The sequence below is a fragment of the Geomonas propionica genome, from assembly GCF_016458235.1.
Classification (GTDB): Bacteria; Desulfobacterota; Desulfuromonadia; order Geobacterales; family Geobacteraceae; genus Geomonas; species Geomonas propionica.
The window spans coordinates 171,167-281,267 of sequence record NZ_JAEMHK010000005.1 but is presented as its reverse complement, the minus strand read 5'-3'; the positions used below and the strand labels follow the sequence as shown (position 1 = coordinate 281,267).

At 62.0% G+C, this 110,101-nt stretch carries 91 protein-coding genes, 2 tRNA genes and 2 riboswitches (1 of these 95 only partly in view); of the genes, 27 read left to right on the top strand and 66 right to left on the bottom strand.

The features are described 5' to 3' along the window. Positions 1 to 322: 322 nt before the first annotated feature. The 6 genes from JFN90_RS09210 to JFN90_RS09185 form a co-directional block, all read right to left on the bottom strand. A complete protein-coding gene (locus JFN90_RS09210; RefSeq protein WP_199394817.1) occupies positions 323 to 487 on the bottom strand; it encodes a hypothetical protein in 165 nt (54 codons plus the stop codon). A 19-nt stretch (positions 488 to 506) separates the two neighbouring features. Further along, positions 507 to 2,081: a cytochrome c3 family protein gene (locus JFN90_RS09205; RefSeq protein ID WP_236018920.1), complete on the bottom strand. Its 1,575-nt coding sequence runs from the start codon at positions 2,079 to 2,081 to the stop codon at positions 507 to 509. Positions 2,082 to 2,337: 256 nt separating this feature from the next. After that, positions 2,338 to 2,850 carry a lipocalin family protein gene (locus JFN90_RS09200; RefSeq protein WP_199394815.1) on the bottom strand — a complete coding sequence of 171 codons (513 nt, stop codon included), beginning with the start codon at positions 2,848 to 2,850 and terminating at the stop codon, positions 2,338 to 2,340. A gap of 83 nt (positions 2,851 to 2,933) precedes the next feature. Beyond that, positions 2,934 to 6,110 (bottom strand): rhomboid family intramembrane serine protease, encoded by a 3,177-nt coding sequence (locus tag JFN90_RS09195; protein WP_199394814.1) that lies wholly within the window; start codon positions 6,108 to 6,110, stop codon positions 2,934 to 2,936. A 704-nt stretch (positions 6,111 to 6,814) separates the two neighbouring features. Continuing rightward, a tRNA-Leu gene (locus JFN90_RS09190) sits at positions 6,815 to 6,899 on the bottom strand. Positions 6,900 to 7,003: 104 nt separating this feature from the next. Further along, on the bottom strand, positions 7,004 to 9,892 hold the full coding sequence (locus tag JFN90_RS09185) for an EAL domain-containing protein (protein WP_199394813.1): 2,889 nt from the start codon (positions 9,890 to 9,892) through the stop codon (positions 7,004 to 7,006). Between the two features lie 393 nt (positions 9,893 to 10,285). On the opposite strand from JFN90_RS09185, the gene JFN90_RS09180 reads away from it, so the two are divergent. Continuing rightward, positions 10,286 to 10,361: transfer RNA gene (locus JFN90_RS09180), tRNA-Ala, on the top strand. A gap of 252 nt (positions 10,362 to 10,613) precedes the next feature. Here the strand turns inward: JFN90_RS09180 and JFN90_RS09175 are convergent. The 10 genes from JFN90_RS09175 to JFN90_RS09130 form a co-directional block, all read right to left on the bottom strand. Continuing rightward, positions 10,614 to 11,789, bottom strand: a complete 1,176-nt coding sequence (locus JFN90_RS09175) for a lipocalin-like domain-containing protein (RefSeq protein ID WP_199394812.1) — start codon at positions 11,787 to 11,789, stop codon at positions 10,614 to 10,616. Between the two features lies 1 nt (position 11,790). Further along, positions 11,791 to 14,325, bottom strand: a complete 2,535-nt coding sequence (locus JFN90_RS09170; protein ID WP_199394811.1) for an ABC transporter permease — start codon at positions 14,323 to 14,325, stop codon at positions 11,791 to 11,793. Then, complete coding sequence (locus JFN90_RS09165; RefSeq protein ID WP_199394810.1) at positions 14,322 to 15,026, bottom strand: ABC transporter ATP-binding protein; 705 nt, start codon at positions 15,024 to 15,026, stop codon at positions 14,322 to 14,324. Before JFN90_RS09165 ends, JFN90_RS09170 begins: the two co-directional genes overlap by 4 nt. Before the next feature lie 31 nt (positions 15,027 to 15,057). Next, a complete protein-coding gene (locus tag JFN90_RS09160) occupies positions 15,058 to 15,984 on the bottom strand; it encodes a hypothetical protein (protein ID WP_199394809.1) in 927 nt (308 codons plus the stop codon). Positions 15,985 to 16,040: 56 nt separating this feature from the next. Beyond that, the gene (locus tag JFN90_RS09155) at positions 16,041 to 17,105 is read right to left on the bottom strand and encodes an AI-2E family transporter (protein WP_199394808.1); all 1,065 of its coding nucleotides are present in this window, start codon (positions 17,103 to 17,105) and stop codon (positions 16,041 to 16,043) included. 135 nt (positions 17,106 to 17,240) lie between these two features. Further along, positions 17,241 to 17,525 carry a hypothetical protein gene (locus tag JFN90_RS09150; protein WP_199394807.1) on the bottom strand — a complete coding sequence of 95 codons (285 nt, stop codon included), beginning with the start codon at positions 17,523 to 17,525 and terminating at the stop codon, positions 17,241 to 17,243. A 245-nt stretch (positions 17,526 to 17,770) separates the two neighbouring features. Further along, on the bottom strand, positions 17,771 to 18,472 hold the full coding sequence (locus JFN90_RS09145; RefSeq protein ID WP_199394806.1) for a lipoprotein insertase outer membrane protein LolB: 702 nt from the start codon (positions 18,470 to 18,472) through the stop codon (positions 17,771 to 17,773). Positions 18,473 to 18,504: 32 nt separating this feature from the next. Further along, on the bottom strand, positions 18,505 to 19,749 hold the full coding sequence (locus tag JFN90_RS09140; protein WP_199394805.1) for a spinster family MFS transporter: 1,245 nt from the start codon (positions 19,747 to 19,749) through the stop codon (positions 18,505 to 18,507). Positions 19,750 to 19,774: 25 nt separating this feature from the next. Continuing rightward, complete coding sequence (locus tag JFN90_RS09135; protein ID WP_199394804.1) at positions 19,775 to 22,255, bottom strand: AMP-binding protein; 2,481 nt, start codon at positions 22,253 to 22,255, stop codon at positions 19,775 to 19,777. Between the two features lie 418 nt (positions 22,256 to 22,673). Further along, positions 22,674 to 23,219: a MucR family transcriptional regulator gene (locus JFN90_RS09130; RefSeq protein ID WP_199394803.1), complete on the bottom strand. Its 546-nt coding sequence runs from the start codon at positions 23,217 to 23,219 to the stop codon at positions 22,674 to 22,676. A gap of 444 nt (positions 23,220 to 23,663) precedes the next feature. Then, positions 23,664 to 23,770: riboswitch (SAM riboswitch) on the top strand. Between the two features lie 68 nt (positions 23,771 to 23,838). On the opposite strand from JFN90_RS09130, the gene JFN90_RS09125 reads away from it, so the two are divergent. Next, positions 23,839 to 24,984: a trans-sulfuration enzyme family protein gene (locus tag JFN90_RS09125; protein ID WP_199394802.1), complete on the top strand. Its 1,146-nt coding sequence runs from the start codon at positions 23,839 to 23,841 to the stop codon at positions 24,982 to 24,984. After that, a complete protein-coding gene (locus tag JFN90_RS09120) occupies positions 24,981 to 26,111 on the top strand; it encodes a trans-sulfuration enzyme family protein (RefSeq protein ID WP_199394801.1) in 1,131 nt (376 codons plus the stop codon). Before JFN90_RS09125 ends, JFN90_RS09120 begins: the two co-directional genes overlap by 4 nt. Before the next feature lie 203 nt (positions 26,112 to 26,314). On the opposite strand, the gene JFN90_RS09115 is transcribed toward JFN90_RS09120, so the two are convergent. Together JFN90_RS09115 and JFN90_RS09110 are read right to left on the bottom strand one after the other, a co-directional pair. Then, entirely contained in the window at positions 26,315 to 27,661 is a 1,347-nt protein-coding gene (locus JFN90_RS09115) for a coiled-coil domain-containing protein (RefSeq protein ID WP_199394800.1), read from the bottom strand. Positions 27,662 to 27,903: 242 nt separating this feature from the next. Then, positions 27,904 to 28,365: a YaiI/YqxD family protein gene (locus JFN90_RS09110; RefSeq protein ID WP_199394799.1), complete on the bottom strand. Its 462-nt coding sequence runs from the start codon at positions 28,363 to 28,365 to the stop codon at positions 27,904 to 27,906. A gap of 266 nt (positions 28,366 to 28,631) precedes the next feature. Between JFN90_RS09110 and JFN90_RS09105 the strand changes: the two genes are divergently transcribed. After that, positions 28,632 to 28,832, top strand: coding sequence for a cold-shock protein (locus JFN90_RS09105; RefSeq protein WP_015720323.1), 201 nt, complete (start codon positions 28,632 to 28,634; stop codon positions 28,830 to 28,832). A gap of 224 nt (positions 28,833 to 29,056) precedes the next feature. Here the strand turns inward: JFN90_RS09105 and JFN90_RS09100 are convergent, their stop codons facing one another. Genes JFN90_RS09100 through JFN90_RS09090 form a run of 3 tightly spaced genes read right to left on the bottom strand, consistent with a single transcriptional unit; the run spans position 29,057 to position 31,707 of the window. Continuing rightward, complete coding sequence (locus tag JFN90_RS09100; RefSeq protein ID WP_199394798.1) at positions 29,057 to 29,806, bottom strand: energy-coupling factor ABC transporter ATP-binding protein; 750 nt, start codon at positions 29,804 to 29,806, stop codon at positions 29,057 to 29,059. Continuing rightward, entirely contained in the window at positions 29,803 to 30,615 is an 813-nt protein-coding gene (gene cbiQ, locus JFN90_RS09095; protein ID WP_199394797.1) for a cobalt ECF transporter T component CbiQ, read from the bottom strand. The genes JFN90_RS09100 and cbiQ overlap by 4 nt, the downstream gene beginning before the upstream one ends. 39 nt (positions 30,616 to 30,654) lie before the next feature. After that, positions 30,655 to 31,707, bottom strand: coding sequence for an energy-coupling factor ABC transporter permease (locus JFN90_RS09090; RefSeq protein ID WP_199394796.1), 1,053 nt, complete (start codon positions 31,705 to 31,707; stop codon positions 30,655 to 30,657). Positions 31,708 to 32,127: 420 nt separating this feature from the next. Between JFN90_RS09090 and JFN90_RS09085 the strand changes: the two genes are divergently transcribed. Together JFN90_RS09085 and JFN90_RS09080 are read left to right on the top strand one after the other, a co-directional pair. Further along, entirely contained in the window at positions 32,128 to 34,524 is a 2,397-nt protein-coding gene (locus JFN90_RS09085; RefSeq protein ID WP_199394795.1) for a PAS domain-containing hybrid sensor histidine kinase/response regulator, read from the top strand. A 98-nt stretch (positions 34,525 to 34,622) separates the two neighbouring features. Beyond that, complete coding sequence (locus JFN90_RS09080) at positions 34,623 to 36,260, top strand: DUF3300 domain-containing protein (protein ID WP_199394794.1); 1,638 nt, start codon at positions 34,623 to 34,625, stop codon at positions 36,258 to 36,260. A 145-nt stretch (positions 36,261 to 36,405) separates the two neighbouring features. On the opposite strand, the gene JFN90_RS09075 is transcribed toward JFN90_RS09080, so the two are convergent. Next, positions 36,406 to 37,698: an amidohydrolase gene (locus JFN90_RS09075; protein ID WP_199394793.1), complete on the bottom strand. Its 1,293-nt coding sequence runs from the start codon at positions 37,696 to 37,698 to the stop codon at positions 36,406 to 36,408. Between the two features lie 307 nt (positions 37,699 to 38,005). On the opposite strand from JFN90_RS09075, the gene JFN90_RS09070 reads away from it, so the two are divergent. The 6 genes from JFN90_RS09070 (at position 38,006) to JFN90_RS09045 (ending at position 42,224) form a co-directional block, all read left to right on the top strand. Continuing rightward, the gene (locus JFN90_RS09070; protein ID WP_199394792.1) at positions 38,006 to 38,248 is read left to right on the top strand and encodes a hypothetical protein; all 243 of its coding nucleotides are present in this window, start codon (positions 38,006 to 38,008) and stop codon (positions 38,246 to 38,248) included. Between the two features lie 8 nt (positions 38,249 to 38,256). Beyond that, entirely contained in the window at positions 38,257 to 38,553 is a 297-nt protein-coding gene (locus tag JFN90_RS09065; protein ID WP_199394791.1) for a hypothetical protein, read from the top strand. 84 nt (positions 38,554 to 38,637) lie between these two features. Next, positions 38,638 to 39,237, top strand: coding sequence for a hypothetical protein (locus tag JFN90_RS09060; protein WP_199394790.1), 600 nt, complete (start codon positions 38,638 to 38,640; stop codon positions 39,235 to 39,237). A 260-nt stretch (positions 39,238 to 39,497) separates the two neighbouring features. Beyond that, positions 39,498 to 40,019: a SixA phosphatase family protein gene (locus tag JFN90_RS09055; protein WP_199394789.1), complete on the top strand. Its 522-nt coding sequence runs from the start codon at positions 39,498 to 39,500 to the stop codon at positions 40,017 to 40,019. A gap of 45 nt (positions 40,020 to 40,064) precedes the next feature. Then, positions 40,065 to 40,589 carry a helix-hairpin-helix domain-containing protein gene (locus JFN90_RS09050; RefSeq protein ID WP_199394788.1) on the top strand — a complete coding sequence of 175 codons (525 nt, stop codon included), beginning with the start codon at positions 40,065 to 40,067 and terminating at the stop codon, positions 40,587 to 40,589. Between the two features lie 87 nt (positions 40,590 to 40,676). Next, a complete protein-coding gene (locus JFN90_RS09045) occupies positions 40,677 to 42,224 on the top strand; it encodes a Ppx/GppA phosphatase family protein (RefSeq protein ID WP_199394787.1) in 1,548 nt (515 codons plus the stop codon). Between the two features lie 184 nt (positions 42,225 to 42,408). On the opposite strand, the gene JFN90_RS09040 is transcribed toward JFN90_RS09045, so the two are convergent. From JFN90_RS09040 to JFN90_RS09005, 8 genes are all read right to left on the bottom strand, one after another. Beyond that, positions 42,409 to 44,544, bottom strand: coding sequence for a PKD domain-containing protein (locus JFN90_RS09040; protein ID WP_199394786.1), 2,136 nt, complete (start codon positions 44,542 to 44,544; stop codon positions 42,409 to 42,411). 320 nt (positions 44,545 to 44,864) lie between these two features. Further along, complete coding sequence (locus tag JFN90_RS09035; protein ID WP_199394785.1) at positions 44,865 to 45,047, bottom strand: hypothetical protein; 183 nt, start codon at positions 45,045 to 45,047, stop codon at positions 44,865 to 44,867. Positions 45,048 to 45,454: 407 nt separating this feature from the next. Next, positions 45,455 to 45,952: a chemotaxis protein CheW gene (locus tag JFN90_RS09030; protein ID WP_199394784.1), complete on the bottom strand. Its 498-nt coding sequence runs from the start codon at positions 45,950 to 45,952 to the stop codon at positions 45,455 to 45,457. Positions 45,953 to 46,105: 153 nt separating this feature from the next. Continuing rightward, on the bottom strand, positions 46,106 to 48,610 hold the full coding sequence (locus JFN90_RS09025; protein ID WP_199394783.1) for a glycogen/starch/alpha-glucan phosphorylase: 2,505 nt from the start codon (positions 48,608 to 48,610) through the stop codon (positions 46,106 to 46,108). A 136-nt stretch (positions 48,611 to 48,746) separates the two neighbouring features. Continuing rightward, positions 48,747 to 50,726, bottom strand: a complete 1,980-nt coding sequence (locus tag JFN90_RS09020) for a monovalent cation:proton antiporter family protein (RefSeq protein ID WP_199394782.1) — start codon at positions 50,724 to 50,726, stop codon at positions 48,747 to 48,749. An 11-nt stretch (positions 50,727 to 50,737) separates the two neighbouring features. Beyond that, on the bottom strand, positions 50,738 to 53,458 hold the full coding sequence (locus JFN90_RS09015) for a cation-translocating P-type ATPase (RefSeq protein WP_199394781.1): 2,721 nt from the start codon (positions 53,456 to 53,458) through the stop codon (positions 50,738 to 50,740). A 34-nt stretch (positions 53,459 to 53,492) separates the two neighbouring features. Beyond that, a complete protein-coding gene (locus JFN90_RS09010) occupies positions 53,493 to 53,969 on the bottom strand; it encodes a DUF3124 domain-containing protein (protein WP_199394780.1) in 477 nt (158 codons plus the stop codon). A gap of 56 nt (positions 53,970 to 54,025) precedes the next feature. Then, entirely contained in the window at positions 54,026 to 54,370 is a 345-nt protein-coding gene (locus JFN90_RS09005; RefSeq protein ID WP_199394779.1) for a hypothetical protein, read from the bottom strand. Between the two features lie 427 nt (positions 54,371 to 54,797). On the opposite strand from JFN90_RS09005, the gene JFN90_RS09000 reads away from it, so the two are divergent. The 3 genes from JFN90_RS09000 (at position 54,798) to JFN90_RS08990 (ending at position 58,652) form a co-directional block, all read left to right on the top strand. Next, positions 54,798 to 56,177, top strand: coding sequence for a sigma-54-dependent transcriptional regulator (locus JFN90_RS09000; RefSeq protein ID WP_199394778.1), 1,380 nt, complete (start codon positions 54,798 to 54,800; stop codon positions 56,175 to 56,177). Further along, complete coding sequence (locus JFN90_RS08995; RefSeq protein ID WP_199394777.1) at positions 56,177 to 58,183, top strand: cache domain-containing protein; 2,007 nt, start codon at positions 56,177 to 56,179, stop codon at positions 58,181 to 58,183. The genes JFN90_RS09000 and JFN90_RS08995 overlap by 1 nt, the downstream gene beginning before the upstream one ends. Before the next feature lie 67 nt (positions 58,184 to 58,250). Further along, positions 58,251 to 58,652, top strand: a complete 402-nt coding sequence (locus JFN90_RS08990; protein WP_199394776.1) for a bacteriohemerythrin — start codon at positions 58,251 to 58,253, stop codon at positions 58,650 to 58,652. A gap of 214 nt (positions 58,653 to 58,866) precedes the next feature. Here the strand turns inward: JFN90_RS08990 and JFN90_RS08985 are convergent, their stop codons facing one another. Together JFN90_RS08985 and JFN90_RS08980 are read right to left on the bottom strand one after the other, a co-directional pair. Beyond that, the gene (locus tag JFN90_RS08985; RefSeq protein WP_199394775.1) at positions 58,867 to 59,736 is read right to left on the bottom strand and encodes a hypothetical protein; all 870 of its coding nucleotides are present in this window, start codon (positions 59,734 to 59,736) and stop codon (positions 58,867 to 58,869) included. A 599-nt stretch (positions 59,737 to 60,335) separates the two neighbouring features. Beyond that, entirely contained in the window at positions 60,336 to 60,692 is a 357-nt protein-coding gene (locus JFN90_RS08980; protein ID WP_199394774.1) for a response regulator, read from the bottom strand. Between the two features lie 474 nt (positions 60,693 to 61,166). On the opposite strand from JFN90_RS08980, the gene JFN90_RS08975 reads away from it, so the two are divergent. Both JFN90_RS08975 and JFN90_RS08970 read left to right on the top strand, forming a co-directional pair. Beyond that, positions 61,167 to 61,676 carry a DoxX family protein gene (locus tag JFN90_RS08975; RefSeq protein ID WP_199394773.1) on the top strand — a complete coding sequence of 170 codons (510 nt, stop codon included), beginning with the start codon at positions 61,167 to 61,169 and terminating at the stop codon, positions 61,674 to 61,676. Positions 61,677 to 61,705: 29 nt separating this feature from the next. Next, the gene (locus JFN90_RS08970) at positions 61,706 to 61,885 is read left to right on the top strand and encodes a putative signal transducing protein (RefSeq protein WP_199394772.1); all 180 of its coding nucleotides are present in this window, start codon (positions 61,706 to 61,708) and stop codon (positions 61,883 to 61,885) included. A 20-nt stretch (positions 61,886 to 61,905) separates the two neighbouring features. Here JFN90_RS08970 and JFN90_RS08965 read toward each other — a convergent pair whose 3' ends face one another. Next, positions 61,906 to 62,463, bottom strand: a complete 558-nt coding sequence (locus JFN90_RS08965; protein WP_236018919.1) for a pyridoxamine 5'-phosphate oxidase family protein — start codon at positions 62,461 to 62,463, stop codon at positions 61,906 to 61,908. 138 nt (positions 62,464 to 62,601) lie between these two features. Between JFN90_RS08965 and JFN90_RS08960 the strand changes: the two genes are divergently transcribed. Beyond that, positions 62,602 to 63,639 carry a rhomboid family protein gene (locus tag JFN90_RS08960; protein ID WP_236018918.1) on the top strand — a complete coding sequence of 346 codons (1,038 nt, stop codon included), beginning with the start codon at positions 62,602 to 62,604 and terminating at the stop codon, positions 63,637 to 63,639. Positions 63,640 to 63,662: 23 nt separating this feature from the next. On the opposite strand, the gene JFN90_RS08955 is transcribed toward JFN90_RS08960, so the two are convergent. Then, entirely contained in the window at positions 63,663 to 64,100 is a 438-nt protein-coding gene (locus JFN90_RS08955; RefSeq protein ID WP_199394771.1) for a PaaI family thioesterase, read from the bottom strand. A 229-nt stretch (positions 64,101 to 64,329) separates the two neighbouring features. Between JFN90_RS08955 and JFN90_RS08950 the strand changes: the two genes are divergently transcribed. Further along, complete coding sequence (locus JFN90_RS08950; RefSeq protein ID WP_199394770.1) at positions 64,330 to 65,949, top strand: methyl-accepting chemotaxis protein; 1,620 nt, start codon at positions 64,330 to 64,332, stop codon at positions 65,947 to 65,949. 52 nt (positions 65,950 to 66,001) lie between these two features. On the opposite strand, the gene JFN90_RS08945 is transcribed toward JFN90_RS08950, so the two are convergent. The 7 genes from JFN90_RS08945 to JFN90_RS08915 all read right to left on the bottom strand — a co-directional run bounded on the left by JFN90_RS08945 (position 66,002) and on the right by JFN90_RS08915 (position 73,286). After that, positions 66,002 to 66,397 carry a response regulator gene (locus JFN90_RS08945; protein ID WP_199394769.1) on the bottom strand — a complete coding sequence of 132 codons (396 nt, stop codon included), beginning with the start codon at positions 66,395 to 66,397 and terminating at the stop codon, positions 66,002 to 66,004. A gap of 271 nt (positions 66,398 to 66,668) precedes the next feature. After that, a complete protein-coding gene (locus JFN90_RS08940) occupies positions 66,669 to 68,108 on the bottom strand; it encodes a dihydrolipoamide acetyltransferase family protein (RefSeq protein ID WP_199394768.1) in 1,440 nt (479 codons plus the stop codon). Between the two features lie 9 nt (positions 68,109 to 68,117). After that, entirely contained in the window at positions 68,118 to 69,104 is a 987-nt protein-coding gene (locus JFN90_RS08935) for an alpha-ketoacid dehydrogenase subunit beta (protein ID WP_199394767.1), read from the bottom strand. Then, on the bottom strand, positions 69,097 to 70,074 hold the full coding sequence (gene pdhA / locus JFN90_RS08930) for a pyruvate dehydrogenase (acetyl-transferring) E1 component subunit alpha (RefSeq protein ID WP_199394766.1): 978 nt from the start codon (positions 70,072 to 70,074) through the stop codon (positions 69,097 to 69,099). The genes JFN90_RS08935 and pdhA overlap by 8 nt, the downstream gene beginning before the upstream one ends. Continuing rightward, a complete protein-coding gene (locus tag JFN90_RS08925) occupies positions 70,067 to 72,004 on the bottom strand; it encodes an aconitate hydratase (protein WP_199394765.1) in 1,938 nt (645 codons plus the stop codon). Before JFN90_RS08925 ends, pdhA begins: the two co-directional genes overlap by 8 nt. 66 nt (positions 72,005 to 72,070) lie before the next feature. Continuing rightward, positions 72,071 to 72,424, bottom strand: a complete 354-nt coding sequence (locus JFN90_RS08920) for a DUF488 domain-containing protein (protein WP_199394764.1) — start codon at positions 72,422 to 72,424, stop codon at positions 72,071 to 72,073. A gap of 4 nt (positions 72,425 to 72,428) precedes the next feature. Beyond that, positions 72,429 to 73,286, bottom strand: a complete 858-nt coding sequence (locus tag JFN90_RS08915; protein ID WP_199394763.1) for a DUF302 domain-containing protein — start codon at positions 73,284 to 73,286, stop codon at positions 72,429 to 72,431. 269 nt (positions 73,287 to 73,555) lie between these two features. On the opposite strand from JFN90_RS08915, the gene JFN90_RS08910 reads away from it, so the two are divergent. Further along, a complete protein-coding gene (locus JFN90_RS08910; RefSeq protein ID WP_199394762.1) occupies positions 73,556 to 74,311 on the top strand; it encodes an SDR family oxidoreductase in 756 nt (251 codons plus the stop codon). A 96-nt stretch (positions 74,312 to 74,407) separates the two neighbouring features. Here JFN90_RS08910 and JFN90_RS08905 read toward each other — a convergent pair whose 3' ends face one another. The 6 genes from JFN90_RS08905 to fdnG all read right to left on the bottom strand — a co-directional run bounded on the left by JFN90_RS08905 (position 74,408) and on the right by fdnG (position 81,894). Then, positions 74,408 to 74,854: a bacteriohemerythrin gene (locus JFN90_RS08905; protein ID WP_199394761.1), complete on the bottom strand. Its 447-nt coding sequence runs from the start codon at positions 74,852 to 74,854 to the stop codon at positions 74,408 to 74,410. Between the two features lie 175 nt (positions 74,855 to 75,029). After that, positions 75,030 to 75,203, bottom strand: a complete 174-nt coding sequence (locus tag JFN90_RS08900) for a twin-arginine translocase TatA/TatE family subunit (protein WP_015837255.1) — start codon at positions 75,201 to 75,203, stop codon at positions 75,030 to 75,032. Between the two features lie 73 nt (positions 75,204 to 75,276). Beyond that, complete coding sequence (gene fdhD / locus JFN90_RS08895; protein ID WP_199394760.1) at positions 75,277 to 76,677, bottom strand: formate dehydrogenase accessory sulfurtransferase FdhD; 1,401 nt, start codon at positions 76,675 to 76,677, stop codon at positions 75,277 to 75,279. 148 nt (positions 76,678 to 76,825) lie between these two features. Continuing rightward, complete coding sequence (gene nrfD / locus JFN90_RS08890; RefSeq protein ID WP_199394759.1) at positions 76,826 to 78,028, bottom strand: NrfD/PsrC family molybdoenzyme membrane anchor subunit; 1,203 nt, start codon at positions 78,026 to 78,028, stop codon at positions 76,826 to 76,828. After that, the gene (locus JFN90_RS08885) at positions 78,029 to 78,868 is read right to left on the bottom strand and encodes a 4Fe-4S dicluster domain-containing protein (protein ID WP_199394758.1); all 840 of its coding nucleotides are present in this window, start codon (positions 78,866 to 78,868) and stop codon (positions 78,029 to 78,031) included. After that, entirely contained in the window at positions 78,865 to 81,894 is a 3,030-nt protein-coding gene (gene fdnG, locus JFN90_RS08880) for a formate dehydrogenase-N subunit alpha (protein ID WP_199394757.1), read from the bottom strand. The genes JFN90_RS08885 and fdnG overlap by 4 nt, the downstream gene beginning before the upstream one ends. A gap of 269 nt (positions 81,895 to 82,163) precedes the next feature. On the opposite strand from fdnG, the gene JFN90_RS08875 reads away from it, so the two are divergent. Continuing rightward, positions 82,164 to 83,531, top strand: coding sequence for a sigma-54-dependent transcriptional regulator (locus JFN90_RS08875; RefSeq protein WP_199394756.1), 1,368 nt, complete (start codon positions 82,164 to 82,166; stop codon positions 83,529 to 83,531). Beyond that, positions 83,528 to 85,516, top strand: a complete 1,989-nt coding sequence (locus JFN90_RS08870; RefSeq protein ID WP_199394755.1) for a cache domain-containing protein — start codon at positions 83,528 to 83,530, stop codon at positions 85,514 to 85,516. The genes JFN90_RS08875 and JFN90_RS08870 overlap by 4 nt, the downstream gene beginning before the upstream one ends. A gap of 150 nt (positions 85,517 to 85,666) precedes the next feature. Here JFN90_RS08870 and JFN90_RS08865 read toward each other — a convergent pair whose 3' ends face one another. Together JFN90_RS08865 and moaA are read right to left on the bottom strand one after the other, a co-directional pair. After that, on the bottom strand, positions 85,667 to 86,095 hold the full coding sequence (locus JFN90_RS08865) for an MOSC domain-containing protein (RefSeq protein WP_199394754.1): 429 nt from the start codon (positions 86,093 to 86,095) through the stop codon (positions 85,667 to 85,669). Positions 86,096 to 86,111: 16 nt separating this feature from the next. Continuing rightward, on the bottom strand, positions 86,112 to 87,092 hold the full coding sequence (moaA, locus tag JFN90_RS08860; protein ID WP_199394753.1) for a GTP 3',8-cyclase MoaA: 981 nt from the start codon (positions 87,090 to 87,092) through the stop codon (positions 86,112 to 86,114). A 321-nt stretch (positions 87,093 to 87,413) separates the two neighbouring features. Beyond that, positions 87,414 to 87,535, top strand: a riboswitch (molybdenum cofactor riboswitch). 74 nt (positions 87,536 to 87,609) lie between these two features. Here moaA and JFN90_RS08855 point away from each other — a divergent pair. The 4 genes from JFN90_RS08855 to pta all read left to right on the top strand — a co-directional run bounded on the left by JFN90_RS08855 (position 87,610) and on the right by pta (position 90,901). After that, complete coding sequence (locus JFN90_RS08855; protein WP_199394752.1) at positions 87,610 to 88,821, top strand: molybdopterin molybdotransferase MoeA; 1,212 nt, start codon at positions 87,610 to 87,612, stop codon at positions 88,819 to 88,821. Between the two features lies 1 nt (position 88,822). Then, entirely contained in the window at positions 88,823 to 89,299 is a 477-nt protein-coding gene (moaC, locus tag JFN90_RS08850; RefSeq protein ID WP_199394751.1) for a cyclic pyranopterin monophosphate synthase MoaC, read from the top strand. 14 nt (positions 89,300 to 89,313) lie between these two features. Further along, positions 89,314 to 89,811, top strand: coding sequence for a molybdopterin adenylyltransferase (gene mog / locus JFN90_RS08845; protein WP_199394750.1), 498 nt, complete (start codon positions 89,314 to 89,316; stop codon positions 89,809 to 89,811). Between the two features lie 88 nt (positions 89,812 to 89,899). Continuing rightward, positions 89,900 to 90,901, top strand: coding sequence for a phosphate acetyltransferase (pta, locus tag JFN90_RS08840; protein ID WP_199394749.1), 1,002 nt, complete (start codon positions 89,900 to 89,902; stop codon positions 90,899 to 90,901). An 89-nt stretch (positions 90,902 to 90,990) separates the two neighbouring features. Here pta and JFN90_RS08835 read toward each other — a convergent pair whose 3' ends face one another. Then, positions 90,991 to 92,256 carry an acetate kinase gene (locus JFN90_RS08835; protein ID WP_199394748.1) on the bottom strand — a complete coding sequence of 422 codons (1,266 nt, stop codon included), beginning with the start codon at positions 92,254 to 92,256 and terminating at the stop codon, positions 90,991 to 90,993. A gap of 230 nt (positions 92,257 to 92,486) precedes the next feature. On the opposite strand from JFN90_RS08835, the gene JFN90_RS08830 reads away from it, so the two are divergent. Then, positions 92,487 to 92,657 carry a DUF362 domain-containing protein gene (locus tag JFN90_RS08830; protein ID WP_199394747.1) on the top strand — a complete coding sequence of 57 codons (171 nt, stop codon included), beginning with the start codon at positions 92,487 to 92,489 and terminating at the stop codon, positions 92,655 to 92,657. A 146-nt stretch (positions 92,658 to 92,803) separates the two neighbouring features. Here the strand turns inward: JFN90_RS08830 and gltX are convergent, their stop codons facing one another. From gltX to JFN90_RS08750, 16 genes are all read right to left on the bottom strand, one after another. Further along, positions 92,804 to 94,210 carry a glutamate--tRNA ligase gene (gltX, locus tag JFN90_RS08825; protein ID WP_199394746.1) on the bottom strand — a complete coding sequence of 469 codons (1,407 nt, stop codon included), beginning with the start codon at positions 94,208 to 94,210 and terminating at the stop codon, positions 92,804 to 92,806. 77 nt (positions 94,211 to 94,287) lie between these two features. After that, a complete protein-coding gene (locus JFN90_RS08820; protein ID WP_199394745.1) occupies positions 94,288 to 94,476 on the bottom strand; it encodes a DNA gyrase inhibitor YacG in 189 nt (62 codons plus the stop codon). 80 nt (positions 94,477 to 94,556) lie between these two features. After that, on the bottom strand, positions 94,557 to 95,399 hold the full coding sequence (locus JFN90_RS08815) for a response regulator (protein ID WP_199394744.1): 843 nt from the start codon (positions 95,397 to 95,399) through the stop codon (positions 94,557 to 94,559). A gap of 66 nt (positions 95,400 to 95,465) precedes the next feature. Next, complete coding sequence (locus JFN90_RS08810) at positions 95,466 to 96,254, bottom strand: SPOR domain-containing protein (protein ID WP_199394743.1); 789 nt, start codon at positions 96,252 to 96,254, stop codon at positions 95,466 to 95,468. 9 nt (positions 96,255 to 96,263) lie between these two features. Then, positions 96,264 to 97,928 carry an arginine--tRNA ligase gene (argS, locus tag JFN90_RS08805; RefSeq protein WP_199394742.1) on the bottom strand — a complete coding sequence of 555 codons (1,665 nt, stop codon included), beginning with the start codon at positions 97,926 to 97,928 and terminating at the stop codon, positions 96,264 to 96,266. Next, positions 97,925 to 98,095: a hypothetical protein gene (locus tag JFN90_RS08800; protein WP_199394741.1), complete on the bottom strand. Its 171-nt coding sequence runs from the start codon at positions 98,093 to 98,095 to the stop codon at positions 97,925 to 97,927. Before JFN90_RS08800 ends, argS begins: the two co-directional genes overlap by 4 nt. A 17-nt stretch (positions 98,096 to 98,112) precedes the next feature. Further along, positions 98,113 to 98,535 carry an FtsB family cell division protein gene (locus tag JFN90_RS08795; RefSeq protein ID WP_199394740.1) on the bottom strand — a complete coding sequence of 141 codons (423 nt, stop codon included), beginning with the start codon at positions 98,533 to 98,535 and terminating at the stop codon, positions 98,113 to 98,115. 6 nt (positions 98,536 to 98,541) lie between these two features. Next, positions 98,542 to 99,477, bottom strand: coding sequence for a UDP-glucuronic acid decarboxylase family protein (locus JFN90_RS08790; RefSeq protein ID WP_199394739.1), 936 nt, complete (start codon positions 99,475 to 99,477; stop codon positions 98,542 to 98,544). 154 nt (positions 99,478 to 99,631) lie between these two features. Then, complete coding sequence (locus JFN90_RS08785) at positions 99,632 to 100,984, bottom strand: UDP-glucose dehydrogenase family protein (protein ID WP_199394738.1); 1,353 nt, start codon at positions 100,982 to 100,984, stop codon at positions 99,632 to 99,634. Positions 100,985 to 101,043: 59 nt separating this feature from the next. Next, positions 101,044 to 101,874: a 16S rRNA (adenine(1518)-N(6)/adenine(1519)-N(6))-dimethyltransferase RsmA gene (gene rsmA / locus JFN90_RS08780; protein WP_215906738.1), complete on the bottom strand. Its 831-nt coding sequence runs from the start codon at positions 101,872 to 101,874 to the stop codon at positions 101,044 to 101,046. Then, positions 101,874 to 102,902: a tRNA (adenosine(37)-N6)-threonylcarbamoyltransferase complex transferase subunit TsaD gene (tsaD, locus tag JFN90_RS08775; RefSeq protein WP_199394736.1), complete on the bottom strand. Its 1,029-nt coding sequence runs from the start codon at positions 102,900 to 102,902 to the stop codon at positions 101,874 to 101,876. The genes rsmA and tsaD overlap by 1 nt, the downstream gene beginning before the upstream one ends. 65 nt (positions 102,903 to 102,967) lie before the next feature. Continuing rightward, a complete protein-coding gene (locus JFN90_RS08770) occupies positions 102,968 to 104,287 on the bottom strand; it encodes a PhoH family protein (RefSeq protein ID WP_199394735.1) in 1,320 nt (439 codons plus the stop codon). Positions 104,288 to 104,515: 228 nt separating this feature from the next. Further along, entirely contained in the window at positions 104,516 to 105,652 is a 1,137-nt protein-coding gene (locus JFN90_RS08765) for an aminotransferase class V-fold PLP-dependent enzyme (RefSeq protein ID WP_199394734.1), read from the bottom strand. Positions 105,653 to 105,705: 53 nt separating this feature from the next. Then, positions 105,706 to 106,689, bottom strand: coding sequence for a DHH family phosphoesterase (locus tag JFN90_RS08760; RefSeq protein ID WP_199394822.1), 984 nt, complete (start codon positions 106,687 to 106,689; stop codon positions 105,706 to 105,708). Between the two features lie 167 nt (positions 106,690 to 106,856). Continuing rightward, entirely contained in the window at positions 106,857 to 107,240 is a 384-nt protein-coding gene (locus tag JFN90_RS08755) for a hypothetical protein (protein ID WP_199394733.1), read from the bottom strand. 274 nt (positions 107,241 to 107,514) lie between these two features. Further along, positions 107,515 to 110,101: the 3' portion of a CBS domain-containing protein gene (locus JFN90_RS08750; protein WP_199394732.1), read on the bottom strand. It continues 35 nt past the right edge of the window; only the last 2,587 of its 2,622 coding nucleotides appear in the window; its start codon lies off the right edge, out of view; it ends in the stop codon at positions 107,515 to 107,517.

The following is a 110,101-nucleotide window of genomic DNA, read 5'->3' as shown; positions in this document are numbered from 1 at the left end:
GTAGCTACTTTTCTCAAAACGGATCCAGATTAGGATGAACTGGCTCCAGATTAGAAGGAAACGGATCCGGTTTAAAAAAAATGGTAGCTACTTCTCTCAAAACGGATCCAGATTAGAAGGAACTGGCTCCAGATTAGAAGGAAACGGATCCGTTTTAAAATAAATGGTAGCTACTTTTCTCAAAACGGATCCAGATCAGGGTGAACCGGCGCCAGATTAGAAGGAAACGGATCCGTTTTGAAAAAAATGGTAGCTAATTTTCTCAAAACGGATCCAGATTGGAATGAACTGGCTCCAGTTTAGGGCCGCCCAGGAACCACCTTTAGCAGCAGTTCTGACAGAGCCGATTGTCGGTTCCTGCGAGTTGGCAACCGCAGGAAGCACAGGCATTCTCCCATTCCGGGTGCCCCGACTCTTCGGCCCGCTTTTTCGCCTCCAACCGCCTTACCTCCGCTTCCATCTCCTCGTTGTACTGCGTTTCAAACATCGCGATCCCCTATTCCCTTTCAATGAATTACCTTTGCCGAGCGTGCCTTGCCGACATCTCCCCGGACGCTTGTGTACAACTCCCGGTCTTTGATCGACGGCAACGAGAAATCGCCGTCAATGTGCCAGCGGTCCTTCAGGTAGAACCACGGCGCCAGGCTGGAGAGACGGTAATCGGCAGAGACTTCGATCTTTTCGGACTTCATATCACGTATTGAAAGCCCTTTCTTACCCGCCGTCACCGTGTGGCTGCCGCTGAAGGGCAAGGCGCCAGCGTCGCTGAAGTCCCATTGCACCACTTGGCGCTGCTCACCGTCAAGCAAATCGTGACAAGAGGCACAGGAGCGGCTTTTCCCGTATTTGTGGGACACCTTGTCCATCTGGATCCAGAGCAGGGCCCGGTTATTCTCAGGGAGGCCGCCAACGAGCCCGACATAGCCGAAGGCGTCGTCGGTGCGCTGCAGGTCGGGCAGATCCGCGGGCCAACGCCAGTGCAACCCCGGCTTCAGCGCAGACTCCTTCTGATTCATGACCGCCATAGGGAAAGGTTTCACCGGAATCCAGCGCCCCTTCTGATCGCGGATCAAGATCGGCTCCTTCATGATCCCGTAGTATTCCTTGTATTTGAAGTACGGAGTCTCAATTCCCGCCAGCTTGCCCGGCCCCCAATAGGTCCCCTGGTACCCCGAGACATTCTGTACATGGCAGGCCTCGCAGGCGAGCGACTTGTGCAGCGACCTCTGGTGGCTGGCGAGTTGCCGCTCGTGGCATTTGTCGCAGCGCCCCTGCCGCTTGACCATGGCATGGCCCAGTCCGCTGTTGGATCCGCTGTTCTCGTGGCAGTCAAGGCAGACAACCTTCTTCACCTGATGGACGTCCGGCTCCATCCCTTCCGGGTTGGCGTAGCTTCCACCGAAATAGCCGGCGCCCCGGCGGCGCTCCTCCGGACCGGCGTGGCAGATCTGGCCGCGGCCGCCACCGTAGCAGCTCTCCGGTTTGGGCACCCGGTTGAAGGAGTGCATCCCCGCCCTCGGGTTGGCTGCAGAGCGTGGCTGAGGGTCATAGTGACAATCAAGGCACCCGACGTGGCAGGTATTGCAACTGCGCTGGTTGAGCGCGCTTTGCTCCCTTGAAAAGGGAACGGCGGTGTTGGGGGCAATCTTATCGTAGTTGCCATCGAACCAGGCGCCGCAGTTATGCGGACCGCGCTGCGGGTCGCTCCAGCTTTGGAAGCGGCTCTGCTTGCCGTTTTGCCCCATCGTACTCCGGGTGAACTCGGTAAACTCCTTGGCGTGGCAGGAACCGCAGGTGTTCTCGATAGTAGAGAAATCCTGGGAAAGGTTATCCAGGCGTTTGTCCTGGTACAGGACCAGGGCTACATTGGGATCGATGACCACCTTCCCGTCTTTGATGACTTGGTTCTTGATGCGGGTCATGGGATTGCCGGTCAGTTCCAGGGGGGCCGACCGTTCAGTCGTCTCGGCTAGCATCCCCTTCTTGCGCACCAAGTGCAGTCGTCCCATCCCCTGATGAGCGGCGGTACGATCCGAACTGGAAGGATCGCCCATGTGGCAATCGACACACCCCGCGCTCATCCCCGACTGCCGTTTCACCTCTTCGGAGGTAACAGTAAGGTGGGGAAAACCCAAAGAGGTCATTTTGGCAGGATTGCCATGGCAATCGGTACAGGTGTCAAGTGCCAAGGCAGCGCGGACGTCAGTGGAAAATAGCAGAAGGAGGGAAAGAAACGAGAACAGAAGGCAACGGCAGCGGACTATCGTCGTTACAGCAGTTGTCGGGCAAGGAAATCCGTACATCTCTCCCTCCTCCTATTGCAGACGTCACCACTTCTTAGTTGTGACTGACATAGATCAACTTGCTGGTGTCGAAGCCTAGTGAGGCAGCCTTTGCAACCAAGCGGTCTCTGACTGAAGCTTGCATCTCCGGAGTTCGTGACAGGATCCACAGGTAGTTTGTGTTAGGACCGCAGACCAAGGAGTATTGGTAGTTCTCGTGGTCGAGGTCAACTATAACATAGGAGCCGTAAAAGGGGCCGAAGAAGGAAACCTTCAGGTAGCCCTTGTCAAAAGTGTCTGCAAAATATGCCTTGCCGGTGGCTTCCTTCCACCTGTTTTCTTTAGCCATGTAGCCCCGGTTGATCACCTTGAGGCCACCATCTTCCCGCAAGCTGTACTCCGCAGTGACCCGGCTCAGGCCACGTTCGAAGGAGTGGTCCAGGCGTGCGACCTCGTACCAATTGCCCAGGTACTTCTGCACGTCGAAATTATCGACCGGTTTAACCCGCTCAGGCATCCCCGCGCATCCAGACGACAAAAGCGTCAACCACAGCGATAATTTCTTCATGCCGTACCTCCTGCTGTCACAGTAGGTCAACTATAACGCAGTCCTTGCACAAGTTATATCGCCTTATTGCCGACTCACCCCCACTAGCTTCCATTAGCTACGGCTAGCTCAACTTGGGCCTTTTCATCGGTTGGGTCGTAGTAGAGTGCCTTGCGATAGTCAGCGATGGCCTCAGCTTTCTTATACAATTCGAAGTAGCATCCGGCGCGATACTTCAGCAGCGACGTGCGGTCGCCGTATTTCAGCGCTTTGGTATAGCGGCGTATGGCCGAAGCAAATTCTCCGGAGCGATAGAGGTCGTCAGCACGGTCAGATTCTACCGCCCCGAGCAGACACCATAAACGCGGGTTGAGGTTGCTGTACTTGGTAGCGCTCGTGGCGAAATCCGACATCTCCCCGTACGACCCGCCCCACCTGGGCTCCAACGAAACGATGTACTCGAATCTCACGGCGTAGGCGCGTTTATCCGCATTCACGGCCTGATCAACTATCTGTTTGGGCGAAAAGGACATATTGGAGGTTTTTGCCATCCGCAATAGCGAGCTATACGCCGGCATCAGTAAGGGGTTGGCGGCAAGTGCCGTCTGTAGGTCAGTGGTAGCATCGTCGTGCAAACGCTGCATCTGGTCCAGGTTGGACTGAGGGGTTTCATCGATGTATTTAGTCCCCCGCACCAGGAACCCCTGTTCCGCCTTGTAGGTGCCTCTGGCGGCATAGGCCACAGGTGAGCCTGTTGTTGCCACCCACACATCGAAATCCTCGGCCGCTATACCATGTTCTGGCGAAAAGAGCTGATAGGCCTCATGAAGGTAGATTTCATAGCTGACGTCTTTTCTGTACTGGTCCAAGTAGCCTTCGTAGAGTTTTTCCAGGTTTTTGAAGTCATGCGCGGCCAGAAGTCCCCTGATCTGGACGGCGTCAGGCTTTCCTTTATCAAAGCAGGACTTAAGAGCGGAATTGGCCTGTAAGGCATGGGCTTTGGTGTCGCTGAGATAATCATCGGCGAAACCCACCATGAAGTAACAGCTGAAGATCAGCACGAAGAATGAAGCCACTGCTGAAAACTGAGCTATACGAGTGGGGAATTTTCCGGCAAACCATGTTACAGGTTTAAGCAACAGTTGGGGCCGCGACCTGTGCATTGTTCCTGTGGAGTTGGATTCCAGGTTGTTACGGAAATCATCGAACTCTCGCTCCGCCAGTTTAGCCACCTTGGCAAAATAAACACCACAAGCAACGCACGATTCATGCTTCTCCTGGGCATGCCCGCATTTGGGACATAAGAAGGGAGCGGCTGCCTCAGCCTTGGCTGCGGACGCCTGAGGCTGTGACGGTGCCGGTGCCGATGCGGCCTGCACGGACGGCGGCGCCTCGTAACGGACAGGAACTTCTTCCTTCTCTATGGTGCAGAGGGCGCCGGTGCGGCAGATCGCTTCCTTGTATTTGAGGGCGGCCGCGTAATCGAGGTCCCGCTTCAGCACAGTGGGAGTCCCGTTGCAAAGCCTGTCAACCTGATCACGCCCGCAGCGGAAAAGTTGCACCAGGCTGTCCTTAGTCTCCTTCGGATCGCAGGTGAAGCCGATCGTGCCGTCAAAGACGAGCCGGTAGCGCTCCGGAGGCGGCGCCGGCCGCTGACGGGGCGTACCTTCTGTAGCATCGGTGCTTGCAACCGGTTGAAAGGTGCGGCAGGCAGGGTAAGCGCCGCAGACCCAGAACGGGACCCCCATCTTGGGTCCCGAGGTAGAGCGGCGTATGGTCATTGTGGTGTTGCAAGAGGGGCACAACGGGGCCGATGCAACCTCCTGCGCGGGGCTGGGGCGCCGGGGCCGGAACACCTCGCCATCGGCCCGCTCTCGTGCTTTTTCAGCCAGCACAGAGTGCGGATACTCGAAAACAAATTGAGCAAACCGGCTGCGGGCCGCCTCAAAGCAGCTCGTGAACTCAAGCAGGGTCGCCAGCTGGTAGAGGGCTTTTTCCCGCTGGGGCGCCGGGACTTCCAAAACCTCGACCACGCGTTCCAGGCATGGAATCTGGAGTTCGGTCCTACCCGCCTTGCCCATTGCTTCTGCCAGACGGGTCACCAAATTAGGGACTGAGGGGGGAGTATGATACTTGCCAAGGTACTCCCCAAGCACCTCCGCAACCTCGGCCGGTCGTTCAACGAGCAATAATTCCAGTGCGTTCTCGTAGAGCGCTTTTCCTTCAGGGGAGCTGTGAAACTTCGTCTTAATCCGGGCCATGCCCAATAGGGCATCGACGTTGTTCGGGTTACGGTCCAGGGCGATCTGCATCGATCGCGCGCCCCCCTGAAAGCCGGTCGCCGCCACCGACGCCTTGATGCCTATCTCGAGGTGCCGCTCTTCGACGGCGTCATCGCCGAGTTTGAGGTATCCGGCTACCAGCATCCCGGAGATCATCCCGCCCAGGTGCGCCCAATGGCCAATCATGGAGCCTTCGCCGCTGATCTGCTCAAGGCCTCCGGAGAGGTCTGAGAGGAAAAACAGGGACATGATCACAAGCGAGTTGAGCCGCACCTTCAAGCTGACCGGCAGGATAAGGGAGAAGATGCCCAGAATGGGGATCGGAAAGGTCATCGTCTTGAAGTAGCACCGAACGGCGAAGATTCCCATGATGCCGGCGATGGCGCCCGAGGCGCCTAGAGCATGCCCGGCCCGACCGTGGAAGAGAAACTCCACGAGGATGAAGACCAGCCCGCCAATGAGGCCCGTCGCGAGGTAACACCAGAAGAAGCGTTTCTTCCCCACGCGTCGTTCAACCGCAGAGCCTATCACCCAGAGGAACGTCATGTTGCCCCAGAGGTGGCCGTTACTGCCGTGGAGAAACATTGAGGTGAATGCACTTAAGGGGACGTTGAACAGGTCAGGTTTGTGCGGCAGGAAGATCAGGTTGTCCGAGATGGTTTCATAAGGGACCTGCATTTCGAAGAAGTAGAAGATAAGGACGTTTGCGAGGATAAGGGAATACGTGACCCAAGGTTTGATTTCGCTGCGCCGCTCGTCCTCGGTGCTCATCATCGGGAAGAAGGTGATATGCTCCCGAAGCAGCGCCGTTGCGTCGACGCCACTTGCGGCGGCATGGAACCTAAGTACGACCAGGAATACCAACGGCAAGAGAAGATAGAGAAGCGAAATGAGACCCGGAAAGGAACCTTTTATGACAGTGATGGTGACTGCGGTCGCCAGCGCTTTGGCGACAAAAGCTTGTTCCTCGTGCTCCTGGAAGTAATCGGAAAGGGACATGTATCCTGGTCATCCTTTGTAGAGAGTAGAAATCCTGTTGCTACCTCAGTAGAGGCACTAGAACGTTTTAATGACGTAGTTGGAGGCGATGGAATGAGTCAGACGTGAAAGCTGTAGAATGTGAGGATGAATTGCAACTCGTCACCTGGAACTCGTGACGTTTTTCACAAGCTTTCTTACCTTTCAGGCCACCACGGAATTTGTGGTCGTGGAAACAACATGCGCAAATTAACATGTGTAGTTAACCATAATCAATGTAAAGTTTCTTCTACTGCGAGAAGAGATCGTTTGATCAGCCGCGTTAGCAGAACAGTCAGTACGGTACGGGCGAGAGTAACTGGAATGACAACGGGAAAAAACAAAGGCTTCGCCATGAGAGCTAAGCCTTTGTACACAGGATGCTGCTAGGGAATGAAATGGAAGGTCTAGACTGCGGTCACCGTGGTCTAGACCCGGACACGAAGCGTCTTTTTCATGGTGGCGAAGATGGCGGACAGGTTTTCCATGGTAGGGTTGCCGCTGGCGGAAAGCATACGATGCAGGCTCTTGCAGGGTTTCTGAACCTCTTGGGCCAGTTGCTCAAACCCTACAGTCGCCCCTTCTTGCGCTTTTGATACTCCTTCCACAGTAGGACGGCCCGCTCGATATGTGGTTGACAATAAAAAAGGGTTCAGCCTCTTAGAAGCTGAACCCTTAAATATTGATGGTACCGGAGGCCGGGGTCGAACCGGCACGCCTTGCGGCGCTGGATTTTGAGTCCAGTGCGTCTACCAATTTCACCACTCCGGCGTCTTTTTATAACGGAACTGATCCCGCCACAAAAGAGAGACATCTTATACCAACAAAACGAACCTGGGTCAAGTAACTTCGCCTAAACTGTCACATTCCTTTCACTAGCCATTGCCGGCACGCTGCACCAGATACTGCTCGGCATCCTCTGCTGACAGAGGCTTACTGTAGAAATACCCCTGGATGATGTCACAGCCGTGCTGAACCAGGAAATCGAGCTGAGTTTGGGTCTCCACACCCTCTGCCACCACCTTCTTGCCCAGGGTATGCGCCATGGCAATGGTCGCGGAGGCGATGGCGGCGTCGTCCGGATCGACCTCGATATCCTTCACGAAGGACCGATCGATCTTCAGCTTGTCCACCGGGAAGAGTTTCAGATAGCTGAGTGAAGAATACCCGGTCCCGAAATCATCGATGGCAAGACCAATCCCCATAGACTTCAGCGCACCCAATATCCTGATACTTTCCACGGGGCGCTCCATGGTCATGCTCTCGGTCACCTCAAGCTCGATCATTTCCGGGTCCGCGCCGCACTCCTTCATGATCGCCGCCAGCATGTCCGGAAGATCTGGCTGCCGCAGTTGCCGGGCGGAAAGGTTGACCGCGATCCTCACCAGAGGGAGCCCGGCTTCCCGCCAGCGTGCGGCCTGTCGACAGGCCTTCTCGAATACCTGCCGACCGATCTCGAGAATCATCCCGGTCTCTTCGGCAACGGGAATGAAGCTGTCGGGGAAGACCAAACCGTCCTCCGGGTTCTGCCAACGCACCAGCGCCTCTAAGCCAACCAGCCTGCCGCTGACCGGTTCCACCTGGGGCTGGTAATGGAGCACAAACTCGTCGTTGGCGATCGCGCTGCGCAGGCTGTTCTCGATGGCGAGCCGCTGACGAGCGGCGGTGTGCATCTCCTTGGTGAACATCTGGTACGTGTTGCGCCCGGCGGCCTTGGCATGGTACATGGCGGCATCGGCGTTCTTGAACAGTTCGGCCACGGTGGTTCCGTCGCTGGGGAAGACGCTGATACCGATGCTGGGACTGGTGTAGACCGTGTTGTTGTCCAGGAAGTAGGGGGCGGCCACCGTCTTCAGGATCTTTTCTGCCAGATGCGCGGGCTCGACCTGCGACCGGGTCCGGGGCTGCACCACCACGAACTCGTCGCCGCCAAAGCGGGCCACGATATCCTCCGCTCGCAGTGCGCCCTTGAGTCTAGACGCCACCTCCTTGAGCAACAAGTCCCCTACGTGATGGCCCAGTGTGTCGTTGATCATTTTGAAACGATCCAGGTCGATGAAGAGGACAGCAAGCGAGTGCCGCTCCCGCTTGGCTTGTTCAAGAGCCTGTGTCAACCGCTCCACCAGGGTATGCCGGTTTGGGAGAGACGTGAGGGTGTCGGTATGCGCCAACTGTTGGATACGCATCTCCGCGACCTTGCGCTGGGTGATGTCCGAGAAGGAGGCGAAGTAGTTGGTTATGATGTTGTCTGCGCCGCGAATGGCCGTGATGGTGAGCCACTTGGGATAGAGGGACCCGTCCTTGCGCTTGTCCCAGATCTCTCCCTGCCAGTAGTTCGTTTCCAGGATGGAGCGCCACATGTTTTCGTAGAACGTCTTGTCCTCTATACCGGACTTGAGCACCCGCGGGTTCCTGCCCAGCGCTTCCTCGCGGGAGTAACCGGTGAACTGGGCGAAGGCCTTGTTGGTCTCCATGATCCTGTTTTCGCTGTCAGTTATAACGATAGCCTCGCCGCTCTCATTGAAGATCTTGGCAAGCAACATGATCCGCTTCTGGGCCTTCATCTGCTCCGTGTTATCCCTGATACACTCGATGGCGCCGATAACCTCACCTTTCGAGTTGCGCAGCACCGAGGCGGCTGTGGTCAGGTAGGCAGGGGTCTCACCAAGACCGGTGGCGTAGCACTCGCCATGCACAATGTCGCCGTTGCGGGTAAACCCTTCATAGTTCACGTCTCCTTCGCGGCTGGGGTCCAAAGCGAGGTCGATCAAAAGGGGGCGCCGGTGGCCGTATAAAGGAATGGAGTATTCCAAGTCGCCGCGACCGATCATCTTTGCCGCAGGCACGCCCGTCAGCCTGGCCAACTCCCGGTTCCACCCCACCACCTTACCGGCATTGTCGATGATCAGGGTCGCATCGGGGAGGAAATCGATGATGGTCAAAAGGTACTGCCTGGAATCCTGCAGCTCCAGGTTTTTCTCCTTGAGCTGGGTCTCTTGTTGGCACCGCTCCAACTCGACACGGATAGTACGGCGCGTGATGAAACCGACCGAGACAAGACCGAGGAGCCAGATGGCGCCATGACTGACCGCGATGCCCCTGCCCTGCTTTCCCGCCGCGGCATAAAAAGGCGCCAACGGTATAGAGACGTCGGTACCACCACGAAGTTCACCTACCTTGATACCGGTCCAGGCGTGGCACTGGAGGCAGGACGGTTCCATGACCATGGGCTGCATCATGCGCAAGTAGGGTTTCCCGTTGATGAGCGTGGCAGTATGGTAATTCTCGCGGGTGCCCTCCACGATGAACAGCGCGGTTCGCTCCCACTCGTCCGGGGCATCAACAGGGTTGATGTAAAGCCTCGAGGTGATCCTGGTATTGATGCCGTTAAAGTGGGGCACTTCCTGGGTGATCTCGTTCATGATCATGGCCGGGTTTTTCAGCGTCAGGTGCACGCCCCGGTCGGTCAACAGGTCGCGGTCCGGAACGTGATTCAGAAGGGGGCTCGGCGAGACCAGCGGCCCGACCTCCATATAGATCCCGCCGCGTTTGGAGGCCCACTTCCTGAAGGCGAGGTCCTTGGCAAGTGCCACTTGTGCCTGCGTTGTGGCCAATTCGAAAGCCTGCTGATAGGCGACGCGAACGTTCCACCACGCGGCAAGGACCAAGAGCAGGGTCCAGACCAGGACGGTAACTACAGCTCTAGAGAGGATTGTTTTTACGGAGCCGTTGTTCTGGAAGGAATTTTGGGAATCGGATTTCACCTCAACCACTCTCCCGGGGCGTCAGAGTACTCGGCCGATAGTTGATACAACAGGATCTGGCGTACGGTCGATAGGCAGCCGCGGCGAGAGGTCCACCGGTGTGCCTGCAGTTGTTCTTGTCGTATCGGATCGCGGACCCAACGACTGCATAGGAGCAATCGATAAGCAGAGTTCGCCGGCCCCTTACCCTACCTATTCGGCACAGGAAGGTGGAAATGAAGTCAATAATAAGGTGCTATAGTATGACGCTGCATGGGGAAGAGACAGATCATGCGTGCACAGGCCGTAGAGCCGCAACCAGTGCGGATGTGCGGTAGAAACTTTTTTACATCCAGTGCAGAATTATATATTGACAGTCACAGCACCGTTTGCTATAAACAGGACTCCTTAGATGGGGCTGTAGCTCAGTTGGGAGAGCGCTTGAATGGCATTCAAGAGGTCGACAGTTCGATCCTGTTCAGCTCCACCATCAATTACAAAGGACCTAGATTTTTTCTAGGTCCTTTTTTGTTGCTACACTTCACACAACCAGCTCATCAACGACAAAGCACCGGGCGATATCGCTTGGTGCTTTCTTTTTGGCTCTATTAGCGACCGGAGCTCTCGACGGAGGGGACTGGCTCCGCGAGGAGCCTGTCCCCCTGTCGGCAGGGCTTAAATGAGCGTCCCGCTAGGGGGACAGGCACCTGCGGAGCCAGCCCCCTCTGCCTGCCATGCGGCCTCAGCGCAACGGTCCCTTGTTTTCCGCGGCGGCACCCAGGTACCCCGTCATCTCTAGGTACCCCGATCCGCTGGGACTCCCATCCAAACCGCGCACCTCGACTGCCCCCTCCCAATAGCGAAACGCAGTAAGCAGCTCCTGATCGGCAAGCCTCGGCACCACTTCCAGGGCGATCCCCTGCGAAGGGATGCGCAAACGCCAGGTCGAGGGATAGCGGGCGCCGCTGACAGGACTCTCCCACCAACTCACGACCTCCAACTGCACCTCATCGCGGGTCACCGCTCTCGCGCGCCCGTCCGCGGCGATCAGCGTCCCGCCGGAAAAGGGATCGCTGCTGCCGTCGCGCCTGCGCAGTTGGTAGAACATCAAGTCCCTGCCGTCGTCGAGCTGCAGCGCGAACCAGTCCCAGCCGACCTGGTCCGGCTCCAAAGCGCTGGTGCTCCATTCCCGGTCCAGCCAAGAGAGTCCTTTCACGGTGAACCGTTCCTTGCCGATGCGCAAGGTACCGGTGGTCGCCATACGCGGGATGGAGTAATAGTACGAGGCGTTGCCGGGCGTGGCTCCCTTGCGGCTGAGCCCCCCTGCCCCGTTCAAGATCTCCGGCTTGATGCTGGCCAAGTTGAAGTCGAGGGCGAAGTCGGGCTCGGCGGCGCTCAACCGGACACCCCAGGGGCGGGGCGAGGTCTGCTGCGCGGACCAATCCTCCAGGCGCACCGCGAGCGGCGTGCCCCCGGCACCGGCAAGTCCCAGCGCGGCCCGGCTGAAGCGCTCGGCGAAGCGGTATTTCTCCCCCGCCACATCAGTGACAGCGAAGTGCGCCATGTACACCTCGTTGGTCCCCCAGGCGGAGCCGCGGCTCACGGCTGCCGGGGTAAGTGCGGTCTTGAAGAAGGTAAGTTGGTAGCCAAAGCGGCGACCGTCGGCGGCCTGCAGGTTGCCGGTGAAATACCACCACTCGTTGCGAAAGCCTGGGTGCGGCCCATGATCGGCGGGAAAGGAGAAACGACGCGGCTTATCGGCACGCAGATACCCGGCCGCGGCGGAACCGCCCAGGGTTTGTGCCACGCTTAAGGTCTCCTGGCGGGTACCACCGGACGGGCGCAGGGCGGACCAGGAGTACCACATCAGCAGTACGGCGCAGGCCGCAGCCGCCGCTGAGATCAGGATCCGGCGCATGCTAGCCCTCCTCCTTCAGCGCCAGTGCGGGAGAGGTGCGGGCGATCCTGAGCGAGGGATAGATTCCCGCAAGGAAAGCCGCCGTCACTGCCAGAAGCATCGCCTCGCCGAGCTGCGTCGGAGAGATGGCGACCTGCATGGTCCAGCCGAAGGAGCGCAGGTTGACCACGTAGATCAGCACCAGGGCTTCGGCGATCCCCAGGGGGAGCGACAGCAGCCCGGCGATGAGACCGATCAGCACCGTTTCGCCGCAGACCACGCCCCAAACCTGCCCAGGAGTGAGCCCGATGGCGCGCAGCACGGCGAGCTCACGAGCCCGCTCCACCTGCATCGCCATCAGCGCCGAGAGAATCCCCACGAAGGCCACCAGCATGGTCAGCATGCGCAGCACCCCGGTGATGGCGAAGGTGCGGTCGAAGACCTCGACGGTCGCCTGGCGCAACTGCGCGTTGGAAACCACCGTCACCTGCTCCCCCCCTGCCCTCGCGCGTACCAGTTCCAGGAGCCGCGCCACGCTCACCCTCTTCCCGGCGGTGAAGGACATCGCATCGACGCTTTGGTCGGAAAAGTTGGCGACGTAACCGGCGCGGCTCATGATGACGATGCCGGTATCGGAGCCGTAGTCGTAGATGACGCCGACAACGGGAAAACGCCTGTCGCCGCGGCTGGTGCGCAGGGTGACGCTCCCCCCGGGATGGAGGTGGTGGCGGTAACTGTAGGGCTCGGAAACGAGCACCGCCTCGCCCCTGTGAAAGCCGCTCCAGGCGCGGGCGGGATCACCCTCTTTAAAGGGGTAGCGCAGGAAGGTGCGCTCCGGAACCTGCACCGAGAAGACCTCCGTTGCCCCGGCAGCGCCTTCGATGCGGACCCGGCGCGACAGGGTCACCTGCGCCTCCCCCTCCAGGCCGGAGAGGCGGCGCACCAGGGCCGGGTCGAGTGGAGGGCGATAGCGGCCGCCGCCGCGGTCGGCGGAGGTCAAGTAGACGTCGGCCTGCAGCCAGTTGGCAAGCCAGTTCTGCACCGTGAGCCGGAAGCCGCCCACCATGATGCCGACACCGATGCCGGCGGACACAGCGACCACCAGCGCCGCCGTGGCCACCCCGGTGCGGGACAGCGACACCACCACGCCGCGGGCAGCCATTCTGCCCAGGCTTCCTAACAGCAGCTCGAGCACGGGGCGCAGCAGCGCACTAAGAAGCATGACGGCGGCGGGGACCAAGAGGGTGTAGCCGACAATAACCGCGAAGAGCCCGATGAAGCCGCCCACGACGCCGCCGCGCTCGGTGAGGAACAACCCGCATCCGGCCGCGATCAACAGCACGCCGCAGCAAGTCGCCAGCGGGAGGAGTTTCCTGTGGCGGCTCTCCGCCTGCGAGCGCGACAGCACTGCCCGCGGCGGCGCACCGGTCGCCTCAAGGGCTGCAGGTATGGTGGCGGCCAGGGTGGCGGCCACACCGAGGAGCGCCCCCTTCCAGAGCGCGCCGGGCAGCAGCGGCACCCGGCGCACCTCCATGACGAAGTAGAGGTCGTTGATGGTCCTCGTCACAAGGCGGGTCAGTTCCGAGCCTAACAGCGCACCCGCCGCCAGCCCGGCAACGGTGCCGGCGATGCCGATCAGGAGTGCCTCGGCGCAGATCATGGCAAAGACCTCCCGGCGGCTCACCCCGAGCGCGCGCAGCATACCGATCAACCGCCGCCTGCGCACCACCGAGAAGGTCATCGTGTTGTAGATGAGGAACATGCCGACCACGAGGGCGAGCAGGCTCAAGGCTTTCAGGTTGAGCCGGAAGGCGCGGGTCATCTGGTCCAGCGCGCCGGCCTTGGCCCCGGCGGTAACGATATCGGCGCCGGGAGGAAGGACCGCACGCACCTCCTTGAGCGCCCGCGCCTCCGCCTCCCCTTCGGGCAGCACCAGGTCGATGCGCGACAGGCGCCCGACCTGTCCCAGCAGTTCCTGCGCCGTGGCGATGTCGCAGATAAGCACCGAGGCGAGCGCCACCCGGCTCACCTGGTCCGGAGGTTCCAGGAATCCGGCTAGCACGAGCTCTCGCCTGACGCCCGCGCTGTCGGCTGGGACAGAGTCGCCGCGTTTCAGGCCGAGTTCAGCGGCGGTCTCCGGGAGCATCAGCACCGTGCCGGGCCGGGTCATGAGATCGGTGAGCACGCCGCGGTCGGTGAAGCGCGAGGAAAAACTTCTCAGGGGAGGTTCGGCGAAGGGGTCGATGCCGATCACTTGGAAGGTGCGGCCAGAGAGCTGCAGATGGCCGGAGACTACCGGGGCAGACCCGCGCAAGCGCAGCTCGACCCGGATCCTGCGGTAGAGGTTTTCGTCCAGGCCGATGGGGCCGCCGACGACCTGGTGCGTGGCGCGCCCGGCGACCGTTTCCGCGGCGAGGCGGAAGGCCCTCTGCGCCGCCTCGTTGGCGTGGTCCACCGCGGTGACCACCGCAACGCCAAGCGCGACGCCGAGGACGGCCAGCACGGTGAGCCAGGGGTGGCGCAGCACGTTGCGCATCCCGGCGCGCCAGAGGATCATGCCTTCGCTCCCGGGACACCGGCCGCATCCACCAGGACGCCGTCCTTGATGCTGAGCACCCGGTCGGCCAGGGAGGCCACTTCGCCGCTGTGGGTAACGAGCACCAGCGTGGTGCCGGCCGGGCGCAACAGGCGCTGGAACAGGTCGAGCACCTGGTGTCCAGTCTCGGCGTCCAGGTTGCCGGTCGGTTCATCGGCCAGGACCAGCTTGGGGGCGTGCACCAGGGCACGGGCGACGGCGACCCGCTGCTGCTCGCCGCCGGAAAGCCGGTCGGGAAAGGCGCGCCCGCGGTCGGCGAGCCCAACTGCGTCCAGGAGCTCGGCGGCGCGGCGGCGCCCCGCCGGGGTCAGCATCCCGGACAACTCCAGGGGAAGCAGGACGTTCTCATCGACAGTCAGGGTGGGTATCAGGTTGTAGAATTGGAAGACGAAACCGATGTGGTTGCGGCGAAACAGGGTGCGCTCGCGTTCGGACAGGCGGGAGAGCGAGGCGCCATCGACCATGACCTCACCCCGGTCGGGAAGGTCGATGCCGCTCACCAGGTTCAACAGGGTGGATTTGCCGGAACCGCTGCGCCCGAACAGGAAGACCCAGGAGCCTGGGTCTATGGAGAGCGAGGCGTCCCGGAACACGACCCGCTCCCGGTCCCCCTCGTGAAAGCTCTTGCCGACACCCCTCAGTTCGACAATCGGTTCTGCCATCGCATGTCCTTTGCCTGGAGGGGAGGCGCCATCACTCTCCCTGCTTTCCTTGCTTCGCCTGCAGGGCCTCCTGCTGGGCCCGCTCCAGTTTCTTGTTGTTCAGGTAGGCGGCCTTGTCGATCTCCTTCAACTGGCGGGGGTACTTTGCGGTGAGGTCGTACCAGCGGTTCAGGCGCTGCTCGAAGCGCTGTCCTTCCGGGACCTTCATCGTATCCAGGTAGGTCTGCAGGGCGAGGTAGTAACGCATCGTGTTGCGCTCCACCGCGCCGCGCACACCGTCGATGTAGGTCTGTTTCCCGTCATCGCCGACCATGGTGAAGCCCACCTTGTCCCGCCCCAGCGTGGCGAAGTAGGTTTTGATCGCCATGCGCGCCATGGTGCCGTGGCTGTAGGTATAGCTGAAGTGCAGGAAAGTGGCCTGTCCCTCCACGGCGGCCGCCTGCACCCCGATGCGGTGATCACGGGTGCCGAACGGTCCTTCCTCGCCCACCAGGGAGAGTTCAAGATAATCCGGGCGGCTGGCGGTGACCCGGAAGCCGAGCTTCAGCGGATAGGCGTCTGAGGGAGGCTGGAAGTATTTGCGGCCGCTGTAGAGGGTCAACTGGGTCTGTTGCTTCACGGTCTTGTAGACGCAGGCCTTGATGTTGATGTGCAGGGGGGTGATTTCGCACCAGGCCGCGGGCGACTGCAGCGCCTCGTGGACTGTTTCGAAGGGGTAGCGGAAAACACCGTACATGTCGACCCGCACCGAGTCCTGCCCTTCCGTCGATTCGAGGAAGATGGGGGCGCCGAACTGGTTCTTGTCCAGTTTCGCCTTGATCGCAGCGTACTTGGCGAGGAGGGCGCGTTCCCCGGACGTTTCGGTATCCGCCGCTGCGGCGAGACCATGGCAGAAAAGGGCGATCAGCAGGGCTACAGCGAAAAGTGCCGCCCGTGTTATGCGCGTGCTAGCTACCATACGACAAAACCTCCTTTGCCCGCCCGCCTTCAAAGGCCGGGACCAAGGCGCGGGCATCAGGGAATTTCGGCTTCGTCCATCGCGTCGGCATCGGCCACGGCATCATCCCACAGCGAGAACATAACGGCGAAGATGACGGGACCTACGATCAGCCCAAGGATCCCCATGCTGACCACACCGCAGATGGCGCCGAGGACCACGGCGAGGGTCGAAATGTCACTGGAGGCGCCGATGGCAAGGGGGCGAATGGCGTTATCGGCGATGCCGACGAAGATGATGCACCAGGCGGCGAGGAGCCCCGCGGCGAGGTAGGAGCCGTTGAAGGCGAGGACGGCCACCAGCGGTACCCAGACCACCCCGGTGCCCACCACTGGGACCAGCGCGGCGATGGCGGTAAGGGCCCCGCAGAAGACCGGCGCCGGCACCCCCGCCACCCAATAGCCGAGGCCGGCGAGCACCCCCTGGGTAGCGCAGGTAAGCACCGTCCCCACCGTCACCGCCGTGGTGATGGAGCGGACCTGTGAGGCGTAGTGCTGGGCCTTGCGCGGATCAGGAGCGAGCCTGCCGATGAAGGCGGCAACGACACGTTCCCCGTCGCGGTAGATGAAGTAGAGGATGAAGAGGGCGATGGCAAGGGTCCCCAGGAAGCTGAACATGTTGCGCGCAAGGTCGGCAGCGAGCCCCAGGATCACGGTAGAACTGGTGGAAGCGACTTTGCCCCCAAGGCCAGCGAGGTCGATGTTGAACCGGTCCACCAGCGACATGATCTTTTGCACCACGGGAATGTGGCCGAAGTTGGTCGTGCCGGTCTTCGCCACCGTCTGGACCAGTTGCACCACCTGCTGGTACCAGTCAGGGGCGTTGACGGCCGCGGTAACCACCAGTGCGGCCACGGGCAGGACGAAGCAGACTGCGACGGCGAGCACCATTAACCCCGCGGAGCGGCCGGGATGCTCCGGGTAGCGGCGCAGCACGCGGTTGTAATGGGGCATGGTGGCCACGCCGATGATGAGACCCCAGGCAAGCGATTTCAGGACCGGGGCGGCTAAGATAACCATCAGGACGACGGCGGCGGCCGAGATCAAGGCCGCAAGAATGCTGAGATAGAGTCTTCTGTCCATCGGTCTCCCCTTGGAGGGTGGTATGGGCGTTGCTGGATTACCGGGGTGCTTCGGGAAGTGCCATGGCTGGACCGGATCGGTCATGATGTAGGCGGGCGCCGGGGGGAGCCCGCCTGACGGGTAAGGGTGACGTAGCTAACGCGTGGTTTCGATCTTGCGTTCCTTCTCCTCGGGGACGGCGCCGGGACGCTGCACCCCTTCGGGCTGGACCGACTGCTCGGTCTGAAACGGCAGCCGCTCGCGCCGTTCGTTGCCCAATGCAGGCGGTTCCTCAACGACCTTCCAGTTCTTCCCGATCGGGACCGAAAGTTCTCTCACCGGTGCCGGCTGTACCTGGGGCTGCTGATTGGCCTCGAAGATGGTGCAGGCGCTGAGTGTCAGCAAAGCGATTACAAGTAGCGTTGAACGTGCGTGTCTCATGGCGTCGACTCCTAAAGGATATGTTGCCGGTGAGCTGGATCAACGTCTGCTGTTGACCGTTCGTTCCGCACTCCTCGCCGGTCCTGAGAGTAAGGATAGCAAGACGCGGATATAATTAAAAGTTTTGTTTTGAACGGCTCAGCAACTGCAGCTATAGCAACAACAATTCCTTCTGATCGAACTGCCGCCAAAAGCACAACAAGGGCTAATTATGGCAAAAAACTTGGCGCGGTCAATATTTGACGTCACATGGCCCTGAAATCCGACAGCGGATAGACGGCCATTCCGGATAGGTCCGGCTTCAAAGTCGATGCCTCGACCGGCGCGTTCAACTGCGGTTCGTCGAAGACGATGCGGACCTCGCCCCCGGCGGCGCTACGGATCTCAATGGTTTCCGGAAAGGGAACGCCGTCGAGACTCTGGTACCCTTGGTAGCTCACCTGGTCACCCGAGGGGGCGACCTTGCGCTCCAGCATGCCGATCTCGTCATAGTAGTAGGTGGTCCCGGCGATCTCCACTTTCTGCCCGAGGGGCCCCGGGAGCGGCGTGGGCGACGGCGCCATCACCCACCGGAACAGCTGCAGGCTTTTCAGGGAACTCTGCTCCGGCAGTTCCGACAGGGTCCCGGTGAAGGCGACCTGCTGCGAAGGGATCACGCAGGTGAACCGGTCGCTCTCGCCGAAGGCCTCCAGCATGGTCTGGCCGAACGGGGAAAGGACGAGCAGATGGTACAGGTCGGGCGCCTGGTAGACCAGGTAGCCCCGACCGGCGCTGCTGCGATTTCCAGACGTGGCCGATAGGCTCACCGAGGACTGCAAAGTCGTGATGGTGCGCCCGGGCACCAGGCCGGTAAGGGGCTTCTTAACGGTGGCGCAGCCGGACAGGGCGGCGACGCAGATCAGGAGCAGGATCAAAAGGAGTGAACGAAACGAGTTAAGAGCGAACACGATAACCTCGGTGGGCAGGGATAGTTTGGGGTTTAGGGGGCGGGCTCGGCCTGAGCCATGTCATGCGCCACGAAACAGCCGCAGACAAAGCAGAATACTCCGGCGAGCGCCATCACCAGCGGGGTCGACAAGAGCGCGGTCCGGAGTCCCCACATGTCGGAAAACCATCCCAGGATGGACGGGGAGACGGCATCCCCCAGCGCATGGATGAAGAAGATGTTCACCGCGAAAGCCATGGCGCGCATGCGGGGATCGGTGACGTTGATGATGACGGTATTGAGCGGACCCGTATTCAGAAAAAGGAAGAATTCCGCCATGAAGATGGCCGCCATGCAGGAGGGGACGTCACCGGCCAGGATGGCCCAGGCGGCGAAAGGGGCGCCGATGAAAAAGCCCCAGCCCGATACCAGCAGGTACCCCTTGCTGCTCTTTTTCTGCCAGCGGTCGCCGAGGACGCCACCCACCAGGGTGCCGAGAATGCCGGCCACCACGGTCACGGCGCCGAACATGAGGTTCGCCTTCTCTACGTTGAGGGCATGGGTGCGGAACAGGAAGGAGGGTATCCACTGGGCGAGCCCTCCGATGGCGAAGGTCATGGCCGCCATGGCGAGCGTGTTGGTGACGAAGGAGCGGTTGTGGAAGAGTTGCAGGTAGCCCGCGAGTCCCTCCCCCTGCCCCGCCTCCTGTTCGGCAGAGGCGGCCGGGCGTTCGGGTGTGCGCAGGAACCAAAGCGGCAGGGCGATCAAAAGCCCCGGCAGGCCGACCATCAGGAAAGCCGAGTGCCAGCCGAAACGTTGACCGAGGACGCCCCCGAGGAGATAGCCGAGGGCGCTCCCCACCGGGATGGCGACGTAAAACCAGGAAAGGACGCTGCCGCGCTTCTCCTTTTCGAAGAAGTCGGCGATGAGGCCGGGCGAGACGGTACCGAAGCTCGCCTCCCCTACCCCGACGGTGGCGCGGGCGGCGAGGAGCGAGCGGTAGCCGGGGGCGAAGCCGGCCAGGATGGTGGCGAAACTCCAGATCACTACGCCCATCGAGGCAAGTTTGACCCTATTCCAGTGATCGCCCAACCAGCCGAAGACGGGGGCGATCACCATGTAGCTCACCATGAAGGCGCTCCCGAGCAGGCCGAGCTCGGTGTCGGTTATGGAGAGGTCCGCCTTGATCAGCGGGAAGACGGCGAACAGCACCTGACGGTCGATGTAGTTCAACAGGTTCACCGCCAGGAGCAACCCGAGGGCATAGCGGCGATAAGCCAGGGAAATGGGTTCCTTCATCCGACACACTCCTTCATCACAATCATCATTGAATTTCAGCCACTGCGGCCTGCGCCCGCACCACGATCTCCGCCGGCTCCTCGAACCGGAAGCGCAGAGGTTTTCCGAAGGTGACCGTCACCGTGCCCCGGTTGGGGATTGTGGTCTTTTTCGGGGGGAGGATCTTGTCGGTCCCCGCGATCTTCACCGGTACGATCGGGATCTCCAGCTCCTTGGCGATGATGCCCAGGCCGAGCTGAAAGTCCTGCATGGCGCCGTCGTGCGAATGCCCCCCTTCGGGGAAGATCAGCGTGTTCAACCCGCAGTCGGTGAGTTTCCCCATGTACTTCACGGCGGTGGAGAAGCCGCTGGTCTGCGGCAGCGGGAACAGGTTCAGGAACAGGGTCCCGTACTGATAGGCTGCCTGGCGCCACAAGCGCTCCAGCCCGTGGTAGTCGCCGAAGAAGAACTCCTCCCAGGCGGCGGTCGCGGTGCGGTAGCGCACCTCCCTGGGGAGCGCGAACATCAGCGAGGGCTGGTCGAAGTACCCCAGGTGGTTGGCGATGAAGATGACCGGCCCCTCCAGGTGCTCGACGTTCTCGCGCCCGCGCACGTCGAGCTTGGCGAAGAGGCGGTACAGCGGGTAGTTGAAGAGCGCGTCACCGAGCATGCGCAGCGCGCGCACCGGCGCCGAGTTGGTCCAGAAGCGGTAGTGGCCGCGCCGGTGCCCCTTCTCGCGCCGGGAGATGATGCGGCGCACCTCGGAGACCCGGGTCTGCGGCCCGATCTGGGAGTCCTCGATGTCGAGCCGGAACTCCTGCTCCAGGTAATTGACCAGCTCCAGCCGGCCGATGGAGGTGAGCCCGAGATCGGCGACCAGGAGGGAATCCTCCCTGATTTCGCCCGGGTCGGCACCGGTCACCTTGGCCAGGAGATTCACCAGGTGATCCTGGCTCGCCCCGGCGCCCCCCGCGGCGGCTCCCTGCTTCACCTGCTCCTTGACCTGGAACTTCTTGATCTTGAGCGTGGTGGTCTTGGGGAACTCCGGCTCGCGCCAAATGGTGTAGCCGGTGATCTGGTGCATGGTGTCCAACTGGGCATTGGCGCGGGCCAGGATCTCGTCGGACTTGGCGCCGCTGTCGTCCAGCAAGAGGACCGCGTGCACCTCCTCCCCCGCGCCGCGGTCGAGACCGATGACGCAGGACTCCTTCACCCCGGGGACCTTGTTCAGCACCGCCTCCAGCTCGTCGGGGTAGACGTTGACCCCGCCGCCGGTGACTATCAGCTCCTTCTCGCGCCCCTTGATGATGAGCCAGCCGTCGGTCGCGATCTCCCCCAGGTCGCCGGTCCTGAACCAGCCGTCGTCGGTGAAGGCGGCCCGGGTCGCTTGCTCGTTCTGGTAGTAGCCGGGAAAGACGTTATCCCCCCGGACCACCACCTCTTTTCCGTCCAGCCTGAGCTCGACCCCGGGAAGCGGCGGACCTACGGAACCGGCCACCTGTCTGTCGATGGTGTTGACGCAGAGCACCGGCGCGCATTCGGAAAGTCCGTACCCTTCCAGCACGGTGAAGCCCATGCTGTCCCAGAAGCGGAAGACGTCCGGGTCGAGCGGCGCCCCGCCGGAGACGAACACGGTGAAATGGGCGCCGAACTTCTTCTGCACCGGGAAGAAGAGCTTCTTCCTCGCCGGTTTGGAGAGACCTGCCCCAAGCTTCGCCAGCGACGCGAAGGCGCCCGAGAGATGCTTCTCAGCCAGTTCGCGCTCGATGGTGCTCTTCAGAAGCTGCATCAGGCGCGGCACGGACATGATGACGTAGACGTCTTCCTCGCCCAGCGCCTCCATGATGGCGGAAGGCTTCAGCGTGCGCGGGTAGATCACAGCGGCGCCACGGTAGAGCGGGGTAAAGAAGCCTCCCATCTGCTCGAACATGTGCGACAGCGGCAACAGCGAGAGAAAAGAAAACTCCTGGGTGATGATGGGAACCTGCTGGTTGATCTGGAGGATATTGGCCACCAGGTTCTTGTGGGTCAGTATTACGCCCTTGGGGTTGCCGGTGGTCCCGGAGGTGTAGATGAGTTGCGCGATGTCGTCGGGTGCAGGATGCACCACGTCTTGGTAAGGGGCGACGTCTTCCAGCAGGTACTTCAGGTCCTCCAGCAGCAGGGAGTTCTCGACTTGGAGCCGTTCCGGCTTGAAGCGGCTTTGCAGCACCACCTTGGCCTGGGTCAGCTTCAGGATAGATTCGGCGCGGCCGCGGTCGGACATGAAGTCGACGGGGACGGCGATGGCGCCGCGCATGATAATGCCCCAGTAGGCGACACCCCACCAGGACGAGTTCGGTCCCCACAGGAGGACTCGGTCCCCTGGCTCGACGCCGTTGCGCGCCAGCAGGGCCGCCATCTTCAGGGAGAGTTCAGACAACTCCCGGTACGAGACCGCGAAGCGACGCACGCCGGTGCGGTTGACCAGCGCTGTCTTCTCGCCCAGTGTGGCGAAGGTATGGAAAAGATCTACTAGTGTCCGCATATCTGACTCCCGTAGGCGGCGCATGTCAGTTGCAGCTTGATGACGTTAATCACAATCTGGGAAGCGACAAAGACCCGGCGGCACCACCTACTGACACTACTTCGCCCGTGTCATTATTCCCAAGGAAGCATTGTCACACGCGCGCATCGCTTTGGCAACCATACAACAGCAATGAGCAAGCAATCGTTACCTTGTGAGCAACGGCGGCGGGGATGCGAGTTTAACCGATGCCGAAGGTAAAAACCAATGCAAAAAGAGCAAATCCCCCCTGTCCCACCTTCGCAAAGGGGGGAACTCCAAGTCAACGTGTCCCGTTAGCTGCCAACACTCCACTCGCCCTTCTCACCCCATACCTGGCCAAAACAAAAAAAGCCGCCCCCGTGAGGGGGCGGCTTTTTGGACAAATGTAAGGGACGATCTAGGCGACCTTGGCCTTGGTGCTTACCTTGGGAGCCTTGGCAACTTTGGCCGGCTTGGCAGCCTTCACCGCTTTGGCAGGTTTGGCTGCCTTGGCGGCCTTGGCGGGGACGGACTTCTTCGCCTCGATGTTGGCCATACGCACGCCGCGCGCCTTGGCGAGATTGTCGGCCAGCCCGCGGTCAAGCGCCATTTTCCTGCGCGCCTCGGAGTAGTTCTTGGCCGCCAGCGGCTGCTTGCCGGGGATGCCGAACTGCTTCTTGTATTCGCCGGGCTTCATACCGTGCGCGGTGTTCAGGTGACGGGCCAAGGTCTTGAAGCCACCTTTACCGCAGAGCATACAGACAACTTCACCTTTCTTGAAAGCCTCTTTTACTGTCAAAGACGGCTTCGCTTCCTCTACACCCTCGACAGGTTCACCAGCTTCCAGGTTTTTGAGGGCACTGTGAACTTTGCTGATTTCAAATATAAGCTGATCAGAAGTCATCGGAGTGCTTGACGCGTGTGACGCTACGATCTGAGCCGCGATCTCTACCAAAGTTGCCATTGATTATCCCTCCATTGATCATTGCCTGCTTTTCAATATAGTGGCAGGTTTCCATGCATTGTCAAATCAACAAAAACAACTTTATTTGTGTCAGTGATTATAGCCACAGAGGCGAATCAAGACAGGCAGTGTGTATCCACGTTGTCAGTGCGGTGAGAACGGCAATCGATAGAACGTTCGGTGCCTCCGGCTATGTAAGAAAGAAGAAGAACGCAGCCCCACCAGATATAGAAGACATGGTCCCGTTTATCACAGACCAGCATCCGCTACGGAGCGATGCAGGTCGGAAGACCGGGCTACACCAGCGGCGCGGTAGGGAAAAGATTTACAGAAAATAACTTTTATTTTAGTCAAGAACTAGAGTTTTACCGTTGACAAAAGTGCAGTGCCTCAGTATTTATAAATAGCCTGATTAAAGCAGCACCCTTTACAACCGAATAGCATTACTTATCTAGAGCGATCGAGGGACTGGCCCAATGACATCGCGGCAACCTCCCCATGTGGGGAAGGTGCCAAATCCAGCGGAATGGAAACATTCCGAAAGATAAGGAAGTGCGGACGAGCCATAGATAAGTCCCCTTCCGACCCCGGAGGGGGACTTTTTCATTTGGAGGCTACGATGAACATCGCAACAACTGCAGCACAGATTGGCCTTGAGCGCGAGAGCCGGACCGGCGCTGTCACCGTCCCCATCTACCAGACCGCCACCTTCCGCCACCCAGGCCTCGGCCAGAGTACCGGATACGATTACAGCCGCTCGGGCAACCCGACCCGGCAGGCCCTCGAAGAAGGGATGGCCAAGCTTGAGGGCGCCAGCCGCGGGTTCGCCTACGCCTCCGGCATGGCCGCCATCACCAGCCTCATGTTCCTGTTCAAGCAGGGTGACCACTTGGTCGTGACCGAGGACCTCTACGGCGGGAGCTACCGGCTGTTCGAGAAGCTGTTCCAGCAGTTCGGCCTGAGCTTCAGCTATGTCGACACCAGCGACGTGGAACTGGTCCGCCAGGCGATCCGCCCCAACACCCGCGCCCTGTTCGTGGAATCGCTCACCAACCCGCTCTTGAAGGTTGCCAACGTGCGCCAACTTGCGGATCTGTGCAAGGCCAACGACATGCTCTGCATCGTCGACAACACCTTCCTCACGCCGTACCTGTTGCGCTGCCTCGACCTCGGTGCCGACATCACCGTCTACTCCGGAAGCAAGTACCTGGCAGGGCACAACGACGTAGTCTGCGGGCTCGTGGCGGTGAAAGACGCGGCCCTCGCGGAAAAGGTCTACTTCCACCAGAACGGGGCCGGCGCCGTGCTCGGGCCGCAGGATTCGTGGCTCACCATCCGCGGCATCAAGACGCTCGGCATCCGCATGGACCGGCAGCAGGAGAACGCACTGGCGCTGGCACAATGGCTTACCCGGCACCCGCAGGTGGCCCGGGTCTATTACCCGGGGCTCGCCCACCATCCGGGGCACGAGCTGATGCAGAACCAGTGCGGGGGCTATGGCGCCATGATCGCCTTCGAGGTGACCGAACCGGCGCTGGTGAACCAGCTCCTGATGAAGACGCAGCTCATCTCCTTCGCCGAGAGCCTAGGCGGGGTCGAGAGCCTGATCACGTTCCCCCAGGTGCAGACCCATGCCGACATCGAGCCCGAGAAACTGCAGCGGTTGGGCATCAACCACCTGCTGCTGCGCCTGTCGGTGGGAATCGAAGACAAAGACGACCTGATCGCCGACCTGGCGCAGGCATTTGAAGGAGAACACGCATGAAATTCGCCACCGAACTGATCCACGGTCTCGACCCGATCGACGCTGAGCACGGCTCAGTCAGCCACCCGATCTACCTCTCCTCGACCTTCGCGCAACGCTCCATCGACCATTTCGGCCGCTACGACTACGCTCGTTCCGGCAACCCGACGCGCGAGGCGCTTGAAGAGGCGGTGGCCGGACTGGAAAAGGGGGCCGTGGGCCTCGCCTTCGCCTCGGGGATCGCGGCTACCGCTTCGACCCTGCTCCTGTTCAGGCCGGGCGATCACCTGGTGGTGTGCGAGGATGTCTACGGCGGCACCTTCCGGCTCCTCACCACCCTGTTCAAGGGGTGGGGGCTGGAGGCGACCTTCGTCGACGCGACCGACAACGCCGCCATAGCCGCCGCCATCCGCCCCGAGACCAGGGCGCTCTACCTGGAGACACCGTCCAACCCGCTGATCAAGATCACCGATCTCGCGGCCGCCGTAGCGCTGGCCAAGGAACACGGCATCCTCACCATCGTGGACAACACCTTCATGACCCCGTACCTGCAGCGCCCCTTGGAGCTAGGCTGCGACATCGTGGTCCATAGCGGCACCAAGTTCCTGAACGGCCATTCCGACGTGATCTGCGGCTTCGCCGTCGCCAAGGACGCGGAGTTGGGGCAGCGGCTGCGTTTCATCCAGAACGCGTTTGGCGCGGTGCTCGGCCCGCAGGACTGCTGGCTGGTGTTGCGCGGACTAAAAACCCTCAAGGTCCGCATGGAGGAACATCAGGCAAGTGCCCGGAAGATAGTGGCTTGGCTTGTTGATCAAAAAGCGGTGCGGCGGGTCTACTACCCCGGCCTTCCCGACCATCCCGGGTATGAAATACACCAGCGCCAGGCGAGCGGACCGGGTGGAGTGCTCTCCTTCGAACTTGACAGCTACGACACCACCAAGCGCCTGCTGGAAGGGGTCAAGCTGGCGGCGTTCGCCGTCAGTCTCGGCGGCGTCGAGAGCATCCTCTCCTACCCCGCCAAGATGTCGCATGCCGCCATGCCGCCGGCGGAGCGTGAGGCGCGCGGCATCAAGGACACCCTGGTGCGTCTCTCGGTGGGGCTCGAGGACCCGGACGATCTCATCGCCGATATGGCGCGGTTTCTCTAGAAGCAGTTACGCAAAGAACGCTGAGTATCCGCGATGGCCGCAAAGAGAGGCGCTTAATGTTTAAACCCAAAAGCCTTCATCGCGTTCTTTGCGCCTGCTTTGGGTGCTTTGCGTAACACGCTTTTTCAACAAAAAGCCCGGGAAGATAATCTCCCCGGGCTTTTCTCATTTCCTATATCAGGTGTACGGTCCCCTGCCCTACCTCACCTTTTCCATTTGAAACTCACCGTCTTCACCCCTGGGATCGCCTGCTGAAACACGGCGAGCCCCTCGTCGGTGATGCTGTTGCCACTGCTGGTGAGCCCCTGCAACCCCTGCATCCCCTGCAGGTAAACCAGGCCGCGATCGGAGATGCTGGTCTGGTACAGGTAGATCCGTTTCAAGTTGGCCAGGGCCGAGATGCTAAGCAACGCGGCGTCGGTCAGTTCCGGGCCACAAAGGTAGAGCTCTTCCAGCGCGGAGAGGTGGACGATGCGGTCCAGGTCGGCGTCGCAGACGTCGTAGAGAAAGAGCGCCTGCAAATCGTCAGGGCTGAGCCCCTGCAGGGACTTCAGCTTCCGACTCGCCCCCTCTTTCACGTCCAGGCGCAGGGCCTGGTCCAGGTACACCTGAACCGGACCAATGGCGGGGCCTGCCTTCTTCCAGGAGTTGAAGCTTGTCGAGTTAAGGTCGCGAAGATAGAGCGTTCCGCAGGGAAGGTCGTTCGGGAATGAAACCACCCGGCTGCGCTTGGTTGCCCCCTGCGCGCGTACCCGCCACTTTTCACCCTGCAAGGCGGCCAGGCGCCGCTGGGCGCGCGCGATGTTGACCTCGGCTGCGGCCACCAGGTCGGCGAAGAGATCGCTCCCCTCCGCGGCGCTTTCATCGACGCGCAGCTTGAAACGGTGCACGTAGCTGCCGCGTAACTGCTCGACCTGCTCGTTGATCTCCCTTATCGCCTCGATCTCGACCGCTATCTGCTTTTTCAGCCGCGCCAGTTCGGCCCTCAGGTCGCTCTGCTCGGCCTGTTCCGGGAAATGCCGGCGCCAGTTCCTGAGGATCTCGCTCAGGGTGCGATGGTCCTCCTCGGCATAGGCTTTGTTCGCCTTCAGCATCAGCTCATGCCGCAACGAACCGGTGCCTTCCCCGGCCAGATCGGGATGAATGGCCTTGGCGACCTCGCGGTAGAGGGCCTTTATGTCGCCGGGATCGGATTTCCACACCCGCCCCCGCGCCTGCCCCTCCCCGCGGAAAGCCGTGCCGCGGTGGTAGGTCTGCCCATCGCTGAGATCGTCCTCGTCCCGCCGGCAGGATTCCTCCTCGGCGGCATCGTCTTCCGGCGCTACGTAACTGCCGGTGAGGCGGGCAATCTCCTCCTCCAAACTCTCCAGCTCGGCCATGCGCCGCCCGAGCGTCTGCTGGTAGCTCCTCTCAAAACCCGCGATCTCCTCGCGCAACCGGTGCAATACGGCGGCAGCCTCGGCATGCCGGGCACGCAGGGAGGCCAGCTCGGCATGCTTCTGCGCGAGTTCCACTTCCTCGGGAGACCGTTGTTGATAGTGTGCAGTCATAGGCGTCGCACGTCTCAGGCTTTATTGAGAAGCTGTCATTTTTGAGGCGACATTAACACGACCTGAGGCAGAGTTACAAAAGATTTTATCACACTGGGGGGAATGTAGATTGAAGAGGAATGAAAGACTGTGACAGTGGGGAGTGGAAGCGATGATAGTTGGAATATGACCGTAAGGCCCCTCACCCTAGCCCTCTCCCAGAGTGAGAGGGAACTGTTAAGGTCAGGGGGGGACAGTGAGTATCATGGGCGATCGCCGCGTACCATGCGGGTCAGGAGACGGTCCAAACCGGAAGCGAAACGCTGCCGGTCGGACAGGCTGAACTGCGGCGGGCCTCCCAGCAGCATGCCGTCATTGCGCAAGTCCTGCATCAGGTTGCGCATGGTGAGGCGCTCGCTCACGTTCTCCTCCGTGTAGAGCTCGCCGCGCGGGTCGAGCGCCACGCCACCCTTTTCGACCACGCGGGCGGCGAGCGGGATGTCGGCGGTGATGACCAGGTCGCTCGGACCGGCGTTTTCGGCGATATAGTCGTCGGCGACGTCGAAGCCGGCGGCAACACGGACCGAGGTGACCAGGGGGGTGTGCGCCCGGGACAGATCGGTGTTGGCGACCAGGCAAACCGGCACCTTCAGGCGCTGGGACGCGCGGAACACTATCTCTTTGATCACCCTCGGGCAGGCGTCGGCATCGATCCAGATCTTCATGTCTTACTACCTCGGTTTTCGGCATCAGTCCTGGACAGCAGCTCGCTGGCACAGCTACGGTTCCTGCCGTTTTCGGTCAGTCTCAGGTCACGGCACGCTACTACAGCGCGCCGCCTGTGTCAACGCAGCTATTTTGTATACTAAAGCAAAAAACTTTAAATCTAACTTAAAATCGGTTGACACGTGAAAAACCAGATGCTATGGTTACGCGTCCTCGAATACCCGAGGATTAAACCAACAAGAAGTAATATGGGAGAAGTAAGTAAATGGTAAACGGTACTGTAAAATGGTTTAACGACAGCAAGGGGTTTGGCTTTCTTGAGCAGGAGAACGGCGAGGATGTCTTCGTACACTTCTCCGCTATCAACAGCGACGGCTTCAAATCCCTCACCGAGGGTGACAGCGTGACCTTCGAAATCGTGAAGGGCCCGAAAGGTCTCCAGGCAGCCAACGTCAGCAGGGCTTAATCGCCCAACTCACATAGCGTAGAACTTTATGAAAGCCCCGGAGCAATCCGGGGCTTTCTTTATTGCACCCTTCCCTTCTCAGCCCCTTTGCGCGCCGCACTCCGGCGCCAGAAGGGACAGGCTCCTTTAGGTGCTTGTCCCTCTAGCGGAACGCTCCTTTCAGCTCAGCCACCTTCCCCAGGCACCAGGGGACAGGCACCTGGCGGAGCCAGTCCCCCTCCACCTCAAGTGCCGCACACGGGGCACCCCTGCATAGAGAGCGGCTTTTCCAGCCGGCACTCCCTGAGCAGCGCCTCGTCGCGAAAAATCTCCAGCGTGGGCCCGTCGGCCCGCACCACCCCTTGCGAAAGCACCACGGTCCGTTCGCAGACCTCCAGCACCATGTCCAGGTCATGGCTGGTGATGATCTTGCTGTGGTGGAAATCCTTCAGAAACCCGATCAACTGCCGGCGGGCGTACGGGTCCAGCCCGTTGGTCGGCTCGTCCATGACCAGGATGTCCGGAGACATGGAGAGGACCGTGGCGATGGCCACCCTTCTCTTCTCCCCGGCGGAGAGATGATAGGGTGCCTTGCCCGCCAGGTGCTCCGCATCGACCCGGCGCAGGGCACCTGCCACGCAGTTCTGCAACTCGGGGCCGGAGAGACCCAGGTTCAACGGCCCGAAGGCGACGTCCTCGTACACGGTCGGCATAAAGAGCTGGTCATCCGGGTCCTGGAACACCATGCCCACGGTGCGGCGCGCCTCGTCAAGATTGGTGCGGCACACAGGGACGTGGCCGATGCGCACCTCGCCGGAATGAGGCAGCAGGTGGCCGTTCAGGTGCGCCAGGAGCGTGGACTTCCCGGCGCCGTTGGCACCGATCACGGCCACCGACTCGCCGTGGCAGACGCTGAAACTCACCTCGCGCAAGGCTTCAGTGCCGTCGGGATAGACGTGGCGCAGGTGATCGATTTCCAGGATGTGGTGACTCATGACAGGTACCCCGTTACCAGCGACCCAAGCAGTTCGGCGCCGTTGTACAACCTCATTATGATGCAGAGCGCGCTCCAGAAGAGCACGAAGAGGAGTTCCCGCGCGCCGAAGCGCCCACACTCGGCGGCGAGGAAAGTTCCCGTGTAACCGCGGGCCAGCATCGCCATATGCATCCGTTCGGCGCGCTGCCAGGTGCGCAGCAGCAGGTGCCCCAGAAGCGAGGCGTAACTCGCGAGTCCCTTCCCCTTGCGTCCGAAGCTGCGCAGTTCACGCGCCCTGGAGGCCCGTCCGGCTTCCTCGGCGAGCACGAACAGGTAACGGTACAGGAAGAGGAGCTGCATGGCGAAGGTCTTGGGCATGCCCAGGCGCACCAGGGCGCGGCAGATAGGGGCGAACCCGGTCAGCGCGGTGAGGGTGAGCGCGGCAGTGACGGTAAGCGCGGTGCGGACGACGATGGAGGCGAAGGAGACCCATCCCCCGGATACCTCCAGCGGCCCCAGGTGCAGCAGGATGCCGCGGTCGAAAAAGGGGTTGCAGATGCCGACGGCGACGGCGAAGGGGGCGACCAGGGCGACCTTTCCGGCCAGGTAACCGGCGGGAAGCCGTCCGGCAGCGATCAGGCAGGCGGGGAAGATGAAAAAAGGGATCAGGGCGGAAAGCTGGTAAGGGCCGAAGGAAACCACGCAGACGATGAAAACCAGGGTGGCTAGCACCTTGGCGCGGGGGTCCAACCGGTGCAGGGAGGTGCCTCCCCTGGCGAGCAAGTCCAGCCGCTTCAAATCCAACAATGCCCCGTGTACCGATGCCATCAGGCTCCCATCCTCGCAGGCCGCAGCCCGCGGTGACCGCTACGCCTCGGGGGCTACCGCTGCCCGGCCGGACCGGCGCAGGATGAGCGCTGCACCCGCTACCAGCAGGACGGTAATGACGGTGCCCACGGCACCGGCGACCCCGCTTCCCTTACCGGCGACAGCCATCCCCTGGGGAGCGGTGCTCGCCGCAGCGGGTGCCTGACCAGGTGCGGCGGCAGGTGCGATCTGGTACTCCGGGAAGCGCGCGGTCTTATGCTGCAGCGCGGTCAACAGGGCAGGCAGACCGGCGCGGTGCTCCGGCAGGGAAGTCGCTCCGGTAAGCTTCGCTACCGACCACTCGAGCCCGTCCGGCTTTACCGAGGCGAAGCGGGACAGGCCGCCGGCAATCAGCAGGGCACAGATCAGGCAGCCGGCAAGCGTTAACCGCGTCGAGGTGGCGCTCGGACCGCTCTGCCTGGCGAGAAGTTCGGGACGGGCTTTGCGCAGGAAGCTGACCACGGCCAGAGTGACCGCCCCTTCGACCAGGCCGATGGCAAGGTGGATGGGCTGCATCAGCAGCAGGAACTTGTCCAGCGGGAGCGCGGAGATGCCCGAGGCGGCCGTCTCCAGCACCACACTGAGGGCACCCAACTGCATTGCGAGCAGCGCCGAGACAAAGGTCACCACCGTCTCGCGCAGGCGCCCGGGTGCGGTTCCGATCAGCCTGCGGTAGCAAAGCGGGTATACCAGGAGCGCCGGGACGATGCCGAGATTGAAGATGTTGCAACCAAGGGCAAGCAGACCGCCATCGGCGAAGAAAAAGGCCTGGATCATCAAGACGGAAGCAACGGTGAGCAAGGCGGCGCTGGGGCCGAGCAGGATGGCGAGGAGCAGGCCGCCGGTCAAGTGACCGCTGGACCCGGTGCCGGGGATGGAGAAATTGATCATCTGAGCGGCGAAGAGAAAGCCCCCGAGCACCCCCATGAGCGGCGCCAGGCGGTCGTCCCGCTCCCGGCACAGCCGCGCCGAGCAGAGAGCGACGCCACCCGCGGAGACGGCCCACATGGCCGCGCCTACCGTGGGCGAGAGCAGAGCGTCCGCCATGTGCATGATCTTCCTCCCGTGCCGTCCAGAGTGCGGTAGCACGTTTTTCATTTCAGTAACACGAAAATATATACAAGAAGCCCCGGATGCTGTCAACGCATATGGCCGGTGTCGCGGCCGCAATCGCGTATACATAATCGCGCACCCGAATAGGCTCTACCTGCCACTATGCGCGTGGCGGATCCCTATCTCATAGTAGGTGTGACACCCTGTTCGACAAGTGCGTCCATCCCTCCTCACAGTCGCCGCACCATAGACAGAGCGAGACAGTTACTCGATGAATGTTTTTAGGTGAATCGCGTACAATGTACTTCTCTTTCTCCTAAAATGATGTTAATGTGCGCAGCTGGTATTAGAGACAGTTGGCCGCGACCCGTTCGCGGAGCACGAGATCCTGATTTGGTTGCTGCGCAAGGAGCGCTTGCCATGACTGGTTCTGAGAAGCAAACAGTCCACTTCACCGCCAACTGCACCGTGCTGCTTGCCTTCTTCGTAGCGCTCATTTTCCCCCTTGGTTATTTCGCCATCAGTTACCAGTACGCCGTCGGCAGCCTCGAAACCGAAGCCGAGATAAACGCCCGGATCATTTCCGGCCTGGGCGACCTCGCCCCCGATTCGTGGCACAGCGAGGCGCACCGGCTGGACACCCTGCTCTCCCATCACGGCGCCCCCGCACACAAGGAAAAACATCGCATCCTGGACTCGGTCGGTAGCGAACTGGCCGCCAGCGGTAACGTCCCCGATGCCCCGGTCGTTGAACGCTCACAGCCGATCCGCTACGGCGACAGGGTGATCGGCAGCGTCGAGATCAGCCGCTCACTGCGCCCCATCCTGAAGAAGACCCTGGTGGTGGCGGTGATCGGGCTCGGCATCGCCGTCATCGTCTTCATACTGCTCCCCTTCCGTGCCATAAACCGCGCCAACCGTCAGCTGCAGGACTCCTACGACTTCCTGAGAAAGGTGATGGAGAGCAGCGCCAACGCGCTCATCGTGCTCAACCTGGACGGCACCATCGGGCTGCTCAACGGGCGCTGCACCGAAACCAGCGGTTATACCCCGGAGGAGCTTCAGGGCAGAGGCATCCCGGAGCTGGTCTGCCCGGAGTCACAGGACATGGTGATCGAGCAGTTGAACCTGGTGGCCAGCGGGGCCGAGGACCTGGTAAACTTCGAAGCCGACCTGATGTGCAAGGACGGCAGCACGGTCACCATCGCCTGCGGCGCCACCCCGGTCTACCAGGAGGGGCGCATCGCCGGCACCGTCCTGTCCGTAGTGAACATCACCGAGCGCAGGCAGGCTGTAGAAGCGCTCCGCAGCGCCAAGGAGTACACCGAGAACCTGATCCAGGCAGCCAGTGTCATGATCCTCGGGCTCGACCTCAAGGGGAGAGTGACCCTGATCAATCGGACCGCCGAGGAGGTGACCGGCTACAGCCAGGAGGAACTCGCCGGCCAGAACTGGTTCGAGACGGTGATGGGGGCTGAGGCCTTCTACAAGATGTGCGGCGGCCCGCAGATGCACGCGGACAACCCGCGCATGGACGCCTGCGAGGGTCAGATAGTGACCAAGGCCGGAGCCATGCGCACCATCTCCTGGCGCAACAGCGCCATCATCGAGAAGGGAGTGCACATCGGCACCCTCTGCTTCGGCATCGACATCACCGAGCACAGAAAGATCGAGGCGCAGTTCCGGCACTCGCAGAAGATGGAGTCGATAGGACAGCTGGCCGGGGGCGTGGCGCACGACTTCAACAACATGCTGAGTGTGATGCTCGGCTACGCGCAACTGGGCCAACTCGAGACGACCGAAGCCACGTCGCTGTGGATCTACCTGCAGGAGATCATCAAGGCTGGCGAGCGCTCCCGCGACATGGTGCGCAAGCTGCTCGCCTTCTCCCGCAAGGAGATCATCTCGCCGAGAGCGGTGAACCTGAACGAGCACTGCCTGGAAACGGAGAAGACCTTGAGCAGGCTGATCGGCGAGGAGGTCCGCTTAAGCTTCATCCCCGAACCCGCGCTGTGGACCGTGAAGATCGACCCCTCGCAGGTGGACCAGATCCTGATGAACCTCGCAGTTAACGCCCGGGATGCCATGCCCGAAGGCGGGGCGCTCACCATAAAGACGGAGAACGTGGTGGTCGAAGACGTCTTCTGCGATTACCGCCTGGACGCGAAGCCCGGCTCGTATGCCTGCCTGAGCGTCATCGATACCGGCACAGGGATGGACCGGGAGCTGGTGAAGCGGATCTTCGAGCCCTTTTTCACCACCAAGGAGGTGGGACGGGGCACCGGCCTCGGGCTCGCCACGGTCTACGGCATCGTGACCCAGAACGGCGGCTTCGTCGACGTGGAGAGCGAACCGGGACACGGCACCGCCTTCCGCATCTACCTGCCGAAACTGACCGGAGAACTGCTCCCCGCTGGGCACAGGGCGACCGGCACCCTGCAGGGCACCGGGACCGTGCTGGTGGTCGAGGACGACGACATGCTGCGGGCCATGGCGACCCAGATGCTCGAGAAGATCGGCTACCGGGTGATCCAGGCAGCGACTCCCCACGTCGCTCTCTCCATCTGCGAAGAACCGGCCCACGACATCGACCTGGTGCTCTCGGACGTGATCATGCCGGAAATGAACGGCCTGGAAATGGCGCGGGGCATCGCGGGGCTGCGTCCGGAAACCAAGGTGCTGTTCATGACCGGCTACTCCTCCGACATCATCGCCAAGTGCGACATGAGCGCGGACCGGGAGCTGCACTACATCCAGAAACCCTTCGACATGGAGGGGCTGCACGCGAAGATCATGGAGATGCGTGCCGCCTGTTGATACACGGCTTGGAGCGCCCCTGCCCGCTTTGCCTTGCCAGACGGCTTCTGCTAGACTGGACCGGTGGGGCAGAGAGCACCAAGCCTTAGGAGAAAGCTATGAAAAGGTTATTGATCATCCTGTTACTGGCAGTAATATTCCCGCTTACTGTCACTACCTCGCCGGTCCAAGCTCAATCGGAGCCCGGCTACTACCAGATCTCGGACCAGGACGGCTATGCCGACGCCGACCTGCTCTACCCCGAGGAACTGGACGACCTGCTGGCCCGGATCGCGCTCTACCCGGACCCCCTGATCGCCCAGATTCTGCCGGCGGCCACCTTCGTCGACCAGATCCACGACGCCGCCAATTTCGTCCGGCTCTACGGGGAGACCTCGCGCATCGACTATCAACCGTGGGACATCAGCGTGCGTGCGGTGGCGCATTACCCGCGGGTGCTGTACATGATGGACCGCGAGTACCAGTGGACCGCTTCGGTGGGGCAGGCCTATATCGAGCAGCCCCAGGACGTGATGGACGCCATCCAGAGACTGCGCCGCTTCGCTTACGACGAGGGGAATCTTTTCAGCACCAGAGAGCAGCAGGTTTTCTTCGAGGGTGACGTAATCCGCATCGTCCCCGCGCGTCCGCAGTACGTCTACGTGCCGGTATACGACCCGACCGTCGTGTACGTGGAACGCTACTACCCCAGCACCCCCTTCATCACTTTCAGCGTCGGTTTCACCATCGGCCCCTGGCTGAACCGGGACTGCAACTGGCGCGAACGCAGGGTCTACTACCACGGCTGGCGGGGAGACGGATGGGTCACCCGATCGCGACCCTACGTCCGCGACCGCGGCGGCATCTACGTCAGCAAGCGCGCCGCGACCATCACGATCAATCAGCGGGTGGTGCAGCGCGACACACGCAAATACCGGGAACAGCTGCGCGTGGAGAGCAGGCGGTATCGGGACGAAGGGAAGATGCCGCCGGTGCGGGTAGATCCGCGGCGCCCGCGGGTCGAGCAACCGCGCCCGGGCAGGGTCGAACAGCCAAGGCCCGGCAAAGTTGAGCAGCAGCGCCCCGGCAAAGTTGAGCAGCAGCGCCCCGGCAAGTTAGAACAGCAGCCGCCGCGAGGCGAGCGGCGCAGCGAGCCGTGGAACCGGCGTGAGGCGGCGCCCGCGCCGGGCGTACCTGCCCCCGTGACCACGCCGACCAAACCGGGTGTGACCCCACCCGCGGCACAGCGGCAGCCGACGCCGACACAGCCCAAGGTGGAATCGGTCCAGCCGCAGGCGCAGCCGGGCCGGCAGCGCGGCCCCCGGCAGCCCAAGCAGGAGCCCCAGGTCCAGACCGGAACGCAGCCGCCGCAGGCGGTCACCGGTGAGCCGACGGGACGCCCTGGCAAGGGAGAGAACCGGCGCAGGGAACCCCGCCCGATAAACCGCCCCGCCGTGCAGCCTCCGGCCGGGACCTCGGCAACGCCATCCGCGCCAGCCGCTCCTGCAGTACGAGGGGGCGCGCCCCACGCTCCGGCTGCCGAGCCGCCGGTCAAGGCAGTCCCGGCTACACCGGTACGGCCGGTCACGCCGCGGGTCGAGAAGCCGAGGGTCGCGCCGACACCGGCCGTAACGCCGGCGCCTCGGGCCGAGCCCGCTGAGCCCGCACGACCGGTGCGGGATTCCGAACCGGGACAGGGACGCGGACGCGGCGAATCGTCAGGCGGCAGGGGCTTCCAGAGAGGCGACGATCGCTGATCTTTCCCTGCCTGCTTGTATGGGCGAATAATCATTCGCCCGTCCACGCTCGCTCTCCCGTCTGGACAGGGACGGGCGAGGCATAACTAAAAAAGGGGCGCATCGCACGATGCGCCCCTTTCCTTTTGCTGGTACTGCCCCTACCCTACCCCATCGGGAGCAGGTCGCAGGCGGCGGCGACCAAGGCCTTCACCCCGGCCCGCAGCGTGGGCTCGGGGAGCGGGGCGTAAAGCGGCGAATGCTGGGACGGCAGCGACACTCCCTGACGCTCCCCCTCCGCGAAAAGCACCGGATCCGCAGCCCCAAGCCAGAACATGCAGATTGGAATCTCGCCACCAAGCCCCCAGGAACCGAAATCCTCACTCACCATCTTCGCCGCCGAGCGGACCACGTTGTCCGCCCCGAGCGCCGCCCGCAACGCGCCAGCCACGCGCTCGGCAAGGATCGGATCGTTGTAGGTCGCCGGATGGCAGGCGAGCACGGAGACGACCGGCGAGCGCTCCTGCGGCACCCCGGCAGCGAGGGCCACGCCGGCGCAGATGCGCCGCACCGAATCCAGGATCTGGTCGCGCACCCGGTCGTCGAAGCTCCTGATGCTCAGTTGCAGCACCACCTCCTCGGGAATCACGTTGCAGGCGGCGCCGCCGTGGATGGAGCCGACGGTGACCACGGCTGGCTGGTGCGGGGTAACCTCGCGGCTCACGATGGTCTGCAGGGCAAGTACCACCTGCGCCGCCATCACCACCGGATCCTTGCCATGCTCAGGGGCCGAACCATGCGCCCCCACGCCGCGCACCACCACCTCGACTTCGGTGAAGCTGGCCAGGAAGTTGCCCGGAGCATATCCCGCGCTCCCCGCCTTGAGGAACAGGGTGCTGTGCAGCGCCAGGGCGTAATCGGGCCTCGGGCAGAGCCGGTAGGCGCCGTCGTCGATCATGGCCTGGGCGCCGTCGCTCCCCTCTTCTCCCGGCTGCCCCACGAGCACCAGCGTGCCGGCCCAGCCGTCCCTGGTGCGAGCCAGTACACGGGCCGCGCCGAGCAGGCAGGCGACATGCACGTCGTGCCCGCAGGCGTGCATCACAGGCACCTCGTTGCCGTCCCGGTAGATCGCCCGCGCCGTGCTCGCGTAAGGGAGTCCCGTCTTTTCCTCCACCGGCAGCGCGTCCATGTCCGCCCGCAGCAAAAGGGTCGGCCCCGGTCCGTTCTCCAGCACCGCCAGGACGCCGAAGCCGGGCCAGTCGAACCTGCTGTACCTGCCGATTCCCTCGGTAACGGTGAAGCCAAGCCCTTTCAGTTCCCCCGCCAGCAGCGAGGCGGTGGCACGTTCCTGCCCGGACAGCTCGGGACAGGCGTGCAGGTGCTTGTAGAAGGTAACCAGCGACGGCAGTTCGGCTTCCACCAAACGGTTCACTGATTCAAGCTGCGATTGTGTCGGCATAAACTCTCTCACAGGCGACGATAAAGTACCGGTGCAGATTACTATGTCTGGCTTTGGTTATCAACCGAGATATGTCGTGGCAATGCCACAATCACCTGCCGCAGAGGACCCCGCCCACGGGGTAGACCAGAGCAAGATCGTCGCAGACCAATGGCATCCGAACAGGCAGAGTGATTATTTACTATGCAGGTGGTGCGCGTGGCCCGCCAGCCCCCATTCCGGTAACCACCCGTAAAAACAGCCCTCCCGGCGGTGAAGCCTTCGATGGCATGTTCTATGTAAAGCCGCAGCCCAAGGAGGAGCTGCCATGACAGAGATCATCGACGGAATTGCGCACGTCACCGCGGCCGAGGCCGCCAGCGAACTTGCCACCACCGAAACCCGGGTGCTCATGCTGCTGAAGCAGAAGACGCTGCAGGGGACCCTCTCCGACCTGGGATGGTTCGTCACCAGGGCTTCCCTCGACGGCTATGACCGCGACAGGGAAGCGGCACAACCGCACCCTACCTGCCGCACCGCCTGCACCGCGTCCAAATGCGGGTGCCACTAGGAGTTGAAATGGGCCTCACCATACTTGCTTCCGATCTCAAATACAAATACCCGAAGGCCACCCAGACACGGTTCGACGCCAAGTTCGCCGGTCCCGGCGATAACGTACCGTTCAACCGTGACGACATCTACGACATCCTGCCGCTGCTTACGGCGGTCATGAACGAACTGCAGCGGGACGACGCCCGTACCCTGCATTTCCTCGAGGACCTGATGAACCAGGACATGCCCCGCTTCCTGGTCACCCGCTGCGAGGTATTCGACTTTCTCGCCGGCTGCGGCAAAGAGATGCTCTCCTACCGATAGCGAGCACCGCCGGCAAGACGCAGGGCACAGCAGCCTGAAATTCCCTGACGCGCTGCAGCGTCAGCCACATAAAGGAGAGCGGCAATGAACAGCTTAGCGACCATGAAAGCGTCAACGACAGAGACGGCATGTGCCGGCTTGCACGAAACCGGCTTCACCATAGAGCGCATCCCCGCGCGTCCCGGAGGCTACCGCCTGGAGATGTACGGCTTCCTTGCCCCTGGCTGGAGCGGCAGACTCGCTGCAGGGCTCGCGGAGCACCGCGTCGGGATCGTGCGGGGGAGCGCCGAGAAGATCAACGCCAGCAGTTGGCGCTCGAGCTTCGAACTAAAGAGCGCGCCTTTTGCCGGGAGCCCGGAAGCCATCGACTTCCTGCGGTTGGCTGGTACCGAGCCCAACCACAATGCGGCACCGATCGAGCTCCTCTCCTTCACCATGGAGCCGACAAAGTGTCACGACGGCAGCCTCTTCGTCGAGTTGAAAGGGGTGGACCGGCTGGGGTTCCTCGGAGACCTGCTGGACTACTTCAGCATGCGCTGCCTGTTCCCGGTGAAGATGACCGTCGACACCCAGGGGGATGTCGCCGTCGACCGCTTTTGGCTCAGAGGCGTGGGCGGCTCGGTTCCTTCCGAGGGGATCTCCGACGCCATGAGCAAGAACCTGGAGCAACTGTTGGTGCGCTGACAACATCTCGCGCCGCCACCCGCGCATCGACAGGAGCTAAATAACGTGCGTCCTCCCGCCATTGGGAGGGCGCCGTCCCCATCTACCGCACCTGCCTCACTCACCCGATTCGCCCCTCTCAGTCACACGACCGGCCATGCCACTCACGGCATAAGGACGGCATCTTTACCAGACCCTTTCCGCTCCGATTGAGACAGCCGGTTGCAAATCGAAACAGATTCGCTAAAGTCTTTAATGTTGCTTAATCCAGGGGGTCACCCATGATCATCCACATAGTACGACACGCGGAAGCCATTGAGAGAACAGCCGAGGTACCTGAAGAGCACCGCTACCTCACCCGGCGCGGCAGAAGACGTTTCCGCAAAGCAGCCAAAAGCCTCGCCACACTCGGCATCGAGCCCGACCTGATCTTGACCAGCCCGCTGATACGCGCGGTGCAGACCGCCGACATCCTGGCCGAAAAATTGCGCTACAAGCGGGAGCTCATCGTGGCGCCCCAGCTCTCTCCCGGTTTCCGCCCGGACAAACTCGACGAACTGTTGAAGCTCTACCCGCAGGTCACCGAGGTCGCCCTGGTAGGACACGAGCCGGACCTCGGCATGGTGACACAGGCGCTTCTTGGCGAAGATGCCAACCTCACCCTGGCCAAGGGAGGAACGGTGTCGTTCAAAAGGAGCGCGAGCGGCAGCGGCGAACCGCTGTTCCTGCAACTGGTGACCGGAACCGGCAGGATCGTCACCTCGCGCGGCAAGGCCCTCGACCGCCTGCGACAGGGGGGCTGACCGGGAGGCGGCGCAAGACAAAAAAACGCACAAGGAGAGTCAAAGATGGTCCAGTCAGCAGCAGATTTCAGACGGATGAAAGGGGTCGGCCCGGTCTTGGGCAAGCGCCTGTACGATGCGGGATTCGACAGCTTCGCCAAGATCGCCGAGGCAGGAGAGGATGGCTTGATCAAGGTGCGCGGGGTGAACCGGCGCCATATCGGGTCGATACTGGAACAGGCCCGGGTCCTCGCCGGGATGGAGCTGGGCGATCAACAACCGCCCGCACAGCTCATGCAGCAACGGGTGGTCGGGGTGCGGGAAAAGGTGGAAAACCTGGCCCAGTCGACCCGGGACCGTTTTGCGGGCGAGATGTCCGAGAAGTGCGGCAGGAAACTCGGAGCCGACCTTGAAAAGATCGAGAACGCCCTGTTGCAGATGCACGATTTCGGCAACAAGCGGTCCAAGCGCATCGCAAAGATACTTAACAAGGCAGAAAAGAAAGTCACCGGACTGGAGGACGCCATTCTCAAGAAGGTCCGCAAAGGGTTCAAGAAAGCGAGAAAGGCAGTGCTTAAGGCTTTGGCGTAAGCGTCACCACTCCCGCCGGCACGGGTTGTCATAATCCGTCCAGTCCTGATACAATCTTACGATCCCATCATGCGCAAGGAGTAGCCGTTGAGACAGAACCGGCTGGCCGCCATCGACATTGGCACCAACTCGATCCGCAGCATCATCGTAGAGACCGCAGGCAGCGGCAAGTACAAGATCCTCGATGACGAGAAGGTGCTGGTGCGTCTGGGCGAGGGGCTGCACCAGACCGGCGCCATCTCCCCCGCTGCGTGGCAGCGCGCCATCGAGGCACTGTCACGCCAGAAGAAGATCATCGACGGTTATCGGGTCGCCTCCATCGAGGCGGTGGCCACCAGCGCGGTGCGCAAGGCCAGCAACGGGCCCGAGCTTGTCGCGGCCGTCAAGGAGCAGACCGGCCTGGAGATCGAGGTAATCAGCGGCGAGGAGGAAGCGGAATTGGCCGCCCTCTCCGCTCAACACAATTTCGAGCTCGACGGGGTGCGGCACCTGATCTTCGACATCGGAGGGGGGAGCCTCGAGCTGATTAGCGCGCTGGGAGCGCACACCGAGGAGATGCTTTCGCTGGAGCTGGGCGCGGTCTTTCTCACCGAGAGCTTTCTGAAAAGCGATCCCGTGCAGCAAGCGGAACACCAGAAGCTGCGCAAGCATGTGCGAAAGACGCTTAAGGCCTCCTACACCGGGGAACGCGCCGGGATGCAGTGCCTGCTCGGCTCGGGGGGCACCGTCACCTCCATCGCCGCCATGGTAGCCGCGTCGAGGGGCGAGAAGTTCGACTCCCTGCACGGCTACGAACTGCTCCGCTCCGAGTTGGTGCACCTTCTGGCCATGCTGGTGCGCAAGAGCGACAAGGAGCGCCGCGCCCTGCCCGGGTTGAACCCGGACCGCTCCGACATCATCATCGCCGGGGTCACCGCGGTCGACGAGCTGATGGACTTCTTCCAGGTGAACCACCTGAAGGTGAACGAGCGCGGCATCCGCGAGGGGCTCATCCTGCGCGGACTGCGCCGTCGCAACCTGCTGCCGGAAAAGAAGAAGCGCTCCTGGCGCGACAGCACGCTGGAGTTCGCCCGCTCCTGCCACATCGACGAGGGACACGCCCAGCAGGTCGCCAGGCTTTCCCGGCAGATATTCCTGGCGCTGGCCCAGCGCTATGGCTGGGGCGACAAGGAGCTGAGGCTCCTGGAAGCCGCCGCCATCATGCACGACGTCGGCTATTTCATCAGTTATTCCAGCCACCACAAGCATTCCTACCACCTGATACGCCACGCCGACCTGTTCGGCTTCACCCCCCGCGAGCGCGAGCTGATGGCCAACATCGCCCGCTACCACCGCAAATCCATGCCCAAGAAAAAGCACGACGAGTACACCCGCCTGTCGGCTGCGGACCAGCTCCTGGTGGCACGGTTGGGGGGCATCCTCAGGTTATGCGACGGCCTTGACCGGCGCCGAAACGCGGTGGTGCGGGAGATCGGCTGCGCCCTGGGAAAGGACGTCCTGCGGCTCACTTTGGGCGGTGACGAGGATATGTCGGTCGAGCTCTACGGGGCCAAGGCCAAAAGCGACCTGCTCCAGGAGTCCTGCCGCCTGAAGCTCGACCTCCAAATCCAGCCACACCAAGCGCCCCCCCTGTAGGGGTGAATAATCATTCGCCCTCTACTTGCGTGCCCCACGAAGCTGACGCAAAAAGGCCGGGAAAAGATTCCCGGCCTTTTTCTGTTTCACCTGCGCCGTATCCCGCCTGCCGGATACGTTATTCCCGCCATAAAAAACGGCGGCGGGAAGATACCCCGCCGCCGCACATTACAGCTTCAGCCGGTTAGGGCTGGAGAGCATTGTAGTTCTGACCATCGTCAACGATAGCATCGTTCTTGCTGTGAGGTACGCCGACGGTGACGGAACCGGTGCACGCGCCGCCTTGACCGTCAGCCGCGTTGAAGTTGATGCGGTAGACACGGCCGTTGCCGGTGCCGGAACGCTCCGCGCGCAGCAGGGCCTTGTCACCCTGGATCACCGCATCGGGGCTGGTATCGCCATCGCCAAGACCGTTGATGGTTTCATCCTGCGTGATGCCGGTAATGGTGAGGGTTATCTTGTCGTTGTCCGGGTCGCTGACGCCGGTGATGGTGACCGGAACCAGCTTGTGGTTGGGCGGCCAGAGTGCGCCGGGTACCACCTGGGCATTGACGCAGGAGGGAGGATCGTTGACGTTCAGGATGTGGACCACCACTTCGTCCGCCAGTTCGCTGGCCGCGAGGCCGTCATTTACCACCAGTTGGAAGGTGAGATCCTCGCCACCCATGCCCACCAGCGGAGCGGTGAAGGTCGGATTGGGGCTGGTGGCGTCGGACAGGATGACCGCCGGCCCGCCTACCTGGCTCCAGGTGTAGCTCAGGGCGTCGAGGTCGGGATCGCTGCTCGACGTACCATTGAGTGTGACCAGGCTCCCTTCGTTGTAGGTCAGATCGGTACCGGCATTGGCAACCGGGGCGTGGTTTACGTTCTCCACCACGATGTCGACCGTGTCGGTATCAGTGTCGATCCCGTCAGTCACGGAAAGCATGAAGGTGAGTCTCGCACCTTCGACGCCTACCGAAGGGGCAAGGAAGGTCGGGGACACTGCGTTGGTCTCGGCCATCGGCACCGCAGGCCCGGCTACCTGCTCCCAGGTGTAGGTGAGGTCTTCACCATCCAGATCCCAGCTTACCGAACCGTCCAGTTGCACCGGCGACTTCTCGGCGACCGTCTGGTCGTCACCCGCAATGGCCTCCGGCGGATGATTGATGTTCTTGATCGTGACGTTGACGGTATCAGGGGCGCTCGGGAAGTGGGTATCCTTGACGATCAACTGGAAGGTAAGCGTGCTCCCGCCCGCGGACACCAGAGGGGCGACGAAGTTCGGATGAACCGTGTCAGCCATGTTCAAGGCTACCGGGGTGCCCGCGATCTGCGACCAGGTGTAGGACAACGCATCCCCGCTGACAGAGCTACTTGCGGACCCGTCCAGGACCACGACGGTTCCCTCGTTGAAGGAAATGTCGGCGCCGGCGTTGGCAATGGGGGGAGCCGCCTTGGCGATGCTGAAGAAGGTACCGTTGCTCCCTGCGGCAGCGTACAGACCACCTCTGCCCCCGGCAACGGAAACAGTTCCGGAATTCTGCAGCGATCCGTAGAAGATCTTGATCCTGCCGCCGCCACCACCGCCGCCGCCGTCGTCCTGCCCGCACATGCCCGGCGTGCCGCAGCCGTAGGCCCCGCCACCACCGCCGTTGGCTTTGAGGCTTCCCGTGTTGACGATGGTGTTGCCGTAGAGGAGGATGCCCCCCCCTGCCCCGCCGCCGGTGGAGTCGTTGTAGTAAATTTTGCCGTCATCTCCGTTGGCAGAGATTGTTCCCGCGTTGCTGATGTTTTCAGCCTCGATCCAGAGTGCGCCGCCACCATTGCCGCCGAAACCACCGTCGTTGTACGAGTAATCCACGTAACCAGCCGCTCCGGCAGAAGATCCCATTTCGATGCTGAGCGTGTCCGCGCTCCCGTACGGTAAACCGCCGAGACCATCCACTCTCCATCCTCCATCGGTCACGCCGTTACCGCCTTTGCCGCCATACGCGCCACCGCCGCCGCCATCGATGCTCCCGATGCCACCAGCTCCCGGGCCTTCACCGGGGCTGTTGAACGCACCCCGGTAGCCTCTGCCATCGGCTATGATCGACGACGTGGCGTCGACGACGACCTTGTTCGCCTTGAGCTTCAAATAGCCCCCGGTCGACCCGTTGTAAGGGGCAACGTACAACTTGCCGCCATTGATAATACTGACATTGTCAAAGCTCTGCTCACCCGACAGGGTCTGCACCCCACCACTGACTACCAAATCGGCAGCGGTGGCAGGAGAAACGCAGGCGACTGACAGGAGAAGCGATACTGCAGGAAAAGCCGTCCATCTGTTGTGTGACATCTAGAACCTCCTTGAAGTGGTTTCTCGGGCCGCTCCAGAGGCAGGAGGCAGACAGCGGCAAACTCTCCCGGAAGCGCTTGCGGCAAGACCTCACAGCTACCTCACGGCATCGAGATGTCGGCGACTATATTTTCATAGGACACATTTGTCAATTTCAATTTAACAAATCTAACTTACGAATTGTCCCGACCGGCTATTGTCGCTGTAACGTCGGGAAATCTCTGGACCCAAAACGAGACAAGGCCGGGACGATAGTCCCGGCCTTGTTGTGTGTTGATACATGGCCTGTCGGCAGTCAGGTGCGCGAGGAGAGCCCGCTGCTACAAAAGGAAAAAGGAGATGATGATGATCAAGAGCCCGCTGGCGATCCTGAGCGGCATCGACGCGAGTAGGTGGCGTGTGCGCTTGTACCAAGGCGGCAGCACGTCCAGCACCAAATGGCATAGGACCAATACCAGGACGATGTAGAGGATACTTTCGTAGCCATAGCTCAGGTATTCCATCAGAGGGGCTCCTTACCCGGCCGAGTTTGCATGCTTTACGGAATTGGTGCGGTGCGCCACGGCCTGAGTTGTTAATAGCACAGACAGTGCCAGAAACGAAAGTGCCGTCCAGTCAGCGACAATAGTATTAACCCGCTGTTTTCGCGCCACAAAGCCGGCTGCCCCGGAGAAGGATGAGACGAGATGGCGGTCACCCGGCCAAAAAGTGTTCAACTTTCCGACACATCCTGTTCAAAAGGAGCCTGACCCGTCCCCGGTCGTGCACCGTAAAACGTTCACCGGCCTTTCCAAGCCCAATCCGGTCGTTAGTAAAAACGGGGGCCGACGTCATGCCGGTCCCCCGTCCTTTTCTCGATTCTTTCGCCCTGCCCCTCCCCTCCCCGGGGGAATGGGACTCTCCGTCGTCGTTACCCGAAATTGGAGAAGGCGTCCTGCTCGGCGCTGGTGAACATGCGGTCAAGCTGCAGCATGAGCAGCAACTGCTCGCCGTGCTTTATGACCCCGCAGATAAAGTCCTGGTCCACACCGCCCGCGGCGATGCTGGGCGGGGGCTGGATCTCGCCGCTGGAGATCCTGATCACCTCGGAAACGCCGTCGACGATGAACCCCATGAGCTTGCCGTCGATGTCCATGACCATGATCCTGGTGTGCTGGTCGTCGTCGGTGCTGCACATGCTGAACCGGTTCCTCAGCGAGATAATCGGTATCACCTTGCCGCGCAGGTTGATGATCCCCTCTACGCTGGGCGGGGTGTTGGGAATGTGGGTAATGGGGGTCATCCTGATGATCTCGCGCACCTTCAGCACCTCGACGGCGTACTCTTCTGCGCCCAGGTTGAAGCTCACCAGCTGGATCAGTTCGTTGCTCGACTCACCCTTTTTGATCGGCAGATTGGCGGTAGACATTTATTCCTCCGAAAGTTTCTGAATCAATCTCTCAACCAGCTTCTGACACGCGGGCTGCACAAGGTCCGGCTGTTACACCGTGTGTCTCGACACTTTGTCTGACGTATCGGCTGTCCCGAAGGAATCTTGAGGAGAAGTTGACGCAGTCGCGAGCTACCTTTCGGCCTGCGGGTCCACCGCGCGCAGGTGCCAGATCCCCTCGTTGTACTCGGTGATGGTCCGGTCGGTGGAGAACTTGCCGCTGCGGGCACTGTTGACGATGCTCATCCGGACCCACGCCTCCCGGTCCAGGTAGGCCTCGGCGGCCTGCCTCTGCGCCCGGACGAAGCTGCGGAAGTCGGCGGCAACCATCCAGGGGTCGCTCGGGCTCATGATCGCTTTCACGATAGGCTCGAAGATCCCCTTCTCGAACATGTTGAAGTGCCCGCTGGTGAGAAGCTGCATGACCCGCTCCAGTTCCGGGTCGGCGGCGACGATGCCGGCGGGATTGTAGGTGCGGCGCGCGCGCTCCACCTCCTCGGCCGTGAGACCGAAGACGAAGAAGTTCTCGTCCCCTACTTCCTCGCGGATCTCGATGTTGGCGCCGTCCAGGGTGCCGATGGTGATCGCCCCGTTCATCATGAACTTCATGTTCCCGGTGCCGGAGGCTTCCTTGCCGGCGGTGGAGATCTGCTCGGAGAGATCGGTGCCGGGGCAGATGACCTCCATGGCGGTGACGCGGTAGTTGGGAAGGAATGCAACCTTGAGCCGGTCCCCCACCACCGGGTCCTCGTTCACCACGCGCGCTACGTTGCTGATCAGCTTGATGATCAGCTTGGCCATGTAGTAGCCGGGGGCGGCCTTGCCGCCGATCAGCACGCAGCGGTTGGTCCAGCCGTCGGTATCGCCGCGCTTGATGCGGTCGTAGAGGTGGATCACGTGCAGCACGTTCAGAAGCTGACGCTTGTACTCGTGGATTCTTTTCACCTGGACGTCGAAGAGGCTGTCGGGGTTGAAGGCGACGCCGCACTGTTCCTGCACCAGGGCGGCCAGCCGCTCCTTGTTGGTCCTTTTGACCTCATGCCACTCCCTGCGGAACTCCGGGTCGTCGGCGAAACGAACCGCCTCGGAGATCTTGTAGAGGTCGGCCACGAAGCCGTCGCCGATCCTGGAGGCGAGCAGCCTGGTGAGCCCGGGGTTGCAGCGCCCGAGCCAGCGGCGCGGGGTAACACCGTTGGTCTTGTTGTTAAACTTCTCCGGCCACAGCTCGTAGAAGTCGCGGAACAGCCCCTGGACCAACAATTCTGAGTGCAGGGCCGCCACGCCGTTGACCGAGAAACTGCCGACGATGGCGAGGTAGGCCATGCGGACCTGCTGCACGTCCCCTTCCTCGATGATGGACATGTTGCGCAGGCGCTCGCTGTCGCCGGGCCAGCGGCTGGCGACCTCGCCGAGAAAGCGGGCGTTGATCTCCAGGATGATGTCAAGAAGACGCGGCAGGAGCTGTCTGAACAGGGGTACGGACCACTTCTCCAGCGCTTCCGGGAGCAGGGTGTGGTTGGTGTAGGCCATGGTCCTGGTGGTGATCTGCCATGCCTCGTCCCAGGAGAGTCCCTGCTCGTCCATGAGCAGGCGCATCAGCTCCGGAACGGCGCAGCTTGGGTGGGTGTCGTTCAACTGGAAGCAGTTGCGCTCCGCGAAGTGGTCGAAAGTTTTGCCCTGCCGCGAGATCCAGCGCTGCAGGACGTCCTGCAGGCTGGCCGAGGCCAGGAAGTACTGCTGCCTGAGCCTGAGCGCCTTGCCGTTTTCACTGGCGTCGTTGGGGTAGAGCACCATGGTGATGTTCTCCGCCTCGTTCTTCATGGCGACGGACTCGGTGTAGCTGCCGGCGTTGAACTCCCCCAGGTCAAAGACGTCGGTGGCAGCGGCCTTCCAGAGCCGCAGCGTGTTGACGGTCCCGTTCCTATAGCCGGGGATGGGGAGGTCGTACGGGACCGCGATCACGTCGTGGGTGTCGAGCCAGCAGAAGCTCACGGTGCCGTCCTCGTTGCGCCTGGTTTCGCAGCGCCCGCCGAAGCGGACCCGCTGGGTGTACTCGGGGCGCTCCATCTCCCACGGGTTGCCGTCGCGCAGCCAGTGGTCCGGCTCCTCGACCTGGCGGCCGTCCTCGATACGCTGGCGGAACATGCCGTACTCGTAGCGGATGCCGTACCCCATCACCGGCAGCTGCAGCGTGGCGCAGCTATCCAAAAAGCAGGCGGCCAGGCGGCCGAGACCGCCGTTGCCCAGGCCCGCGTCGATCTCCTGGTCGGCTAGCTCCTCCAATTGCAGACCGTACTTCTGCATCGCCTCCGCGACCGGCTCGTCCAGACCCAGGTTGAGCACCGCGTTACCGAGCGCACGCCCCATCAGGAATTCCAGCGAGAGGTAGTAGCCTGTCTTGGTGTTGGCGTTGATATAGGCGTAGCGGGTATTGTTCCAGCGCTCGATCAGGCGCTCGCGGATGGTGTAGGCAAGGGCTTGATAGTGATAGCGGGTGTTGCTGCAGAACTTGTCCCGCCCCAGGTGATGGAAGTAGTGGTGTTTGAAATCCTTGACCAGGCCTGCGGCGTCCATGGGGAGCGCCTCCAGTTCACAGATATCATCGGGGCAAAGGATATTCTTTTCCTTGTCGTGCATATGCGAGAACTCCTTTTGCGTTAATAAGTGGCGCCCCCCCGGGGGGGGCGGTACATTCTACACCTTTCGGCGTCAAAGTGCGGTTACTGAAGCGGGGAAAGGCGCGACTGGGAGCCGGCAGTTCCTTGCGCCGGTCTCAAGTCGGCTCGAAAAGCTTAGCGGCGGCGCGCATTTGGTCGGGGGTGCCCAGGAGAAGTACGATGTCCCCCTCCCAAAACTCCCAGACAGGGTCGGGGTTGGCGGCGATGTCGTCCCCCCTCTTGACCGCCACGACGGTGGCCCCGGATTGGGATCGAAGCATCCCTCCCCTTAGACGCTCCCCCTCTATGGGCGCGTTCCTGCGCACCCGGAAGCTGCCGATCTCGGCGCCGGAAAGAAAGCCCGCGATGCCGACGGCATGGCTGTGGCGCTTGCTCACACTGCGCAGCATGTCGTAGCCGTCGCGCCTGACCTCCGCGATGCAGTCCTCGATCACGTCCTGCGGGATCAGGAAGCGCTTCAGTACGCGAAACAGGATCTCCACCGAGGTCTCGAACTCCTCGGGGATGACCTCGTTCACCCCCAGCCGGAACAACGGCTCCATCTCCAGCAGGTACCTGGTGCGCACGATGACGTGAATGGACGCGTTCATGGACCGGGCCTGCGCCGCGATGCGCCGGCTGGCAGCGGCGTCGGAGATAGCCACCACCACGATGCGGGCCTCGTGGATGCCGGCATGCTCCAGGATCTCGGGCTTCGACGCGTCACCGAAAATGATCTCCTCCCCTTCCCTCCTCAGGCCGCGCACCGTAAAGGGGTTGGTCTCGACGATGACGCGCGGGATCTCCAGGTTATTCAAGGTACGCGCCAGGTTCTTGCCGTTGACGCCGTAGCCGACGATGATGACGTGGTCCCGGTAGCCGGCCTTGTCGCCGTTTTGCGCGAGGCTACTCCGGCCGCGAGTCCAGGAGTGCGGCAGCGTGGCAGTCAGAAAGTCAGCCACCGGCCCGGCCAGCTTCATGCAAAGCGGCGTGAGCGCCATGGTGGCGATGGAGGCACCCAGGAAGAGCTGGTAGGTCTCCGGGGTGAGCAGGCCGTACTTGAGCCCGCTGCTGGACAGGACGAAGGAGAACTCCCCGATCTGGGCCAGGGACAGTCCAGCGATGAGGGCGATGCGCATGGGGAGCCCGAGGGCGATGCCGGCCGCCGAGGCGAGTAGCGCCTTGACCACGATTATGGAAAGAACTAGGCCGAGCAGGAGCAGCGGGAACTTGAACAGGATGGCGGGCTTTAACAGCATGCCGACCGAGATGAAAAAGAGGCTCATGAAGGCCTCGCGGAAAGGCATGATGTCACTGAGGGCCTGGTGGCTGTACTCCGATTCCGAGATGGCAAGCCCGGCGATGAACGCCCCGAGGGCCAGCGAGAGCCCCACCTGCGCCGTAATCCACGCGGTCCCCATGCCGACGAAGATGATGGAGAGCACGAAGAGTTCGCGGCTCCTGGTCTTCACCACCTGTTCGAAGAGCCACGGCACCGCAAAGCGGGCGCCGTAGTGGGCGCCTACGATGACGGCCCCGGCCTTGGCCGAGACCAGGGCGATGTCGGCCAGCCCCTTGCCGCCACCGGCGAGGAATGGGGTGAACAGCATCAGGGGGACGATGCAGAGGTCCTGGAAGATGAGGATGCCGAGCGCGGCCTTGCCTTGCGGCGTATCCATCTCGCCGGCGTCCATCATCAACTTCATCAGAATTGCGGTCGAGGAGAGCGCCACGAGGAAGCCGAAGAAGACGGCCTGGGACAGCGGGAAGCCCCCCACCGCGCCCAGCCCGGCAACGGCGGCAATGGTCAGCACGAGCTGCAGACCGCCACCGAGCAACACCATGTGGCGGATGCGCATCAATTCCTTCAGGGACAACTCGATGCCGATGGTGAACAGCAGGAGCACCACGCCGTACTCGGCCATCTGCTCGACCTGGTGGGTGTTCCTGATGAAGCCCAGGGCATAGGGGCCGGCCAGCACGCCGGTGATCAGAAAGCCGATGATGGAGGGGAATTTGAACCTGCGCAGTACTACCACGGTAAACAGAGCTAGACCGAAGAGCACGACGATGTCGCGTAAACCGTGAAAATCCATGAAACCTCGCTCTATTTTCTATGCGGCGCGCAGCGCCGAGCATACCACTTGGCCAGTTCGAGGACCGGGACGATCGATCCCGAAGCAAGGATGATGCCCCCCCAGTCCGGCAGTGTCAAGGAGAAGGTGCCGAAGGGTCGGTGCATAACCGGCAGGTAGACCACCACCAACAGCAGACAGATCTCCCAGAGGACGGCGCGGTTCAGCCACCTGTTGGCGAAGGGGCGCCTGAAGATGGAATCGCGGTCCGAACGGAAGCTGTAGGCGTTGAAAAACTGTATCAGCACCAGCGACACGAAGGTAACCGTCATGGCCTCAGCGTCGGAACACCCGGATGCTCGGGCCCAGGCAAAAAGTGCCAGGTTGACCAGCGCGGACCAGCCCCCCCCCACCAGTACCAGCGTCACCACGGTACGGCTGAAGATCCCCCGTGAGGCGTCCCTGGGGGGACGGCGCATCAGGCCGGGTTCTGCGGGGTCGACCGCGAGCGCCAGGGCGGGGAGACCGTCGGTGGCCAGGTTCACGTAGAGGATCTGCACCGCGCCCAGCGGCAGTGGCAGCCCCGCCAGCATAGCGCCCATCATCAGTCCGATCTCGCCGGTGTTGGAAGCGAGCAGGTACATCAGGTACTTCTTGATGTTGTCGAAGATCGCCCGACCCTCCTCCACCGCGGCGACGATGGAAGCGAAGTTGTCGTCGGTCAGGGTCATGGCGGCGGCCTCCTTGCTGACCGCGGTGCCGGTGATCCCCATGGCGATGCCGATGTCCGCCTTCTTGAGCGCTGGTGCATCGTTGACGCCGTCACCGGTCATGGCGACCACCTCGCCCTGCTTTTGCAGCGCGGCGACGACCCGGAGCTTGTGCGCGGGGGAGACCCGCGCGTAGACGCTGATGGCACCCACCTCATGCTCCAGCGTCGCGTCGTCCATCCGCTCCAGCTCGGCGCCGGTGATGACGCGCCCCTGGTCCAAAAGCCCCAACTCCCGCGCCACGGCAGCGGCGGTGACCGGATGATCCCCGGTGATCATCACCGGGCGGATGCCTGCCTCGCGGCAGACAACGATGGCGGCGCGGGCCTCGGGACGGGGGGGATCGATCATCCCCACCAGGCCGAGGAAGGTCATGCCGCTCTCGGCCTCGGGGCGGTCGGTGTCGTGCTTGCGGGCAACGGCCAGTACGCGCAGCGCCCCGGCGGCCATTTCGGCGGCTGCCTTAGCGATCTCCTCAAGCGACGCCTGGTCCAGCGGGCGCTCCCCCTCCCCGGTCAGCTGAGTGATGCAGGCGGAGAGGATCACCTCGGGGGCGCCCTTGGCGCACGCGACCAGGGCCGGCCCCTCGGCGTGCAGCGTCGTCATCCGCTTGCGCTCCGAGCTGAAGGGGATCTCGTCCAGGCGCGGGTAGCGCATGGCAAGCTCGGCCTGGGACAGCCCCGCCTTGGCCGCGGCCACCACCAGAGCCGCCTCGGTGGGGTCCCCCTGCGCCGTCCAGCGCCCGGCAGCATCGTCCCAGACCACCCTGGCATCGCACGCCAGCATGCCCACGCGCAGCAGCTCAACCAGCGTCACGCTCGGTAACTCCGCCCTCCCCCGTGCGGAGAAATCTCCTTCCGGGGCGTAGCCGGCGCCGGAGAGCTCGTACCATTGATTGGCGCAGTACAGGCGGCGCACCGTCATCTCGTCTCTGGTGAGCGTCCCGGTTTTGTCGGAGCAGATCACCGTGGTGCTCCCCAGGGTCTCCACAGCCGCCAGGCGCCGCATCAGGGCGTGGCGCTTGACCATGCGCTGCACACCCAGGGCGAGCGAGATGGTGACCACGGCGGGAAGGGCCTCAGGTACCGCCGCGACGCCGAGGGCAATGCCGAAGAGGAGCATCTCCACGAACGCTTCGCCGCGCAGCAACCCGGCGACGACGATGACGCCGACCGCGACCAGGGCGGCGCGTGCCAGAAGATTGCCAACCCGGTCCAGGTTTTCCTGCAGCGGGGTCCGGCCGGTCTCGATGCCGGAGATCATCCGGGCGATGCCGCCGAACTCGGTCTGCATAGCGGTAGCGACCACTATCCCAGCGCCACGGCCGTAACTCACCACCGTGCCGGCGTAGACCATGTTGCCGCGCTCGGCAAGCGGCGTTTCCTGAGGGAAGAGCTGCGCGGCCTTTTTGTCGACCGGCAGCGACTCTCCAGTCAGCGCCGCCTCGTCGAGCTGCAGGTTGAAGGCCTCGGTGAGCCTTACGTCGGCGGCGACCCGGTCGCCGGGGCGCAACAGGAGCAGGTCGCCCGGCACCAGGTCCCGGGCCGGCACCGTCACCTCGGTCCCGCCCCGCAGTACGGCGGCATCGGGCGCCGCCATGCGTCGCAAGGCCTCAAGGGCCCGCTCCGCCCGGTACTCCTGCCAGAATCCCAGCAGCGCCGCGAAAACGACGATGACCGCGATGGTGACCGCCTCGACGGCATGGCCCAGCAGTGCCGAGAGGAAGGCGGCGATGAACAGGATGACGATGAGGACGTTTTTGAATTGCCGGAAGAAGACAGGCCAGGGCGAGATAGGCTGAGCGGCGGTCAGTTCGTTGGCGCCGAAGCGGGTAAGCCGTAGCGCCGCCTCGGCAGGATCGAGTCCCTCCGCGCCGGTCTGCAGGCGGCGGTAGACCTCGTCCGGCTCGAGGCTGTGCCAGGGGAGCTGAAGCTGCGCTCGCTGGTCAGGGCGGTTGCGCTGGCGTTTCCCCGGTTGAGTCACGGCTGCTCCTCCCGCACGAACGTGCGGCGGCAGACTACCTGATGCCCGGACGGACCACCTGTCCGGGGCTGACGAAGGAAATCCCCTGTCCGGAAGTGGCGCCTATCATGACCGATTCGATGATAGGGGCATTGATGGTGCGGTCTGCCTGCCACTTCACGATGAAGTTGGCGCCGAAGCCACCCGCCACGTCCTTCTCCTCGATGTGGACGTAGGTGCTGGCAAGCGGCGCTAGAGAGACCGGCTTGTCCTGGTAGCGGCGCAGGAGCTTGCCGCTGGTGTCGTAGTAGTCGATGGCGGTGATGCGCAGCCACGAATCCATATCCGTGTTCCTGATGCTCAAGGTAGCGGCCAGTTGGTACGGCAGGTTGCGCGGTCCGCTGAAGACGTTGGAGTAGACAGGGACGTACACCGTCTGCCCCTTGGAAAGGTGGACCTGGTCCGAGGCGGACCAGCCGGAAACCGGCAGGGCGAGCAGAGCGAACAGTAACAAAGACGCGGCAAGACGCATGGCTTCCTCCATATCCGGCGGTGACCGGAGCAGTATAGCAGGCGTGGCCTGGGGGGCTAGCGGTTCAGAAACGGAACCAGGCCACGCACGAGATCCATGGTGAAATTCACCCCAGCCAGTGCGCCCAGCGTCCCCACCACCCCGCATGCCGAGGAAAACATGGAGTTACGAACTTTCCAGGCGGCGGGAATGAGGCTGAACGACATGAGCAGGTAAAGGAACAGGGTGAGCAGGTGCGCGGAGAGGCGCAGATTGGCAGCGACGCTGAATCGGTCAGCCACGGTCAGTGTGACGGCGATGGCCGCGGCACGCAACAGCATCCCTCGACCGTCCGCCTTCAAGGCAGAACGGAAGACAACGATCCAGGCAATCGCCTTAAAGAGAATAGCAAAAAAAATCATGAAAGCTCCTTGCTGCTGTTATTTTGTTGCCATGAGGTCGTTGATCAGTGCGGTAGAGTAACATAATTCCTACCGGATATGGTTATTCAAAGGAGAAAGTGGTATCATCTAAGCCTTTGCGAACTAACGTGGTACTGAGACAGTGGCATCCTCGCGTCGTACAGCAACGGCCGCTCCTGATCCAGTATTTGCAACAGTTCAACTCAATCCTGACTATCCTCCCCCCACTCTCGCCACCCGCCCGTCGGGCCCGTCGCCGCACAGGAGAGAGACCGGGGCCAGAACTGCGCCTGGTCAGGTTTTCCCTTGACAAGAAAGGCTCAGGCGAAAGATAGTGATCCGGTGTCTACACAATCCGGGGCAGCTCCCAAGCGCCGTGTAGCACACCGAAATGCTGCCGCCCCAAGACTACAGGTGACCAACAATTATGTATAACGGCAAGGTGATCATTTGCGACGACGAGGTCGAGATCCTCAGGTACCTGAGCAAGATTCTATCGGCCAAGGGGCTGGAGCTCGAGGTGTTCAGCTCCGGCACCTCCCTGATGAACTGCCTGGAGAACCGGGGGCTTGACGACGGCGACCTGATGCTCCTCGACGTAAAAATGCCCGACCTGGACGGCCTGGAAATACTGCAGCGCGTGAAGAGGATGAAACTGGACGTCCCGGTGGTCATGATGACCGCCTACGCCTCCATCAATTCGGCCATCGAGGCGATGAAGCTGGGCGCCTACGATTACGTCACCAAGCCCTTCCCCAAGGAGAAGATCTTCGGCATCCTGGAAAAGGTGCTGGAGCGCAAGGAACTGCTCAAGGAAAACACTGCGCTCAAGGACGAGTTGGGCATCCCCTCGGCGGCGACCCCTCTCATCTTCAACTCCGAGACCTTCAGGCGGGTGCACGACATGGCCATGCTGGTGGCCCAGAGCGAGTCAAACGTGGTCATCCTCGGGGAATCCGGGACCGGCAAGGAGCTCATCGCCAGCCTGATCCACAACAACAGTCCCCGGGCGAAGGAACGCTTCCTCACCATCAACTGCGCCGCCCTCTCCGATACCCTCTTGGAAAGCCAACTTTTCGGCCACGTGAAAGGAGCCTTCACCGGCGCCATCAACGCCCAGAAGGGACTTTTGGAGGCGGCCAACCACGGCACGCTGTTCCTGGACGAGGTGGGCGACATGAGCCAGGCCATCCAGGCGAAACTGCTGCGCGTGCTGCAGGAGGGAGACTTCATTCCGGTCGGCGACACCAAGGCCAAAAGCGTCGACATCCGTTTCGTGGCCGCGACCAACAAGGACCTCGAAGAAGAGGTGCGCCAGAAGCGCTTCCGCGAGGACCTATTCTTCCGGCTCAACGTGATCTCGCTGCACCTCCCCCCTTTAAGGGATCGGGGCGATGACATCGAGCTTTTGGCCCGGCACTTCCTGGCCAAGTACGCGGCGCGCATGAAGCGAGACATCAGCGACTTCACCCGCGAGGCGATGCAGCTTCTGAAATCGTACAATTGGCCCGGCAACATCCGCGAGTTGGAAAATGCCATCGAACGCGCGGCCATCCTGACCCGCGGCAACACCATCACCGCCGAGACCCTGCCGGTCTGGCGCACCCCGCCCCAGCTTCCCGATACCAGGCAGGACGGCGGCAAGCGCCTGGTTTCCCTGGAGACCGTGGAGCGCGAACACATCCTGCACGTCCTCAAGGCCTCCGGCAACAACAAAAGTCGCGCCGCCAAGATCCTCGAAATCGCCAGGCGCACCCTGGACCGCAAGATCGAGGAGTACGGCCTTGAAGACGAGGGCATCCGCTGATGCTCAGGCGTTTCCCGATCCGGGCCAAGCTCACCGTCGGCTCCGTCGCCCCCCTCTTCGTCGCCTTCTTCATCTGCTCCCTGGCCGGCCTCTACATCATCAACGACAAGATCGCCAGCCAGGCGCAGGAAAAGGTGCGCACCGACCTCAACTCGGCGCGCGAGGTGTACCGGAACGAGCTTGAGCATATCCGGGAGTTGATGGACCTCACCGCCACCAACCCCTACAACGCCAACTCCATCGTGGCCGGCGAGAAGAACATCCAGTCCCTTTTGCGCAGCCGCATGGAGAACAAGCACCTCGACATGCTCACCGCGGTCGACGCCTCCGGACGTGTGCTCTTCCGAGCTCACAGCCCGCAGCTCAAAGGGGACCGGCAGACCTCCTACTTCGTGGAACAGGCGCTCAAGGGGATCGCCGTCACCGGGACCACGGTGCTTACCCCGGACGAACTGGGCAGGGAGGGGATCACCCTTACCAACCGCGCCACCATCCCCCTCATTTCCACCCCGCACGCCCGACCGCGCGCCGACAAGACGGAACGCTCGGGCATGATCATGGTTTCCGCCTTCCCGCTCAGAAACAGCGCCGGCACCGTGATCGGCGCGCTCTACGGCGGCATCCTCCTCAACAACAACAACGCCTTGGTGGACAAGATCAAGGAGATCGTCTACGAGGGGGTGCAGTTCAAGGGGACGGACGTGGGGAGCGCCACCATCTTCCTCGGTGACACCCGCATCGCCACCAACGTGCGCACCACCGACGGGGCCCGCGCCATCGGCACCCGGGTCTCTGAGCAGGTCTACAAGCAGGTGATCCAGGAGAAGAAGAAGTGGATCGGCCGCGCCTTCGTGGTCAACGACTGGTACTTCACCGCCTATGAGCCGATCATCGACCTGCGGGGGAAGGCGATCGGCTCTCTCTATGTGGGGATGCTGGAAAAGCCCTACACCCACATGCAAAAGAGCGTCAACTCGATCCTGTACCTGGTGCTCTTCGTCACCTCGCTGATCGGCATCGCGGTCTCCGGCTTCATCGGAACCCTCTTGGCGCGCCCGATCAAGGAACTGGAGAAGCTGGCGCACCGGGTGGCCCGGGGCGAGCGCGACCTGCAGATCGAGGTGCAGTCCACCGACGAGGTGGGCGACCTGGCCGAGGCTTTCAACCTGATGACCCGGGCCCTGGGGCGCCAGGAGGCTGAGATCGGCCTTTTGCACCGCGCCCTGGAGCTGAAGATCGAGGAGCGCACCGCGCAGCTCTCGGACAAGACCAAGCTCCTAGCCGAGACCCAGGCGGACCTGGCGCGCGCCGAGAAGCTTGCGGACCTGGGCATCGTCGCCGCCGGCGTGGCGCACGAGATCAACACTCCCTTGGCCATCATCCGCGGCAACACCGAGGTGCTGGAGATGTGCCTCCCCAACGAGCACCCCAACCGCGAAGAGGTGGAGATCATCAGCCAGCAGACCGAGCGCATGGCGAAGATCGTCGGGAACCTTTTGACCTTCGCGCGCCAGAAGTCGCTCAACCAGCGCCAGTTCATGGTGCACGAGGTGCTGGACGACATCGTGGCCCAGATCAGACACCAGGTCCCGATGGACACGGTTTCGGTGAAATGGGAATACGACCTGAACCTGGGACCGGTGACCGGGGACACCGACCAGTTGCGCCAGGTCTTCAGCAACATCATCCTGAACGCAGTGCAGGCCATGCTCCCCGACGGGGGGACGCTGCGGCTTACCACCCGCCGTCACGGCCCGGGCAACGGCTGCATCGTGGAAATCCGGGACACCGGCAAGGGGATCTCCCCCGAGCACCTGGAGAAGATATTCACCCCCTTCTTCACCACCAAGGACACCGGCACCGGCCTCGGCCTCTCGGTCTCCTACGGCATCGTCAAGGACCACGGCGGAGACATCAGGGTGTCGAGCACCCCGGGCATGGGTACCTGCTTCGAAATCGAACTGCCGGGGCTGGACCCACTAGCCCCGCCGGAAAACGAGCCCTGATGCTTGCGCAGCAACAGCGCCAAGAGCCCGACATTACTACAGCACCCAAACCAAAAAGGAGCGAGACATGAACATCGAGTGGACCACTGACCTCGCCATCGGCGTGAACGAGATCGACGAGCAGCACAAAGAGATTTTCAGGAGGTTCGACCGCCTGTTGACGGCCTGCAACGAGGGGAAAGGCAACGAGGAAGTTCTGAAGCTGTTGCTCTTTCTTGAGGACTACGTCAAGGAACACTTCGCCGCGGAAGAGCAACTGCAAAAAGGGAGCAACTATCCCGACTACCCGGCACATAAGGCGCAGCACGTCGCTTTCATGGCCGACGTGCACAAGCTGACCAGCTCCTTCCGCGAGGAGGGGGCGACGCTCCCCCTGGTGATCCAGACCAACCGAACTCTCGCCGACTGGCTCATCCGGCACATCAAGAAGGTTGACACCGCTTTCGCCCGTTATCTGCGCGAGCAGTAAAGTGCGGTAGCGCAGCGTTTCCCCAAGCGAGCAATGGAGCAGCGAAGGAACTGTTCCGCCGCCCCCAACCCAAATAGAAAGGTCCCCCTCGTGCGTCGAGGGGGACCTTTTTTCGTAGGTCCGCAAACATGCTTTTATGCCCCTGACGCCCACATCCCCTCTACCTCCGGGAGAGGGTCAGGGTGAGGGGATCCGGGAAGAGGAAACCGGAAAATCAGGAAGGTTTCTTCGCGTCGCCCGCGCCCTCGGACTTGCGGGCGCCATCCTTGCTGTTCCGGAAGGATTTGCGGTGTCGGGAGCGGCTGCGGGGACGATCGCCTGCCGCAGGCTTGGCCTGCTGCTGAACGGCGCCCTTCTCCTTTTCCTTTTGCGGCTGGTTCTTCTGCGGCTGCTCTTTTTGCTGCTGCTCGGGGCGGTTAGGGGACTTGAGCCGGGCGATCAGGTCGCGCGCCCAGTCGGTGTCGCCCTCGCAGCATTCCTGCGCCACGTACTGCAGGTCCTCGGGGGTAGTCTTGGTCGACTTGATCTTGAAGAGCCGCTCGATCAACTCGCGGGACCAGTAGTACTCCCGGATGTATTTCTTGCCGTCGATCTCGTCGTAACTGTAATCGGTGCAAGGAACCACGCTCTTCAGCCACTGCGGAGTGACCTTGAGCCTGGCCGCGGCTGCCTCTTTTTCGTGGTGGTCGTGGTCCTGTTGCTTGCGCACGATGTTGCTGCTGCTCCCCTTTTCCTCGCTCACCGGCGCCGCCTGTGCCTGTTGTGCCAGGTTCTCAAGGAAACGGGTCAGATCCTCCAGTGCCGGAACGCTGAGGCGCGAGACGGGGGCATCGGAACGGTAAATCACGCCGGGACGATCGACGCGAAAATCGACAGTCGGTTCGCTCTCCCCCTCCTGGACCCCGACGCTCACTTCCAGATCGAAGGCGCCGCTGGCCAGTTGCTCGGCAAGATCGCCCTCCACGGCGTCGAGGATCATCGCGGTCAGGCATTCCTTGAGGGCGCCCTCCTCCACCCGGAAATAGGCGTGGCCATGGAGGCTGTCAAGCTGGTCGGTGATTTTCTGCAGATGTTGTGAGGTCATGTTGAAATACCATCCTACCATTCATTGTATTTCTGGTGGCCAGACGCAGGGGCTGCGGCCGCCGCTTGGAAAAACATTACCCTAGCACAAGCAGGGGCAAATCGCATACATCAATTTCGATTGACGCAGACGCGAAGGCCACTGTCGATCCGGTCGCAGCGGAAAACCGAAATGCGGTAATGCCATCCAAATAAAAAATGGGAGCCAAGACGGCTCCCATCGACACAACAGCATAATCAAATACATGGACTGCCTGCATGGCCTCGACGGCCACAACTTCTACAACTCCTGGATCTCCATCAAATAAAGCAACAAAGGTAATAGTTAAAAGAACATTGCATTCACCACATCACATCAACGCATTACATTTCATGACATAACAAGCATTGAAACGGATACAGAGCATTGCACCACAAGACACATCAAAAACATCACAAAACTGACAAAACATCATCGACATCAGCAACAAAATCAACATTCCAAAACATCAGCAACAAAATCAACATTCCAAAACATCAGCAACAAAATCAACATTCCAAAACATCAGCAGCATCAAAAACACAACAGAACATCAGCAGCATCGAAATTAAAGTCGCCGTTCAGGCAGCCAATGCCTGGTACAGCTGTGCGGGAAGAAACGGTTTCCGCAAAAAGGTGCTTCCTTCACTGTGCAGTTCCCGGGGAGGAGTCTCGAACTTGGAGTACCCCCCGCTGCAGAAGACGATCCGCGTGCTGCCGCCCATGTCGCGGATCTCGCGCGCAGCCTCCACACCGGTCATCAGCGGCATGTCGATGTCCATGATGGTAACGTCAGGGCGATGCTCGCGGTATTTTTCCACCGCCTCGATACCGTTGGCGGCCTCCGCCACGATAACATGCCCTTCCCTTTCCACCATGAAGCGCAGCATCTGCCTGATATCTTCTACGTCGTCAACTATCAGGACCCTTCTCTTCATTTCACACCTCAAAGCATTCAATAAAGCACCGACCGCTTCCAACGTACAGTTGCCTCTTATCTGCCGAAAACGTGCCCAAATTGTGCAAAATTCGCACATGTAAGAAGACGACCGGGTTTATTAGAATGGTCGCCGCAGTGCTTCCTGCCAACCGTAAGAAATTCTTGCCCATTTCCGGCCGACCTCTGTTGGAAATTAATACGTCCTTTTTGCGGTGCAACGGCGCCCGGCCGTCACCAGGCGGTAGCATGGGCCAAAGGTTTGGTCTTTACGCCGGATCTGGCTGCACCATGCGCGAAATGACGTAACCATGGGGGAGCGAAATGCCCCAGTGGCGGCATAGGTGCGATGACTCTTGCTTTTGGAAAGGATATGATTAGAATTTGCTAAGCCAAATCCGGAAGGGGAACAAGCTGGCTGAAGGGAGCTGAATCAAGAGTGTCGAATCCAAACACGACCAAAGGAGGATGGACAATGGAAAGGTTGCTGCTGACCAACGACAGTTGGACGGGAACGGTACTGAGAGTAGGACTGGGCCTCGTGATGTTTCTACATGGTGCCCAAAATCTGCTAGGATGGTTCTGGGGGCTGGGCTTTGAGCACGCAATGGCTGTGCTGACCACACAGCTTGGATTGCCGAAGATAATCGGCGTCCTGTTCATCATGACCCAGTTCTTCGGAGGTATGGCACTGATGCTGGGAGCCTACGTAAGGATAGCAGCCGTCGCCATAATCGTGATGATGCTGGCATCGCTTGGGGTGCTTAACTACGACAACGGATTTCTGACCACCTGGAGCGGCAAACAGCTCTCCCCGGGCGTGGAGTTTCCGCTGCTCGCCATCACGGTGGCGGTAAGTCTCGTGATCTGGGGCGCAGGCCGCTGGTCCCTCGATCGTGCACTGGAAAGCCCGCGCAGCAGGATAAACCGCGAGCGAGCGGCAAGAGAGGCGGAGCTGACCGTCCAGCCTCCCTCGCACCTCTGAAGCGCACCAGCGAACAAGGAGGATGAACCATGGTGAAGTTCTATGATGCCAAGAATGAAGCAGAACTGGCCCGCGTTGAGGCGGTGCTGAAACAAGGCGGTATCGAGTATTTCGTGACGGGCAAAGCCCAGGAAGATGTAACAGGTGAAATTGAGGTAGCGGAGGAAGACCTGCCCAGGGCGGAAGAACTGCTCCTCAAGACGCAGTAACGCTGTCAGCGGCCCGCACCCTAGCCGAGCGGGCGATCCGAATGAGCATCGGCAGTAAAAGCCATCACGCCTTCTACCCTGATCTCGAGCCTCCACTGCACCTGCGGCAATCCGGCAGGCTCGAGTTCAGGGGCATATCCGTTCAAGACCGCAGTATCGGTCGCCTTCTCCACCTTCCCCACGAACTGGTACCCGTTTCCCGCATCGTCGGCAACCACCACCGAAACGTGGGGGTTACCCTGCAGGTTTTTCATCGTGGTGGGGCAGAACCAGGACTCGAACACCAGACGATTCGGCTGGAACAGGGCAATGCCACGGCCCGCGGCGAGATGCGGATGACCGCCGGTATCGCAGGTCGCGACGAAGGCATGACCCACCTGCTCGGCCAGTTCCCTTATCTTGTCACTGATCATGTTGACGTACCTCCTCTTGCCGATGCGGATCAACCGGCGGTGCCAGCGCATCCTGATCGGCCACCTGCGTGAAGGATGCCGGTTCCTGCAACCGGGAGCGTTGCAAGTTCCAGCTGCAAGCAGTGGCGGGACCGCCGTTTTGATCAGCCTGACCCTGGATCGCATCCTCGTTTCTCCTTGGAATCAATCTTTCCGCCCCCCTTGATTTAACCGTCCGTCAGCACTAGGTTCTTTTAGCACTGCGATAAAAATAGTCAAGGAAGGCGGAGCCGCGGTTGGAGCGGCCGCCTGCAGGTACAAACGATGGAGCGACAAGAAGGCAAAACCTGCGGCGGCGCTTCCCATTTGTTGGTGACGACGCCGGAAGGATCTGACATACTGCCCGGCATGACCGAGGACCAGGATCATAGCGTAGCACCGCAGGACGATTGGCGAATCGTCCCGGTCTGGCGGGTGGAGGAACGCGGGCGAAAACTGTCCCTGCGCCAGGCCCGCCTGTGGGCGCTGGTGCTGGAATCACGCTTCATCGAGTGCCGGCTCGAGCCGGGACCGCGGGGGTGGCAGGTGTGGGTCGCCCCGGAGAACTACGACGCCGCCTGCCGCGAGTTGAACCTCTATGTGGATGAGAACCGCAACTGGCCGCCGTTTTTGCCACCGGTGCACCCCATGAAGGAGAACACCCTCCCTACCCTCTCCATCCTGATCCTGCTGGCCACCTTCCACAACCTCACCAACCTGGACCTGAAGATCCTGGGACACTATCCGGTTGACTGGCTCGACATCGGCAACGCCCACGCCGGCCTGATCCTCAAGGGTGAGTGGTGGCGCCTGGTGACAGCCCTCACGCTGCACGCGGACGCGCTGCACCTGGTGAGCAACCTGGCCATCGGCGGGGTCTTCATCGTCTACCTCTGCCGGGACCTGGGCTCGGGGTTCGCCTGGACCCTGCTCCTCGCCTCAGGCATCTGCGGTAACCTGGCTAACGCCTACGTCCAGCTCCCGAGCCATACCTCGGTAGGGGCTTCCACTGCGGTGTTCGGCGCGGTCGGCATCCTGGGCGCCCTCACCATGATGCGCTACCGGCACCACCTGCGCAGGCGCTGGCCACTCCCCATCGCCGCGGCGCTGTCGCTACTGGTGCTTTTGGGCACGGAAGGGGAAAGGACCGATCTCGGTGCGCACCTGTTCGGGTTCATGTTCGGCTGTCTGTTCGGGTTTGTAGCGGAACTGCTGGTGAGTTACTTGGGTAGGCCGGGGCGTCTGGCCAACGCCCTGCTCGCGCTGGCCAGCGCTTCGGTGGTGCTTTACGCTTGGTGGCTGGCCATCGGCCAGTCCGGCTAACGATGAATCGTGGATGCTTCTAGCTAAGCTTGCTCTGGTGAGACAAAGGGAAGCGGCTTTCCCGTTCGATATGCCAGTGCCTGACATACTGCTATGAGTATACCGTTCTGGTCGTGGACCTTTATGTCGTAGCTTGCCGTTTTCCTGGTGCTGTTGACTTCTCTGGCTTCAGCCCTTAGCCTCGCTCCCAATTCCGGGCTTGCCACGAAGTTCACCGAGACGTTGAGGGCTACCGTGACACAGCCGACGGTCTGGCACACGGTTTCGAAGGCCTCGTCGACGAGCGAAAAGATCGCGCCGCCGTGGGCCCGTCCGAACATATTGTTCATCACCCCCGCGTCGTAAGACATCTCCACGGCGGAAAATCCCTCCTCGAGCTGCACCAGCTCCATCTTCAAGGTCTGAGCGAAGGGCTCCAGTTCAACCTGCCGAAAAATAGCCTGTTTCAATTTTTCGTCCATGAAATAGCGACTCCTTTACGGTCATATCTGGCACTACCTGTTGGCGCAACCTAGCACAGGGGGAGTCGGCTGCAAAGACAAATGACGCCGGTTCCGGTTACAGGTTTATCGTCAGAAGGGTCGTCCTGCCTGCCCGTAGCCGGGCCGTCTTGACAGGTCGACATCCCACCCTATACTATGAATTTGTTTTAATTTTTCCACCAGATTGGCAGCTCAAGGGAGGCGGGGGATGGGCACTAACTTGGACCTCAGGGCAAAACTTATTGTCGGCTTTGGCATCAGCGCCGCGGTATCGGTGATCCTGTCCATCACCGCATTGTATGGCAACCGTGCCGCTTCCAGCGGCGCCCGCAGCCAAGCCGAGCGGCAGTTGGCACAGATGCGATCCATAGCGGAGATTGGTGCCGCAAACGCAGGCGCCGGTCAGCGCCTGGCCGAGGCGCTGACGACTGGAGGCATGTCGGACGCACGGTCCGAATTGAGCGCGGCGGCCGCCACCGAGAAGGGAATTTCCGACCAAGTCGCCAAACTGAAAGCGGCGCCATCCACCGACAAGGACAAAGCCCTATTTCAAACCCTCTCCACGAAGGTCGCCGCGGCCCAAGCGGCGCGCAGCAGGGCACTGCAGCTGATCAACCTCGGGGACAAGGGGCTGGCGCTCCAGGCGCTGCGGGACCTTAAGACAAGACGCGGGGAGATCCAGGGAACGCTGGCTCAACTTGCCGGTGCCATCGCTGACCAGGGGGCGGCGCAGGTGCAGGCTCCGGGAAGCGTGCGTGGCGTCAGGCTAGCCATCCTCGCCCTGCTGCTCGCAGCCATCGGCAGCTCTATTTGGGGGGCGATGTGGTTGGACAGGTGCATTGCAGCGCCGCTGCGCATCGCCGTGGCCACCGCGGGACGCATCGCGCAACGGGACCTGACAGCCAAGATCGAGGGTGACGAGTCGGCCGAAACCGGCCGTCTCATGGTTGCCATCGGCAACATGCTGCAGCATCTACGGGAAGTGGTGACGCGCACCGGAGACATCTCCAGCGGCATTGCGGCGTCGTCGAGCTTACTGCAGCGCAGTTCCGAGCAAATGGCCAACGGCGCGGAGCAGGTCGCCTGCCAGGCCCAGACCGTTGCCACCGCAAGCGAGCAGATGTCCGCCACCTCCAACGAGATCGCGCTCAACTGCCATGAGGCGGCCAGAAACTCAAAACAGGCCAGTAGCGCTGCCGAAACCGGGGCACAGGTGGTGGCTCAAACAGTCGAGGTGATGAACCGGATTGCGGACCGTGTCAACGCGACCTCCCGAACCGTGGAAAGCCTCGGGGAGCGCTCGGACCAGATCGGCGCCATCGTGGGCACCATCGAGGACATCGCCGACCAGACCAACCTGCTTGCGCTCAACGCCGCCATCGAAGCGGCGCGGGCCGGGGAACAAGGGCGCGGTTTCGCGGTCGTTGCCGACGAGGTGCGCGCCCTGGCGGAACGCACCACCAAGGCGACGCGAGAGATCGGCGAGATGATCAAGGCGATTCAGGGAGAAACCAAGGGAGCGGTGCTGGCGATGGAGGAAGGTGTGCGCGAGGTGCAGCATGGAACTGAGGAAGCCGCCAAGTCCGGCGCCGCGCTGCAGGAGATCCTGGACCAGATCAACGCGGTAAGCATGCAGGTAAACCAGATCGCCACCGCGGCGGAGGAGCAGACGGCCACCATCAGCGAGATAACCGGCAACATCTCCAGGATATCTGAGGTGGTGCAGGTAACCGTACAGGGATCACAGGATTCGTCGCTCGCGGCTGCGGAGCTGGCGAACCTGTCGGACGACCTGGGCACACTGGTGGCCCAGTTCAAGGTAGCCTAGAAATGGTGGGGCTGCAGCCGGCCGGTCTGAGGCTGCAGCGCCCCGTGAAGGTCTAGCGTTTCATTAGTCCGAGTTTGGACAGCACGTTGAAAAGCCCCTCTTTGGAGACCGGCTTCACCAGGTAGGCCGCCGATTGCGCGTTGCAGAAGGACTCCATGGCGTCGTTGGAGGAGTTCAGCGCGGTCAGCATGACGATGTTCACCCGCTTGGCCGGTTTCTGCTCCTTCTCGATATGCCTGATCGCCTTGGCCGCGTCGTGGCCGCTCATCCCGGGCATCATGATGTCCATGATCACCAGGTCGAACGGATCGTCGCCCGCCAGGGCGGTGTTGTATTTCTCCAGTGCCTCCATGCCGCTGCTGGCCTGGTGACAATCGGCCGTCGCGCTGAGCAAGGTGGCGACAAAGTCACGGCAAAAAGCCTCGTCATCTACTATCAAGCACTTCATAGCCTTCCCCCAGTTTAGGTGTGCGTTGGTGCCGACAGGCGCTCCTTTCAGAGTTTGTGCCCGGCAGCACTTTTTCCTATCGGCTCATGGGAACCATTCTTTAGCAGGATAATGAGAAAAAAAGGGAGAGCCCCCGGCCAGTGGAGGTGCAGGCGCGGGCTGTGGGCGGGAACAGAGACGAGACCAAGAGCAGCAGGAAGGGGAAGTGAACGACAGTGATGCGGGTGACGGGAAAGAACGAGGGGCAGGCCGAAGGCCCGCCCCTTTTCGGTTACATGAGGAGGCGCACCGGATTTTCCAGCACGTCCCGCAATTCGACCAGGAACTGTGCGGCATAGGCGCCATCAACCACGCGGTGGTCTGCGGAGAGGGTGACCTTCATTACCCTGGCGTTCCCCAGTACACCTGCGCGCAGCACGGGAACATCCACCACCGCCCCGACAGCGAGCACCCCCGCCTGGGACGGCGGGATGACGGCACTGAAGCTGCTGACCTGGAACATGCCCAGGTTGGAGACGGAGAAGGTGCCGCCGGTCATCTCCTTCTCGGTCAGGGCGCCGGACCTGGCCCGCTGCACCAGCCGGTCCGCCTCCTGGGCGATCGCGGGCAGGGAAAGGTCCTGGCAGCCATGGATCACCGGCATGAGCACCCCCTCGGGCACCCCCACCGCCACGCTTACGTTCACCTCACCGTGAAACTGCAGCCCCTCCTGCGCGAAGCTCGCGTTCAGTTGGGGAAACTTGGTCAAGGCGAGGGTAACCGCCTTGACGATGAGGTCGTTGACCGTGATCCGCATCCCTCCCTGTTTCAACTGGCGCCGAACCGACTCCGCCTCGTCCATGGCGATGTCCATGGTTACCGTGAAATGAGGGATGTGTGCCCAGGAATCCGCGACAGTCTTGGCTACCGCCGCCCTGAGCCGGGACATCGCCTTTACCTCCTGCACCAGTCTCGGCCCCGGGGTCTTGCTTCTCTCAGGCGCAGCCTCGACCTGCGGCCGGGCAGCCTGGTCCTGCGGTTGACCCGGCTCGGGCTGGACTGGCTGGGGGGCTGGACGCGTCGTTGCGCCGGTTCCCGCAATGTGACGCCCCTCCCCCTCCAAGTCCTGGAGCAGGATACGCCCCTCCGGGCCGCTGCCGTGAACCTGCGCAAGCTCGATGCCTAACTCCCTGGCGCGGCGGCGCACCACCGGAGCGGCCCGTTCTCTCCCCGGGGGTGCCGTTTCCGGAGCAGGACCGCCCGGGGAGGGAGCCCTGGTCGGTATGTACTGCTTTGGAGCACCCGGGGATTCGGTCGCCGGCTGGGTCGTTTCCTCTCCCGGGACAGGCGGGGCAGCGGGAGCTTGGTGTTCCCCCTCCTGCTCGGCCAGGTCCTCGGCGCGGGCCGGCTGGGCGGTAGGCGCGGCGCCCCCCTGGTCAGCGGGAGCCGCGGCCTCCTTGGGCGCCTCGGTCTCCGGGGCGGCGCCCGGCTTTTCACCCGCCTTGCCGACCAGAGCGATCACCGTCCCCACCTGCACCATTTCGCCTGGCTGCACCTTGATCTCCAGCAAGACCCCCGGAGCGTAGGCTTCCAGTTCCATGTTCGCCTTGTCGGTCTCCACCTCGGCGATTACCTCTCCGCGGCGCACCTCGTCCCCTACCCGCTTCTTCCAACTGACCAGCCTTCCCTCGGTCATGGTATCGGAGAGTTTAGGCATGACGATTTCGTTCATGGCGGCTCCTCAGTACGGTTCGTTGAGCAGGTCGCGTACTCCCTGCACGATCCCATCGACCTGCGGGATGCAGAGCTTCTCGATCTTGCGTGAATAAGGCATCGGCACGTCGAGGCCGGAGACGCGGCGTACCGGCGCCAGCAGGGTGTCGAAGCACCCCTCGTAGATGCGGGAGGCGATATCACCGCCAAGCCCCGCGCTTTTCCAGCACTCTTCGATCACCATGGCCCGCCCGGTCTTTTTCACCGAGGCGAGCACCGTATCCATGTCCAGCGGCGCCAGTGTGCGCAGGTCGATCACCTCGCAGGAGACTCCCTCTTTTTCCAGTTGCTGCGCGGCTTGCAGCGCGAGGATCGCCATCCGGCCGTAGCCCACCAGGGTCACCTGGTCACCCTCCGTCATGACGGCGGCCTGGCCGAAGGGAACCAGGAACTCCGGGTCTTCCGGAACCTCCCCCTTGCTGTTATACAGGAGTTCGTGCTCCAGGAAGATAACCGGGTTATCGTCGCGGATCGAACTCTTCAGGAGCCCCTTGGCGTCGGCCGGCGTCGCCGGGTAAGCGACCAGCATGCCCGGGCAGTGCATAAAGTAGCTCTCCAGACTCTGCGAGTGCTGGGCGCCCAACTGGCTCCCTCCCCCTCCCGGCATGCGTATCACCATAGGGACCGTGGTCTGCCCGCCGAACATGTAGCGCACCTTGGCCATGTGGTTCACGATCTGGTCCATGGCGAGCAGGGCGAAGTTCACCGTCATCAGTTCAGCCACCGGGCGGACCCCTGCCATGGCCGCGCCGACGGCGACCCCGACGATGGTGTTTTCCGATATGGGGCAGTCCCGCACCCGCAGCTCCCCGAACTCCGACAGGAGCCCCCGGGTCACCTTGAAGGCCCCCTCGTACAGCGCCACGTCCTCGCCGTACGTGACGACCGTCTTGTCACGCCGCATCTCTTCCTTAAGCGCCTGGTTGATAGCGTCGCGGTAGGTCATCTCAGACATAAATATCCTCCCACACCTCGGCGTCCTCGGGCCAAGGCGACTCCTCGGCGAAGCGAACGCTCTCCTCCACCCGGGCCAGGCAGCGTTTGGTGATCTCGTCGAGCCGCTCCTGGGTGGCGATCCCCTCTTCCAGGAGCCGGCGCGAGAGGTTGATAATCGGGTCGCGGCTTTTCCAGACGTCGGTCTCGGATGAACTGCGGTACTTGGCGGGGTCCGACATGGAATGCCCGCGGAAGCGGTAGGTGACCGCCTCGATGAAGTACGGGCGCTGGCGTTCCCTGACCCACTCGGCGGCCCGCTTGGTGGCCTGGTACATGGCGATAACGTCCATGCCGTCCACCTTTTCGCTGGGGATGTCGTAGCCGCAGGTGCGCCGGTGCAGCGCGGCCTGGGCGGAGGCCCGGTGCACCTCGGTGCCGATACCGTAGAAGTTATTCTCGCAGATAAACAGGACCGGGAGGTCCCAAAGGCGGGCCCAGTTCAGCGACTCGTGGAAGGTGCCCTGGTTCATGGAGCCGTCGCCGAAGAAACAGGCGGTGACCCGGTCCTCCTCGAGCAACTGCCCCCCCCAGGCGAGCCCGACCGCGATGGGGAACTGGCCGCCGACGATGGCGTATCCCCCCATGAAGTTGAGCTGCGGCGCGAAGAGGTGCATGGAGCCCCCCTTCCCTTTGCAGAGACCGGTCGCCTTGCCGAACAACTCCGCCATCACCTTCTTGGGATCCGCGCCGCGCACGATGGCTTGGGCATGGTCGCGGTAGGCGGAGAGGATGTAGTCCTTTTGCTGCAGCCCCGCCGTGCAGCCGACGGCAACCGCCTCCTGCCCCGAATACAGGTGCAGGAAGCCGGTGATGTGCCCCTTGGAGTACTGCTCGGCGCAGCTCTCCTCGAATTCACGGCAAAGCACCATCTGCTCGTAAAAGCCGATCAGTTCCTCCTCGGAGAGCAGCTCCCTCAGGGTGTCAGCCATGGTTCTCCTCCTTTACCAAATTGAGCAGCCCCCCCGCCACCAGTTCGCGACGCTCGCGCTCCGAGGCGTGCAACAGGGTCACAATTTCGGCGCCGCCGACCTGAATGGGGATCTCGGTGGCACCGCTCCCGGTCAACTCCCGCAGGCGCGGGATGGTGATACGGTCCCCCTGCTTGATCCGGTCGTAATCGGAGGGGTCCTTGAAGACCAGGGGCACGATGCCGAAGTTGATCAGGTTGGAGCGATGGATCCTGGCAAAGCTCTTGGCGATCTTCACCCTGATGCCCAGGTAGCGCGGCGCCAGCGCGGCATGTTCGCGCGATGACCCCTGACCGTAGTTCTCTCCCCCCACCACGGCGCCGTCCCCCTTCTCGGCCGCCCGCGCCGCGAACTCCGGGTCCGCCTGCTCGAAGACGAACTTGCTGATGGCCGGTATGTTGCTGCGAAACGGGAGCACCTTGTTCCCCGCAGGCATGATGGTGTCGGTGGAGATGTTGTCCCCCACCTTGATGATCACCTCCACGTCAAGCTGGTCCGGCAGAGCCGGGAACTCCGGGAACGGGACGATGTTGGGGCCGGTGACGATCTCGACCGCGCTGCCGTCTTCGGTCGGGTACTGGATGCCGGAGTCGTCCACCAGGTAGCGGTCCGGGTTCTTCACGTCGGGCCAGGGGAGCAGTTCCGAGAGCTTGCGCGGGTCGGTGACCACGCCGTAGACACCCGCCGCGGCGGCGGTTTCCGGTGAGCAAAGGTAGACCCGGTCCTCCTTGGTGCCGCTGCGTCCCGGGAAGTTGCGCGGGAAGGTCCTGAGCGACACTTGGTTGGTGCCGGGCGCCTGCCCCATGCCGATGCAACCGAGGCAACCGGGCTGGTGCACCTGGCCGCCGGCCAAGAGCAGCATCATGTAGCCGCCCTCGGCCACCACGTTCTCCAGCACCTGGCGGCTGCCGGGGTTGATGTGGAAGGAGAGACCGGGGGCGATGCGCCGCCCCTCGAGGATCTTGCAGGCGGTCATCAGGTCACGGAAGGAGGAGTTGACCGAACTGCCGACGATGACCTGGTCCACCTTGAGCCCCTCGATCTCGGCGACCGGAACCACGTTGTCCGGCGACGACGGGCAGGCGATCAACGGCACCACCTGGGACAGGTCGATCTCGTCGTATTCGTCGTAAGCGGCGTCTGGGTCGGCGGAAAGTTCGCGCCAGATCTCGCCGCGCCCCTGCGCCTCCAAAAAGGCGCGCGCGTTGTCGTCGCTTGGGAATACCGTGGTGGTCGCGCCCAGTTCCGCCCCCATGTTGCCGATGGTGGCGCGGTCGGTGGCCGAGAGGGTGGCGACGCCGGGGCCGTAGTATTCCATGATCTTTCCTACCCCGCCCTTCACGCTGTGGCGCCTGAGCAGCTCCAGGATCACGTCCTTCCCGGACACCCAGGGCTGCAACTGCCCGGTCAGTTTGATCCCGAATATCTTCGGGCAGGTGAGGTGGAAGGGGTGACCCGCCATGGCAAGCGCCACGTCGAGCCCGCCCGCCCCTATGGCGAGCTGCCCCAGTCCGGCGGCGGTGGGGGTGTGCGAGTCGGCCCCCAGAAGCGTGGTGCCCGGGACACCGAAGCGCTCCAGGTGCACCTGGTGCGACACACCGTTACCCGGCTTGGAGAGATAAACGCCGAACTTCTGAGCCGCGCTGGCGAGAAAGGCGTGATCGTCCGCGTTCTTGTTGTCGGTCTGCAATAGGTTGTGATCGACGTACTGCGCCGCCAACCCCACCTTGACCCGGGGCAGGCCGGTCGCCATGAACTCCAGCATGGCCATGGTGCCGGTCGCGTCCTGCAGGAGGGTCTGATCGATCCGGATCGCGATCTCCCGCCCCGGCACCAGCTCCCCTTCCACCAGGTGTTCCTTCAATATCTTTCTAGCGAGATTGTCTCCCATCTTAGCCTCCTAAACCGCGTACTTACCGCGGCCGGGAACTGGCTCCGTAGATGCCTGTCCCCCTGATCAGCCGATGCTGGAGTCGTCAATGAGTTCCTTCAGTACGACTGCGTTGTTGTGCTCCTCGTCCTTTGCCGCATAGAGCAGCGTGACGGTGTTTCGGGCGCAGAGCCCGGTCAACTCCTTAAGCAGTTCCCCCTGCCCCGCCAGTTCCTGGCGGTAGCGCGTCCGAAACTCCTGCCACTTCTCGGGATCGTGCCCGAACCAGCGGCGCAGCTCATCCGAGGGTGCCAGCTCCTTCTCCCAACGGTCGAGACGCGCGTTTTCCTTGGATATCCCGCGGGGCCAGAGCCGGTCCACCAGCACGCGCACCCCGTCCTGCACCGCCGGTTCGTCGTATATCCTCTTTAGCCGGATCATGGCTTCAACCCGCGACGGGGTGCAGCCCCGCCATGACCCGCTGCAGACTCTGCTTCACCGTGACCGAGAGCTCGTTCAACTGGCTGTTCCCCACCAGGGCAAGCCCCGCCACCGGGTCCATCACCATCACCACGGTGCGGGACTCGCTGACCGAATAGACGGCCACGTTGCAGGGGAGCAGCGTGCCGATGTTGATCTCGGCACCGAAGGCCTGGAAAGCCAAGCCCGGGTTGCAGGCCCCCAGGATATGGTAGTTGCGGAAATCCTTGTCGAGCTTCTCCTTAAATTTATGCTTCACATCGATCTCGAACAGCACACCGAACCCTTCCCGCTGCAACTCCTGGTGCACCCTCGGTAGCGCATCGGCAAAGGGGAGCGCCATGGTGATGCCGAAGGCGTATGAGGTCGCCAGCGGTTTTGCCTCTTGCGCTTCCATTGCTTCCGCTTTTTCTTTCAAGCTCATCACCTCTCTTTGGATCTGTTCCGGCAGGTCGCTTCTGATCATGCGCTCAGCCTGGTCGTCCTTAGGCGCCCACTCCACCTCGATGGTCAGCACCTGCGGTGCCACTGGGCTTTGCACCGATGACGGCACCACGCGGTTCACCACCCGACCCGTGAAGAGCGGGTGTTCCAGGAGAAAGTAGCGCACCTCACCGTGGGGCTTGTCGAGAACCACCTTTTCCTTGATCAGGAGCCCTTCGCCCCTGATTTCACGCAGCAGACCGTTGCCGTAATGCTGCAGGGTGCGCGACTGGTTCACCCCAGGCAGGTAGGAATGTGGCTGTTCCATTTTTTCAATAAGAAGCTTCCACACGGTATCAAGCGCAGCATGTACTTCGCAGCTATGAGAGATCTTGCGCATGGCGTGCACCTCCCGCTCGCTCTGCCCCGCAGGGCTCATTAGATATTGTATTCTCCAAGTGAAACAACTGGAATACTTTACCCGATTGTCGAGGTGCAGCAATGGCTTTTCCAAGCTTTTTCATGGGAATTACTTCGGCGATGTGCCGGATCACAACGAGGGGGGCCGCAAGCAAACGATGCGGGTGAGGCAAGCTACGCCTTGTGTTGGGCGACGATCTAAATTAATATAGCGCCCGCAACAGCGCGACTGCGCCCAGGAGGAAGAAAATGGAGAAGTGTGCCCTCATTACAGGAGCATCGTCGGGATTTGGCGCCGCCTGCGCCCGGGCGCTGGCAGAGCTTGGCTGGAAACTGGTGCTGACGGCGCGCCGCACAGAGAAACTGGAGGCGCTCAAGCAGGAACTGGCCGGCAAAACCAAGGTGCATACCTTGACCCTGGACGTGCGCGACGGTGACGCGGTGGCCGCCGCTTGCTCCGCGCTGCCCCCCGAGTTCGCCGAGGTGGATCTGCTGGTCAACAACGCCGGGCTAGCCCTGGGGCTTGAGCCCGCGCACCAGGCGTCGCTTGAGGACTGGGAAACCATGGTGGACACCAACGTGAAAGGGGTGATGTATTGCACCCGCGCGATCCTGCCGGGCATGGTGGCCAGAAACCGCGGCCACGTCGTCAACATCGGGTCGGTCGCGGGGAGCTGGCCCTACCCCGGCGGCAACGTCTACGGCGCCACCAAGGCCTTCGTGCAGCAGTTTTCCAGGAACCTGCGCGCCGACCTCCTGGGGACCGCGGTCCGAGTCACCAACATCGAGCCGGGCATGGCGGAAACAGAATTTTCCAAGGTCCGCTTCAAAGGGGAAGACGAAAAGGCGCAGCGAGTCTACACCGGGACCGAACCGCTGCGTCCGGAGGACATCGCCGACATCGTGGTCTGGGTGGCATCGGTGCCGGCACGGGTCAACATCAACAGCGTCGAGGTGATGTCGGTGCACCAGGCCTGGGGACCTTTGGCGGTGCACCGCTCGTAAACCTCTCCTTCCCAATTGACGCAAAAGGGGAGCCCGGATCGGTCCGGGCTCCCCTTTATTTGTCATTGCACAGCTCTTTGCGTGGCAGAAAAGCAGCTACGGCTCGCCGTTTTCGTCCCCATTCCCGCCGCTGCCGATTTGGCCGGTATCTTTCAGGAACTCGATAAATTCCTTGTCCAACTTGTTGAAGTGCGAGCGAAGCCACTCGCACATGGCAGAGATGACAGCCACGATCATCAGGGTGTTGTCCCCCTGCTCGGCGTGCAGCGATTCGAGGCGCAGCACCTCCCGGAAAAAGATTTCATGCTGGATCTTGTGAGAATGGTAGCCGGGATAGCCGGCTTCGAGCATCAGCTTCTCCTCGTCCCGGAAGTGCCACCTGACGTATTTCTTCAGAAACCACATCAACCTGCCGATCTCTTCAGCGCCCTTCCTGCTCTTCGCCCCCTTGAGCAGATCGTCAACACGCCGCAGCAGTTCCTTGTGCTGCTTGTCTATCGCTGCGCTACCCGTCGCCATGTCATCATGCCACTGCGTCAACATTTTCCTCTCCTTGTCACGACACGGCAGCTCTCAGCACCACCGAACCCGCAGAACCGGTTTCTTATCCGGTTGTCAATTAGATCGGCAGACGGGCCCTCCTCCTTGAGAACTTTCGTTAAAAAAAAAGGCCCCGGATCGCCCAGGGCCTTGAAAGTATTGATGCGACCAGCTAAAGCTAGGCCTTTTTCTCCTCGTTCAGCTGGACCACGTCCTCGCCGGTGGAGGCCTTCTTGAAGTTCTTGATGCTGCTCCCGAGAGCCTGGCCGAGCTGGGGGAGCTTGGCAGGACCAACGACTACGAGGGCAATTACGAGCACGATGATCATTTCCGGCATACCGAATCCAAACATTTACCTTCTCCTTTGAACTCCCGCGCCGGGGAGCTGTTGCGTTGACGCCTCTTGGTTCAGGCAGCCCCCTGGGCTAGGCCTGCGCTTTGTGTGCTTGCTCGGCGGCCGCGAGGCTCTCGATGACCGCCCTCACCTTGTCGCCGTTTCTCAACTCGTAATATTCTTGCGGGGTGTTGATGTTGCTGAAGGAATCGAACTCCGGATCGAATCCGGCCACCTCGCCGGCAGAAATCTCGTTCACCTTCAACTGCGGCAGGATGGAGACGATGCGCCGCTTTCCCTGGGTGAGGCACTCTTCCATCGCGGGGAGCGCGCTCTTGTTGTACAGCGCGTGCAGCGGCTCGTAACCATGCTCGCTCTTCGGGAGCACCAGGTCGCAGTCACCGCGGCGCCCGGCGATATACCTGATAAGCGACGGATCGAGGTGCGGCATGTCGCAGGCGACGGTGAAGACGCTAGGGGTGTTCGCCTGGGCCAGTCCAGCGTGGATGCCGGCGAGCGCTCCCATGCCGGGGTAGAGGTCGGCGACCTTGCGGCAGGGGAGAAACTGGTACTGTTCCGGGGTGTTGGTCACCAGGATCACCTCACGGAAGATCTCGGCAAGCTCGCGGTAGATGCTCTCGATGAAGCGCCCCCCCTTGTGCGGCAGAAGGGCCTTGTTGCTCCCCATGCGGCTGGAAGCGCCCCCGGCGAGGATCACGCCGGTAACGCCGGCGATCTTCGCGGAGCCGGACATGCTGATCGCTTCGGGATGGGTGTAGACCTTGAAGCTGTCGGCGCGCACATAGCCCACCAGGGTGATGCCGGCCTCCTCGGCCATCTTCACCGCCATGTCGGTGGGCGAGGTGCGCGAGGCGATCAGGTCGATCCCCAGAAGCGAGGCCTTGGCGACCAGTTCGGTCGAGACGCGGCCGGAGGTGACCAATATGGTTCCAGCCAGCGAGATTCCCTTCAGAAGGGCCTCGCCGGCGATTCTGTCAATGGTATTGTGGCGGCCGATGTCCTCGGCATGCAGGAGCAGCGTATCGCTCCCCACGCCCGCGGAGTGCATCCCGCCGTGGTTCTGATACCCTTCGCACTTTTGAGCCAGTTGGTTCATCAGGGCGAAGATCGTTTCGGGTGCGTGCACCCGTGACGGGCCTGACTTCTGGACCGGCTTGGGCATGTTGAAGCTGATCCCGGTGCCGCAACCGGAGGTGAGCACCGGCTTCAGGCGCTCGGGGAGTTCGCCGCGGATGGTGACGCTGGCGGCGCCGAAGTCCTGGCAGATGGCCAACGCCAGGAAGTCTTCGACCTGGGAGACGAAGCCCTGCAGGCGCAGGAAGCCGGCGACCAGGAAGCGCAGATCGTGGGGTGAAGCAATCAGGGTCGCCATCTCGCGCCCGTTCACCACCAGCTGCAGGGGGTACTCGTTGACCACCCCGCCTTCCACCTGCTCCATGACGCCCTTCTTGAAACTGTAAATGGTTGCCACCTGCGGACTCCTTGAATCTAGATCTGAGCTTGTGTCGTCCCCGTCCCTGCCCCTCCCCCGCCTTAAGCGGGAGAGGGGACTATGGGAGGGTTTCATCGTACTTCTAAGCTGTTACTTGGTAAGATTCAAACTGTTGCTGCAACTTTCACTAAGCCTTGGCGGCACCGTGTGCGTGGCCTTTCTCGGTCTTGCGGAAGTGGTCCGGGATCGAGTAGTCGACGGTCTCCGGGTGGTGCTCGAAAATCGGGAAGTACTTGGCGATCAGCACGAAGAACAGAATGTGCGCCGCGATGATGCCGATGGTTACCACGGACTCGATGAAGGACGGGTAGTAGAAGGTTCCCGGAGCCTCCATGCCGAACATTGAGACGTTGAAGCGGTTCAGGATGACGCCTGCGATCACGAGCCAGGCGGCGGTGGCGCGCAGACGGTTGTTCTCACGCACGTTGCCGTTCATGAGCATGACCAGCGGCAGCAGGACCCCGCAGACGACCTCTACGGCGAAGAGCACCAAAAGGCCGGGACGGTTGAAGAGCGGCCCCTGGGTGAGTGCCACCAGGGAGAACACCTTCACGGTCAGGTACACGGTGATGACCCAGGGAAGGATCTTGGCAAGGGTCTCGAGCAGTTCGCTCTCGTCCGGCTGCCCCATGTACTTGTGGCTCATGGTGGCCTCCACGATGATGATGGAGATACCGGCGCACATGGCGGAGAGCCAGAAGAGCAGCGGCAGCAGCGGGTTGTACCAGAGGCTGTGCAGCTTGTCGACCGCGATCAGGAAGAAGGTGCCCAGCGACGACTGGTGCAGCGTCGAGATGGAAGCCGCAGCAACGACCAGTGGCATCTCGATAGTGCGCAGCAGGCGCAGCGGTACGTGGTAGCCGAACTTCTCGCACACCGGCGACAGGAACTCGAGGAAGAGCACGGTGGTGTAGGCGGCGATGCACATGGAAACCTCGAACATCGGGGAGTGCGGGTTCCAGTACACCATGGTGTGCCAGCAGCGCTGCGGCTGGCCCAGGTCGAGCAAGAGGCCTACGCAGACCAGGGAGTAACCGAGGAAGCCGGTCACGATGGCCGGACGCACCAGCGGCTCGAGCTTCTTGATGTGGAAGCAGTGCACGATGGCCCCGAGGGTGAAGGCGCCAGCCGCCAGAGGAACAGCGGTGACGACGTCGAAGGAGATCCAGAGACCCCACGGGAAGGTGTCGTTCAGGTTGGTGGTGACGCCCAGGCCGAAGACGAAGCGGGCCAGGGAGGCGAGCGCGCCCAAGGACACGAGGACGATCAGGAACTTAACGAAGCGGTGGTATCCCTTGATCTCGTTAACGATTATCTTTGCAGCGGTCATCTAGCTCTCCTCCTTCGGCGTAGCGCCGGATTTTCTCTGCTCCTCTTCCTTGGCGATCCTCTCCTTCCTATGGTTGAACCAGGAAAGCAGCGACAGCGAGCTGCCGACGGTCAAGAAGATGCCCGGGACCAGGCGCAGCGCCTGCCAGGTGTAGGACGGGAGCGGACGCTTGGTGACCGGCTTGAAGCCCAGTTCGTCGAAGGGAAGCGCGGTCAGGTAGATGACCGAGGTGCCGCCCGCCTCTTCCGCGCCGTAGAGCTTCTTCAGGTACTTCTCGGGACGCGCCGCGATCCTCTTGTTGGCTTCCTTGATCATCTCGTCGCGGTTGCCGTAGGTGATGGCGGAAACGCAGGTGGTGGCGCAGGCAGGCTTCTGCCCTTCCTTCACCCTGGAGTAGCAGCCAGTGCACTTTCTTACCAGCGGCAGCGCCTTGCTCCACTCGTACTTGGGCACCCCGAACGGGCAGGCGACCATGCAGAAGCGGCAGCCGATGCAGCGCTCCGCGTCATAGGTGACCGGGCCTTCCTTGGTCTTCTTGAAGGCGCCTACCGGGCAGACCGATGCGCAGGCCGGCTCGTTGCAGTGCATGCACATCTCTTTATAGAAGGCGAACTCGTTCTGCCCGTTCTTCTCGTAGTCCCGGAACTTGATACGGGTAAAGGTGTATTCCGACATGAGCGGCGGGTTCTGGTAGCCTTCGCCGGTGAAGAACTCGGTCTTCTCGGCGCCCAGCTGGTTCCACTGCTTACAGGCGACCTGGCAGCCACGGCAGCCGGTGCACTTGGTCATGTCGATCAAGAATGCTTTGCTTTTGTTGAAATCTTGGTTCTCGCTGCTCATGCGCGTTTACCCCCTTTCTCGATGTTGCAGAGGAATGCCTTGAATTCGGGGATGCTCGTGTTCGCGCAACCGACCGACGGCGTAAGTACGTTGCCGGAGTCGCCGGTAGCAAGACCTGCATAACCGAAGTGCCAGGGGAGACCCACCTGCTCTACCTCTTTCCCCTGCACGCTAAACGGCTTCAGCCTGGAAGTGACCAGGGCCTTCGCCTCGATGGAGCCGCGCTCGGTGGTCACCTTCACCATATCGCCGTTGCTGATCCCCTTGGCGCGAGCGAGCGTCTGGGAGATCTCGACGAACATGGTCGGGACCAGTTCAACCAACCAGGGGAGCGAACGGGTCATGGCGCCTGCCTGCCAGTGTTCGGTCATCCTGTAGGTGGTGCCGACGAACGGGTACTTCGCCGTGTCGCTCGACATGTTGGCCGGGATCTTGACGGCCGGGTTGGTCTGGGTCTTCGACATGAGGTTCTTGGCCGGGCTTTCCACCGGCTCGTAGTGCTCGGGGAACGGACCGTCCTTCATGTCCAGGGCGTAGAGACGACCGTGGCCTTCGGGCAGCATGATGAAGGGGTACTTCCCTTCCTTGGCGTCGTTCATCGGCGGCCAGGGACCGTCGGGCACGTCGCCCTTCCATTTCTTCTCAAGGGCGTCCCAGGTGATGACGGCGCGCTTGGGGTTGAACGGCATGCCGTCCGGGTTGACCGAACCGCGGTTGTAGATGATGCGGCGGTTTACCGGCCAAGCCCAGGACCACTTCGGGTACAGGCCCAGGCCGGTCGGGTCGGCCAGATCGCGACGCGCCATCTGGTTCCCTTCCTTGGTGTAGGAGCCGCAGTAGATCCAGCAGCCGGAAACGGTGGAGCCGTCGTCCTGGAGGTACTTGAACATCGGGACCTGGTCGCCGGCCTTGAACTCCAGGGTCTTGTCCTTGTCGACGATGGTCATGTCCTTGGTGAAGTAGCCGTTGATCTCCTTGGCCACCATGTGCACTTCCGGCTCCTCGCCCTGGCCGTAGTTCCAGGAGAGCTTGGTGATCGGCTCGGGGAAGGTCCCGCCTTTCGCGTAGGCCTTCTTCACGCGGGTGGCGAACTGGTTGATGATCCAGAGGTCGCTCTTCGCATCACCGACCGGCTCGGCGGCCTTGTAGCGCCACTGGGCCCAGCGGCCGGAGTTTGAGATGGAACCTTCCTTCTCGACGGAGGAAGCTGCCGGCAGCATGAAGACCTCGGTCTTGATGTCTTTCGGGTTGACGCCGGGGCGCTTCCAGAAGATGGAGGTCTCGGTCTCCCAGAGGTCGACGGTGACGAGCCAATCGAGCTTGCCGAGCGCCTCGCGGGTCTTCAGCGAGTCCGGGCCGCCCACGGCCGGGTTCTGGCCCATGCAGATGAGGCCCTGCAGCTCGCCCTTGCCCATCTTCTCCATCAGCTTCATGAAGGAGTAGTTGCCACTTCTCTTGGGGAGGTAGTCGTAGCAGAAACCGTTTTCCTTGGTGGCGTTGTCGCCGTACCAGGCTTTCAGGAGGCTCACGGTGTACTTCGGGGTGTTGCCCCACCAGTTGGCGCTCTTCGGGTCCTTGGTCTTCGGGGTCCATTTCTCGAGGTAGGCCTTCAGGTCGACGTTGTCGAACTCCGGGGACTTCAGGTAGCCCGGCAGCAGGTGGAAGAGCAGACCGTAGTCGGAGGAACCCTGGACGTTGGACTCGCCGCGTAACGCGTTGACGCCGCCGCCGGCGATGCCGATGTTACCGAGCAGCATCTGCAGCATGGCGGTCGCGCGCACGTTCTGGGTGCCGTGGGTGGACTGGGTGATGCCCATCGCGTAGAGGATAGTACCCGCTTTGTCCGGACGGCCGGTGGAGCAGAAGGCCTTGGCAACGGCGATGTAATCTTCCTTCTTGGTGCCGGTGATGTTGCAGACCATGTCCACGGTGTAGCGGGAGTAGTGCTTCTTCAGGAGCTGGAACACGCAGCGCGGGTCCTTCAGACTGTGGTCGCGCTTGGGGTTGCCGGCGCCGTCGACCGCGTAGGCCCAGGCCTTCGGGTCGTAGGTCTTCTCCTGGTCGTCGAAGGAGCAGAAGATCCCCTCGTTGAAGTCGTACTTCTCGTTCACGATGAAAGCGGCGTTGGTGTACTCGCGCACGTATTCCTCATGAATCATGTTGTTCTGCAGCGCGTAGTTGATCATGCCGCCCAGGAAGGCGATGTCGGTGCCCGGACGGATCTGCGCGTAATGGTCGGCTTTGGAGCCGGTCCTGGTGAAACGGGGATCTACCGCGAGGAGCTTGCCGCCGTTGTCCATCGCCTGCTCAATCCATTTCATGGAAATCGGGTGATTCTCGGCCGGGTTGCAGCCGATGGCGAGGATCGCGTCAGCGTTCCTCAGGTCAATCCAGTGGTTGGTCATTGCCCCACGTCCAAACGAAGCCGCCAGACCGGCGACTGTAGCGGAGTGTCATATTCGGGCTTGGTGTTCGAGGTTAGCGACCCCCATGGAGCGGGCGAACTTGCTCCAGAGGTAGCACTCCTCGTTGTCCAGACCTGCGCCGCCCAGGAATGCCATACCCTCGGTGCGGTTAACCACGTACTCTTTGTTGTCCTTCTTGTTGATCTCTTTGGCCTTGAAGGACTTGTCGCGCGTATCTTTCATCTTCTGCGCGATGCGCTCCAGGGCCCAGTCCCACGACTTCTCTTCGAACTTGTCGCTGCCGGGGGCGCGGTACATCACCTTCTGCAGACGACGCTCGTTGTTGGCCACCTGGAACAGCGCGCTGCCTTTCGAGCAGAGAGCCCCCTGGTTGATCGGGTGCTGGGTGTCCCCCTCGATGTTGACGATCTTGCCGTTCTTGGTATGAACCACAAGGCCGCAGCCCACCGCGCAGAAAGGACAGATGGTGGTCGAGCTTTTCAGCCCTTTGGTGCGCATCTGCGAGCCGTCTGCTCCGCCCGCTTCCGCTTTTTTGCCGGAGAGGATCAGCGCTGCAGCAGCCGCCCCCCCCTGCAGAAACTCCCGTCGTGAAACAGCCATGTTGAATCTCTCCTTTTTCCATGATAAACGTCGTCGACGCTTAATAAGCACCGCGTATACGGCAATAGGCATGCCAGCCCGTAAACGTTTACGGCAAAAATAGTTGTGTACCGTAAACCTTCGAAATGATAATGTTGTCTGCGCCAGTCGGGAATTTCGACAAGATTAACTTTAATTAACAAATGTGTCGTTTTGTCAAAATGTGTGACATTTTGTCCAAGACGGGACCTTCAGCAACGGCGCGGGAAAGAAGCGAGGAACGCCCCAAAATGACACAAGAAAGAATTCTGATCTGCGATGACGAGGAAGGTATCCTCATCTACCTGAAGAAGCTGTTGCAGACCCAGGGGTACTCGGTGGAGACCTTCAACGCCGGTTCGCAACTGTTGCGCCGGCTGCGCGAGGGGGACCCCGGCGACGCGGACCTGCTTTTGCAAGACGTCAGGATGCCCGACCTCGACGGCATCAGCGTGCTGCAGGAGGTGAAGCAGATCCGCCCCTCGCTCCCCATCATCATCATGACCGCATTCGGCACCATCGACGCCGCGGTGGAGGCCATCAAGCTTGGCGCCTACGACTACGTGACCAAACCTTTTCCCAAGGAAAAGATCCTGAGCGTCCTGAAGAACGCCCTGGAGAAGGAGCAGCTCCTGCAGGAAAACAGGGCGTTGAAATCCGAGCTGGGCAAGCCCATCCTGCAGGATGCCATCATCTTCAGAAGCGCGGTGTTCCAGGAGACCTACGATCTCACCCTGCAGGTGGCGGCCAGCGAGGCCAACATCCTGGTGCTGGGCGAGTCCGGCACCGGTAAGGAGCTGATCGCAGGCGCCATCCACTACAACAGCCCCCGGCGCGAGCGCCGCTTCCTCTCCATCAACTGCGCCGCCCTAACCGAAACCCTCCTGGAGAGCCAACTCTTCGGCCACGTGCGCGGTGCCTTCACCGGCGCCATCACGCACCAGAAGGGGCTTCTCGAGGAAGCCGACGGCGGCACCCTGTTCATGGACGAGATCGGCGACATGAGCCTCCCCATCCAGGCGAAACTCCTGCGCGTGATACAGGAGCGCGACTTCATTCCCGTGGGCGCCACCCGCAGCAAGAGCGCCGACATCCGCTTCGTCGCCGCCACCAACAAGGACCTCGAGGAGGAGGTGCGCTCCGGAAGGTTCCGCGAGGACCTTTACTACCGGCTGAACGTGATCAACATCCCCCTCCCCCCGCTGCGCGATAGAAGGGACGACATCGAGCCGCTGGCCCAGCACTTCCTGAAAAAATACAGCCTCAAGATGAAAAAAGAGGTGACCGGCGTCACGCCGGAGGCGCTGCAGATTCTGTGCGGCTACGACTGGCCCGGCAACATCCGGGAGCTGGAAAACGTCATGGAGCGCGCCGTCATCCTGGCCCGCACCCCGCTGGTTACCCCGAAAGAACTCCCTATCTGGCGCAGACAGCAAAAAGTCGCGGCGGCGCCCGCCGAGCCGCAACTGGTTTCCCTGGAGAACATGGAGAAGGCGCACATCGAGCGCACCCTGCTCGGCACCGGCTACCACAAAAGCCGCTCCGCCGAGATCCTGGGCATCTCCAGGAAGACGCTGGATCGTAAGATAGCGGAATACGAGATCACCATCCCCTCATGAACATCCCCAGGCTCCGTTTTCCCATCAAGACCAAGCTCACCGTCGCGACCCTGATCCCGCTGGCGATCGCCATCCTGATCTGCTGGATGGCCGGTGTCTTCATCCTGAGCGCCAAGGTGGCCGCCCAGGCGCAGGAAAAGGTGCGCTACGACCTTTCCGTGGCGCGCGAGGCGTACCTGAACGAGTTGACCCGCCTCTACGACGCGGTGAAACTCTCCGCATCCTTCGGCAGAACCTCGGAGACCGTCGCGGCCGCGGACCAGCGCGCCCTGGCGGCCACCCTCTCGCCGGTACGCAAGAGTGAGCACCTCGACATCCTGGCGGCGGTGGACGCCTCCGGCAAGGTGATCTTCCGCGCCAATAACCCGAAGCAGTTCGGCGACGAGAAGCTGCGCAACCAGTTTGTGGCGCGCGCGCTCAAAGGGGAGTTGGTAAGCGGCACCACCATCATTCCGACCACCGAGCTCTCCTTGGAGGGGGAGGACTTGGTGCGCCAGGCGCACGTCCAGGTGGCCGGTATCAAGTCCGACCCGACCCCGCCCGCCCCGCTCAACGGCGCCATGTTCCTCTTCGTTGCCGCGCCGGTTAGGGACCCCGTCGGCAACGTGGTGGGTGCCCTCTACGGCGGCGTGCTGTTGAACAACAACAAGAAGCTGGTGGACAAGATCAAGACCGTGGTCTACGAAGGGGCCAAGTCAAACGGCCGCGACGTGGGCAACTCCACCATCTTCCAAGGGGACGTGAGGATCGCCACCAACGTCCCCAACACCGACGGCAGCCGCGCCATCGGCACCAAGCTCTCGGCGCCGGTGTACGACCGCGTCCTGTTGAAGGGGGCCAAGTGGGTGGGACGGGCCTTCGTTGTCAACGACTGGCACCTGACTGCCTACGAGCCGATCCTGTCGCTGCAGGGGGTCCCAATCGGGGCGCTCTACGTGGGGATGCTGGAGAGCCACTACTCGGCGGTGAAGACCGACATGGCCGTCCTCTTGAGCTTCGTGCTCCTTTTGAGCGGGCTCACCGGGGTCTCGATGTCGGGCTTTCTGGGACGTAAGCTGGCGCAACCGATCAAGGAACTGGAGCTTCTGACGCGGCGGGTGGCGGCGGGCGAGCGGGACGTGAAGAGCACCATCGATTCGCGCGACGAGATCGGCGACCTGGCCGGGCGTTTCAACGACATGAGCCAGTCGCTTGCCGAGCGCGAGGACAGCATCATCGAGCTGAACCGGAACCTGGAGCAGAAGGTGCAGTTGAGGACCGCAGAGTTGGAGGAGAAGAACCGGCTCCTGGTGCAGACGCGCGAGGAACTGTTGCGGGTCGAGAAGCTGGCGGCCATCGGCGAACTGGCGGCGGGTGTGGCCCACGAGATCAACAACCCGATGGCGATCATCCGCGGCAACACCGAGCTTTTGCAACTCTCGGTCCCGGAGGACGCGCCCAACCGGGAGGAAGTGGATACCATCTTTCAGCAGGTGAAGCGGGTGGAGCGGATCGTGTCCAACCTGTTGAAGTTCGCCCGACGCGAGCAGATGGAGCGCGGCGAGGTGCACCTAAACGAGCTGTTGCACGAGATCGTTGGGCAGATCGGGCACCAGGTTTCCCTGGAGAAGATCGAGGTGTTCGAGTTCTACGCGGAGGAAGTCGCCGTCGTCGAAGGGGACCAGGACCAGCTACGGCAGGTGTTCACCAACCTGATCCTGAACGCGGTGCAGGCGATGCCCGAGGGGGGCGTGCTCGACATCAGGAGCGCGCCGGTGGGGAGCGGGGACAATTACGAGGTGAAGGTTTCCGACACCGGGGTCGGTATCGCGCTGGAGAACCTGAGGCAGGTGTTCAACCCCTTTTACACCACCAAGGCCAACGGCACCGGACTGGGGTTGTCGGTGAGTTACGGCATCATCAGGGAGCACGGCGGCTGCATCGACGTGGAGAGCATACCCGGTCGCGGGAGCAGTTTCACCGTGCTCCTCCCCTGCGAGCACTGAGTCCCCTCCCCCACACAAAAAAACGGCCGCGAGCGCCAAGCGCTACGCGGCCGTTTCAGTTTTAGATCTGTTGCAGGTCCACAGCGTCCACCAGGTCTACTGGGTCCATGTCCCCACCAAAAGCGCACACGCCCCCGGCAGTCGGCCCAACTACACGACGACCTTGTCCCCCGGCCGCACCACCCCGCCCCTGAGCACCCGGGCGAAGATCCCTTCCTTGGGCATGACGCAGTCGCCGGCCTGGTAGTAGATGGCGCAGCGGGTATGGCATTCCTTGCCGATCTGGGTCACTTCGAGGAGGGTCTCGCCCAACTCGATCTTGGCCCCGATGGGGAGGCTCACCAGGTCCACCCCTTCAGTGGTGATGTTCTCGGCGAAATCCCCTTCTTTCACATCCAGCCCGAGCGCCTGCATCTTGGCAATGCTCTCTTGGGCCAACAGGCTCACCTGGCGGTGCCAGTCGCCGGCATGGCCGTCGCCGACGATGCCGTGCTCCTCGCGCAGAGTGACCTCGGGTACCGGGGTCTTCCTCTCCCCTTTGTTCTTGCTGATATTGACGGCGATTATCTTTCCGATCATGCCTTCTCCTTCTGCCTTACCCGCCTACGCGGGACATGGCGAATGGTTTGGTTTCAACACCTTCGTCGGTGACCTCGTGCCGCCCCGGTTTGGCCGCCACGATACGCCGGATTTCCTTGCCTAACAGTTCGTCGTCACCGGTCGCCAAGACCGGTTTCAGGTCCACGCCCGCGCCGGAGAACAAGCATCCCTTGGCCACCCCGGAGGCGGTCACCCGCAGGCGATTGCAGCCGTCGCAGAAGTGCCCGGTCATGGCGGTAATGATGCCCAGCGACCCAGGAGCACCCTGGATTTGAAAGTTCTTGGACGGACCGGAGCGCTCGCTGTTGGTGCTCTCCTCGATGGTGTACACGCGGGCGATGCGCTCCCTGATCTCGGCACCCGGTACCGTGAGATCGCGCCAGTCCGCGTCGCCGCTGGTGGGCATGTACTCGATGAAACGCACCGCGTAGGGACGCTTCAGGGTCAGAGCTGCGAAATCGAGGATCTCGTCATCGTTCACCCCGCGCATCACCACCACGTTGATTTTGTGCGGCGGAAAACCGACCCGCTCCGCTTCGTCGAGTCCGTCTAAAACACGCTGCAGCTCTCCGCCGCGGGTGATGGCGGCAAAGGTTTCGGGTTTCAACGAGTCGAGGCTCACGTTGAGCCTCTGCACTCCGGCCTCCTTGAGCCCCTGTGCCATCTCCTTGAGCAGCAGGCCGTTGGTGGTCAGCACCAGCTCCTTCAAGCCCGGCAGTGCGGCCAGGCGCGCCAGGAACTCGACGATCCCTTTGCGCACCAGCGGCTCCCCCCCGGTGACGCGGATCTTCTCTATCCCGGCGGCGACCGCTTCGGCGGAGATCCGGAGCAGATCCTCGTAGGAGAGCATCTCGCAGTGGCTCAGCTTCTCGACGCCCTCTTCCGGCATGCAGTAGCTGCAGCGCATGTTGCAGCGGTCGGTAACCGAGAGGCGCAGGTAGTTGATGCGCCTGCCGTAGGTATCAATCAATGACATAATATTTCCTGATTACAGGTGGTTGAACCGCCAAACGTCGAGCGGCAGGTGCCCCCGGCTCACGTTCTTTGCTGTGGGTTAAAAGGGCACGCTAAAAACCATACCTTGTTTGTCAAAGGGAAATCAACCACTTTAATGAGCCAGTCACGAAACCAGCCACAGAGAATCGAAGAAAGTATACAGCAACCTGTCGTAACGGGTTCACCAGTGAAACCAACGGCATCACGCGGCGTTGCGATACCACCAGGGCAGCGGCGGCGGCCACCCTTAAGCTAAAATAATTGTTTATTTCCCGGCAAATATGCTATGCCTTTGGGAAAATATGCAGAACATCTCCGAGCGGCGGCCGTCTAAAGGGAAACTCCCCAGGGCACCGCGGCCGATGGGTGCTGCCGGAAACGGCACCGCCTCCCTCTTGGAAAGGAGAAGCACCGACGCACGAGCGCACGGGCCCCTCTTCCTTCAGGGAGTCGGGCCCTTTTTCGTTATTGCCATTACCAAGAACAAAGAGGAAGAGATGACGAACTACGAGCAAGCCAGACGCATGGTCATCGACAAGGTCGCGCCCGCCGGCGTGGAAAGGGTGCTGTTGCTGGAAGCGCCCGGACGGGTGCTGGCCGAGGACTACGTGGCGCCCAAGGACATGCCGCGCTGGAACAACTCCGCCATGGACGGCTTCGCCGTCAGAAGCGCCGACTGCGCGCCGGGCACCGTGCTCAAGGTCACCGACTACATCCCCGCCGGTGTTAGCTCCGATGACGCGGTGACGCCTGGGTGCGCCGCGCGGATCATGACCGGCGCACCCATCCCCCCCGGCGCCGATGCGGTCGTCCCCATCGAGGAGACCGAGAACACGGCGGAGACCGTGAAGCTGCTGCAACAGGTGAAAAAGCACGACCATATCCGTTTCCAGGGCGAGGACGTACGCGGCGGCGAGGTGATCATGACCAGGGGAACGCTGATCGGTGCACCCCAGGTGAGCCTGCTGGCCTCATTCTCGTCGGTCCTGGTGCCGGTTTACCGCAGGGTTCGGGTCGCCATCCTCTCCACCGGCGACGAACTGGTCGAGATCGGCACCGAGCCCAAGGAAAGCCAGATCGTCAACAGCAACACCCTGGCCCTTGCCACCGCCGTCAAGCTCTGCGGCGCCGAGCCGGTTATCCTCGGCATCGCCCGCGACGACAGGGACAGCCACCGGGCGCTTCTCTCCGAGGGGCTGAAGGCCGACGTCCTGATCACCTCGGCCGGGGTCTCCGCCGGCGACCGCGACCTGGTGCGCGAAATCCTGGCGGAGCTCGGCGTGGTGGAACAGTTCTGGAAGCCCGGCATCAAGCCCGGCGGCCCCACAGCCTTCGGCATGAAAGGCAACGTCCCGGTCTTCTCCCTTCCCGGCAACCCGGTTTCCACCATGATCACCTTCGAGGAGTTCGCCCGCCCGGCGATACTGCGCATGATGGGGCACGAGAAGGTGTTCCGGCGCACCGTGCGCGGGGTCCTCAAGGAAGGGGCACGCAAGAAAGTGGGCAAGGTGAACTTCCTGCGCGTTCACGTCTCCATCGAGGGGGGGCGCTTTGTCGCCAGCACCTCGGGCGACCAGAACACAGGCATACTGAAGACCATGCTGCGCTGCAACGCCCTTGCCATCCTGCCGGCCGAGGCGACCGAGTTCGCCGCCGGCGCGGAAGTAGATCTGCACCTGCTCGATCCCACCTTGGAAATGGAGGTTTAATATGTCGTTCAACCACTTCGACGCCAGCGGCAACGCCATCATGGTCGATGTAAGCCAGAAGACCCCCACCATGCGCACCGCCATAGCCGGCGCCATACTGACCCTGAAGCCGGAAACGGTACATTCCATAGTTGCCGGCAAAATGGCCAAGGGGGACGTTCTCGGCGTGGCGCGGCTCTCCGGCATCGCCGGCGCCAAGAAGACCCCCGATCTGATCCCCCTCTCCCACCCGCTCGCCATCCACCACGTGGCCATCGAGTTCGCAGTGGACGAGGCGAAGGGGACCATCGGCGTCATGGCAACCGTGCGCGCTTTCGAGCGCACCGGCGTGGAGATGGAAGCCATGACGGCCGCCACCGTGGCCGCGCTCACCGTGTACGACATGTGCAAGGGGACCGACAAGGGCATCGTCATCTCCGACGTGAAGCTGCACTACAAGGAAGGCGGCAAGAGCGGCGTCTTCAAGCGCGAAGACTAAAGGAGAAACACCACATGCGAGCAGCCATTCTCACCCTCAGCGACCGCTGTTCCACCGGAGAGCGTGCCGACGGCAGCGGCCCGGCGCTTCGGGCCTGGCTCGAGGAGCGCGGCGTCACCGTCGCCTGCACCGACGTCATCCCCGACGAAGGGGCCCTCATCTCGGCCAAGCTCGTGGAATGGGCCGACAGCGGACTCTACGACCTCATCCTCACCACCGGCGGCACCGGCGTCTCCCCGCGTGACGTCACCCCTGAGGCCACCGAGCGCGTCGTGGAGCGCCTGCTCCCCGGCTTCGGCGAGGTGATGCGCATGGAAAGCCTCAAGAAGACCCCGCACGCCATCATCTCCCGGGCGGTCGCCGGCATCCGCAAGAACGCACTCATCATCAACCTCCCCGGGAGCCCGAAGGGCGCCACCGAGAACATCGGCTTCGTCTGGGCTGCCGTGCCGCACGCGGTAGCCAAACTCCAGGGAGACCCCGAGGAGTGCGGCACGCCGCTCCCCCGCTGACCGCCAAGGCGGCTTTTTTATTGACCGATCCTGCCTGCTGGGTTATATAACTAACGCGGTTTTATAATTCAATTACGGAGGAACGCTCATGCCGTTGATTAAGCAGATTCACGAGAAGGCGAAATCGAAACTCAAGACGGTGGTATTGCCGGAGAGCTACGACGAGAGGATGCTCTTCGCCTCCCAGCAGATCGTGGAACAAGGTTTGGCCAAAATCGTGCTTCTGGGCAAGCCGGACGCGATCCAGGCTGCGGCCGCCGCCAAGGGAATCAACCTGGCCGGCGTGGAACTGGTAGACCCCGCCACTTCGCCCAAGCTCGACGCTTACGTCGCGAAGCTCGTGGAACTGAGGAAGTCCAAGGGGCTCACCCCGCAGCAGGCCAAGGAGATGCTGACCGCGCAGGACAACCTCTACTTCGCGGGAATGATGGTACGCGAGGGTGACGCCGACGGCGAGGTGGCCGGCGCCACCGGCACCACCGGCGACGTGCTGCGCGCCGCCTTCCAGACCGTCGGTCCCGCACCCGGCATCAAGACCGTTTCCTCCTTCTTCCTGATGGCGACGCAAACCCCGAACTTCGGCGAGAACGGCGTCATCCTCTTCGCCGACTGCGCGGTAAACCCCAACCCGGACGCGCAGGCCCTGGCCGAAATCGCCGTCGCCACGGCGCGCAACTGCAAGTCCTTCCTCGACGTCCCGGCCCGCGTCGCCATGCTCTCCTTCTCCACCAAGGGAAGCGCGAGCCATACCGATGCGGACAAGGTGCTGAAGGCGCTGGAAATCGCCAAGGGTATGGATCCCGAGCTCTCCATCGACGGCGAACTGCAGGCGGACGCAGCCCTGATTCCCGCGGTCGGCGCCAAAAAGGCACCGGACAGCGGCGTGGCCGGCAAGGCCAATGTGCTCGTGTTCCCGACCCTCGATGCCGGCAACATCGCCTATAAGCTGGTCGAGCGTCTGGCCGGCGCCAAGGCCATCGGCCCGGTGATCCAGGGTCTCGCCAAGCCGGTCAACGACCTCTCCCGCGGCTGCTCGGTGCAGGACATCGTCGACGTCACCGCCATCACCGCCGTGCAGGCACAGGGCTAGGCGGCGACTGGTACTACGCAGTTTTAAAAACAAGAAAGGCCGACGGGGTTGCCCCGCCGGCCTTTTTGCTATCTTACCCTCGCCTTGCCTCACTTCCTGACAAAATCGGGCCTGGAGAAGCTGTAGGTGAAGTTCATATGGTCGGTGTAGCTGCCATCCAGGATGGCGGCCACGTCCTCGGTGAACACGAGTTCCTCGTCGGTGGGGATGACGTACACCTTGACCGGGCTGTCGTCGGTGGTGATCAGCGTCTCGCGCTTCCTGGTCATGGCCGAGGCGTTGCGTTCCTTGTCGAGGATGATGCCCAGGTGCTCGAGCCCGGCGATGGCGCGCTCACGGATCGGCGCCCCCATCTCCCCTACCCCGGCGGTGAAGACGACCGCATCCAGCCTCCCCACCACGGCCATGTAGGTGCCGATGTACTTCTTGAGACGGTACGCCTCGATGTCCAGCGCCAGCGAGCAGAGACGGTCGCCGCCGTTAGCGTTCTCGATGACGTCGCGGCGGTCGGTGAAGCGCCCCGTGATGCCGATGACGCCGCTCTTCTTGTTCAGGATGGAGTCGATCTCCTTGGCGGAAAGGTTCTCCTTCTGCATCATGAAAGCGGGGATGGCCGGGTCGATGTCGCCGCAGCGGGTACCCATCATGGCGCCTTCCAGCGGGGTAAGCCCCATGCTGGTGTCGACCGAGACCCCGTTTTTGATGGCACAGTGGGAGACGCCGTTGCCGATGTGCATGGTGATGACGTTGCACTGGTTGGCGGGCTTGCCCAGGATGGCGGCGATGCGCTTGGAGACGTAGAGGTGCGAGGTGCCATGGAAGCCGTAGCGGCGCACACCGTACTTTTCGTACCACTCGTAGGGAAGCGGGTACAGGTAGGCATGCTCCGGCATGGTCTGATGAAACGCGGTGTCAAAAATGGCGATCTGGGGAACGCCGGGAAGAACTGCCATGGCGCCTTCGATGCCGGCGATGTTGGGCGGGTTGTGCAATGGCGCCAGGTGCTGCACCTCGGTGACCGCCGCCAGCACCTCGTCGTCGATGAGCACGGACTTGGTGAATTTCTCGCCGCCGTGCACGACACGGTGACCGACCGCAGCTATCTGCTTGATGTCTTTAAGGACGCCGTGGTTCGGGGAGGTCAGGGTTCTCAGGATCAGGTCAACTGCGGTCTTGTGATCCGGGCAGTCGGAGTCTTCCCGGTAGGTCTCGCGCCCCGGTACTTCATGGAGGATGAAAGAGTCGCCGATAACCACGCGCTCAACCATACCCTTCGCGACAACCACTTTTTTATCCCAGTCAAACAACTGGTATTTTACAGAAGAACTTCCGCAGTTAAGTGCCAGAATATCCATCGATTAGCGTCCCCCGTGACTGAAGTTTGCCCAGTGAAGCAAGGCATATCCTCATTGAGCAAATAACACGTAAATAAAACCTTTTTTTATATATACCGTAGAGTGGCTCACAGTTCAAGATTTTTCTCCCGATTAGGAGTTTATTGTCTACAGCTTTATAGTGGACTTTTGGCGAGCGCTGTGCTAGTTTTCGGGGCAACTTTTAACTCCAGGTAGAGGAGGTGAATACTTTGGCACATAACATCAGCGACGAATGCATCAACTGCGGCGCCTGCGACGATTCCTGCCCGGTCAACGCTATCAGCGAGGCTGGCAGCAAGAGGACCATCGCTGCGGATACCTGCATCGACTGCGGCGCTTGCGTCGACACCTGCCCGGTGTCCGCAATCTCCCCGGCCTAATCAGTAACCGCACGAAAAGAATCATGTAATGCCATGGCCTGCAGCCGGCTCGTCCGCTGCAGGCCTCATTTTTTGCAGCCAAGCAATGAAAAAGGAGGGCGCCCCCGGGCGCCCTCCTTTTCTTTTTCAATCTGCACTTACTGCAGCTACTTGGCCAGGGTGGCGATGGCGCGCTCGATGCGCTTCCTGGTCTGTTCCAGGCCGAGTACCTCGATCATCTCGTAGATACCCGGTGACGCGGTGGTCCCGGAGAGAGCGAGACGCACGGCCGGTCCGACCTGCCCGAGCTTGATTCCCTTCTCAGCCATGAGATCCTTGAAGGCCTGCTCGATGTGCGCCTGGTCCAGCGCAGGCAACGCAGCCAGCTTCTCGACCAGCGCGGTAAGGAGCGCCGGGGTGTCGGCGTTGTACGCCTTCGCCACCCCCTGCTCGTCGTAGGAGAGCTCGTCGCGATAGTAGAACAACGCCCCATCGGCAAGTTCCAGCATGGTCTTGGCCCGCTCCTGCAGGGTCTTGATCACGGCAACCAAGTCCGGTCCCCCCTGGGAAGGATCGACGCCGCGCTCCTTCAAGAAAGGGAGCAGGAGGTCGGCCAGGCGCACCGGGTCGCCGGTCTTGATGTAGTGGGCGTTCAACCACAGGAGCTTGTCCGGGTTGAAGACGCCGGCGGAGCGCCCGACGTTCTCGATGGAGAATTTCTCGATCAGGTCCTGCAGCGAGAAGATCTCCTCGTCGCCGCAGCTCCACCCCAGGCGCACCAGGTAGTTGACCATCGCCTCGGGGAGGAAGCCCATGTCACGGTAGGCCATGACCGAGGTGGCGCCGTGACGCTTGGAGAGGCGGGCCTTGTCGGCGCCAAGAATCATGGGGACGTGGGCGAAGACCGGCACCGGCGCACCGAGCGCCTGGTAGATCAGGATCTGGCGCGGAGTGTTGTTGACGTGGTCGTCGCCGCGGATCACGGTAGTCATCTTCATGGTAACGTCGTCGATGACGACGACGAAGTTGTAGGTCGGGGTGCCGTCGGTGCGCTGGATGATCAGGTCGTCCAGTTCATCGTTCTCGAAGGAGATCTTCCCCTTGATCAGGTCGTTCCAGGTGGTGGCCCCTTCCTTGGGGGTCTTGAAACGGATCACGTAGGGGCGGCCGTCATCCTCCTGGGGCGGCAGGTCGCGGCAGGTGCCGTCGTACTTCGGCTTGCCCCCTTCCGCGAGCGCCTTCTCGCGCTTCGCCTCAAGCTCCTCGACGCTGCAGTAGCACTTGTACGCCTTACCTTCGGCGACCAACTTATCGATGTACTCCTTGTACACCGGGAAGTAGTCGGACTGGAAGAAGGGCCCCTCGTCCCAGTCCAGCCCCAGCCACTTCATTCCTTCGAAGATGGCGTCGACCGATTCCTGGGTGGATCGGGTCACGTCGGTATCCTCGATCCTGAGCACGAAGGTGCCGTGCTGCTTCCTGGCCAAAAGCCAGTTGAAAAGCGCCGTGCGCGCCCCTCCAACGTGAAGGTAGCCGGTCGGACTCGGGGCGAAACGGAGACGTACTTCTGACATGAAAGGCTCCTTTGCTGCTTTGATCATTGCATGCTGCAATAAAATGATGTGTCTTAAGAGTTGGGCGAAGCGATCAGCTACTCGTCGTCCTCATTGTTGTCGTCGTGCTGCGGTGCCTTTTCGCCTGGGATCCGGTATCCTTCGCTGGCCCATGTGCCGAGGTCGATCATCTTGCATCTCTCCGAGCAGAAGGGTCGGTACGGGTTACCGGCCAAAGGGGCTTCCTTGCGGCAGTGCGGGCACTTAACGGTCTGTATGGCGCACATGTGGCTTCCTCAAATAAATACCTCCAGCGCCCGACGGGGCTGGAGGGTGCGTGGTCCTGGTCAGTTTGCGGTGCGACCGCTTAATTGAGCTGGTACTTGCGCTCCCTGAACTGCAGCGCCCTCTTGACCCTGGTGATCAGGGTTTCCTCCCGCACCGGCTTTTCGATGAAATCGAAGAACCCCTTCTCGAAGGCCTTCACCTCGTCCTCCGGTTGCAGCGAACTGGTGATCAGTATCACCGGTGTCGCGTTGAAATCCGGCACGCTGCGCAAGGCGTCGAAAAGCCCGAAACCGTCCAACTTAGGCATCATCAGGTCGGTAAGCACCACGTGCGGCTTCTCGGTCAGGACGGCCTTATAGGCCTCCAATCCGTCCGCGGCATGGATGACCCGGAACCCCTCCCGCCCGAGGAAGTCGCCGAACATTGTTGCGATCAGCTTGTCGTCCTCGACCACCAGCACCGTGTGTGCGGCCGCGCTGGAGACCTCCTTCTGCAGATAGTTCTTGCAGATGGCGGCGTAGATCTCCTTCCTGGTGGCGATGAAGGGAGTGATAGTCAGCCCGAGGTTGGCCGAGATGTTGCGCACGATCCGGGTTTCGGTAGGATCGGCCATGGCGAGTGCCAGTCTTTTCTCGTCCAGCTTGAGCGGGAAAATGTGGTTCTGCATGGCAACGTCGACCGAGATGGTCCTCAGCAGTTGCGGTGAGAAGCTGTAGCCGGCAAAGTTGCTGGCGACACGGCAGCCGTACTGTGTGGCCAGAGCCTGGGCCAGTTCCTCGCCGGTGACCAGCTCCAGGTCCTCCAGCACTGTGCCGAAGCGCTTGCCGAACTTCTTGGACACCGTCAGCATGCGCTCGACGGTTTTCTCGGAAAGTAACCCGTTCTCGACGAATATTTCGCCCAGTTTTTTGCGTTTTTCCATTGCGAACTCCCCATCCCGGGATGAACTGCAGCTCGGGGAGAAAAAAAACCACCTGGGGCGGAAAAGCTATTCCGCGACCACCGTCGCCCCGCTCCCCACCTTTGCGGCCAACTGCTGCGCCTCTGGCCTGGAGAGGTGCCGCCCTACCCTGATCCGGTACCAGACGCCCTTGTCCTGCAGCTTCGATTCCACGAGGTAGGCGGCTACCCCCTTGGCGACCAACTTGGTCCGCACCGCGTCGGCCTCCTTCTTGTCTTTGTAGGAAGCCACCTGCACCAGGTAACGCGCCTCGCCACCTTGTTTCTCGGCGGCGGTCTTGTCTGCTGCGGCGTCCGCCCCCTTGTCGCCTGCTTTCTCCACTTTGGCCTCGGGGGCCTTGGCGGGGGCGGCGGCGGGCGGCTTGGCCGGCGACGGCACCACTGCAGGCGCTGCTGTGGCACCCGGTGCCGGAGCTGCCGTCTTGGACTGCACCTCGGGAAGCTTGGTGTTCATGCCGCTCCCCATGGCCCCCTTGCCACCCGAGGGAAGGGTCTTGTAAAAGGTGAGCGGAACCTCGGGGGCGGGCTGGCCCGGCTGGCCGGGCTGAGCGGGCGTCGCAGCCTGCGGGGCGGGTGCGGCCTGGGCCTTGGGCTGGGCGGCGGCCTGCGCCGCGGCGAGGGCCTTCGGATCGATCTTCCCCTTGAAGAGAAACCATCCGGTCAGCACTCCGGCGCCGTACCCCAAGGCGAGCAGCAACAGCCCAACCACGGCAAAGGTGCCGATCGGCTCGCGGCGCGGGCGGTTCTTCTGCACGGGTTTGGGGCGCTCGGCGCTCTCCCGGACCGCCTTAATTTTCTCGCTGTAGTCAAGCCGCATGCGCTCCTCCTACATCCTCTCCGGAGCCGATATCCCGAGCACGGTCAGCGCGTTCTTCAGCGTAACCGCCACGCAGTGCAGGAGGAACAGGCGGGCCTGGGTAAGCTCGGGCTCCTCCGGCGTGATCACCCTGCTCTTGTTGTAGAAGCTGTGGAACTCGCCGGCCAACTCCTGCAGATAGTAGGTAATCCGGTGCGGCTCGAAGTTCACCGCGGCCCCTTCCAGGATTTCCGGGTAGAGGGAGAGCTTCTTGATGAGGCTCATGTCGTCGGCGCTCTCCAGAAGTTCCAGGCGCACGTTCTGGAAATTCGGCTCCACGCCGCGCTCCCGGGCGGTTTCGAAGATGCTCCTGATCCTGGCGTGGGCGTACTGCACGTAGTAGACCGGGTTGTCGTTACTCTGGCGTTTGGCAAGCTCCAGGTCGAAGTCGAGCTGGCTGTCGGAGCGGCGCATCAGGAAGAAGAAGCGGGCGGAGTCGCGGCCGACCTCGTCCACGACTTCCTTCAGGGTCACGAACTCACCGCTCCTGGTGGACATGGCCACCGGCTGGCCGGCGCGCAGAAGCGAGACCAGCTGCACCAGGATGATGCCGAGGTCGTCCGCTTGGCGCCCCAGCCCCTGCACCACGCTCTTCAGCCTGGGCACGTAACCGTGGTGGTCGGCGCCCCAGACGTCGATGACCCAGTCGAAGCCGCGGGCGTACTTGTCGCGGTGATAGGCAATGTCGGAGGCGAAGTAGGTGGTGACGCCGTTACTTCTCACCACGACGCGATCCTTGTCGTCGCCGAAGGCCGTGGTCTTGAACCAGAGCGCGCCTTCCTGCTCGTAGATGTGCCCCTTCTCCTGCATCTCGGCGATGGCCGAGGTGACCTTGCCGTCGTCGAAGAGGGACTGCTCGGAGAACCAGTTGTCGAAGCGGATGCCGAAGTCCTGCAGGTCGTCGTCGATCCCCTTCAGGATCAGGTCGCCGCCCATTTTGGCGAAGAAGGCAACCCCTTCTTCCTGGGGAGCCTTGAGGAAGCGGTCGCCGTGCTTGGTGATGGCGTCGCGCGCGATGTCCTTGATGTAGTCGCCCTGGTAGCAGTTCTCCGGGAAATCTATCTTCTCGCCCAAGAGTTCCTTGTAGCGCAACAGGCCGGAAAGCCCGAGGGTGTTCATCTGGTTGCCGGCGTCGTTGATGTAATACTCGCGCTGCACGTCGAAGCCGGCGGCGGAGAGGAGCGAAGCGACGGCATCACCGGTGGCGGCACCGCGGCCGTGGCCTATGTGCAGCGGCCCGGTGGGGTTGGCGCTGACGAATTCGACCTGCACCTTCTTGCCGGCGCCGACCGTGCTCTTGCCGTACTGGTCGCCGGCGCGGTCGATCACCGTGAGGATCTCCCTCCAGGCGGCGTCTTTAACGAAGAAATTGATGAAACCGGGGCCGGCGATCTCGACGGACTGGATCAGATCCGACGCCTCGGCGAGCTTCTTGACCAAGGCCTCGGCGACGGCGCGAGGCGCCTTGCGCTCCTGCTTCGCCATCTGCATGGCGACGTTGGTGGCGAAATCTCCGTGCTCGGCGTGCGCCGGCTTCTCAACGTTGATGGCCGGGACCACACCAGAGGTGAGCGTGCCGTCGGCGAAACACCCCTCGATTCCCTTCAGGATGCATGCGCGCAGCTGCTCCTTCATATCTTCTCCTCCCTTTCCTTATCCTTTTCCGCGTCGGGCACGGGTTTTATGGTCACGTCGCGTGTGAAGTCCGGGCAGTGGGCGCCGCCGTCGGGCACGCAGAATTTCTTGGAACAGTGTTCGCGCCAGGCGCAGACCACGCAATGTTGCTTTCCAGCCTGAGTCATACTTTTTCCCTCATACGTTACTTACCGGAACGCGCCGCGGGTCGCACCGGTTGGGCAGGGCGTGCCGCCGCTGGCGCAGTCGCTCCTCCCTGGGTTGTGGGGGCGGCGGTCCCAGCACCTTGCGCCCCAGCTTCCGCCTCGGTGTTGGCCGCAGCGGGCTTCCCGGCGCCGGGCGTGAACTGGTAGATCACCTCATTGCCGCGCACCAGGCCGAAGTCGCGGCGGGCGATGCTCTCCAGGTAGCGCCGGTCCGACTGCAGGGCGGCAATCTCCCGCTTCAATTGGTCGTTTTCCTCTTTCAGCTCGTTCAGCCGTTTCTGCGTCTCGTCCAGATCGCGGTGCAGATGGTTGATGCGCAGCAGCCCCCGGTCACCGAAGACGGTGAAGCAGAGAATGAAGATGATGACCGCTGCCGGTACTAGAAAGAATCGTTTCTGCATGCGTTCCTATGCCGAGGTGAGGACGGAGCGGAAATAGTCGATGGTTTGCCTGAGCCCGTCGTCCACGCTCACCTTTGGCTCCCAGCCGAGCATCTGCTTGGCGAGCGTGATATCGGGCTGCCTCTGTTTGGGGTCATCCGCAGGCAGGGGGCGGTAGACGATGCGCGAGGTGGACCCGGTGAGGTCGATGATCTTCTTGGCGAATTCCAGGATCGTGGTCTCGGCCGGATTGCCTAGGTTGACCGGGCCGGTAAAGCCCGGAGTCTCCATCATGCGCATCATCCCTTCCACGAGGTCGGAGACGAAGCAGAAAGAACGGGTCTGTTCCCCTTCGCCGTAGACGGTGATGTCCTCTCCCTTGAGGGCCTGCAGGATGAAGTTGGAGACCACGCGGCCGTCGTTCTCCGCCATCTTGGGGCCGTAGGTATTGAAGATCCTGATGATTCTGACGTCCACGTGGTTCTGACGATGGTAGTCCATCATCAGGGTCTCGGCGACGCGTTTCCCCTCGTCGTAGCAGCTTCTCAGCCCCAGGGTGTTGACGTTGCCCCAGTACGCCTCCGTCTGCGGGTGCACCTGCGGGTCCCCGTACACCTCCGAGGTCGAGGCCTGCAGGATCCTGGCCCTCACCCTCTTGGCGATCCCCAGCATGTTGATGGCGCCCATCACGCTGGTCTTGGTGGTCTTGACCGGGTTGTACTGGTAGTGGATCGGCGAAGCGGGACAGGCCAGGTTGTAGATCCGGTCCACCTCGAGGAGGATGGGCTCGGTGACGTCGTGGCGGATCAGCTCGAAGCCGCGGTGGTCCAGCATGTGTGCGATATTGCGTTTGCTACCCGTGAAGAAGTTGTCGAGGCAGATGACGTCGTGCCCCTCCTTCAACAGCCTCTCGCAAAGATGTGAGCCGATGAAACCGGCGCCGCCGGTGACCAAAATGCGCATTGAAACCTCGGAAGGTAAAAACCGTTCTACGTTCTATGTTCTACGTTCTATGTTAACTGCCACCGCCAGGCCCACCGAGGTCGCCCCCACTGCAATGCCCACGGTTTAAGAAACGTAGAACCTAGAACATATAACGTAGAACAGCAGTTAGTCGTTATTCCATCTCGCAGACTGCAGCGCCGTTTCTACCGATCGGGTGGTACTCGTAGCCGATCTCGCGCATGCGCCCGGGCTGGTACAGGTTCCTGCCGTCGAAGATGAGCGGGTTGACCAGGAGCGTCTTGATCCGGTCGAAATCGGGGTTGCGGTACTCGTTCCACTCGGTGATTATGACCAGGGCGTCGGCACCCTTGAGCGGCTCGTAAGGGTTCATGTGGTAACCGATCCGCTCGCCGAAATGCTTCTTCGCCTCGTTGAGAGCCTCGGGATCGTGGGCCCGCACCGTCGCGCCCAGCTCAAGGAGCCGGTTAATGATGGTGAGCGAGGGAGCCTCCCTCATGTCGTCGGTGCGGGGCTTGAAGGAAAGACCCCACACGGCGATGCTCTTGCCGGCCAGCGGCTTGTCCCCACCCTCCCCCAGGCGGCGCTCCAGCTTGTCGGAGAGGATGCGCTTTTGCCGCTCGTTCGCAGCCTCCACCGCCTTCAGCAGTATAAAGTCGTAGCTGCACTCGTCGGCAGTCCTAACGAGCGCCTTGACGTCCTTCGGGAAGCAGGAGCCGCCGTAGCCGACGCCAGGGAAGAGGAAGTCATAGCCGATGCGGGAATCGGAACCGATCCCCTCGCGCACGGCCATCACGTCGGCACCCATCACCTCGCAGAGGTTGGCGATCTGGTTCATGAAGGTGATGCGGGTCGCCAGCATGGCGTTGGCCGCGTACTTGGTCATCTCGGCGCTTCTGATGTCCATGACCAGCAAGCGGTTGGACTTGCGCATGAAGGCGGAGTACAGCTCTTTCATTATTTCCGCGGTCCGCACGTTGTCGGTGCCGATCACGACGCGGTCGGGTTTCATGAAGTCGTCGATCGCCGCCCCTTCCTTGAGGAACTCGGGGTTGGAGACCACGTCGAACTCGATGTGCACGCCGCGTGCATCGAGCTCTTCCTTCACCGCTGTGCGCACCTTGTCCGCAGTCCCCACGGGGACGGTGGATTTGTCCACGATGATCTTGAAGCTTTCCATGGCGCAGCCGATGTTGCGGGCCACGGAGAGGACGTACTGCAGGTCGGCGGAGCCGTCCGCGCCCGGCGGGGTACCAACGGCGATGAAGCAGACCAGGGATTCCTTGACGGCCGCGTCCAGGTCGGTGGTGAACTTGAGGCGTCCCTCCTCGCCGTTTTTGAGCACCATTTCCTTCAATCCTGGCTCGTAGATGGGAATCACGCCGCGCTTGAGACCTTCGATCTTGGCCTCGTCGACGTCCACGCAGATGACGTCATTACCGCTCTCGGCGAAGCAGGTGCCGGCAACGAGGCCGACGTATCCAGAACCGATCACGCATACTTTCATGAGGCGCACTCCTCCGATGATAAAAAATTAGCGTTCTTATATAGCATACTCATGTGTGTTTATGCCAGAGTTTTCCCGGAGCACAAGTCCCTGGATAGCGCCGCGAACTCTTCCAGCGCCAGGGTTTCCCCGCGCCGCAGTCCATCGATGCCGCAGCGAGAGAGCGCGGCGGAAAGCGAGCCGTCTCCGTCATCGAAGCCGGAGGAGCGCAGCGAATTCAAGAGTGTCTTCCTGCGCTGGTTGAAGGCCCCCTTCACCAGGCGCCGAAACAGTTCCTCGTCCCCCACTTCGGCCCGCGGCGCGGCAAGCGGTGTAAAGCTGAGCACGGCGGAGTCGACCTTGGGGACGGGGCGGAAGGAGCCGGGCTTGACGATGAACTCACGGCGGATGTCGAAGTGCAGCCTGAGCAGCACGGTGAGGGCGCCGTACTCCTTACAGGCGGGAGGGGCGGTCAAGCGGTCCCCCACCTCTTTCTGCAGCATGAGTACCAGGGATTCGAAGAGGTCGCAGTGCTCCATGAACTTGAAGAGCACCTGGGAGGAGATGTTGTAGGGGAGGTTGGCCGCCACCTTCCACTTCCGCCCGGGAGCGCGCGTAGTGAGGATCTGGTGCAGGTCCACCCTGAGGATATCGCCGTGGCCGATCTCGACGCGGTCGTTGCCTGCGAACTCGGCGTGCAGGACCGGGATCAGCTCGCGGTCCCACTCGACCGCAACGAAGCGCGCGCCCGAGGCCACCAGGAGCCGGGACAGCGCACCCCGCCCAGGCCCCACCTCGAGAATGCAGTCGTCGCTGGTAGGCGCCACGCAGGAAACGATGCGGTTCAGCACGTTGTCATCCACCAGGAAGTTCTGGCCGAACTCCTTTTTGGCCTTGATCTTTTTCTCCATCACTTCCCTCCCTGGAAACGTGCCGCAAGCTTATCCAGCGGCCAGACCGGGAGCGCATCCAGGTCGAAACCGCTTCGGTACCCGGCCTCAAGATAGAAGTCGCCGGGAACCGCGATCATGGCCGCGTTGTCGGCGCAGAGTTTCGGCGACGGGATGGAGAGTTCCACACCGTTCGCCTCGGCGTACTGGGCCATGGAGCGGCGCAGGCCGCTGTTGCAGGCGACCCCACCAGCCACCACCAGCCGCTTGATACCGGTCTCGGCGACTGCCGCCGCCGTCTTCTTGGTGAGCACCTCGCAGACCGCGGCCTGGAAGGAGGCAGCGAGATCGTTGATGCCCGCCCCTTTCGCCTCCGGGTGCTTGCCCACGTGGGTGAGCACCGCCGTCTTAAGCCCCGAAAAGCTGAAGTTGAAGGTGCCGTCGTGCAAGAGCGGGCGCGGGAACTTGATGGCCTGCGGATCGCCGCTAGTGGCGAGACGGTCGATGGCCACGCCCCCGGGGTAAGGTAGACCGATCAGCTTGGCCACCTTGTCGAAGGCCTCGCCGGCGGCGTCGTCGACGGTCTGCCCGAGCGTCTTATAACGGCCGATGCCGTCGACCCGGTACAAGTGCGAGTGCCCCCCGGAGACCGCCAGGGCGATAAAGGGGAACTCCACCGGCCGCTCCAGGAAAACGGCCAGGAGGTGCCCCTCGATGTGGTTCACCCCGACCAGCGGGATGTTTCTGCCAAAGGAGAGCCCCTTGGCGGCGGAGACCCCGACCAGAAGCGCACCGGCCAAGCCCGGGCCCTGGGTTACGGCCACGCCCTCGATGTCGGTGATCCCCAACCCTGCTTCCTGGAGCGCCTGTTCCACCACGATGGAGACCGCCTCCAGGTGCTGCCGCGAGGCGATCTCGGGCACCACCCCGCCGTACTCGGCATGGGTGCTGATCTGGCTTGCCACGATGCTGGAGAGGACGGTCCTGCCGTCTTTCACCACCGCCGCCGCGGTTTCGTCACATGAAGATTCCAGCGCAAGTAAAAGCATAAAAAAATAGAGAGGGCACCAGCAGCGTGCCCCCTTTTTTCTCCCGTTGTAAGGTTTTGGCGTCGTTACAGCAGGTTCGCGGCCAGTTCGGCCAAGTCGCTGCGTTCCCCCTTGGTCATGGTGACATGGGCGGAGATGCTCTGCTCTTTCAGGCGCTCGACCACGTAAGTGAGGCCGTTGCTTTCTGCGTCCACGTAAGGGTTGTCGATCTGGTACGGGTCACCGGTCAGGATGATCTTGGTCCCCTCGCCGGCACGGGTAACGATGGTCTTGATTTCGTGCGGGGTCAGGTTCTGCGCCTCGTCGACGATCATGTACTGGTTCGGGATGGAGCGCCCCCTGATGTAGGTGAGCGGCTCGATCTCGAGAATCCCCATCGCCATCAGCTCCTTGTACCCCTTGCTGTGGCGTTTCTCCCCTTCATGCCCGCTCAGAAGGAGCTCGACGTTGTCGAAGATCGGCTGCATCCAGGGGGAGAGCTTTTCCTCGATGTCGCCGGGGAGAAAGCCTAGGTCGCGTCCCATCGGGAACACCGGGCGCGAAACCAGCAGGCGGTTGTAGACGTTCTCTTCCGCGGTCTTTTGCAGGCCGGCCGCGATGGCGAGGAGCGTTTTGCCGGTGCCGGCCTTCCCCACCAGGGTCACGATCTTGATGTTGTCGTCCAAGAGGGCGTCCAGCGCCAGGGACTGCTCCAGGTTCCTCGGGAACAGGCTCCAAACACCTTCCTTGTCCACCTTGCTGAGCGGCACCATCCTGCGGGAGACATGGTCGAAACGCCCAATCGCGCTGTGCGAGGGGTTGCCCGCTTCGTTGAGGAGCAGGTACTGGTTGGGCAGGTAGCCGTTGTCCATCTCCAACCAACCCTGGCTGTAGAAGCGGTCGATGACGTCCGCCCCGGCCTCGAGCGTGGCGCAGCCCGAGTAGAGGTCGTCGATGGCGACCTTGTCGGATTCGTAATCCTGGGCCGCGAGCCCGAGGGCATCGGCCTTGATGCGCAGGTTGGTGTCCTTGGTGACTAGGATGACCGGCATCTCTTTCTGGGATTCCATGAGGTCCACGGCCACCGCCAGGATGCGGTTGTCGCCCCTTTCCTCACGCAGCTCAGGCGGGAGCCGCTTCATCACCTTTTCCTCGTAGATCTCGATCTTCAAGGTGCCGCCGCTCTCCAGGGCGAGTCCCTGCGACAGCGAACCCTCCTTGCGGAAGGCGTCCATGAGCCGGGATACCTGGCGCGCGTTGCGGCCGGTCTCGTTCATGTCCTTCTTGAACCGGTCGATCTCCTCGATAACCGTGATGGGAATGATGATGGCGTTGTCTTCAAACTTGGTGAGAGCCTGCGGGTCGTACAGAAGTACATTTGTATCAAGAACATAGATTTTCTTCATATCCACTCCCTGTACGTTGCTGCCTTCAGAAAAACCGAATTCCTCATCCCTGACCAACAAAGCTGAACGTTTCGTAGTATCCCCTTCCACGGCCCTTTTGCCGTCTATTGCTCATTAATTGTAGGGGCGAATAATCATTCGCCCAGCGCCCTTCCCATCGGCAACGCCCCTTGCTGGCTCATGCAGAGAGGTGACGTGCTGCGCCCGGCTCATGAGCCGGAGCCGCGCTCATGATATTATCTCACGCAGCGCCTTAATAAAAAAGTCGATATCCGATTCGGTGTTAAAAAAGCCGGGGCTGACCCTGACGGTTCCTTCGGGGAAGCTGCCGATGCTGCGATGCACGTCCGGCGCGCAGTGCAGACCGACGCGAACGCTGATGTCGTACTCGCTGTCGAGCAGGTAGCCCAAGGCGGCCGGGTCGTGTCCCTCCACGTTGAAGGAGACGGCGGCGCCGCGTTCGCCCTGGAGCGGGCCGTACAGCCGCACCCCCGGGATGGCGGAGAGTCCGGCCAGGAGCTGGTCGACCAAGGCGGTTTCCCTGGCGCGGATCACGTCGAGGCCGGTCGCCTCGATGAAATCCAGTCCGGCCTTGAGTCCGGCGATGGCCGGAGTGTTGATGGTGCCGCTTTCCAGCCGCTCGGGCATCTGCTCCGGGGGCTCGGGGTTACTGGCGCTGCCACCGGTGCCGCCCACCTGCAGCGGCTCCAGGGTGATGCCGGGGCCGACCGCGAGGATGCCGGTACCGGGGGGGCCGTACAGCCCCTTGTGGCCCGGGGCGGCCAAAAGATCGATCCCCAGCTGTTCCACATCGATGGGGAAAAAGCCGGCGCTTTGCGCTGCGTCCACCAGGAAGAGCGCGCCCCCTTGCCGTGCCACCCGTGCGATCTCGGCGATGGGCTGTACCGCGCCGGTGACGTTGGAGCAATGGGCGAGCGCGACCAGCTTCGTGTTGGGGCGCATGGCGCGGGCGATGTCCTGTTCGGAAACCATGCCGCAGGCGTCGGATGCCACGAAGGTCACTTCGGCGCCGCGCTTGGCCGCCAGGTGCAGCGGGCGCGATAACGCGTTGTGCTCGACGCTGGTGGAGACCACGTGATCGCCGGGCTTTAGCAATCCGAAGACCGCGATATTTATCGATTCCGTGGCGCTGTGGGTGAAGACGAGGCGGGAGGAGTCCGAGACTCCGAAAAAACGGGCTAAAGCGGAGCGTGCTTCGAAGACCATGCGGGCCGCGGCAAGCGACTGGCGGTATCCTCCCCTGCCCGGTGCGACACCGATTTCCCGCATGGCAGCGTCCATCGCCTGGTACACGGCGTCCGGTTTCGGGAATGAAGTCGCTGCGTTATCAAGGAATACGGACATACCGTATTTACTAGCATTTTAAGGGGGCTTTGGCAACCGCTTTCATGAATTGTTTACGGGACTAAGGCTAATGGTGGATCGGTCACATCGAGCTCGGCGAGGAACCTCTGGGTCAGCACCGTTTCCAGTTCCCCGACCTGCCCAGGCGCCACATTATCGACCTTCCCCCCCGCCATCATGCCGTGGCCGCCGGCGGTGCCGATACCGGCCACCAGTTTGCGAATCAGCTCGCCGGCATTGATCTCCTCGCTGGTGGTCCGGATGGAAAGGACCAGCTCCTGGCTGTAATGCCCCAGGCAGAGGACCGTCTCTGTCCCCTCCAGCCGCACCAGGAGATCGGCCAACTCGGAGACCACCTCGGGGAACTGCACCCCGTCCAGGGAAGCGACCAGCACCTTGCCGTAGAGGCTCGCGTGCTCCAGCGCGCTGTGCAGCGCGATGAAATATTCCCTGGGGAGGTTGGGCCGGGTGATGCTGTTGAGCAAGGTCTTGTTGGCCAGCGGGAAGAGGACCAGGTAGGCGTCACGGTCCGGGCGGGCCGCCTCCCGCCCAAGATCCTGGGTCTCGGACTTGATGGCGTAGAAGAGCGCCGTGGCCAGTTTGGTGCCGACCGAGACCCCCTGCACCTTGAGGTATTCGTAGATGATGGTCGCAGTGGTGCCGTAATTAGGACGGATGTCTACCCATCGGCAGGAGGCGCTTGACTCCCGCATGGGATGATGGTCGATGACGATATCGGCGCGCACGTCCAGGGGGAGCGAGTTGTTGCCGGTGCCAGGTTGGGTGTCCAGCAGGCAGACCACCGGGAAGGCCTTGAAATCGATCAGCGGGAACGGGGTGAGCGGGATTTGCAGCAGCTTGGCCATGGCCAGGTTCTCGCTCCTGCCGATCATGCCGGAGAAGGCAATCACCGCCTCCCGGTTCAGCCGGACCGCGAAGAGGTGCCGAAGCGCCATGGCGGAAGCAAGCGAGTCGGGGTCGGGGTTGTCGTGCACGACGATCAGGATGCGCCCTCGCCCGCTGACCCAGGTGAGCATGGCGTCGGTATAGGAAAGCAAATCCGAGCGAGTTTCGATTTCCGCCAAAGGGCACCCCCGGTTTGGTGAGCTGTAAGCCCGTGTAGTTTATCCCACGGCCGGCGCGGGTGCAAAAAAAAAGGGAGGCGTAAGCCTCCCTTGTGGTTCGTGTCGCTGGGATTGTGTGATCAGAACTTGCCGCGCAGCAACTCGGCCATGGCGACGATGTTGCTCTGCCCCTTGGCGTTCCCTTCCCTGATTTCAGGGTGGATGGTGGGGATGGCGAACTTCACCTTGCCGTTGTCATACTCCGCCAGGGAACGGGAGGTGGTGACCGCGCCGTAGACAGCACCAATGATGACACCGATGCCCGCGCCGATGCCGACGTTCTGCAGGTGGTCACCGGGCTTATTGGTGAAGGCAAGCGTGGCCGCACCGACCAGGCCGCCGGCGAGACCGCCGTAGAAGGAATCCTCGAAGATGGTCCTCATAGCGTTTTCTTCGGCGAGACAGGGAGTTGCTATAGAGAGAAGGGTTACTACGATAGCCAAGGTGCGCTTCAGGTTCTTCATTACAGTCCCCTTTTCCGGTTGATGCGGCGAATCGCCGTCACTGGTGCAATTCAGGGGCCAAAAAATGCAAGACTTCCCACTTCAACGCTAAGTAGCTTATTTAAAACGAAATACAAACAAAGACCAGCACAAAGCAGCTAATGGGAATCTGGAGGCAGGCTCTTTAATGTGCTATAAACGCCTCACATAACAGGCGCTTGTGACAAAAAACGTTATTTACCGGCATTTTACGTCACCACCGTGAAAAGACGGGAGTGTGGCAAAAAAGCCACAGCTACGATTGCAGCTCGCGCACCAGGCGGATCTCGTCGTCCTTGCTGGAGACCTTTCCGTTCATCCTGGCGCTCAGTACCGCGTCCAAAAGCTCCCGGTAGATGGGGCCGGGCTTTATGCCGAGTTGCTTCAGGTCCTCGCCGCCGATCAGGGGCTGCATGCCGTGTAACTTGGTGAAATACAATGAGATGCAGCGCTTGGTCTCCGGGTTGCCGCTTTTGGCCATGTGGTAGAGCAGGATTTCGACGGGAAGCCCGCGCAGGGTGAAGTAGATCTCGCTGTTCTCCAGCCGTTCCTGCCGCGCGAGCTTGCGCTCCATCGCACCGACCAGTTCCTCCCCTTGCCGCCGCATCTCGGCCAGGTGTTCCCTTTGGTTTTCGCTGACGGCAAGCCTGGTGCAGGTGGCCCAGAACTGCTCCGGCGAGAGCAGCTCGCACAGGGCGAGGAAGTAGACCGCCCAGCGCTCGTAAGGGCGCTCCAGGTACAACAGGTCGAACCAGGAGACGACGTAGCGGACCTCCTCCAGGGCGGCCTGCAGCTCCAGGGTCAGTTCGATGGAAGGATGGATGAAACGGAGCAGCCCGAGGGTCGCCATGCGGCTGATCCCCTGCAGCGGTTCCTTCTCCCTCAGAATCTGCACTAGTTCAGAGAGGAGCCGCCTTCCACCCAGCTTCACCAGAAAATCCATCTTCACCGCGTTCTTGATCAGGTCCTCGGTGTGCTTGGCGATCTTGAAATTAAGCCGCTGCTCGAAGCGGATGGCACGGAACACCCGGGTCGGATCCTCAACGAAGGAGAGGTTGTGCAGTACCCGGATCACCTTGGCCTGCAGATCGCGGTAGGCACCGAAGTAGTCGATCAGCTTCCCGAAGGACTGGCTGTTGAGGGCGATGGCCAGGGTGTTAACGGTGAAATCGCGCCGGTACAGGTCCATCTTCAGCGAGGAGCGCTCCACGGTGGGAAGTGCCCCTGGAGAAACGTAGTACTCCAACCTGGTGCTGGCGACGTCGATCTTGAAGCCGTCGGAGAAGACGATCACGGCGGTGCCGAACTTTTCATGGCTTTTCACCCGACAGCCGTACTCGGCCGCGAAGGCCTCGGCGAAAAGGATGCCGTCACCGTCCACGGTGACGTCGACATCGGAGTTGCGCTGTCCGAGCAGCAGATCGCGCACGAAGCCGCCCACGGCGTACACCGGGAGATCGAGCCGGTCGCCCACCCGCCCCAGGTTGTGCATGATCTCGACCGAGCTCTTGGGGAGGTAGCGCTTCATCATGCCCTCGACCTCGCGGTTCTTCACCTGGATGGCGTCGCGGGACAGGTCGTAGATCGCCTCGCTCCCAAGGCTGTAGCGCAACAGGTCGGTGCGGGTGATCACCCCCACCAGTCGCCCCTGGTCGAGGACCGGCACCAGGCGCGAGTCTCCCCCTACCATGTAGCTCTGGATCTCGCTGATCGGGGTATCCGGGTTGGCAGCGTAAAACTCGGAGTGCATGTAGTCGGAGATGGGGACGGTGTTGAGGTTGTGGTAGAGCGCCTTTTCCACGGTCTTGCGGGAGATGATGCCCAGCACCTGTTCGCCGGAGAGCACGGGCATGGCGCTCACGTTGTAGCGCACCAGCCGCTCGCGCGCCTCAACGATGGTGCAGTCGGGGGGAAGCGTCTTGACCGGCGAGGACATGATGCTGCGCGCGACACGGATGGGATCGACCCGCTTTTTCAGCACGGCGTCCAGCTGCTCCAGCACCTGGATCAGGGTGAGCCCCCGCACCGTGGCCGACGCCGCCGTGGCGTGCCCTCCCCCCCCCAGCTCGCGCAGGATCTCCCCCACCCTCACCTCGGGGATCCGGCTGCGCGCGACCACGAAGACCCGGTCCTGCATCCCCACCACCAGGAAGAGGACCTGCAAGTTCTCCATGTCGCGGATCATGTGCGCCAGCGAGGCGATGTCGCCAATGTAGCGGTCCACCGAGGCATGCGCCACCGAGACGTCTACCCCTTTGAGCGAGCTGGTTTTGAGGGAGGTAAGCAGGTCGTTCAGCAACGAGACCTGTTCCACGGTCAGTTCCCGCCCGATGGAATCGGCGACCTCGTTCAACTGCGCGCCGCGCTCCACGAGCCAGGCGCCCACGGCGTAGTCTTCAGCGGTGGTCGAGGGAAAGGTGAGGTTGCCGGTGTCCTCGTGGACGCCGAGCATCATCATGGTGGCTTCCGCCGGGCTCACCTCGATGCCGCGCTGCATGAGCAGAGTGGCGAGGATGGTGGTGGTGGAACCGCAGGGGCGGATGATGCCGCCGTCGGCTTTGAGATCGCCTGAACTGATCGGGTGGTGGTCGTAGATCAGCAGCTCGACCCCCTCCTTCTGGGCCAGTTCGGCGAACTTGGCAAGGCGGGCGGAGTGCTGGCAGTCGACTACGATGAGGCGGGTTACGGCGGAGAAGTCGATGTCCTTGACGCGCAGGGACTCGAACTCAGGATGGGGCGACTTTTGGAAGAACTCACGCACCCCCTTTTCCTGCGCTCCTGAGAACACCAGGACCGCCTCGGGATGCAGCTTCTTGGCGGCGACCATGGAACCGATGCAGTCG

Coding starts and splice junctions, on each gene's coding strand:
- JFN90_RS09210 (WP_199394817.1), bottom strand. CDS start 487: ATGTTTGAAACGCAGTACAACGAGGAGATGGAAGCGGAGGTAAGGCGG.
- JFN90_RS09205 (WP_236018920.1), bottom strand. CDS start 2,081: ATGAGCGCGGGGTGTGTCGATTGCCACATGGGCGATCCTTCCAGTTCG.
- JFN90_RS09200 (WP_199394815.1), bottom strand. CDS start 2,850: ATGAAGAAATTATCGCTGTGGTTGACGCTTTTGTCGTCTGGATGCGCG.
- JFN90_RS09195 (WP_199394814.1), bottom strand. CDS start 6,110: ATGTCCCTTTCCGATTACTTCCAGGAGCACGAGGAACAAGCTTTTGTC.
- JFN90_RS09175 (WP_199394812.1), bottom strand. CDS start 11,789: ATGCGCCGGATCCTGATCTCAGCGGCGGCTGCGGCCTGCGCCGTACTG.
- JFN90_RS09170 (WP_199394811.1), bottom strand. CDS start 14,325: ATGATCCTCTGGCGCGCCGGGATGCGCAACGTGCTGCGCCACCCCTGG.
- JFN90_RS09165 (WP_199394810.1), bottom strand. CDS start 15,026: ATGGCAGAACCGATTGTCGAACTGAGGGGTGTCGGCAAGAGCTTTCAC.
- JFN90_RS09160 (WP_199394809.1), bottom strand. CDS start 15,984: ATGGTAGCTAGCACGCGCATAACACGGGCGGCACTTTTCGCTGTAGCC.
- JFN90_RS09155 (WP_199394808.1), bottom strand. CDS start 17,105: ATGGACAGAAGACTCTATCTCAGCATTCTTGCGGCCTTGATCTCGGCC.
- JFN90_RS09150 (WP_199394807.1), bottom strand. CDS start 17,525: ATGAGACACGCACGTTCAACGCTACTTGTAATCGCTTTGCTGACACTC.
- JFN90_RS09140 (WP_199394805.1), bottom strand. CDS start 19,749: ATGAAGGAACCCATTTCCCTGGCTTATCGCCGCTATGCCCTCGGGTTG.
- JFN90_RS09135 (WP_199394804.1), bottom strand. CDS start 22,255: ATGCGGACACTAGTAGATCTTTTCCATACCTTCGCCACACTGGGCGAG.
- JFN90_RS09130 (WP_199394803.1), bottom strand. CDS start 23,219: ATGGCAACTTTGGTAGAGATCGCGGCTCAGATCGTAGCGTCACACGCG.
- JFN90_RS09125 (WP_199394802.1), top strand. CDS start 23,839: ATGAACATCGCAACAACTGCAGCACAGATTGGCCTTGAGCGCGAGAGC.
- JFN90_RS09120 (WP_199394801.1), top strand. CDS start 24,981: ATGAAATTCGCCACCGAACTGATCCACGGTCTCGACCCGATCGACGCT.
- JFN90_RS09115 (WP_199394800.1), bottom strand. CDS start 27,661: ATGACTGCACACTATCAACAACGGTCTCCCGAGGAAGTGGAACTCGCG.
- JFN90_RS09110 (WP_199394799.1), bottom strand. CDS start 28,365: ATGAAGATCTGGATCGATGCCGACGCCTGCCCGAGGGTGATCAAAGAG.
- JFN90_RS09105 (WP_015720323.1), top strand. CDS start 28,632: ATGGTAAACGGTACTGTAAAATGGTTTAACGACAGCAAGGGGTTTGGC.
- JFN90_RS09100 (WP_199394798.1), bottom strand. CDS start 29,806: ATGAGTCACCACATCCTGGAAATCGATCACCTGCGCCACGTCTATCCC.
- cbiQ (WP_199394797.1), bottom strand. CDS start 30,615: ATGGCATCGGTACACGGGGCATTGTTGGATTTGAAGCGGCTGGACTTG.
- JFN90_RS09090 (WP_199394796.1), bottom strand. CDS start 31,707: ATGCACATGGCGGACGCTCTGCTCTCGCCCACGGTAGGCGCGGCCATG.
- JFN90_RS09085 (WP_199394795.1), top strand. CDS start 32,128: ATGACTGGTTCTGAGAAGCAAACAGTCCACTTCACCGCCAACTGCACC.
- JFN90_RS09080 (WP_199394794.1), top strand. CDS start 34,623: ATGAAAAGGTTATTGATCATCCTGTTACTGGCAGTAATATTCCCGCTT.
- JFN90_RS09075 (WP_199394793.1), bottom strand. CDS start 37,698: ATGCCGACACAATCGCAGCTTGAATCAGTGAACCGTTTGGTGGAAGCC.
- JFN90_RS09070 (WP_199394792.1), top strand. CDS start 38,006: ATGACAGAGATCATCGACGGAATTGCGCACGTCACCGCGGCCGAGGCC.
- JFN90_RS09065 (WP_199394791.1), top strand. CDS start 38,257: ATGGGCCTCACCATACTTGCTTCCGATCTCAAATACAAATACCCGAAG.
- JFN90_RS09060 (WP_199394790.1), top strand. CDS start 38,638: ATGAACAGCTTAGCGACCATGAAAGCGTCAACGACAGAGACGGCATGT.
- JFN90_RS09055 (WP_199394789.1), top strand. CDS start 39,498: ATGATCATCCACATAGTACGACACGCGGAAGCCATTGAGAGAACAGCC.
- JFN90_RS09050 (WP_199394788.1), top strand. CDS start 40,065: ATGGTCCAGTCAGCAGCAGATTTCAGACGGATGAAAGGGGTCGGCCCG.
- JFN90_RS09040 (WP_199394786.1), bottom strand. CDS start 44,544: ATGTCACACAACAGATGGACGGCTTTTCCTGCAGTATCGCTTCTCCTG.
- JFN90_RS09035 (WP_199394785.1), bottom strand. CDS start 45,047: ATGGAATACCTGAGCTATGGCTACGAAAGTATCCTCTACATCGTCCTG.
- JFN90_RS09030 (WP_199394784.1), bottom strand. CDS start 45,952: ATGTCTACCGCCAATCTGCCGATCAAAAAGGGTGAGTCGAGCAACGAA.
- JFN90_RS09025 (WP_199394783.1), bottom strand. CDS start 48,610: ATGCACGACAAGGAAAAGAATATCCTTTGCCCCGATGATATCTGTGAA.
- JFN90_RS09020 (WP_199394782.1), bottom strand. CDS start 50,726: ATGGATTTTCACGGTTTACGCGACATCGTCGTGCTCTTCGGTCTAGCT.
- JFN90_RS09010 (WP_199394780.1), bottom strand. CDS start 53,969: ATGCGTCTTGCCGCGTCTTTGTTACTGTTCGCTCTGCTCGCCCTGCCG.
- JFN90_RS09005 (WP_199394779.1), bottom strand. CDS start 54,370: ATGATTTTTTTTGCTATTCTCTTTAAGGCGATTGCCTGGATCGTTGTC.
- JFN90_RS09000 (WP_199394778.1), top strand. CDS start 54,798: ATGTATAACGGCAAGGTGATCATTTGCGACGACGAGGTCGAGATCCTC.
- JFN90_RS08995 (WP_199394777.1), top strand. CDS start 56,177: ATGCTCAGGCGTTTCCCGATCCGGGCCAAGCTCACCGTCGGCTCCGTC.
- JFN90_RS08990 (WP_199394776.1), top strand. CDS start 58,251: ATGAACATCGAGTGGACCACTGACCTCGCCATCGGCGTGAACGAGATC.
- JFN90_RS08985 (WP_199394775.1), bottom strand. CDS start 59,736: ATGACCTCACAACATCTGCAGAAAATCACCGACCAGCTTGACAGCCTC.
- JFN90_RS08980 (WP_199394774.1), bottom strand. CDS start 60,692: ATGAAGAGAAGGGTCCTGATAGTTGACGACGTAGAAGATATCAGGCAG.
- JFN90_RS08975 (WP_199394773.1), top strand. CDS start 61,167: ATGGAAAGGTTGCTGCTGACCAACGACAGTTGGACGGGAACGGTACTG.
- JFN90_RS08970 (WP_199394772.1), top strand. CDS start 61,706: ATGGTGAAGTTCTATGATGCCAAGAATGAAGCAGAACTGGCCCGCGTT.
- JFN90_RS08965 (WP_236018919.1), bottom strand. CDS start 62,463: ATGCGATCCAGGGTCAGGCTGATCAAAACGGCGGTCCCGCCACTGCTT.
- JFN90_RS08960 (WP_236018918.1), top strand. CDS start 62,602: ATGGAGCGACAAGAAGGCAAAACCTGCGGCGGCGCTTCCCATTTGTTG.
- JFN90_RS08955 (WP_199394771.1), bottom strand. CDS start 64,100: ATGGACGAAAAATTGAAACAGGCTATTTTTCGGCAGGTTGAACTGGAG.
- JFN90_RS08950 (WP_199394770.1), top strand. CDS start 64,330: ATGGGCACTAACTTGGACCTCAGGGCAAAACTTATTGTCGGCTTTGGC.
- JFN90_RS08945 (WP_199394769.1), bottom strand. CDS start 66,397: ATGAAGTGCTTGATAGTAGATGACGAGGCTTTTTGCCGTGACTTTGTC.
- JFN90_RS08940 (WP_199394768.1), bottom strand. CDS start 68,108: ATGAACGAAATCGTCATGCCTAAACTCTCCGATACCATGACCGAGGGA.
- JFN90_RS08935 (WP_199394767.1), bottom strand. CDS start 69,104: ATGTCTGAGATGACCTACCGCGACGCTATCAACCAGGCGCTTAAGGAA.
- pdhA (WP_199394766.1), bottom strand. CDS start 70,074: ATGGCTGACACCCTGAGGGAGCTGCTCTCCGAGGAGGAACTGATCGGC.
- JFN90_RS08925 (WP_199394765.1), bottom strand. CDS start 72,004: ATGGGAGACAATCTCGCTAGAAAGATATTGAAGGAACACCTGGTGGAA.
- JFN90_RS08920 (WP_199394764.1), bottom strand. CDS start 72,424: ATGATCCGGCTAAAGAGGATATACGACGAACCGGCGGTGCAGGACGGG.
- JFN90_RS08915 (WP_199394763.1), bottom strand. CDS start 73,286: ATGCGCAAGATCTCTCATAGCTGCGAAGTACATGCTGCGCTTGATACC.
- JFN90_RS08910 (WP_199394762.1), top strand. CDS start 73,556: ATGGAGAAGTGTGCCCTCATTACAGGAGCATCGTCGGGATTTGGCGCC.
- JFN90_RS08905 (WP_199394761.1), bottom strand. CDS start 74,854: ATGTTGACGCAGTGGCATGATGACATGGCGACGGGTAGCGCAGCGATA.
- JFN90_RS08900 (WP_015837255.1), bottom strand. CDS start 75,203: ATGTTTGGATTCGGTATGCCGGAAATGATCATCGTGCTCGTAATTGCC.
- nrfD (WP_199394759.1), bottom strand. CDS start 78,028: ATGACCGCTGCAAAGATAATCGTTAACGAGATCAAGGGATACCACCGC.
- JFN90_RS08885 (WP_199394758.1), bottom strand. CDS start 78,868: ATGAGCAGCGAGAACCAAGATTTCAACAAAAGCAAAGCATTCTTGATC.
- JFN90_RS08875 (WP_199394756.1), top strand. CDS start 82,164: ATGACACAAGAAAGAATTCTGATCTGCGATGACGAGGAAGGTATCCTC.
- JFN90_RS08870 (WP_199394755.1), top strand. CDS start 83,528: ATGAACATCCCCAGGCTCCGTTTTCCCATCAAGACCAAGCTCACCGTC.
- JFN90_RS08865 (WP_199394754.1), bottom strand. CDS start 86,095: ATGATCGGAAAGATAATCGCCGTCAATATCAGCAAGAACAAAGGGGAG.
- moaA (WP_199394753.1), bottom strand. CDS start 87,092: ATGTCATTGATTGATACCTACGGCAGGCGCATCAACTACCTGCGCCTC.
- JFN90_RS08855 (WP_199394752.1), top strand. CDS start 87,610: ATGACGAACTACGAGCAAGCCAGACGCATGGTCATCGACAAGGTCGCG.
- moaC (WP_199394751.1), top strand. CDS start 88,823: ATGTCGTTCAACCACTTCGACGCCAGCGGCAACGCCATCATGGTCGAT.
- mog (WP_199394750.1), top strand. CDS start 89,314: ATGCGAGCAGCCATTCTCACCCTCAGCGACCGCTGTTCCACCGGAGAG.
- pta (WP_199394749.1), top strand. CDS start 89,900: ATGCCGTTGATTAAGCAGATTCACGAGAAGGCGAAATCGAAACTCAAG.
- JFN90_RS08835 (WP_199394748.1), bottom strand. CDS start 92,256: ATGGATATTCTGGCACTTAACTGCGGAAGTTCTTCTGTAAAATACCAG.
- gltX (WP_199394746.1), bottom strand. CDS start 94,210: ATGTCAGAAGTACGTCTCCGTTTCGCCCCGAGTCCGACCGGCTACCTT.
- JFN90_RS08820 (WP_199394745.1), bottom strand. CDS start 94,476: ATGTGCGCCATACAGACCGTTAAGTGCCCGCACTGCCGCAAGGAAGCC.
- JFN90_RS08815 (WP_199394744.1), bottom strand. CDS start 95,399: ATGGAAAAACGCAAAAAACTGGGCGAAATATTCGTCGAGAACGGGTTA.
- JFN90_RS08810 (WP_199394743.1), bottom strand. CDS start 96,254: ATGCGGCTTGACTACAGCGAGAAAATTAAGGCGGTCCGGGAGAGCGCC.
- argS (WP_199394742.1), bottom strand. CDS start 97,928: ATGAAGGAGCAGCTGCGCGCATGCATCCTGAAGGGAATCGAGGGGTGT.
- JFN90_RS08800 (WP_199394741.1), bottom strand. CDS start 98,095: ATGACTCAGGCTGGAAAGCAACATTGCGTGGTCTGCGCCTGGCGCGAA.
- JFN90_RS08795 (WP_199394740.1), bottom strand. CDS start 98,535: ATGCAGAAACGATTCTTTCTAGTACCGGCAGCGGTCATCATCTTCATT.
- JFN90_RS08790 (WP_199394739.1), bottom strand. CDS start 99,477: ATGCGCATTTTGGTCACCGGCGGCGCCGGTTTCATCGGCTCACATCTT.
- JFN90_RS08785 (WP_199394738.1), bottom strand. CDS start 100,984: ATGAAAGTATGCGTGATCGGTTCTGGATACGTCGGCCTCGTTGCCGGC.
- rsmA (WP_215906738.1), bottom strand. CDS start 101,874: ATGGAGAAAAAGATCAAGGCCAAAAAGGAGTTCGGCCAGAACTTCCTG.
- tsaD (WP_199394736.1), bottom strand. CDS start 102,902: ATGCTTTTACTTGCGCTGGAATCTTCATGTGACGAAACCGCGGCGGCG.
- JFN90_RS08770 (WP_199394735.1), bottom strand. CDS start 104,287: ATGAAGAAAATCTATGTTCTTGATACAAATGTACTTCTGTACGACCCG.
- JFN90_RS08765 (WP_199394734.1), bottom strand. CDS start 105,652: ATGTCCGTATTCCTTGATAACGCAGCGACTTCATTCCCGAAACCGGAC.
- JFN90_RS08760 (WP_199394822.1), bottom strand. CDS start 106,689: ATGCTCACCTGGGTCAGCGGGCGAGGGCGCATCCTGATCGTCGTGCAC.
- JFN90_RS08755 (WP_199394733.1), bottom strand. CDS start 107,240: ATGAAGAACCTGAAGCGCACCTTGGCTATCGTAGTAACCCTTCTCTCT.